The organism is Globicatella sanguinis (assembly GCF_002847845.2).
Classification (GTDB): domain Bacteria; phylum Bacillota; class Bacilli; order Lactobacillales; family Aerococcaceae; genus Globicatella; species Globicatella sanguinis.
In genome coordinates this window covers 1384115-1499457 of the sequence record NZ_CP126962.1, presented here as the reverse complement: position 1 = coordinate 1499457, position 115343 = coordinate 1384115, and the positions used below count along the sequence as shown (strand labels likewise).

94 protein-coding genes, 1 other RNA gene, 3 pseudogenes and 1 other annotated feature (2 of these 99 running past the window's edge) are annotated in these 115343 nt (G+C 36.2%); of the genes and pseudogenes, 20 read left to right on the top strand and 78 right to left on the bottom strand.

Going from position 1 to position 115343, the window contains the following annotated elements; all coding sequences use genetic code 11:
- The 4 genes from CYJ72_RS06525 to CYJ72_RS06510 form a co-directional block, all read right to left on the bottom strand.
- Positions 1 to 201, bottom strand: partial view of a MetQ/NlpA family ABC transporter substrate-binding protein gene (locus CYJ72_RS06525; RefSeq protein ID WP_284628773.1) — the 5' end (the start) only. It extends 627 nt beyond the left edge of the window; 201 of the gene's 828 nt are visible here — the first part of the coding sequence; its start codon is at positions 199 to 201; the stop codon falls past the left edge of the window.
- Positions 202 to 507: 306 nt separating this feature from the next.
- Positions 508 to 1407, bottom strand: a complete 900-nt coding sequence (locus CYJ72_RS06520; RefSeq protein WP_101813037.1) for a MetQ/NlpA family ABC transporter substrate-binding protein — start codon at positions 1405 to 1407, stop codon at positions 508 to 510.
- Between the two features lie 49 nt (positions 1408 to 1456).
- Positions 1457 to 2137, bottom strand: a complete 681-nt coding sequence (locus CYJ72_RS06515; protein WP_066126033.1) for a methionine ABC transporter permease — start codon at positions 2135 to 2137, stop codon at positions 1457 to 1459.
- Positions 2134 to 3204: a methionine ABC transporter ATP-binding protein gene (locus tag CYJ72_RS06510; RefSeq protein ID WP_066126034.1), complete on the bottom strand. Its 1071-nt coding sequence runs from the start codon at positions 3202 to 3204 to the stop codon at positions 2134 to 2136. The genes CYJ72_RS06515 and CYJ72_RS06510 overlap by 4 nt, the downstream gene beginning before the upstream one ends.
- A 40-nt stretch (positions 3205 to 3244) precedes the next feature.
- Positions 3245 to 3503 (bottom strand) — a binding site (T-box leader).
- A gap of 152 nt (positions 3504 to 3655) precedes the next feature.
- Between CYJ72_RS06510 and CYJ72_RS06505 the strand changes: the two genes are divergently transcribed.
- Together CYJ72_RS06505 and CYJ72_RS06500 are read left to right on the top strand one after the other, a co-directional pair.
- Positions 3656 to 4816 (top strand): aminotransferase class I/II-fold pyridoxal phosphate-dependent enzyme, encoded by a 1161-nt coding sequence (locus CYJ72_RS06505; protein WP_245631288.1) that lies wholly within the window; start codon positions 3656 to 3658, stop codon positions 4814 to 4816.
- Between the two features lie 177 nt (positions 4817 to 4993).
- On the top strand, positions 4994 to 5659 hold the full coding sequence (locus tag CYJ72_RS06500) for a prepilin peptidase (protein WP_066126038.1): 666 nt from the start codon (positions 4994 to 4996) through the stop codon (positions 5657 to 5659).
- Positions 5660 to 6011: 352 nt separating this feature from the next.
- On the opposite strand, the gene CYJ72_RS06495 is transcribed toward CYJ72_RS06500, so the two are convergent.
- The 14 genes from CYJ72_RS06495 to CYJ72_RS06430 all read right to left on the bottom strand — a co-directional run bounded on the left by CYJ72_RS06495 (position 6012) and on the right by CYJ72_RS06430 (position 22816).
- On the bottom strand, positions 6012 to 6686 hold the full coding sequence (locus CYJ72_RS06495; RefSeq protein ID WP_066125313.1) for a redox-sensing transcriptional repressor Rex: 675 nt from the start codon (positions 6684 to 6686) through the stop codon (positions 6012 to 6014).
- A gap of 468 nt (positions 6687 to 7154) precedes the next feature.
- Positions 7155 to 8876 (bottom strand): phospho-sugar mutase, encoded by a 1722-nt coding sequence (locus CYJ72_RS06490; protein WP_101813038.1) that lies wholly within the window; start codon positions 8874 to 8876, stop codon positions 7155 to 7157.
- A 79-nt stretch (positions 8877 to 8955) separates the two neighbouring features.
- Positions 8956 to 9600: a pyroglutamyl-peptidase I gene (pcp, locus tag CYJ72_RS06485; protein ID WP_101813057.1), complete on the bottom strand. Its 645-nt coding sequence runs from the start codon at positions 9598 to 9600 to the stop codon at positions 8956 to 8958.
- Positions 9601 to 9719: 119 nt separating this feature from the next.
- Positions 9720 to 10661, bottom strand: a complete 942-nt coding sequence (gene trxB, locus CYJ72_RS06480) for a thioredoxin-disulfide reductase (RefSeq protein ID WP_066125309.1) — start codon at positions 10659 to 10661, stop codon at positions 9720 to 9722.
- 328 nt (positions 10662 to 10989) lie between these two features.
- Positions 10990 to 12009: an NAD(P)H-dependent glycerol-3-phosphate dehydrogenase gene (locus CYJ72_RS06475; RefSeq protein ID WP_284628765.1), complete on the bottom strand. Its 1020-nt coding sequence runs from the start codon at positions 12007 to 12009 to the stop codon at positions 10990 to 10992.
- A 12-nt stretch (positions 12010 to 12021) separates the two neighbouring features.
- On the bottom strand, positions 12022 to 12834 hold the full coding sequence (gene lgt / locus CYJ72_RS06470) for a prolipoprotein diacylglyceryl transferase (protein ID WP_066125306.1): 813 nt from the start codon (positions 12832 to 12834) through the stop codon (positions 12022 to 12024).
- Between the two features lie 17 nt (positions 12835 to 12851).
- Positions 12852 to 13778 carry an HPr(Ser) kinase/phosphatase gene (gene hprK, locus CYJ72_RS06465; RefSeq protein ID WP_066125304.1) on the bottom strand — a complete coding sequence of 309 codons (927 nt, stop codon included), beginning with the start codon at positions 13776 to 13778 and terminating at the stop codon, positions 12852 to 12854.
- 124 nt (positions 13779 to 13902) lie between these two features.
- Complete coding sequence (locus CYJ72_RS06460) at positions 13903 to 15129, bottom strand: MATE family efflux transporter (RefSeq protein WP_284628761.1); 1227 nt, start codon at positions 15127 to 15129, stop codon at positions 13903 to 13905.
- Entirely contained in the window at positions 15089 to 15283 is a 195-nt protein-coding gene (locus CYJ72_RS06455; RefSeq protein WP_284628759.1) for a hypothetical protein, read from the bottom strand. Before CYJ72_RS06455 ends, CYJ72_RS06460 begins: the two co-directional genes overlap by 41 nt.
- Positions 15284 to 15666: 383 nt before the next feature.
- A complete protein-coding gene (locus tag CYJ72_RS06450; RefSeq protein ID WP_066125303.1) occupies positions 15667 to 16014 on the bottom strand; it encodes a PspC domain-containing protein in 348 nt (115 codons plus the stop codon).
- A 13-nt stretch (positions 16015 to 16027) separates the two neighbouring features.
- On the bottom strand, positions 16028 to 16216 hold the full coding sequence (locus CYJ72_RS06445) for a PspC domain-containing protein (protein ID WP_066125301.1): 189 nt from the start codon (positions 16214 to 16216) through the stop codon (positions 16028 to 16030).
- A 10-nt stretch (positions 16217 to 16226) separates the two neighbouring features.
- Positions 16227 to 17663, bottom strand: a complete 1437-nt coding sequence (locus CYJ72_RS06440; RefSeq protein ID WP_284628756.1) for a DUF4097 family beta strand repeat-containing protein — start codon at positions 17661 to 17663, stop codon at positions 16227 to 16229.
- Positions 17664 to 18298: 635 nt separating this feature from the next.
- Entirely contained in the window at positions 18299 to 21127 is a 2829-nt protein-coding gene (gene uvrA, locus CYJ72_RS06435; RefSeq protein ID WP_284628754.1) for an excinuclease ABC subunit UvrA, read from the bottom strand.
- Positions 21128 to 21310: 183 nt separating this feature from the next.
- Positions 21311 to 22816, bottom strand: coding sequence for a malonate decarboxylase subunit alpha (locus CYJ72_RS06430; RefSeq protein WP_284628752.1), 1506 nt, complete (start codon positions 22814 to 22816; stop codon positions 21311 to 21313).
- Between the two features lie 92 nt (positions 22817 to 22908).
- Between CYJ72_RS06430 and istA the strand changes: the two genes are divergently transcribed.
- The 3 genes from istA (at position 22909) to CYJ72_RS06415 (ending at position 26570) form a co-directional block, all read left to right on the top strand.
- The gene (istA, locus tag CYJ72_RS06425) at positions 22909 to 24207 is read left to right on the top strand and encodes an IS21 family transposase (protein ID WP_284628750.1); all 1299 of its coding nucleotides are present in this window, start codon (positions 22909 to 22911) and stop codon (positions 24205 to 24207) included.
- On the top strand, positions 24191 to 24955 hold the full coding sequence (gene istB, locus CYJ72_RS06420) for an IS21-like element helper ATPase IstB (RefSeq protein ID WP_284628748.1): 765 nt from the start codon (positions 24191 to 24193) through the stop codon (positions 24953 to 24955). Before istA ends, istB begins: the two co-directional genes overlap by 17 nt.
- Positions 24956 to 25211: 256 nt before the next feature.
- On the top strand, positions 25212 to 26570 hold the full coding sequence (locus tag CYJ72_RS06415) for an ISL3 family transposase (RefSeq protein WP_284628746.1): 1359 nt from the start codon (positions 25212 to 25214) through the stop codon (positions 26568 to 26570).
- A 323-nt stretch (positions 26571 to 26893) separates the two neighbouring features.
- On the opposite strand, the gene CYJ72_RS06410 is transcribed toward CYJ72_RS06415, so the two are convergent.
- From CYJ72_RS06410 to CYJ72_RS06375, 8 genes are all read right to left on the bottom strand, one after another.
- Positions 26894 to 27865 (bottom strand): NAD(P)H-dependent flavin oxidoreductase, encoded by a 972-nt coding sequence (locus tag CYJ72_RS06410; protein ID WP_101813044.1) that lies wholly within the window; start codon positions 27863 to 27865, stop codon positions 26894 to 26896.
- A 32-nt stretch (positions 27866 to 27897) separates the two neighbouring features.
- Complete coding sequence (locus tag CYJ72_RS06405) at positions 27898 to 28842, bottom strand: LysR family transcriptional regulator (protein WP_066125294.1); 945 nt, start codon at positions 28840 to 28842, stop codon at positions 27898 to 27900.
- Between the two features lie 438 nt (positions 28843 to 29280).
- Positions 29281 to 30060: an enoyl-CoA hydratase/isomerase family protein gene (locus CYJ72_RS06400; protein ID WP_066126625.1), complete on the bottom strand. Its 780-nt coding sequence runs from the start codon at positions 30058 to 30060 to the stop codon at positions 29281 to 29283.
- Between the two features lie 24 nt (positions 30061 to 30084).
- Complete coding sequence (locus tag CYJ72_RS06395) at positions 30085 to 31272, bottom strand: thiolase family protein (RefSeq protein ID WP_066126623.1); 1188 nt, start codon at positions 31270 to 31272, stop codon at positions 30085 to 30087.
- A 25-nt stretch (positions 31273 to 31297) separates the two neighbouring features.
- Positions 31298 to 33553 (bottom strand): 3-hydroxyacyl-CoA dehydrogenase/crotonase FadB, encoded by a 2256-nt coding sequence (gene fadB / locus CYJ72_RS06390; RefSeq protein WP_101813045.1) that lies wholly within the window; start codon positions 33551 to 33553, stop codon positions 31298 to 31300.
- Between the two features lie 31 nt (positions 33554 to 33584).
- On the bottom strand, positions 33585 to 34790 hold the full coding sequence (fadE, locus tag CYJ72_RS06385) for an acyl-CoA dehydrogenase FadE (protein ID WP_284628740.1): 1206 nt from the start codon (positions 34788 to 34790) through the stop codon (positions 33585 to 33587).
- Positions 34791 to 34816: 26 nt separating this feature from the next.
- The gene (gene fadD, locus CYJ72_RS06380) at positions 34817 to 36352 is read right to left on the bottom strand and encodes a long-chain-fatty-acid--CoA ligase FadD (RefSeq protein WP_101813047.1); all 1536 of its coding nucleotides are present in this window, start codon (positions 36350 to 36352) and stop codon (positions 34817 to 34819) included.
- 873 nt (positions 36353 to 37225) lie between these two features.
- A complete protein-coding gene (locus tag CYJ72_RS06375) occupies positions 37226 to 37489 on the bottom strand; it encodes a type B 50S ribosomal protein L31 (RefSeq protein WP_066126293.1) in 264 nt (87 codons plus the stop codon).
- Between the two features lie 240 nt (positions 37490 to 37729).
- Here CYJ72_RS06375 and CYJ72_RS06370 point away from each other — a divergent pair, with 240 nt between their 5' ends.
- Entirely contained in the window at positions 37730 to 38794 is a 1065-nt protein-coding gene (locus CYJ72_RS06370) for an AbrB family transcriptional regulator (protein WP_284628735.1), read from the top strand.
- A 99-nt stretch (positions 38795 to 38893) separates the two neighbouring features.
- On the opposite strand, the gene CYJ72_RS06365 is transcribed toward CYJ72_RS06370, so the two are convergent.
- From CYJ72_RS06365 to CYJ72_RS06320, 10 genes are all read right to left on the bottom strand, one after another.
- Positions 38894 to 40024: a sodium ion-translocating decarboxylase subunit beta gene (locus tag CYJ72_RS06365; protein WP_284628733.1), complete on the bottom strand. Its 1131-nt coding sequence runs from the start codon at positions 40022 to 40024 to the stop codon at positions 38894 to 38896.
- 10 nt (positions 40025 to 40034) lie between these two features.
- Entirely contained in the window at positions 40035 to 40394 is a 360-nt protein-coding gene (locus tag CYJ72_RS06360; protein WP_066126287.1) for a biotin/lipoyl-containing protein, read from the bottom strand.
- A 64-nt stretch (positions 40395 to 40458) separates the two neighbouring features.
- Positions 40459 to 40791: an OadG family transporter subunit gene (locus CYJ72_RS06355; protein ID WP_066126286.1), complete on the bottom strand. Its 333-nt coding sequence runs from the start codon at positions 40789 to 40791 to the stop codon at positions 40459 to 40461.
- Between the two features lie 14 nt (positions 40792 to 40805).
- Positions 40806 to 42191: an oxaloacetate decarboxylase subunit alpha gene (locus CYJ72_RS06350; protein ID WP_284628730.1), complete on the bottom strand. Its 1386-nt coding sequence runs from the start codon at positions 42189 to 42191 to the stop codon at positions 40806 to 40808.
- Positions 42192 to 42373: 182 nt separating this feature from the next.
- On the bottom strand, positions 42374 to 43666 hold the full coding sequence (locus CYJ72_RS06345; protein ID WP_284628728.1) for a 2-hydroxycarboxylate transporter family protein: 1293 nt from the start codon (positions 43664 to 43666) through the stop codon (positions 42374 to 42376).
- A 32-nt stretch (positions 43667 to 43698) separates the two neighbouring features.
- Positions 43699 to 44277 (bottom strand): citrate lyase holo-[acyl-carrier protein] synthase, encoded by a 579-nt coding sequence (citX, locus tag CYJ72_RS06340; RefSeq protein WP_284628726.1) that lies wholly within the window; start codon positions 44275 to 44277, stop codon positions 43699 to 43701.
- Positions 44240 to 45775: a citrate lyase subunit alpha gene (citF, locus tag CYJ72_RS06335; protein WP_284628724.1), complete on the bottom strand. Its 1536-nt coding sequence runs from the start codon at positions 45773 to 45775 to the stop codon at positions 44240 to 44242. Before citF ends, citX begins: the two co-directional genes overlap by 38 nt.
- Before the next feature lies 1 nt (position 45776).
- On the bottom strand, positions 45777 to 46664 hold the full coding sequence (gene citE, locus CYJ72_RS06330; RefSeq protein ID WP_284628723.1) for a citrate (pro-3S)-lyase subunit beta: 888 nt from the start codon (positions 46662 to 46664) through the stop codon (positions 45777 to 45779).
- Positions 46652 to 46960, bottom strand: coding sequence for a citrate lyase acyl carrier protein (citD, locus tag CYJ72_RS06325; RefSeq protein ID WP_284628721.1), 309 nt, complete (start codon positions 46958 to 46960; stop codon positions 46652 to 46654). Before citD ends, citE begins: the two co-directional genes overlap by 13 nt.
- 181 nt (positions 46961 to 47141) lie before the next feature.
- Positions 47142 to 47429, bottom strand: coding sequence for a GNAT family N-acetyltransferase (locus CYJ72_RS06320; RefSeq protein WP_066126295.1), 288 nt, complete (start codon positions 47427 to 47429; stop codon positions 47142 to 47144).
- Between the two features lie 283 nt (positions 47430 to 47712).
- Between CYJ72_RS06320 and CYJ72_RS06315 the strand changes: the two genes are divergently transcribed.
- Complete coding sequence (locus tag CYJ72_RS06315; protein ID WP_066125607.1) at positions 47713 to 49470, top strand: flavocytochrome c; 1758 nt, start codon at positions 47713 to 47715, stop codon at positions 49468 to 49470.
- A 110-nt stretch (positions 49471 to 49580) separates the two neighbouring features.
- Here the strand turns inward: CYJ72_RS06315 and lysS are convergent, their stop codons facing one another.
- From lysS to CYJ72_RS06300, 3 genes are all read right to left on the bottom strand, one after another.
- Complete coding sequence (gene lysS, locus CYJ72_RS06310; protein ID WP_284628718.1) at positions 49581 to 51086, bottom strand: lysine--tRNA ligase; 1506 nt, start codon at positions 51084 to 51086, stop codon at positions 49581 to 49583.
- Between the two features lie 222 nt (positions 51087 to 51308).
- Positions 51309 to 52514: a YcjF family protein gene (locus CYJ72_RS06305; protein ID WP_284628716.1), complete on the bottom strand. Its 1206-nt coding sequence runs from the start codon at positions 52512 to 52514 to the stop codon at positions 51309 to 51311.
- An 11-nt stretch (positions 52515 to 52525) separates the two neighbouring features.
- A complete protein-coding gene (locus tag CYJ72_RS06300) occupies positions 52526 to 53215 on the bottom strand; it encodes a zinc metallopeptidase (RefSeq protein ID WP_284628714.1) in 690 nt (229 codons plus the stop codon).
- Positions 53216 to 53378: 163 nt separating this feature from the next.
- On the opposite strand from CYJ72_RS06300, the gene CYJ72_RS06295 reads away from it, so the two are divergent.
- The gene (locus CYJ72_RS06295) at positions 53379 to 54263 is read left to right on the top strand and encodes a LysR family transcriptional regulator (RefSeq protein ID WP_284628712.1); all 885 of its coding nucleotides are present in this window, start codon (positions 53379 to 53381) and stop codon (positions 54261 to 54263) included.
- Between the two features lie 131 nt (positions 54264 to 54394).
- Here CYJ72_RS06295 and CYJ72_RS06290 read toward each other — a convergent pair whose 3' ends face one another.
- The 4 genes from CYJ72_RS06290 to rpoB all read right to left on the bottom strand — a co-directional run bounded on the left by CYJ72_RS06290 (position 54395) and on the right by rpoB (position 64319).
- Complete coding sequence (locus CYJ72_RS06290) at positions 54395 to 55444, bottom strand: PTS sugar transporter subunit IIC (protein WP_174519400.1); 1050 nt, start codon at positions 55442 to 55444, stop codon at positions 54395 to 54397.
- Between the two features lie 43 nt (positions 55445 to 55487).
- Positions 55488 to 56483: a D-2-hydroxyacid dehydrogenase gene (locus CYJ72_RS06285; RefSeq protein WP_284628710.1), complete on the bottom strand. Its 996-nt coding sequence runs from the start codon at positions 56481 to 56483 to the stop codon at positions 55488 to 55490.
- A gap of 527 nt (positions 56484 to 57010) precedes the next feature.
- On the bottom strand, positions 57011 to 60652 hold the full coding sequence (rpoC, locus tag CYJ72_RS06280; protein ID WP_066125594.1) for a DNA-directed RNA polymerase subunit beta': 3642 nt from the start codon (positions 60650 to 60652) through the stop codon (positions 57011 to 57013).
- A 55-nt stretch (positions 60653 to 60707) separates the two neighbouring features.
- Positions 60708 to 64319: a DNA-directed RNA polymerase subunit beta gene (gene rpoB, locus CYJ72_RS06275; RefSeq protein ID WP_371441398.1), complete on the bottom strand. Its 3612-nt coding sequence runs from the start codon at positions 64317 to 64319 to the stop codon at positions 60708 to 60710.
- Positions 64320 to 64877: 558 nt separating this feature from the next.
- Between rpoB and CYJ72_RS06270 the strand changes: the two genes are divergently transcribed.
- Positions 64878 to 65357, top strand: a complete 480-nt coding sequence (locus CYJ72_RS06270; RefSeq protein ID WP_066125591.1) for a nucleoside 2-deoxyribosyltransferase — start codon at positions 64878 to 64880, stop codon at positions 65355 to 65357.
- Between the two features lie 73 nt (positions 65358 to 65430).
- Here CYJ72_RS06270 and CYJ72_RS06265 read toward each other — a convergent pair whose 3' ends face one another.
- The 10 genes from CYJ72_RS06265 to lepB form a co-directional block, all read right to left on the bottom strand.
- A complete protein-coding gene (locus tag CYJ72_RS06265) occupies positions 65431 to 66810 on the bottom strand; it encodes an NADPH-dependent FMN reductase (RefSeq protein WP_284628705.1) in 1380 nt (459 codons plus the stop codon).
- A 3-nt stretch (positions 66811 to 66813) separates the two neighbouring features.
- Positions 66814 to 67377, bottom strand: coding sequence for an NADPH-dependent FMN reductase (locus CYJ72_RS06260; protein WP_373276904.1), 564 nt, complete (start codon positions 67375 to 67377; stop codon positions 66814 to 66816).
- Positions 67378 to 67624: 247 nt separating this feature from the next.
- Complete coding sequence (locus CYJ72_RS06255) at positions 67625 to 68470, bottom strand: substrate-binding domain-containing protein (protein ID WP_101813669.1); 846 nt, start codon at positions 68468 to 68470, stop codon at positions 67625 to 67627.
- Positions 68471 to 68768: 298 nt separating this feature from the next.
- Positions 68769 to 69425 (bottom strand): phosphate signaling complex protein PhoU, encoded by a 657-nt coding sequence (phoU, locus tag CYJ72_RS06250; RefSeq protein WP_066125765.1) that lies wholly within the window; start codon positions 69423 to 69425, stop codon positions 68769 to 68771.
- 27 nt (positions 69426 to 69452) lie between these two features.
- Positions 69453 to 70211: a phosphate ABC transporter ATP-binding protein PstB gene (gene pstB / locus CYJ72_RS06245; protein ID WP_066125767.1), complete on the bottom strand. Its 759-nt coding sequence runs from the start codon at positions 70209 to 70211 to the stop codon at positions 69453 to 69455.
- 1 nt (position 70212) lies between these two features.
- Complete coding sequence (gene pstA, locus CYJ72_RS06240; RefSeq protein WP_066125769.1) at positions 70213 to 71031, bottom strand: phosphate ABC transporter permease PstA; 819 nt, start codon at positions 71029 to 71031, stop codon at positions 70213 to 70215.
- Positions 71031 to 71894: a phosphate ABC transporter permease subunit PstC gene (gene pstC, locus CYJ72_RS06235; protein ID WP_066125770.1), complete on the bottom strand. Its 864-nt coding sequence runs from the start codon at positions 71892 to 71894 to the stop codon at positions 71031 to 71033. The genes pstA and pstC overlap by 1 nt, the downstream gene beginning before the upstream one ends.
- A gap of 239 nt (positions 71895 to 72133) precedes the next feature.
- On the bottom strand, positions 72134 to 73900 hold the full coding sequence (gene pnpS / locus CYJ72_RS06230) for a two-component system histidine kinase PnpS (protein ID WP_066125772.1): 1767 nt from the start codon (positions 73898 to 73900) through the stop codon (positions 72134 to 72136).
- Complete coding sequence (locus CYJ72_RS06225) at positions 73890 to 74663, bottom strand: response regulator transcription factor (protein WP_071408393.1); 774 nt, start codon at positions 74661 to 74663, stop codon at positions 73890 to 73892. Before CYJ72_RS06225 ends, pnpS begins: the two co-directional genes overlap by 11 nt.
- Positions 74664 to 74692: 29 nt before the next feature.
- A complete protein-coding gene (gene lepB / locus CYJ72_RS06220; RefSeq protein WP_168164944.1) occupies positions 74693 to 75124 on the bottom strand; it encodes a signal peptidase I in 432 nt (143 codons plus the stop codon).
- A 131-nt stretch (positions 75125 to 75255) separates the two neighbouring features.
- On the opposite strand from lepB, the gene CYJ72_RS06215 reads away from it, so the two are divergent.
- Complete coding sequence (locus CYJ72_RS06215; protein ID WP_066125779.1) at positions 75256 to 75930, top strand: endonuclease III domain-containing protein; 675 nt, start codon at positions 75256 to 75258, stop codon at positions 75928 to 75930.
- 218 nt (positions 75931 to 76148) lie between these two features.
- A complete protein-coding gene (locus tag CYJ72_RS06210; RefSeq protein ID WP_143740019.1) occupies positions 76149 to 77066 on the top strand; it encodes a serine hydrolase in 918 nt (305 codons plus the stop codon).
- A 385-nt stretch (positions 77067 to 77451) separates the two neighbouring features.
- Here CYJ72_RS06210 and CYJ72_RS06205 read toward each other — a convergent pair whose 3' ends face one another.
- The gene (locus CYJ72_RS06205) at positions 77452 to 78087 is read right to left on the bottom strand and encodes a hypothetical protein (protein ID WP_066125783.1); all 636 of its coding nucleotides are present in this window, start codon (positions 78085 to 78087) and stop codon (positions 77452 to 77454) included.
- A 136-nt stretch (positions 78088 to 78223) separates the two neighbouring features.
- On the opposite strand from CYJ72_RS06205, the gene CYJ72_RS06200 reads away from it, so the two are divergent.
- Positions 78224 to 80098 carry a fructose-1,6-bisphosphatase gene (locus tag CYJ72_RS06200; RefSeq protein WP_180764824.1) on the top strand — a complete coding sequence of 625 codons (1875 nt, stop codon included), beginning with the start codon at positions 78224 to 78226 and terminating at the stop codon, positions 80096 to 80098.
- 92 nt (positions 80099 to 80190) lie between these two features.
- On the opposite strand, the gene CYJ72_RS06195 is transcribed toward CYJ72_RS06200, so the two are convergent.
- Positions 80191 to 81207 (bottom strand): Gfo/Idh/MocA family oxidoreductase, encoded by a 1017-nt coding sequence (locus tag CYJ72_RS06195; RefSeq protein ID WP_101813671.1) that lies wholly within the window; start codon positions 81205 to 81207, stop codon positions 80191 to 80193.
- A gap of 83 nt (positions 81208 to 81290) precedes the next feature.
- The gene (efp, locus tag CYJ72_RS06190; RefSeq protein ID WP_066127099.1) at positions 81291 to 81854 is read right to left on the bottom strand and encodes an elongation factor P; all 564 of its coding nucleotides are present in this window, start codon (positions 81852 to 81854) and stop codon (positions 81291 to 81293) included.
- A 149-nt stretch (positions 81855 to 82003) separates the two neighbouring features.
- Between efp and CYJ72_RS06185 the strand changes: the two genes are divergently transcribed.
- Positions 82004 to 83182 (top strand): aminotransferase class I/II-fold pyridoxal phosphate-dependent enzyme, encoded by a 1179-nt coding sequence (locus tag CYJ72_RS06185; RefSeq protein WP_066127094.1) that lies wholly within the window; start codon positions 82004 to 82006, stop codon positions 83180 to 83182.
- A gap of 286 nt (positions 83183 to 83468) precedes the next feature.
- Here the strand turns inward: CYJ72_RS06185 and ltrA are convergent, their stop codons facing one another.
- From ltrA to pgeF, 3 genes are all read right to left on the bottom strand, one after another.
- A complete protein-coding gene (ltrA, locus tag CYJ72_RS06180; protein WP_284628685.1) occupies positions 83469 to 84983 on the bottom strand; it encodes a group II intron reverse transcriptase/maturase in 1515 nt (504 codons plus the stop codon).
- A gap of 590 nt (positions 84984 to 85573) precedes the next feature.
- Positions 85574 to 86536, bottom strand: coding sequence for a lactate/malate family dehydrogenase (locus CYJ72_RS06175; protein WP_066124858.1), 963 nt, complete (start codon positions 86534 to 86536; stop codon positions 85574 to 85576).
- Positions 86537 to 86627: 91 nt separating this feature from the next.
- On the bottom strand, positions 86628 to 87371 hold the full coding sequence (pgeF, locus tag CYJ72_RS06170; RefSeq protein WP_066124859.1) for a peptidoglycan editing factor PgeF: 744 nt from the start codon (positions 87369 to 87371) through the stop codon (positions 86628 to 86630).
- A gap of 340 nt (positions 87372 to 87711) precedes the next feature.
- Here pgeF and CYJ72_RS06165 point away from each other — a divergent pair, with 340 nt between their 5' ends.
- Positions 87712 to 88323, top strand: a complete 612-nt coding sequence (locus tag CYJ72_RS06165) for an NUDIX hydrolase (RefSeq protein WP_066124888.1) — start codon at positions 87712 to 87714, stop codon at positions 88321 to 88323.
- Between the two features lie 324 nt (positions 88324 to 88647).
- Here CYJ72_RS06165 and CYJ72_RS06160 read toward each other — a convergent pair whose 3' ends face one another.
- From CYJ72_RS06160 to CYJ72_RS06130, 6 genes and pseudogenes are all read right to left on the bottom strand, one after another.
- Positions 88648 to 90054, bottom strand: a complete 1407-nt coding sequence (locus CYJ72_RS06160) for a glycoside hydrolase family 3 N-terminal domain-containing protein (RefSeq protein WP_180764861.1) — start codon at positions 90052 to 90054, stop codon at positions 88648 to 88650.
- An 87-nt stretch (positions 90055 to 90141) separates the two neighbouring features.
- The gene (locus CYJ72_RS06155; RefSeq protein ID WP_101814032.1) at positions 90142 to 91017 is read right to left on the bottom strand and encodes a glycoside hydrolase family 3 protein; all 876 of its coding nucleotides are present in this window, start codon (positions 91015 to 91017) and stop codon (positions 90142 to 90144) included.
- A 33-nt stretch (positions 91018 to 91050) separates the two neighbouring features.
- A pseudogene (locus CYJ72_RS06150) lies at positions 91051 to 91185 on the bottom strand (helix-turn-helix domain-containing protein); the annotation flags it as partial.
- Positions 91186 to 91322: 137 nt separating this feature from the next.
- A complete protein-coding gene (locus tag CYJ72_RS06140; protein WP_245631253.1) occupies positions 91323 to 91532 on the bottom strand; it encodes a hypothetical protein in 210 nt (69 codons plus the stop codon).
- A 216-nt stretch (positions 91533 to 91748) separates the two neighbouring features.
- Entirely contained in the window at positions 91749 to 92591 is an 843-nt protein-coding gene (locus CYJ72_RS06135) for an ROK family protein (protein ID WP_066124866.1), read from the bottom strand.
- A 133-nt stretch (positions 92592 to 92724) separates the two neighbouring features.
- Positions 92725 to 93546 (bottom strand): aldo/keto reductase, encoded by an 822-nt coding sequence (locus CYJ72_RS06130; RefSeq protein WP_066124868.1) that lies wholly within the window; start codon positions 93544 to 93546, stop codon positions 92725 to 92727.
- Positions 93547 to 93930: 384 nt separating this feature from the next.
- Here CYJ72_RS06130 and CYJ72_RS06125 point away from each other — a divergent pair, with 384 nt between their 5' ends.
- Complete coding sequence (locus tag CYJ72_RS06125; protein ID WP_066124870.1) at positions 93931 to 95109, top strand: ROK family transcriptional regulator; 1179 nt, start codon at positions 93931 to 93933, stop codon at positions 95107 to 95109.
- A gap of 252 nt (positions 95110 to 95361) precedes the next feature.
- On the opposite strand, the gene xylB is transcribed toward CYJ72_RS06125, so the two are convergent.
- Positions 95362 to 96834, bottom strand: a complete 1473-nt coding sequence (xylB, locus tag CYJ72_RS06120) for a xylulokinase (protein ID WP_066124872.1) — start codon at positions 96832 to 96834, stop codon at positions 95362 to 95364.
- A 23-nt stretch (positions 96835 to 96857) separates the two neighbouring features.
- Complete coding sequence (gene xylA / locus CYJ72_RS06115; RefSeq protein WP_066124874.1) at positions 96858 to 98165, bottom strand: xylose isomerase; 1308 nt, start codon at positions 98163 to 98165, stop codon at positions 96858 to 96860.
- A gap of 318 nt (positions 98166 to 98483) precedes the next feature.
- On the opposite strand from xylA, the gene CYJ72_RS06110 reads away from it, so the two are divergent.
- A complete protein-coding gene (locus tag CYJ72_RS06110) occupies positions 98484 to 100055 on the top strand; it encodes a PrpR N-terminal domain-containing protein (protein ID WP_284628665.1) in 1572 nt (523 codons plus the stop codon).
- A gap of 316 nt (positions 100056 to 100371) precedes the next feature.
- On the opposite strand, the gene CYJ72_RS06105 is transcribed toward CYJ72_RS06110, so the two are convergent.
- Entirely contained in the window at positions 100372 to 101334 is a 963-nt protein-coding gene (locus CYJ72_RS06105; RefSeq protein ID WP_101975427.1) for an IS30 family transposase, read from the bottom strand.
- Between the two features lie 123 nt (positions 101335 to 101457).
- Here CYJ72_RS06105 and CYJ72_RS06100 point away from each other — a divergent pair, with 123 nt between their 5' ends.
- The gene (locus CYJ72_RS06100; protein ID WP_284628661.1) at positions 101458 to 101595 is read left to right on the top strand and encodes a helix-turn-helix domain-containing protein; all 138 of its coding nucleotides are present in this window, start codon (positions 101458 to 101460) and stop codon (positions 101593 to 101595) included.
- A gap of 136 nt (positions 101596 to 101731) precedes the next feature.
- Here CYJ72_RS06100 and CYJ72_RS06095 read toward each other — a convergent pair whose 3' ends face one another.
- From CYJ72_RS06095 to araD (CYJ72_RS06085), 3 genes and pseudogenes are all read right to left on the bottom strand, one after another.
- On the bottom strand, positions 101732 to 104098 hold the full coding sequence (locus CYJ72_RS06095) for a phosphoketolase family protein (RefSeq protein WP_066124879.1): 2367 nt from the start codon (positions 104096 to 104098) through the stop codon (positions 101732 to 101734).
- 191 nt (positions 104099 to 104289) lie between these two features.
- A complete protein-coding gene (gene araA / locus CYJ72_RS06090; RefSeq protein WP_284628657.1) occupies positions 104290 to 105717 on the bottom strand; it encodes an L-arabinose isomerase in 1428 nt (475 codons plus the stop codon).
- Positions 105718 to 105733: 16 nt separating this feature from the next.
- A pseudogene (araD, locus tag CYJ72_RS06085) lies at positions 105734 to 106303 on the bottom strand (L-ribulose-5-phosphate 4-epimerase AraD); the annotation flags it as partial.
- Between the two features lie 229 nt (positions 106304 to 106532).
- On the opposite strand from araD (CYJ72_RS06085), the gene CYJ72_RS06080 reads away from it, so the two are divergent.
- Positions 106533 to 107696 carry an IS110 family RNA-guided transposase gene (locus CYJ72_RS06080; RefSeq protein ID WP_071407955.1) on the top strand — a complete coding sequence of 388 codons (1164 nt, stop codon included), beginning with the start codon at positions 106533 to 106535 and terminating at the stop codon, positions 107694 to 107696.
- Positions 107697 to 107815: 119 nt separating this feature from the next.
- Here the strand turns inward: CYJ72_RS06080 and araD (CYJ72_RS06075) are convergent.
- The 6 genes and pseudogenes from araD (CYJ72_RS06075) to tadA all read right to left on the bottom strand — a co-directional run.
- Positions 107816 to 107947, bottom strand: a pseudogene (araD, locus tag CYJ72_RS06075) (L-ribulose-5-phosphate 4-epimerase); the annotation flags it as partial.
- Between the two features lie 10 nt (positions 107948 to 107957).
- The gene (locus tag CYJ72_RS06070; RefSeq protein ID WP_284628654.1) at positions 107958 to 109526 is read right to left on the bottom strand and encodes a xylulokinase; all 1569 of its coding nucleotides are present in this window, start codon (positions 109524 to 109526) and stop codon (positions 107958 to 107960) included.
- A gap of 134 nt (positions 109527 to 109660) precedes the next feature.
- Positions 109661 to 110716, bottom strand: coding sequence for a GntR family transcriptional regulator (locus tag CYJ72_RS06065; protein WP_066127057.1), 1056 nt, complete (start codon positions 110714 to 110716; stop codon positions 109661 to 109663).
- A 217-nt stretch (positions 110717 to 110933) separates the two neighbouring features.
- Complete coding sequence (locus CYJ72_RS06060) at positions 110934 to 111275, bottom strand: cupin domain-containing protein (protein WP_066127054.1); 342 nt, start codon at positions 111273 to 111275, stop codon at positions 110934 to 110936.
- Between the two features lie 296 nt (positions 111276 to 111571).
- Positions 111572 to 111667, bottom strand: an RNA gene (gene ffs, locus CYJ72_RS06055) — signal recognition particle sRNA small type.
- Positions 111668 to 112080: 413 nt separating this feature from the next.
- Complete coding sequence (gene tadA, locus CYJ72_RS06050) at positions 112081 to 112578, bottom strand: tRNA adenosine(34) deaminase TadA (RefSeq protein WP_066123793.1); 498 nt, start codon at positions 112576 to 112578, stop codon at positions 112081 to 112083.
- 440 nt (positions 112579 to 113018) lie between these two features.
- Here tadA and CYJ72_RS06045 point away from each other — a divergent pair, with 440 nt between their 5' ends.
- Both CYJ72_RS06045 and CYJ72_RS06040 read left to right on the top strand, forming a co-directional pair.
- Positions 113019 to 113888, top strand: coding sequence for a helix-turn-helix domain-containing protein (locus CYJ72_RS06045; RefSeq protein WP_066123791.1), 870 nt, complete (start codon positions 113019 to 113021; stop codon positions 113886 to 113888).
- 184 nt (positions 113889 to 114072) lie between these two features.
- Complete coding sequence (locus CYJ72_RS06040) at positions 114073 to 114951, top strand: LysR family transcriptional regulator (RefSeq protein ID WP_066123788.1); 879 nt, start codon at positions 114073 to 114075, stop codon at positions 114949 to 114951.
- Positions 114952 to 115315: 364 nt separating this feature from the next.
- Here the strand turns inward: CYJ72_RS06040 and CYJ72_RS06035 are convergent, their stop codons facing one another.
- A protein-coding gene (locus CYJ72_RS06035; RefSeq protein ID WP_284628647.1) for an ATP-binding protein crosses the window boundary here: on the bottom strand, positions 115316 to 115343 show its 3' portion. It continues 713 nt past the right edge of the window; 28 of the gene's 741 nt are visible here — the last part of the coding sequence; its start codon lies beyond the right edge, outside the window; its stop codon occupies positions 115316 to 115318.

The following is a 115343-nucleotide window of genomic DNA, read 5'->3' as shown; positions in this document are numbered from 1 at the left end:
AAATAATTCAACTTCAAGGGTAATGCCTTCTTTTTCTGCTAATTCTGCTACAAATTCCCACACTTCGATTTCATCATCACTGGCCACACCGACTTTAACTGTCTCCCCATCAAACGGTTTATCTTCTGCAAAGGCAGTTGCTGGTGCTACTAAACCTGCTAATAACGCTAATACACTAACTTTTTTTACTAATTTTTTCATATGAATTCTCCTTATGATAAATATTTAAAGATCTTTTTCTAATGGGAAAATCGTTAAAAACCCGAATGTTAATAATTTTGCTTGGTTATTGTGTCATGTCCTGAACAATAGGTATTGGAAGAGAAGATGGGCAAAAACTTTTTAAAATCTGTCAGGCATATCTATTTAATTCAAAGCGCAGTGGTTGAGTGGTTTCAAATGGCGTCTTAACGACTTGTTTGAGACCTACTCAACTGGCCGACGCAGCGAAAATCAACTGACTTTCTACTTCTGGTCCACTCCCTCAAGTTTATTAATTATATTTTACTACTCTGCTACCGTTGTCTCTTGGGTTGTCTCATCTTCTGTTTGTTCCCCGATTACCGGTGCATTTTCCCAAACTGGTTTATCGCCACCATTCGTTGTATCATAAATGGCTTGCGCTACTGCATCGGTTTGATAAAGTTCAACAATTTTTAAGTATAATGGATTTTCTTTATCTTCTTCTCTAGCCACAATCGAGTTTTTATATTTCTCGCTTAATTTTTCTGGATAATCAGCATCTACAAAGATAGCATCTTTTAATGATAAGCCAGCATCATTGGCGAAGTTTGTGTTAATAATAGCTGCATCCACATCAGGTAAGGTTGCTGCTAATTGCGCCGCATCTAATTCCTCAATTTTGATATTTTTAGGGTTTTCTGTAATGTCTTCTGGAGTTACTAAAATTCCCGCTTCATCATCAATTTCCAACACTCCTGCTAATTCTAAAGCTAATAATGCGCGGCCACCATTCGTTGGATCGTTCGGGATAGCGACTGTACCGCCTTCTGGTAATTCGTCTAAAGACTTAATTTTTTCAGAATAAGTGCCCATTGGCGATACGAATGTAAATCCTATTGGAACTAAACTACCATCATTAGATTCATTCCAGTTATCTAAGAAAGCAATGTGTTGAAACGCATTTAAATCAATTGAGCCATTTTGTAAAGCTTCATTCGGTTGATTGTAGTCGGTGAAAAATTGTAATTCAACTTCAATCCCTTCTTCCTTAGCTTGATCAACCACTACTTGCCAGACATCTTCAGCCGAACCCGGTACGATTCCAACGGTAACCTTTTCCCCTTCAAATTCATTTTTTTCTTCTGCTTCCACATTGGTGAACAAAGGTAAAGTTAAAGCGCTCGTTAATAAAGTTAATGAAATAGTTTTAATAAATTTTTTCATAAAATCAAATCCTTTCTTAGTAGGTCAAACTTGACCGATAAATTGTTAATTAGTGTTCAATTTTTTTAATAATCCAATTGAAAATGAGTTGTGTTACAAAGACAATCACTAAAATTAAGAATGTTGCGACTAAAATAACATCCATTTTACTACGGTTATAGCCTCTGGCAATTGCTATCGTTCCTAGCCCTCCACCTGCTACCGCACCAGCCATTGCCGTTAAGCTAATGACATTGATAACTGTTGAGGCACTCACTCGTAACAATGACGGTAAACCTTCTCTTAAATAGACTCTAACAATAATATCCCATGGACTACATCCCATTGATTGTGCTGCTTCAATCACACCTGAATCTACTTCTAAAAGAGCAATTTCAACTTGTCGTGCGAAAAATGGAATCGTCGCAATGATAATCGGTACACTAGCCGCTGTTGACCCAATAGTTGTTCCGACAATAAAACGTGTGACATTTATCAGTAAAGCTAAAAGTATGATAAAGGGGATTGAACGAAAGATATTGATAAAGGCATCCAGAATTTTATAGATAACTTTATTTTCTAAAATGCCCCCAGGTCGTGTCACTGTCACAATGACACCGACAATCAATCCTAATATACCAGCAAAAATGATGGTCAAGAGTAACATATAGACCGTTTCCCAAGACGCTTTCACGATATCGTCAAGTAATTTATATACATCTGGCATATTGGTTTCAATAAATTGCATCATGCCTCATCAGCCTCCTTTTGAACATATTGTTGAAACAATGTTTGTACCGAATCAACTTTTACTGAGTGATGCTTTAAAAATTCAGTAGCAGCATTAATTTGTTGCGGTTCTCCTTTTAAAGCGACTAATAAATTGCCAACAGGTGTATTTTGAATAATTTCAATATGACCGTATAAGATGTTAATTTCAATCCCATATTCACGAATAACCTCTGTAATAAACGGTTGAGTCGTTTGATCGCCCGTATAGGTTAATCTGGCTAATTCAGATTCATGACTAATGGAAATGGTTTGAGGATGTTTCAAGACTAATTCAATCTCTTGGTCAAAATGGGTTGCTGTATTGATGAATTCTTTAGTTAAACGTTGTTTTGGTTGTGTAAAGATTTCTAATATACTGCCTTCTTCTAGGACATGCCCATTTTCCATTACTGCCACTCGATCACATAAATCCTTCACAACTGCCATTTCGTGGGTAATCACAACCATCGTGATATTCAATTTTTGGTTCAACTCTTTTAACAGTTTTAAAATCGAGCTGGTAGTTTTTGGATCCAAGGCACTGGTTGCTTCATCACAAAGTAAGACATCCGGATCATTGGCTAAAGCTCTAGCGATTGCCACTCGTTGTTTTTGTCCACCTGATAATTGACTTGGATAGCTATCGGACTTTTCTTTCAGTCCAACTAAATTTAATAATTCAGCCACTTTATGAGCGACTTCTTTTTTCGAAAGGCCACTGCCTTTTAAAGGAAATGCAACATTATCAAAAATCGTTCTTGAATTCATTAAATTAAAGTGTTGAAATATCATGCCGATTTTTTTGCGTGCAGTTCTTAATTCTGCGGGTGCTAATTCAATTAAGTTTTGTCCATTAACAATTACTGACCCATGTGTTGGTCTTTGTAATAAATTAATCGTTCTAACTAAAGTGCTTTTTCCCGCTCCACTATAGCCGACTATTCCAAATATTTCGCCGCGATTAATTGATAAATTGACATCTTTTACTGCAGTTACGACATTATCTTTTTGTTTAAAGACAACATCAATGTCTTTTAATTCAATCATTATTATCCCTCCAATATAAAAAACTCTCATCCTATCATAAATAAAGGACGAGAGTTATCATTTCGTGGTACCACCTTTTTTTGTTAAATTATTGCTAATTTAACCTCATACAGTACAGTCAAACATGTATTAACGATACTGTGCCATTTTAACGGTTGGATCCGTCCACTCTTATTGCGTAGCATTCAGAGTGACCGCTCAGTGGCCATTTTCAAATTAAGTTCATTTACTTACTTTCACCAAATGTAAGCTCTCTAGGAAATGTCCATTAATTTTACTTTCCACATCAATGCGTTTATTTATATTATGTAGCTATCATACAAGATAATTTTTTCTTTGTCAACAATTATTAATTAATTTCTCATTTTTCTCATTTTTTGTTTAATTAACTGTTATATCGCGGTTTTATATGCTACAATTTAAGAAATAACAATAGAAAGTTGGGATAACGGTGAAATTTAATCAACAACTTAATCATTTACAACCAAGCCCTATTCGTTCTTTCAACGAAGAAATTTCAAAAATAGAAGGCTTAATTCCATTAACAATTGGTGAACCTGATTTTAATACCCCTGTTTTTATTAAAGAAGCGGCGATTCAATCGATAAAGGATGATCTAAACGGCTACTCTCATTCACGTGGTATGATTGAATTACGTCAAGCCATTGCACGCTATGTCTTACGTAAATATGATTTATCTTACTCGCCTGATACAGAAATCATTGTTACGTCAGGACCTACGCAAGCTTTATTCGCTAGTTTCTTAACGATTTTAAATCCCGGCGATAAAGTGCTAATAGCGTCACCCAATTATGTTATCTATAACACTCAAGTGAGTTTGGCACATGGTGAAATGGTCATGGTTGATACTAGTGATACAAACTTTATCTTTACACCAGAGAAGTTAGAAGCAGCCATCATCGATAATCCTGGCACAACAGCTATTTTACTAAACCATCCTGCTAATCCAACCGGTGGTACCTATACTGAACAGCAACTTCGTGCATTGGTACCGATTATAGAAAAATATGATTTATGGGTAGTTTCTGATGAAATTTATGGGGAATTATCTTATGATCATCCTCATTATTCAATGGCTAAATTATTAAGAGAGCGTACAATTCTTATTAATGGTTTATCAAAATCGCATGCGATGACAGGCTGGCGCAGTGGTTTTCTAGCAGCACCGGTTGAAGTAGCCAACCAGTTATTTAAAGTTCATCAGGCAATGGTCAATACTCCTAATACGCAAATGCAATACGCTAGTATTGTCGCATATGACAACGGAGACGATGCTAGCGAAGAAATGCGCGCCATTTATAAAGAACGCCGTGATTTCTTAATGAAAGCTTTTAAAGAAATAAATATTGAAACTTTAAACCCTCAAGGTGCTTTCTACTTATTTGTTAAAGTTCCTGATTGGTACCAAGGCAATGATCGTGATTTCTGTTTAGATTTAGCACATCAAGCCAAAGTAGGCGTTGTACCAGGTTCAGGTTTTGGACCAGCCGGTAAAGATCACTTCCGAGTCAGCTATGCCGCTAGTCTTGAGACTTTAAAAGAGGCAATGAAACGTATTACTGCTTTTGTAAAAGAGCATCAACCTTCGTAATAATCGCTATCCTTTAATATAAATGTAATAACCTCAAATGTAACGGTATCAACCAGTGGACATTTGAGGTTTTTTGATGCTGATCTTGATTTTGTTGCTACTTAATTCGTTTAAAAAATTGAATTTAGATAAATGTTTTAAGTTCAAATAGCGTATCTATCAGTAGGAGGTTGTAAAATGACAGTACTACTCTTTATAATTGGGACTTGTCTGGCTTCATTTTTTACCTGTATAGCCAGTGAACAAACTATCAACTTTACACGTCGTTCTCATTGTGATAACTGCCATCACGCATTAGAAGCAATCGATCTGATGCCCTTGGTATCATTTTTAATATTAAAAGGAACCTGTCGTCATTGTCACGCGAGCTTAAATCGTAATTATTTTTTTCTTGAATTACTGGGTGGTTGCTTTGGTCTTTCTCTTTATTATTTACAATTCAATAACCTTTACGAAGGTTATCTATTATCACTCATTATTTGTTGGTTACTTTTATTAAGCATTGAGGATTATTTTCATTTACAAGTCAATTGGTGGGGATTATTCATCTTAGTCGTTCTTTGTCTGTTTAATAGACAGTCACTGTGGGTTGCAGTCGTTATATGGTTATTATTGGAAACAATCATTTATTATCGCCCTACGTCTTTTGGAGGAGCAGATGCCAAAATAATCGGCTTATTAGCTTGCACTTTAGAAGAAATGACCATCCCTTATTTCATCTTAGGCGCAGCCTTGTTCGGCCTTCTTTATTCCATATTACAATATCACCACATCAAACGCTGGAATGCCATTCCTTTTATCCCTAGCATCGCAATCAGTTATCTATTTTGTTTACTCTTATAAAAAAGGGCTCTATACTTTTTGGTGTAAGTGGGAGTGGGCAAAATTTTTTTAAATTTTGTTCAGGCATATCCATTTATTTCAAAGCGCAGTGGTTGAGTGGTATCAAATGGCGTCTTAAGATAGCTGAGTATAATCTTGGAAAATTCAATCTCGTTATTGTGCGTTAATTAAAAGCGCAGTGGTTGAGTGGCCTCAACTGTGCGGGGGTAGGCCGACGAAGCGAAAATCAACTGATTTTCACTTCTTGCCCACTCCCATTCACACCATTTGACAAAGAGCAAAAAAAGTAGGTAGGAAGTAGAAAATCTCAAAATTTTCCCTTCGGCTACCTACTCAACTATTATTTACCAAGTTAAAATGAGAAATTATATGGAACATCCATATAGTCATCATCATCATTTTCAATGTTACTATCGATGAAATATAATAGCGTTTGAAGTTCTGTCGTTAAGTCAACATTTTGAATTCTGACCGATTTCGGCACATCAAATCGAAGTGGCGTAAAATTCATAATTCCTTTAATGCCTACATTAACGAGACGTTCCACTACTTTTGGTGCTACTTCCTGAGGAACAGTTAAAATGACCACTTCAATTGCTTGGGCTTCGATTTGTTCTTCTAATTCATCCATGGAATAAACTGGAACTCCAGATAATATTTTTCCAATTAAGTCTTGATTAACGTCAAATGCTGCCCCAATACGCACATTATTATTTTTTCTAAAATTATAATTTAATAAAGCATTACCTAAATGGCCAACACCAATCAAACCGATTGAAGTTAAGCGATCTTGATTCAATGCCTTACTAAAGAAATCTAATAAATAATCTACATCATAGCCATAGCCACGTTTTCCTAATGCCCCAAAATAAGAAAAATCGCGTCGAATGGTTGCACTATCAACTCTCACGGCTTCACTTAATTCAGTTGATGAAATTCTCTTTTTCCCTGCATTATGTAAAAATCGTAAATAGCGATGGTAGATTGGTAATCGCTTGGCAGTCGCTTTTGGTATATCCTTGTGCATAATTTCCCCTACCTTTTCACTAATCTAATGTTATAAACTATTATAACTATCAAGATTATAGCAAAACTTCACAAAGATAGCTAGTGACTTTTACTTATTTGTATATAAAATCACAATTACTTTCGTAAAAGGATTCATTATCTTATAAGATGATTATGGAAGCTATCGTAAGAGTGTTATGAGGTCAGGCAGAAACTTTAAAAATTATATTTGGTTTCTGCTAATTCTTTTAGAGCGTAAAGTCAGTGGCCTCAACTTGACTCTTCAATAGACAGAGCATCGAGGCTGGGCAAAACTTTTTAAATTCTGTTCAGGCATATCTATTTATTTCAAAGCGCAGTGGTCGAGTGGCCTCAACTATGCGGGGGGGAACAGATGAATCGAATACCAATTAAAATTCAACTTCTTACCCGCTCTCATAAGAAAAAAACTGAGTAGAAGTTACTAAATTTCTACTCAGTATTATTGCTATTCTCCAATTAATTCTTGAATCGCTGTTTCTAATTTTTCTGCTTTTTCTTCTACTTCAACTTTAGATTGACCGGTTGTTCCTAAATATAATTTAATTTTAGGCTCTGTACCACTTGGTCTAAAGGCAACCCAACTGCCATCTGCTAAAGTATATTTTAAAGCATCAGATGATGGGTACGCTAATTGACGTTCTTTACCATCGCTTAACTTTAATGTTCCAGCTAAATAATCAGCCGTTTTTTCAACTGCGAGTCCACCCATTTCTGAGATACCTTCTTGACGAATATTCGCCATTAATTCTTTCATTTTTGCTTGACCAGATAACCCTGGGAAAGACAGTGAAATCGTCTTTTCATAGAAATGACCATATTTTTCATACATTTGGTTAATCGCATCTGCTAAAGTGCGACTTTCTTTCTTATGATAAGCTGTTAATTCAGCTAACACTACTAATGCTTGAATCGCGTCCTTATCACGTACAAATGGCTTGATTAAGTAACCGTAACTTTCTTCAAACCCCATTAAGAATGTATGTTCACCTGTTTCTTCGTATTGTTGAATTTTTTCTGCAATGAACTTAAATCCAGTTAATACTTCTACCATCGTTAGGCCATAACTTTCCATAATGGCATCCGCTAAATTAGTCGAAACAATTGATTTAACAGCTGCACCATTTTCAGGTAGTGCTCCTTTATGCTGTAAGGCGTTTAAAATATAGTCTAACATCAATGAAGCAATTTGGTTCCCGGTAATTAATTGATAGGTTCCATCCGCCGTTTTTACTTTTGCTCCTAAGCGATCTGCATCTGGGTCTGTCGCTAAAATAATATCAGCATCCACTTTAACCGCCAATTCTTCGGCTAAATCGAAAGCGGCATCAGATTCTGGGTTAGGTGATGCAACAGTTGAGAAATCGCCATCTGGTTTTGCTTGTGCTTCTACCACCTTAATATCTTTGAAACCGGCTTGTTCTAAAGCTTTCATCCCTAAATATAAACCTGTTCCATGTAATGGTGTATAAACAATATTGACTTGGTCAGCCATTTCATTGACTAATTCTTGATTAATGGTCACAGCTTTCATTTCTTCTAAATAAGCTTGATCCACAAGATCGCCAATAATCTCAATAATTCCTGAACCTAACAATTCAGTTTTATTACCGACTTCAACCGTTAATGGATTCTCAATCGCACGTACATATTTCGTTAAATTGTCTGCATCTTCTGGTGGCATTTGTCCACCATCCGCGCCATATACCTTATAACCATTATACTCTGCTGGGTTATGACTGGCTGTAATCATGATACCAGCGAAGGCATTTAAATGTCTCACAGCAAATGAAAGAACCGGTGTCGGTCTTAAACTTTCATACACATAACTCTTAATCCCTTGTTTCCCTAAAACAAGAGCGGCTTCCATTGCAAATTCTGGAGAAAAATGTCGTGAATCATAAGCGATAGCGACACCACGTTTTTTTGCTTCCTCACCATTTTCAATGATTAATTGCGCTAATCCTGCTGTCGCTTGACGAACTGTGTAAAGGTTCATACGGTTAGGTCCTGCACCTAATACACCACGCATACCAGCCGTTCCAAAACTTAAACTAGTTGAGAATGCATCTTCAAAAGTTGCTTCATCCATACTTTCGATTTCTGATCGAAGTGCTTCATCTAAACCATCAAAATTTTTCCACGTTTCCAACGTATTATGCCATGACATACGTTATCACTCCTCTCGTTTCGCTTTCAGTATACCATGATTTTCAAAAAACTACTATAAAAATTTATAATAGTGCTTTTTAGACTTCTGTTCCTCCAGTAATTTTGAGGTCATGCTGATTTTTAATAATCGTTGCTAAAGTGATTTCAATCGCTTTTACTATCTGCTCCAATGACATCGAAGGCTGATTGGGTTGGTCTACGACTTGACTAGGTAAATATGGAATATGCATAAATCCACCAATAACATTCGCTTTTTGAGCCGCTAATGTATCTAATAAGTAATACATTAAATGATTGCAGACAAAGGTCCCTGCTGAATTAGAAACAATAGCTGGAATTTGATGTTGTTTTAGCGCTTGAACGACACGCTTGATGGGTAATGTGCTAAAGTAAGCAGGTGAGCCTTGGGGATTAATCACTTCATCAATCGGTTGGTTGCCTTCATTATCCGGTATGCGGGCATCATCCATGTTAATGGCGACTCTTTCTAAAGAAATTGCTGAACGTCCTCCGGCTTGTCCTACTAAGAGCACCGCGTCCGGTTGTTCTTTCAGCAAATAATCTTGTAATAAGCGACCACTTTTATGAAATACGGTTGGTATTTCATATGTTACAATTTGAGTATCATTAATCAACATTGGCAATCGTTTAATCGCCTCTAGTGCTGGATTAATCTGTTCGCCACCAAATGGATCAAACCCTGTTACCAGTATTTTCTTCATCATACTTTCTCTCCTTAACAAAGAAAAAAGTGTCGTAATGATTAAAATAGAAAATGAAAATCTTAGTTTCCACTGCTATTGTTAATCATTGCAACACTCCTTCTTATCGTATTATTTGCTTAATCTTTTAAACTCATTAAGTATTGATAAGCCATGTGTCCAGCTTGACTACCATCGCCAACGGCAGTCGCAATTTGGCGTAAGTTAGTGTGACGTACATCGCCAACAGCGAACAAACCTGGTACGCTTGTTTCCATTTGATTATTGGTCACAATCCATCCCTCTTCATTAGTAACATTCAATTCTTTTACAGTATCAGAGTTTGGTATTAATCCAACATACACAAACACACCATCGGCTTCAATTGTACTGGTTTCATCGGTCTTTACATTGCGGACTTTTACACCTTCGACATTATTTTCACCGATAATTTCTTCAACTACAGTGTCCCAAACGAAATTCACTTTTTCATTCGCAAAGGCTCTATTTTGCAATACTTTTTGCGCACGCAACTCATCTCGACGATGAATAATCGTTACTTTGTCAGCAAACTGTGTTAAATAAGTTCCCTCTTCAACAGCAGAATCACCGCCTCCTACGACGATAACATGACGATTTCTAAAGAAGAAGCCATCACAGACCGCGCAATAAGAAACACCTTTACCCGCTAACAGTTCTTCACCTGGCACACCAAGTTTTCGATGATTAGCTCCCGTCGCAACAATAACGACTGGCGCTTGATAGATTGTTTTGCTGGTGTGGATCTTTTTAGTTAAGGCATCGATTTCTATTTTTTCCACATCGCCATAAATATGCTCTGCCCCGAAAGCCATAGCACTTTCAAAAATATGGTTCGCCAATTCAGGTCCACTAATTAATTTAAATCCAGGATAGTTTTCAACATCGGCAGTATTGTTTATCTCGCCACCTGGCATCCCTTTTTCAATAATAATCGTTTCTAAATTTGCTCTTGAAGCATACAATGCGGCCGTTAGTCCTCCTGGACCAGCTCCGACAATGATGACATCGGCCTGAACAATCTCTTTATCTACAGTTGTCATTCATTTCACACTTTCTATTTTGATTTCTTATCCATCTTACCACGAGTATTCACTTTTGAATATTTTTTTGCTTGATTGCAAACTGACTAAAAAGAGTAGGCTAGACGTAGAAAATTCAAGGAATTTCACTTCGCTAGCCCACCCCGTATAATTTCGCCATAAAAAACTATTTTATAATCTTCACTTTGATATGCAGCGAATTGCAATCCAGTTAGAATAGAATTCTCTCGAATTGCTACGCGTTTTCCGCTCAACCTTTTGTTTGTATTTTCACAGCATTTGATTCAATCATAAGGTCCAAACCTGAACCAGATGGTAATCAACTCACTTAATCTTGACTGATTGCTTCTTGTTTACCTTCGCGCAACATTAATCCTTCAACTGCCTCGCGTACTGGAACTCCTTGATACAAGGCTGAATAAATAGCATTGGTAATGGGCATTTCCACTTGCTCTTCTTTAGCTAAATCATAGGCCACCGCTGTCGTCGTGATACCCTCTACTACCATATCAATTTCTTGAGCAACCTCTTCTTTAGTCAGACCTTGAGCTAATAAGTTTCCTGCTTGCCAGTTACGGGAATAAGGACTCGTACAAGTGACCACTAAATCGCCTACACCACTTAGTCCTAAAAATGTCAATGGATCCGCCCCTAATTTGACCCCTAAACGGGTAATCTCAGCTAACCCACGAGTCACCAGCCCCGCTTTGGCATTATCGCCATAACCTAAGCCCACTAAAATCCCTGCTCCTAAGGCAATGATATTTTTTAACGCTGCTCCTAGTTCAACACCCAATACATCTTGATTCGTATACACTCTAAAATACTGATTCATAAAGAGTGCTTGGACTTTTTGTGCCACCTTAAGATTCTCGCTAGCAGCCGTAACCGTTGTTAAATCTCGGCGCGCGACTTCTTCAGCATGACTCGGTCCAGAAAGCACCACTGGTTCTGGATAACCTTGCGCTTTTAACACTTCTTCAATGACTTGAGTCATTCGTAAATGCGTGTGAGGTTCCAATCCTTTAGTAGCGTGAATGATTAGCGGTTTAGTGGATTGATCTTGAAGAACTGCTTCGATTCGTTGAACGATTTCTCTCATTGCATGTGTTGGAATCACAATCAAAATAGCTTCAGCACGTTGGACAGCAGCTTCAAAATCATCAGTCGCTACTAATGTCGTTGGTAAATGAGTCTTTTTTAAATAACGACTATTAGTATGATCTTGTTTAATTTCCTCAACGACACGTAAATCTCGTCCCCAAATTAATACTTCATGATTGTTTTCCGCCAGTACTTTAGCTAAAGCCGTTCCCCAAGAACCCGTTCCTAAAACTGTTACTTTCACGATAAAAACCTCCTAATATCGGTTGTCAGTATAATCCGATACCAACAAATCTTTTCTTCGCCATAAAATAAAGACAATCGATAAGATGACAAACACTCCCGCTAACCATTGAGAAACACGCAATGGTCCTAAATAGAGACTATCTGTACGCATCCCTTCTATTACCATTCGACCAAGACCATACCACAATAAATAGCCTGCTGCGACTTCGCCATCTTTTAAAAATCCTGGAATTCGTCTCAAAATAATTAAAATGATAAATCCGAGAAAATTCCATACCGATTCATATAAAAAGGTTGGATGATGGTACGCGCCGTTAATATGCATTTGTTCAATTAACCATTCGGGTAATCTTAATTTCTCTAAAAAATCACGAGAAACTTCATAGCCGTAAGCTTCTTGGTTCATAAAGTTTCCCCAACGACCAATGACTTGCGACAATAATACACCAGGAGCGGCAACGTCTAGCGTAGTAATGAATGGCAATTGATATTTCTTCGTTAGCCAATAGATTGTCATAATACCAGCAAGTACTCCTCCATAAATCGCAATGCCACCTTCCCAAATACTAAAAATATGGGTTGGATTCGCTAAGTAAAAATCTAATCTAAAGAGTACATAATAAATTCTTGCACCAATAAACCCGATGATAATTGTCCAAAAAATTAAATCTGACATTTTTTCACCATCAAGTTGTTTTTTTCGCGCCTCAGCACCAATTAATAGATAGGCTAAAAGTATTCCTAACCCAATAATGATGCCATACCAATGAACTGGCCAACCAAATAATTCAAAAGCAATAGGCGACAATTGTCCTAATATCATCCGTTGATCAAAACTCCTTATTGGTTATTTTTGCGAATTAATTCATCTAATTTACGATTAAATGCTTCCGTAGCATTATAACCCAAAGAATTCGCACGGAAATTCATAGCAGCTGATTCAATGATAGCCGCTAAGTTACGACCCGTTTTAACTGGGATACGTACTTTTGGTACTAACACATCAAAAATCTGCTCCGTTTCTCGTTTAGAACCTAAGCGATCATATTCTACGGTACCATCATCTAACACTAAGTCGATAATTAATTCCAATCGTTTAGAACGACGAATAGCTGAAACACCATATAAATTCATGACATCAATAATTCCTAATCCACGAATCTCTAATAGATTTTCTAAAATTTCAGGTGCTTCACCGACAAGCGTTAATTCATCAATCATAAATAATTCAACACGATCATCAGCGATTAAACGGTGGCCTCTTTGTACCAATTCTAAGGCTGTTTCTGATTTACCTACACCACTTGAACCGACTAACATAACCCCCATCCCAAACACTTCTACAAAAACCCCATGCTTTGATAAACGTTCAGCTAATTGCCCTTCTAAAAAATTAGTTAAATTAGCATGCACACGTCCTGTTTTGGATGGCGCTCCTAAAATAGGCATTCCCACTCGGGTTGCTACCGGGATTATTTCTTCCGGAACCTTTTCCATATGAGTAAAAATAACCGCCGGTGTGTTCGGCTGAATCATTCTTTCAAATATTTCGACACGTTCTTGAGAGGATTTGGAATTTAAAAAACGGGACTCTGTACGGCCAATTAATTGAATTCTATCTGCATGATAGAATTCTGAATAACCTGATAAGATTAAACCCGGTCTTGAAACTTCACTTATCGTTACTTCACGATCACCAAAATCTTCTCCAAAAATAAAATTTACATTTAATGTTTCTACAATCTCATTAACCGTCACTGAATTCATGGCGGGACCTCCAACGTTTATTATTTAATTTGATGGTATCATAATTACCTTGATTTCGCTACACATTTATCATCTTAGTGTTACGCATAGTGATAATTTTAACTCACTGATTTAACACTCTGTTTTAAATAACATTAAAGTTTTTCCATTTACCACTTCGATAACGCAATTCTATAAAAACAGCTCTGAATATCCAATCAAAGCACATCGCAAAAGTAACCCCGATTACTCCCCATTGTAACCAAATACCTAATATAATTGAGAACACGACCCTTACGACAAAAGTCGCTAAAATAGAAACGTACATCGCATATTTTACGTCCTCCGCAGCCCTTAACCCACTGGATAAAGCGAATGCCGAAGGATGCATCAAAAAGTTAAAGAAATTATGAATCAAACATAAAATAATTACTAAACGCGTCGTTTCCGGCGTTAGACTATAAAAAGTTAAAATAAAGGGCATCATCGCTGTAAAGACAGCATTCCAAATAAAACATCCTACATAAGCGATACGACTTAATTTTTTAAAATAATAATCAGCTGCCTGATAATCACCAGCACCAATACATTGACCAATAACGGTTATAAAAGCAGGTCCCATCGATAAAGAAAATAAAGCAGACACCGACCAAAAACTTTGTCCAATGCCATTAGCAGCTATTTGAACCGTGCCAAACATCGCGACGATACTCGATAAAGCCACTTTGGATAGATTCAATAATCCTTGTTCTACACCATTTGGTACGGCAATGTGGACAATCCGTTTAACCATTGCTGAATCATATTTAAAAATATCTGAAAACTGATAAAAGACGACACGATCTTTTTTGCTACAGACATATAACATAATAGCAGTCGCAATCACCCGTGACACTAATGAAGGAATCGCCACCCCGGCTACTCCGGCATGAAAAACAAAAATTCCTAAATAATTGCCTACAACATTCAAAATATTCATGATTATGGAAACACGCATCGTTGTTTTAGTGTCGGACATACTTCTTAAAATAGAAGAACAAGCGTTATAAACCGCAATGGCTGGCAATGATAAAGTCGTGATAAAAAGATAGATTAAGCAGGCCGACATCACATCAGCTTCTACTCGACCGAATAATACCCTTAGGATTGGTTCATCAAAAGCTAAAATTATGATGGCCACACCAATCGATATCGCTAATGACAACATGATTAACTGACTTGCAGATAATACTGCATTCCTTTTTTCTTGGCGTCCGATATATTGACTAATCACAACCGCACCACCGGCTGCTAAAGCCGCAAAGACAGATAAAAAGACGGCATTAATTTGGTTAACCAGAGCAACCCCCTGAAACAGCAGCTTCACCTGCATAAGAGACCATCAATGTATCCACTAAGCCTACTACTAACATTAAGAATTGCTCAATTAAAATAGGGATTATGAGCATTTTCAATTGTTCATTAGTAAATATTTTTTGTTGTTCTTCGATTGTAAAGTTCTTCGGTTCAATTAATTTTGCTAGCATAAGATTAAGGATGTCCTCTCATTTTTTACGTCTATTGTATATAAAATTATAGCCTAACAATTAGGAATTGAGCAAGAATATCATTTAGCTTACGCCTACACCTTCTTGGTAGCTGATTAATCCATAACCCAACATTAGAAACTTTTTTACATTCATCGCTCAAATTGAAAAAAGCATTGCTGCTCTCGCTCTTATTGTCATTTTACGTTCGGAAAATTGTTAATTTTTCTCACAAAAAACCGCTTCGGTCTCCTTCGATAAGGTCCTAAAGCGGTAGCGTTTATTACGCAAACATCAGCATTTTCTTAATATTTTCACAATCCAATTTATTTCATGAGGAAATTTAATTTTAGATACTGACATCTGTTATATTATTAAATTTACTAAAAGTCACTCCACACATCTTCATCGACTGGTGTCACATCTTTTGGTTGATTGCCTTGTGGTCGTTGTGAAAAACTTGCTGAATTTGAGCGTTCACGACGGTTGCGATAAACATACCCATCATTTGTTCTTGTTTGATTGAATGGTCGTGAACTAGCGTTTACTTGATAATCATATGGTAAAATAAACGCTAAAATCATATAAGGCATAAAACCTACACCAAAAACAAAGAACGCAATACCGAAAATTAATCTAACTGCTGTTACATCAATATTAAAGTATTCTGCTAATCCACCACATACACCCATTATTTGTTTATTAGTAGATGATTTATATAATCGTTTCATTTTTCTTTCACCCCTATTTGCGATTGCTAAAAGTAATAATTGCCCATAATATGAAGTAAATACCTAAGCCTGTTCCACGGTAAAAGAATACCGCTGCAAAAATTAAGCGAATCCAGGTTGGGTCAACTTCAAAATAGTTTCCTAAACCACCACATACACCTAATAAGATGCGGTCGCTTTGAGATAATTGTAATTTTTTCATTAAAACCCTCCTAGTCCTTTAAATAAATATTGCCGCTTGTAGAAGCAATCGTTAACTTAATCAAATCATGTTCACCATCAACTTGGCGGCCGATATGGCTTCCAGTCAGATTAACATTGTTTAATCGGTGATGAACTTCACCATAAGTAGATTCCGCCTCAATTTCTAGATTAGTCATTTGAGGAACTGCTATTTTAATATCACCAGATAATGTTTTCGCATTAATAATAGAGCCCTCACTATTTGTTTTGGTAATCACGATATCGCCATTGACTGCATCAACTTTTAAGTTACCTACTTGATCTACATAGCGTAAATTTCCATTTAAAACATGATAGTCGATGTCATTAATTTCAGAAGCTTTAATTTTAAAGTCTCCATTATAACCGTCATATACTAATAGATCAGCGGTAATATTGGCTACTTCATTATCTCCGTTTTTTGATGATAATTTAACTTCTTTGGCTTTTAGGTCCTTTAAAGAGACATCGCCATTAATTGTATCAATGAATAATTCTGAAAATACTTTTGATGGAACTTTCACCAGTGTTTCTACCGCAACACGTGGGTTCATCATATTGATAATTAATTTATCCGTTGCGCCGTCAATGGTACTTAATGATTCGAAGGCCGCAATATTATCTACTTCTTCTTTACCATATAAAACGATATCGAGGTCAACAATAATATTATCTTGTGGATGAGTTTCAACTTTAACATTACCATTTAAAATTTTAACTTCTATCTTATCAATATCTGTTGCATCAAATTGGTATTGGTGTGCAAAACTTTGTGATTTTACCCATGGTACATTCACATTAAATTCTTTCATATCAAAGTTTGAAGCCCAATCTTTGACATAACCCATAATCGTTTTTTGTAAGTTTTTCCCTTCTTTTTTGGCCTCTTCACCAAAGTTTTTGGCAGCTTTGGTGACTTGTTCAGTTGTATCTTCTACCATTTTTTTAATTTGCGATTGAGTGTTTTGTCTCATTTCTTGACGTTTGATATCAATTTCGATGGACAGCTCTTCAATTTCCGCTTCTAAATGATCTATTTTCGCCATCAAATTCGCTTGTTGCGTTTTCATGTCCTCTGTTAAATCATCTAATTCAGCAAAAATTTCTATTTCTCTTAAACGTTGCTCCGCAATCACTAATGCTTCTTGCTTCTTAGCTAATTCTTCACTGGCTTGTTCAAATTTTTCTTGAATGACTTGTTGTGCTTGTTCTTCTTGAACGTCTGTTGCTGGCGTTTGTGTTAATTGAGATGCTTCAACTTTTTCTTCAATATCTTTTTGTGCATTTTTATATTCTTCAATGAATTCATTACTTGTTACTTGAGCTTGATGATCATTTTTAGCGGCTGCTTCTAATAACTGCAAAGCTTCGTCCATTGAAATAACATTATTTTTAACTAATTCAATAATTCTTTCTTTTTCTGTCATTTTTAATTCCTCCTATGGATATATCTGGCATTCTTACCCTACAACTATATTATGCCAACTATTTACCTGAAATGCATAGGTCCCTAGACTGATTCTTTACTTTTTCCTAAAAAAAGTAGGCTAACAGTCAAAATCTGATAGATTCTAACTGCTTCTGCCTACTCTATGCAATGATGTAACGATATAATAGGGGATTGGGCCAGAAGTAAAAAAATGAATGATTATCACTTCGTCTACCTCCCTCATAGTTGAGAGTGAACAGGATGTATACATTCGAATGATTGTCACTTCGTCTACTTACCATCATAGTTGGGAGTGAAATTCGAATCATGTCACTTCGTCTACCCTCCCTCATATTTGATATTGGAAATGATGTAGACAGTCACTTTAACCGGGTACCAAGCACAATAGTCCTCAAACTAAAGAAATAAGACATAGTTGCTGTCCCTACTGCTCAACCACTGCGCCTGAAATAAACCCAATCGAACCACGCGTTCTTATTAAGTTTTGATCTAGCTTAAAAAAGTGAGATTATTGAGTTGGTAATGTAGGTGAAACCTAAGTGGATAATCTAAGTTTTGGCCCTGCTTTAAAAAGTTCGACCATTGAGTTGCTATCCAACTAAGAATAACATTTTATTGGTTTAAAATTTTCTTCAAACATTGGCCAGTATAACTACCTTTAACTTCTGCTACTTCTTCCGGAGTCCCGGTTGCAACTACTTGACCACCGCCAACGCCACCTTCCGGCCCCATATCAATGATATAATCTGCTGTCTTAATCACATCTAAATTATGTTCAATGATAACCGCTGTATTGCCCGCTTCAACTAAGCGTTCAATCACTGCCAACAACTTCTTAATATCATGTGGATGCAATCCAGTTGTCGGTTCATCTAAAATATAGAAGGTATTACCAGTGGAAACACGTTGTAATTCCGACGCCAATTTCATCCGTTGAGCCTCTCCACCGGATAAGGTCGTAGCCGATTGACCCAATGTGACATAACCTAAACCGACATCTAACAAGGTTTGTAATTTACGAGCAATTTTTGGCTGTGCTTGGAAAAATTCAACTGCGTCTTCTACTGTCATCTCTAAAACATCGCTAATGTTTTTACCTTTAAATTTAATTTCTAATGTTTCTGAATTATAACGTTTACCATGGCATACTTCACATGGCACATAAACATCAGGTAAGAAATGCATTTCAATTTTATTAATACCGCCACCCGAACATGCTTCGCAACGGCCACCTTTCACATTGAAACTAAAACGCCCTTTATTATAGCCATGTAATTTCGCATCATTTGTTTGAGCAAATAATTCACGAATATCATCAAAAACACCTGTATAAGTTGCTGGGTTAGAACGCGGTGTGCGCCCAATTGGACTTTGGTCAATATCAATCATCTTATCGAGACCTTCATAACCCTCGATTGAACTAAACTTACCTGGACGTTCTTTGGTACTAGTTAATAACTGTGCTAAGGCTGTCTTTAAAACGGCATTCACTAAACTACTTTTCCCTGAACCGGATACACCGGTCACACAAGTTAAGCGACCAATCGGAAAACTCACATCGATATTTTTAAGGTTATTATGTTCGGCTCCTTTAACCGTTACCCAACCTTTATCTTCTTGTCTGCGCTCTTTGGGGATGTCAATTTTTTCCTTCCCTGATAAATACTTTCCTGTTAAAGAATTTGGGTTCGCCATGACTTCTTTTGGTGTCCCAGCCGCCACTACTGCGCCACCTCTAGCACCTGCACCAGGTCCCATATCAATTAAATAATCAGCCTCTAACATCGTTTCATCATCATGTTCAACGACCACGAGTGTATTACCTAAATCACGCATTTTATGTAATGAGTCAATTAAGCGAGCATTATCACGTTGATGTAAACCAATCGAAGGTTCATCTAAAATGTATAAGACGCCACTTAAATTGGATCCTATTTGGGTTGCTAAACGAATCCGTTGCGCTTCCCCACCAGATAATGACCCTGCGACTCGATCTAAAGTTAAATATTCTAGTCCTACACTATTTAAGAAGCTTAAACGGTCACTTATTTCTTTAATGATGGGTTTAGCAATCATCCCTTTAGCAGTGTCAAATGTTAACTGTTCAACATAATCCACTGCATCATGAATGGATAAACTGGTAAACTCTGCGATGTTTTTATCGCCAACATAGACTGATAAAGCTTCCGGATTGAGACGTTGCCCCTTACATACAGGACAGGCTAACTCATGCATATATTGCGCCATAACGTCCCGTGTATAATCTGAACTAGTTTCTTGATAACGACGCTCAACATTATTCACAACCCCTTCAAAAACCGTATCACTGGTTCGTTTTTTGCCGCCACCCATCATTGGAGTGTAGGTAAATTTAAAGGTCGTATTAGGAGCACCGTACTTCAAAACTTGCTGATGTTCAGCTGATAAATCCTTGTATGGCACATCCATCGGAATGCCATAACTTTTAGCAAATTGCTCAAGCATCGATGGATAATAATTAGAACTAATCGGATTCCATGGAGCAAAAGCTCCTTCTTCCAAGGTTAAATTTGGATCGGGTACGATTAAACTCTCATCCGCAGTTAAGCGTGAACCTAATCCATCACATGAAGGGCAGGCTCCAAATGGTGCATTGAACGAGAATAAACGTGGCTCTAACTCAGAAACCGAAAAATCACAGTGTGGACAAGCATAGTGCTCATTGAAATAGATTGGCTCTTCTCCTATGACATCCACTTCTAAATAGCCACCTGAATAGCGTAAAGCTGTTTCTACAGAATCAAATAAACGTGAACGAATATCTTCTTTGATCACAATACGGTCAATTACCAAATCAATCGAATGTTTTAAGTTCTTCGATAGTTCTGGAACTTCTGTAACATCATATATTTCGCCATCAACTCTAATCCGCACGAAACCATCTTTAATGATTTTTTCAATTACTTTCTTATGTTGTCCTTTTTGATTACGGACCACTGGACTCATAAGCTGAATTCGTGTTCTCTCTGGTAATTCTAAAATACGATCGACCATTTGTTCAGGTGATTGTCTTTCGATTGGAATATGGTGTGTTGGACAATACGGCGTTCCTACTCTTGCATAAAGCAGACGTAAGTAGTCATTGATTTCAGTCGCTGTTCCGACCGTCGAACGTGGATTATGACTGGTAGTTTTTTGATCAATGGAGATTGCAGGACTTAAACCTTCAATGGAATCGACATCCGGCTTATCCATCCCACCTAAAAATTGACGTGCGTAAGCAGATAAACTCTCAACATATCGTCTTTGCCCTTCAGCATATAAAGTATCAAAGGCTAACGAACTTTTCCCAGATCCTGATAAGCCCGTTACCACGACTAATTTATCACGTGGTATTTCAAGGTTAATATTTTTTAAATTATGTGAACGAGCACCTTTTACTATTATTTTATCGTTTGCCACTAAAGCGGCTCCTCTCTATTTGGATTCTTCTCTATTATATCACTAACAGTCTCGATTTTCTCTTTTGATGCTATTCATTGCTTCTGCTTTATTTTTTTACAATAAAAAAGCGCAAGTTAATATATGGAAGCTTTGCTTAAACGAAGCCTCCATACACCTTCTTGCACTCATCATCACGCGATTTTACTCTAAAGTTAATTGCCAATCTTCAGCAAATAAAGCCGGATCCATTATTTTTAAATGTTTAGATACTTTAATCGACCAAGGTATTAAATCTAGTATGTCGCCTTGTAAATCGATTCCCTCAGCTATTTCCATTAAAACAAATTGCCCTTGATTATCAATTTCAAACACCGCTCGTTCTGTAATCAAAATGATTTTTTTACCGAGAGACTTCATATAATGACTCGAAAAATTGGATAATGGTAAAGATTCAACAAATTTCGTGGCATAACCTTCTTTTTGAATGACCAATTGCTGATTTTCAATCGTCAATTCTGCTTTTACTGTGAAAGAGCCGACAAAAACTATTTTATCAGCACCTTGCACGATATCTAACATGCCACCCGGACCATTTAACGTTCCATTTAAATAAGTTGAATTCATTTCCCCTTTTTGATTAAATTGACCGAAACCTAATACCGTCGTATCAATACCGCCACCGTGGTAATACTCAAATAAAGACTGACTCGGGATAATCGATTCGGCATTGTAATTCATTCCGAAGTCTAAACCTGGCACCGGCATACCGCCAATTGAGCCTAAATCAACGCTTAAATGAATCTGATCAATTAAATGAGATTCTGAAATTATTTGACCAATATTAGCTGCTAACCCTACACCTACGTTGACAAAACTCTCTTTGGCTAATTCTTGGCTCGCTCTTCTTAAAATAACTTTACTCGGGGATAGTGGTAAATGATCATACTCGGATAATGGAACTCTTATTTCATTAGAAATGGCCGGATCGTATTGCGTTATGACCGTTTGCATATGATACTTTTTATCTGCTACCACCACATAATCAACGAGCGCTCCTGGTACCACCACTTCTTTAGGAGAAATCGAGTAGTCTTCAACTACCTGTTCCACTTGCGCAATCACGATGCCGCCATTATTTTTCACAGCCGAAGCTATCGATAGGGCTTCTAAAACAAAAGGCTCACGTTTCAATGATAAATTTCCCCGAGTATCAGCATAAGACGCTTTAATAAAAGCAACATTAATAGGTAATGGTTGATAATGCAACCAACGTTCATCATTAAAATAGATTTCTTTGACCACATCTTCTTGTTGACGGGTTTTTTCGTTGATTTTTCCTCCTAAATATTTAGGATCAATAAAAGTTTCGGTTCCTACTTGACTAAATACGCCTACTCCACCACGCGCAGCATCACGATAGAGTTGTCCGATAATCCCCTGAGGCAAGTAATACATTTCAATCTCATTGTTTAAAACTGCTTCAATAGTGTTAGCTGAATAATATAAATAAGAGGTCGTGGCTCGTTTTAATAAGTTTGGATATAAAATATGATCGAGGCCTCTGCCAGGTCCGATGCCAATCCCTCCGGTCGTAATAAAAGACAAATCTCGTGGACTTTGATATTTTTGATAATATTCACCTAAACCCTTCAGTAATTGCTCTGGCAAACCGCCCATCCCTAATGAGGTCGTTATAAGTGCTAACATAAAAATGTACAGTTGTGACAAAATAAAGATGTACAAATAGATGCTTCACAGACAGGAGGAGATAACGGATAATCATTCATGAGGTAATGTGAATGTATAATCCAATCAAGATAGATTTTGCGGAAGATTTAAAAGTGAAATGTCTTAAGGATTTAGCTAATTATAAGGCTGTTATGGAGGTGTGCAATATGAAACCTAATTTTTCTCAACTCGCTCGAGAGTTGGGGAAAGATCGAAGGACGGTTCAGAAGTATTATGAAGGTTTTGAAAAGGCAACGACGAGGGTCAAGCCTTCTCAAGCGGATGACTACTACAAGTTGATCAAGGAGTTGCTTAGCGAAGACTGTATCCAAACTTTTCACTATATTCGCCACTTATGGCGCTATCTTGTAGATAACCATGACCTGCAACTAAAGGAATCTTCTTTCAGATACTATATCAACAAGAAGCCAGAGTTTAAGCAATACTTTGAGAAGAGGAAATTTATGAACAATGAGCCAATCTTGCGTTTTGAGACAGACCCGGGTCAACAACTACAAATAGACTGGAAGGAGAACTTTAAATACGTAACGAAGGAAGGGGAGCTTATTTATCTGAACGTTTTTGTGGGTATCTTAGGTTACTCGCGCTATAGTTTGTATCACGTTACCCTGAATCGGAGGCAATATACCCTATTTGCCGTCTTAAACGACATCTTTGAAAAGCTAGGAGGAATTCCCAAAGAAATACTCAATGATAATATGACGACGATCATGGAAGAGCCACGAACGTCCTATCGTCCTGGCTCTGTTAATCAGAAGTTTGAACAGTTTAGTCGTGATTATAATTTTGATGTCAGAGCTTGTGTCGCTCGGCGTGCAAGTACCAAAGGGAAAGTGGAAAGCCAAATGAAGTTGATTGATGAACTCGATGCTTATCAGGGAAAGTTTTCCTTTGAAGAGTTGGTGGGCCATGTTGAAAAGATGAATCTTCGTAAAAATCTTGAGATCCATCCAACCACCAAAAAATCACCCATGAGTCTCTTGGAATACGAAAAAGACTTCCTATCCCCGCTGCCTAGCAAAGAGATAAGAAGTCGTTACTATTATCAACAAACCGTCAAGGTGAACAGCTCTTCGATGATTAGCTATCAATCGAATCAGTATTCAGTTCCAGCTGAATACATCGGAAAAAGGCTTGGCCTAGAGGTTGAAGACAATACCTTGTATCTTTATGATAACACGAAGTTGATCACTAGTCATCCAGTATCTAATCTGGCCATGAATTACTTGCCAGGACACTATGAACAGCTCGTCGCTAGCACCATGCCCTATAAGTCACAAGAAGAGGTCGAAGCTTATTCAAAAGAAAATTTAGAAAGGTTGAACGCTATTTATGGCAAGAAAGGATAAAACAACGTATCTTCAGCTCAAGGAGAACTTAGACTATCTTAAGCTCACTCAGATGAGCCTGCATTTAGACAGGGTTTTAAGTGGCGATTACGACCACCTCTCCATTGTGGATACCCTTTTAAGGTTAACGAATCATGAGGTAGATATTAAGCGTCAAAATAGTAAGGATATGATGATTAAAATCGCTAAATTACCAATCAATATGACCTTTGAAAACTTTGACTTTGACTTTCAACCAAGCATTCAAGAGCGAGAAATCCGTGATTTGATGACCTTATCTTTTATAGAAAAAAAGGAGAATGTCGTCTTCTTGGGTTCAAGTGGAGTAGGCAAGACCCATTTAGCCGCGGCAATTGGTTTAGAAGCAGCTAAGAATCGCTATAACACCTATTTCATTAAGTGTAGCGATCTCTTAGAGAAGCTCAGAAAGGCTCAGTCAGAGAATCGATTAGAGAGCAGTCTGCGTTATTATAATCGGGCCAGCTTACTCATTATTGACGAACTAGGCTACTTACCCTTAAATCCAGGAGATGAGCGTCTCTTGTTCCAAGTCATTGACCGGCGTTATGAGACTAAGAGCACCATACTCACCACGAATATTTCCTTTGGTAATTGGGATGAGCTGTTTCAAGATGCCTTAATTGCTCATGCGATTGTTGATCGCGTCCTTCATCACTCAAAAGTGATTCAAATTAATGGTGATTCTTATCGGTTAAAAGATCATTTAAACAAGGAAGAAGAGGAATAAACATAGTCAATTCGATATGTAATTGTACATATTTATATTCACACTTTTGTACAATTTTGTGTTGACATTTACAGTCGTCGCAATATAAGCATAGTCCGGAATATGTTTCATTACTTCAATATAAGGCTCTATACTTTTTGGTGTGGATTTATAGAAATGACTCTGTTCATTCACACCTTTTTAAATCAATACAAAAAGTCATGGAATTCCATTATAATCTAATTAGCGACAAAACTATTAGAAAAGAGGAACTCACATGACCTATTCAGATGATATCAGAAAAGTACTCGAAATAACAGACCCTAATATCACTTTTATTGAAGGATGTTTGGATCAAGATCCCATCACATTGAACGGTGTCCTTTACCAGACTGTATCTGCCAAGCTTTCTTATGACCCAGTGGCTTGCCCCTGCTGTCATCAAAAAAATATTAATAACTCTATTTTGAAGCATGGCTTTAAGCAAGTAAAAGTAAAATATGCTTGTTCTCTTGCCTGTCCTAAATTAATTCTACTAAAAAAACAACGTTTTATTTGTAAAGCGTGTAAGAAAACCTTTATGGCACAAACGAACTTAGTAGAGCCAAATTGTCAGATTTCTAACTTACAAAAACAACTCGTAAAAGAACAATTGAGACTCGTACAATCTGCTTCACTGATTGCTAAAAATACCTATGTATCAATTAGTACGGTCTTTAGAGTACTCGATTCCTTGGAAAAGCAGATGAAACCACAAACGAATACCCTGCCAACTACTTTATCATTTGACGAACTACGTACAACGAAATCATGTAAAGCAGAAATGTCCTTTATTTATGCCAATGCTTCTACTCACCAAATATTAGATTTATTAGATAGTCGTCAACAAGCCGATATTAAAAACCATTTTTTCCGTTTCCCATTGGACGCTCGACGTCAAGTTGAATGGATTACGATGGACATGAACCTTCCCTTCATTAGCATGATCAAGACACTGTTCCCATGTGCTAAAATTGTGATTGACCGGTTCCATATCATTCAATTACTCAATAGGGCCCTTAATAACCTAAGGATTCAAGTAATGAATCAATGTAAAAAGAAACCCTCGAAATGTGATTATAATAAGCTGAAAAAATTATGGAAATTACTTCTTAAAAACCGAGAAGATTTAGATTTTGAGAATTATCAAACCCATCGCCTGTTCGATGGATTAGTGACTGAAAAAATGATGGTAGAATATCTCCTTTCGCTTGATATAGGGCTAAGAAATGCCTATGAAAAAATAAATGATTTCAAATATGCCATTATGACACATGATGTCGAATTGTTTCATTATGAACTTCAAGAAATAAAAAAATATTCCTATCGTCAAGTGATTCGTACAGCGTTTAACACGATTACACGCTATCAAGAGTATATCACCAATGCTTTAACCGTCACGTTATCAAATGGTCACTTAGAAGCAACCAATAATATTATTAAAACAATCAAACGAACTGGCCACGGTTATACTAATTTTAGACGTTTAAGATTAAGAGCACGCTATATTTTGTTAAGTAAGAACTGCACAAACCAAGACTATCGCCCTTTATATTTTAGTCAAGAAAAAGAATCAAAGACAAAGAAAACCGCTTAATTAGAATAAAACGGCCTTCAACACAATTGTGTTGAACGACCAAAAATTCCGTGACCCACACCATTTGACAAAGAGCCCAATATAATGGCTAACTTTTGACATAATCTCCCCCCTAAAAAAACAAACCTCTTATCATACATACCAAATTTAGTACGGATAACAAGAGGAGTGTCGTATTGTATTGATTAGATTTAATGTTTCGATGCCAATCATCCAAAAATTTTGTTTGATCAGATACCTCAAAAATCATTACATCTTATTGTTATCTTAAAAGGAATTGCATTGATGACAAGTTCAAAGACATCCACTCTCAATTTAACTGGTTATTTTTTTACTAACGCAGTCATATATTCATGTGTCTTATAGAAATCTTCCATAACCTCTTTAACAATCTCCCCTGCTGGTTTAATTTCGCGCACACGGCCAATCCCTTGTCCAACAGATAATTGCGCATCATCAAACCGGCCTTCCATCATCGCAATATTGGATGCTTTGCCAGAAATCAGGGGCATCAATTCTTTAATCGTTGCGCCATTGCGTTCTGCTTCAAGAATACGTTCCGCTTGTTTGTTTCTAACCACACGCATCGCATTTTTTAAAGATTTCATCGTTAAAATGGTTGCTGTTTCAGGTAATGTAATGGCTAATTCCTTATACTCTCTTGGTGCTACCACTTCCTCAGATGCTAAGAAACGCGTAGCCATTAAGACACCGTCGACACCTAAGGACATCGCCGCATACATACTTTTACCATCCACAATACCACCAGCAGCTAAAACCGGTACAGTTAGCTCTTCAGCTGCTTTGGCCCATAAGATGGAGCCAGCTACTTGGTCTAGCCCCGGATGCCCTCCACCTTCAGTACCGATTACGGTAATGATATCCGCACCGTCTGCTTGAGCTGTTAAAGCATGTTTAATCGACGTAACCTTATGAATTATTGGAATACCCGCTTCTTTAATAGGTTTAATAAAGTTACCCGGTCTTTGTCCTGAAGTTTCGATTACTGGAACTTTTTCTTCAATTAAGATATTAATATATTCCAAAATCACTTCTGGAATCACTACTTCCGGTACCAGCGAAATATTAAAGCCAAATGGTTTATCTGTTAAAGAACGGACTTTTCTAATTTCTTTACGTAATTCGTCTCCATTAGTAAAAGCCATTGCTGGAACTAATCCTAAACCGCCAGCATTGGATACTGCCGCTGCTAATTCAGCTAAAGACATATATTGCATTGAGCCTTGAACAATCGGGTATTCAATGCCCAATATTTCAGTTAATCTCGTTTTCATCGTTTTACCTCCTACCTTTAACGAAAATATCTCTAGTCTTCATTATCTAAAAAATTGTATTTCAACATATTTTTTTCATCATAAAAATTTTCCAAGACATTTTCAAAAACAAATGATTCGACAGAAGTATAACGCTCTTTACGAGGTCTCACTAACATCGGAATATAAGGTATTGGATCATTAAATCTTTTTTCTATTACACCGATATGATTTAAGCGCTTCTTAAACATTCCGAAATAGGCTGTCGGTAAGATTGCAATAATCTCACTATTAACGGTACATTCAATCATGTAATCCCATGAACCAGAAGTAAAAAGTAAGTTCTTTTTAGCTGTTTCACTCACTTTACTTGCGATACTATGATTCAATGTATATTTATCGGTGTAAGTGATATAAGGAAATGCCTCTAAATCAGACCATGATAAAATCCGCTTTTCAGCCAATGGATGTTTAGGATCCATAAAAGCTACCGCTTCTGTTCGCATCAATTGATACTGTTCAAAATTCTCTTCGTTTAATCCGGTTGGGTGAGTCAAGATAGCTATATCCAATACCTCATCCAATAACATTTGTCTTAATTCTAAACTACCTGCTTCAATAATTTCGACATATGCTTTAGGGTTTTCAATCATAAATTTTGGTAGAAACTTTGTAAAGAACAATCTTAAAAATGTTGGATGTCCGCCTAATTTAATTAACCCTTTTTTGATTTGAGACTCGCGTTCGATCACATTCTCTAAATTTTGATAGACATCAACGATTTCAACAGCTTTTGCATAGACATTTTTACCTGCACTACTCAGGCCAACGATGCGGCCATTTTTCCGTTGAAATAAATCAAAACCTTGTTGTTGTTCAAACTTTTTAATAAATTGACTTAAAGCGGACTGTGAAATAAATAATGATTGCGCCGCTGCTGTCAAATTAAAATCTCGGTTTACTATTTCAAGTAAATATTTTAAATGAATAATATCCATCCTTAGGCTCCTTAATTGTTTTCTTTAAGTATACCACCTAAGTCCGCACATTCTCTATGGGAGTGAGCAAGAAGTAGAAAATTAAATGATTTTCGCTTCGTCTGTTCACCACCGCACAGTTGAGTAGGTATCAAACAAGTCATTAAGACACATGTTGAGGCCACTCAACCACTGCGCTATAAATTAACGTGCATTAATTTGACTGAATTTTTCAAGGTTAATCTCAGCTACATTAAGACGCAGGTTGAGGCCACTCAACCACTGCACTTTTAATTAACGCACAATAACGTGATTGAATTTCCCAATATTATACTCAGCTATCTTAAGACGCAGATTGACATCACTCAACCACTGCGCTATTAATTAATGAACAATAATCTTAACTAAATTGATCAAGTTTATGCCCAGCCACTCGTAATGAGTCTTTATCTCCCTATATTAAAAGTTGGGCTGTCTTTTATTTAAAAATGCCTCTACGGCTTCAAAATGATTGGCTTGTTTAGATGCCTCATGCATATATTTTGCTTCTAATTGATTGAATTCATCTAATGCTGGATACTCGATGGTAGCCATCATTTCTTTTTGGTAAGCATAGGCAATATATGGCCCCTGAGCTAGTTTTTGCGCTAATTTTAAAGCCGTCGCATAAACTGTTTGATCAGGAACGACATCATATGCTAAACCATATTCTTTGGCTAATGAGGCATTGATGGTTTCATTTAACATCAAATGACGACGTGTACGGAAACTACCAATCGCACGATACAAGCGATAAATTAATCCTGTATCTCCCGGTAAGCCCATATTTGAAAATCCAGGTATTAATCTTGAGCTTTCGCCAACGACGATAAAATCACAAGCCATCGCCAACCCAAAACCTGCACCTACTGCAAAACCTTCTACAGCTGCAATGACGGGCTTTTTATTTTTTATAATGGCTTCAATCATATAACCTGTTTCCCTTACTGTATCATAAGGAATATGTGTTTTTGTTTCTATCGCTACCTTAAATTGGGTAACATCACCCCCAGCACTGAAGTTGTCTCCAGTGCTAGTAATGATAATGACTCTAACCTCTTCATTGTCTTCAAAAGATTTCATTGCTTCCATTATTGCGCGATAATTATCTTTTGATAAAGCATTACCATATTTTGGACGATTAATCGTTAAGGTGGCGATAGAATTTTCAATATTGATCAATAACTCTTGATTTTCCATTCTAATCCTCCTGTGTCACGGATACTAATGAATATATTCGAAAATTCCGGCTGCTCCCATTCCGACACCAATACACATTGAAACAATGCCATATTTTGAATCTGGACGACGTTTCATTTCAGCTAACAAACGAGCTGTTAAAATAGCCCCTGATGCGCCTAGTGGATGTCCTAGTGAAATTGCGCCTCCGTTAACATTAGTAATTTGTTGATTAATTCCTAATTCACGCATAGAAGCTAAAGCTTGAGAGGCAAAAGCTTCGTTTAATTCAATTAAGTCAATATCATCTAAAGTAAGATCTGCTAATTTTAATACTTCTGGAATTGCATAAGCTGGTCCAATCCCCATTAATTTAGGATCTACCCCTACAGCTTTAAACCCAACAAACTTGGCAATCGGTTTAATCCCTAATTCTTTGACTTTCTTGCCTGACATTAATACTACGAATCCACAACCGTCACTAATTTGTGATGAAGTCGCTGCTGTTACCGATCCATTCGCTTTAAAAATCGTCGGTAATTTCGCTAAGCTCTCCATATTCGTCCCCGGACGAATGCCTTCGTCAGTTTTGTATTCTTCCTTCGTTACTACCGGACCTTCAGCGGTATAAGTCACTTTGTTAACTTGTACTGGTATAATTTCATCTGCTAAACGACCTGCTTGTTGTGCAGCTAAAGCACGTTGATGACTTTGGACTGCAAATGCATCTTGATCTTCACGTGAAACACCATATTTTTCAGCCACATTTTCAGCGGTTAAGCCCATTGGCGTTCCGGCTCCGACACCTTCTCTTTGTAAAGTCGGGTTATTGGTTGGTTCATTTCCTAACATTGGCACTGCACTCATAAACTCAACGCCACCTGCTACTAACACATCAGATTGCCCAGCCATAATCGCGTTAGCTGCTGTTGCAATCGTTTGTAAACCTGATGAACAGAAACGATTGACTGTTTGACCAGCAACGGTATAAGGTAATCCTGCTCTTAACGCAATCGTACGAGCAAAATTATTTCCTTGTACTGCTTCTGGGTAAGCACATCCTACAATCACATCTTCTATTAAGTTTGGATCGAATGGTCCTTCGATACGATCAATGACCCCTTTTAAAACTTCAGCCGCAATATCATCAGGACGGTCATTGGCAAATGCTCCGCGTTTATTTCCTTTTCCTACAGCTGAGCGGCCATAAGAGACAATGTATGCTTCTTCCATATTTTTCCCCTCCATTGTTCATCCATTAATTTCTTAACGGCTTTCTAGTTTTTAACATATGTGCAATACGTTCATATGTTTTTTGATTTTTCGCTAAACGTGTGAATTGGGCTTTTTCTAAGCTTTGTAAGTATTCTTGATTAACGAGTGTCCCTCTTGGCACCTCGCCACCTGCTAATACTTCGGTTAATGCTAACGCAATTTCCATATCGTAATCACTAATAAAATGACCTAATCTCATAGAATCTAATTGCCCTTCAACCACACCGATGAAGTCTGTGCCTAAAGCTGCAAAAGTACGTTTTGTACGTGGAACATAGCCGGCATTAGCCTCAAAACGAACACGGTCTAAAGCCACATCAATACGACGATCACCATTCATAATGATGGTATCTGTTGGTTTCAAGAATAAGTTTTCTTGCGCTTCATAAGCATTCATCACCACTTTAGCTTGAGCCACATTCATCACTACTTTGGCTAAGGTTTGAATTTTGTTAGACGTTTGATCATTACCAATGGTTGCGCGTTCAGCTAATTCTGCTAAACCTCCACCACCTGGAATTAAACCAACACCCACTTCTACTAAACCAATATAAGATTCAGCTGCTGCTACAACAAATGGTGACGCTAATAAAATTTCTGCTCCACCACCTAAAGCACGCCCTTGAGTTGCGGTTGCGATTGGTTTAGTTGCATAACGCATACGATTGACAGCATTATGTAATACTGAAATAGTACCTCCAACTAATTCATCTACTTGCTCTTGTTCGATAGCTGCTTTCATCATTAACAAGTTCGCACCTAAACTGAAGTGTGGCCCATCAGAATAAATAACCATTCCTGAATAGTCTTCCTGTTCTAATGTATCAACTGCTTTAATTAAATCCTCGCATAAACCATCAGTAATCGTATTATTCGGTGTCTTAAACTTGAACAATAATTGATCCGTGTTGACAACACTAAATCTTGAAGCCTCTCCATCCCATAGATCTTTTTCAATTTTCTCTTCAATCGACGTCGTTTGTTCTAAGCGCTCACCTGGTTGGTAAAACGGTTCAGTTCGATTCGCTACCCATTCTGGTAAAGATCCATATTCTTTTGTTAAGCGTTCTTTAACACGTTCGAATCCCATCAAATCCCATAATTGGAATGGTCCTTTTTGCCAATTGAAGCCCCAAACTAAAGCACGGTCGATATCTTTATAATCATTCGCTGCTTTTGGCACATTTAACGCTGAGTAATAAAACGATGCCGCTAAGGTTTCCCATAAATATTTTCCAGCTGGATCGTCACTATTAAAGATAATATCTAAATTATCTTTTAATTTACGACCAAATTGAGCTAAAATAGGTAACGCTGGCATTTCCACCTCTGTATATTCTAATGTATCCGGTGAAATAACTAATTTTTTGCGACCTTCACGCTTGTAAAATCCTTGTTTTACTTTATTACCTAATAAACCTTTTTCTAATAATTTTGGCATTAAGTCTGGTAAAGTGAAATGTTCCGTCTCACTTGGATCCATCATGATACCTTTAACTACTGAAGTTGCAATATCTAATCCAACTAAGTCTGATAAAGCATAGGTTCCCATTGGGCGTCCAATAACTTTTCCAGTTAAAGCATCTGCTTCAACAACTGATAAACCTAGTTTTTCAGCTCTGGCCATGTTGTCCGCCATTGCATGCGTACCAATACGGTTAGCGATAAAGGCTGGGACATCATTTGCTGTTACAACTCCTTTACCTAAGCCATTAATTGCAAAGTCACTCACCACTTCCATTGTAGCGTCACTTGTTTTTGAATTAGGAATTAATTCTACTAATTTCATGAAGCGTGGTGGATTGAAGAAGTGCATTCCTAGGAAGCGCGCTCTTTCATCATCTGATAAGACTTTAGCAATCATTTCAATTGGAATACCAGAAGTATTAGTCGCTAAAATGGCTGTATCCTTCGCTACGGAAGCGATTTTCTTCCAAATATCATGTTTAATTTGGATATCTTCCTTTACTGCTTCAATAAATAAATCAGAATCAGAAGCTTCTTTTAAATTATCATCAAAGTTTCCATAGGATAAATTCCCTAAAAACTTCGCATCATATAACATCGGTTTTTTACGATCATTAATGCGATCATACCCCATTTTAGATAATTTATTTTTATCATTTTGATCAATTACTACGTCAAGTAATTCTACTTGAATACCGGCGTTAACGAGAAGGGCCGCGATTTGCGACCCCATCACGCCAGCACCCAATACGGTTGCTTTTCTAATGGTCATATTATTTCCTCCTCGTCATCTTGTAGCACTTTTAGTTAAATGCTGCTTCACCTGTCATTGCTCTACCAATGATAAGTGAGTTAACTTCATGTGTTCCTTCATAAGTGAAAACTGCTTCAGCATCTGAGAAGAAGCGTGCAATATCGTAATCTGCTACGATACCATTACCGCCACAGATACCACGTCCCATCGCTACTGATTCTCTCAAGCGTAATGAGTTAATCATTTTACCAATCGACGTCACTACTTCATTGTAATCGCCTTGTTCTTGTAACTTCGCAATATGGACACATAATGACATTGCTTGTGTTAAGTTTGCTTGCATCATTGCTAATTTTTCTTGAACTAATTGATAACTTGCAATCTTGTTACCGAATTGCTCACGTTCTTTAACATATTTCAAGGTTGCTTGTAAAGCTCCTGCCATTCCACCCGTTGCCATGAACGCAACAGCTGCACGTGTTGAGAATAATACTTTGGCAATATCTTTGAAGCCATTAATGTTTTGTAGACGTTTTGATTCCTCTACTTCAACATTCGTTAACTTAATATTACAGTTAGGAACGATCTTCAAAGCAATTTTATTTTCAATAACGTCGATTTCAACACCTGCTTGTTCTCTTTCAACAATGAAACATTTTGGTTTACCTGTTTCTTCATCACGCGCATAAACTGGAATGACATCCGCTACAATTGCGCCACCAATCCAACGTTTTTCACCGTTTAAGATCCATTTATCTCCTTCAAGACGAGCAGTAGTATCTAATCCCCAAGCTACGTCTGAACCATGCAATGGTTCTGTTAAAGCGAAACAAGTTCTTAATTCATGAGAAGCTAATTTCGGTAAATATTCTTTACGTTGAGCATCATCTCCACCAAATAAGAAGGAATTAAATCCTAATCCTGAGTGAACACCTAATAAAGTAACTAAGGAAATATCAAAACGAGCTAAAGTATAAGTGAAGAAGAATTCAAATAATTGACTTGGTGCTTTCGCGCCTTCACGACCTTCAAATAATAATGGGTTTGTTTTATAACCTAATTTTCCTAAATCTTCAAAGAAGCCTTCTGGTACTGTACAATTAGTCCAATGTTTATTTAAATCTTTACGATACTTACTTTCTAAAAGTTCTACCAATTGCGCTAAAACCTTTACTTCTCCTTCGGTTAAATCAGCAGATAATTTTAAAACATCCTCAGGATATAATCTATTTAATAATTCTTGTTTAGTTGACATAATAATTTCCTCCATATTCGTATTATTTATTTATTGTGATTAACAGGATCATCAATTTCTTTTGCGTATTCATTCATCATCCGTTGAATTTCTAAACGATCAGGTTTACCAACTGAATTCAATGGGATTTCTTCTAGTACTAAGTATAGTTTTGGTACTTTATACCCTGCTAAGTTTTTCATCATAAACTCATCTAAAGCCGCTTCAAAGTTTTCATAATCGCGTGCTTCAGGGTTTAAGATAATGGCTGCTGATACTGACTCTCCATATTTCGGATTATCATATCCCACTACCAAGCCACTCTTAATTAATGGATGTTTATTAAGAATCGCTTCTACCTCAGAAGGTAAAACATTCTCGCCACCGGTAATGATTAACTCTTTCAGACGATTAACAATTGTTATTTCACCTTTTTCATTACGAGTTGCTAAGTCACCCGTTCTAAAATACCCCTCGTGGAAGGCTTTTTCATCTTCTTCAGGTAAATTCCAATAGCCTGCAAACACATTGGCACCCGCTACTAATAATTCACCCACTTCGCCAACTCCAACTTCTTCTAATTGGTCATCAACAATCTTAATCTTGCCATTCATTAATGGTTGGCCAATAGCTGCTGGATTTTCTTTCGCAAATTCCTTACGATTGAACGTTACTAAAGGCACTTCAGATAAACCATAAATGTTCATAATGGGTTTGCCCATTTTTTCAAAAGCTTGCGCAATTTGTGGTAATGGCGGCGCGCCACCAGAAACAATTAAATCAACACTTTCTAAAACATCTGGTGCAAAGTCAGGTGATGCAAGCATCGCATAATACATCGTTGGAATCATAATTAAAGTATTTGGACGATACTCACGAATCATACTATTTAAAGTCTGAGCATTAAAATAGCGTTCTAATACAATCGTTCCACCTAACATTAAAACAGGAATTAACATATCAACAAATCCGATAATATGGAATAACGGCACATTGATAATAACACGTAATTCCTCCGTTAAGTTAAATGATAAAATCTCGTTAAAGGCGTTATTACGATAACTTTGATGCGTATGAAGCACCCCTTTAGGTGTTCCGGTTGAACCACTTGTGTAGATTAAGAATGCTGGATCATTCAACTCAAGATCTACAGATTCAAATGGATGGTGATTAGCTGGATTGACAATCTCATCATACTCCGGTAAATCAATGTTTAATTTAATGTACTCTTTGGGAACATTTTCCAAACGGTCTTCATGGTTAACAGCGTTTACGATGAATTTCGTTCCTGAATCTTCAACAACTTTCGCAACCTCTAATGGCTTAAGACGCCAATTTAATGGGATGAATACAGCTCCCATCTTAATACAAGCAAAGAAAAAATCGGCAATCGCAACATCATTTGGTGCAAATACCCCCACTCTATCTCCTCTTTGAACTCCTTGCTCAATAAGATAATTCGCTAAGTTCTCTGCACGGACATTCAATTCATGATAAGTCCATTCTCTTTTTTTAGCTGGCTCAATAATCGCAACTTTATCACTATGAGTCACAGCTCTCACTTTAATCCAATCGAAGTTCATACAATACCTCCTCTTTAATAAATGTAAACGCTGTTTTGTTTACGCTTTCATTATAGCAAGTCTTTGCCAATAAAAAAAATAATTAATATTCAGACCTACTATAAGTTGAGCTAATAGTGTTGTTTTTGTTCACAAGTCAGTATTAATTCATGCAGTGACTCTTATTCACGTTCATTGGTTGTTATATCAATGTTTAACAGTTAGTTTTTAATCTTATATTCAGTTATAAGTGTTAATTATCACAATGTGATGTTTAGAATGGATTAGTAAAACTTATATCTAGTGGTGAAAAAGTCTAGTTATTCAACAGTAGTTTCACTATATTTGTGGGATGGGCATAATCATGATAAATTTAGTCAAGTTATCATTCGTTATTTAAAAGCGCAGTGGTTGAGTGGCCTCAACCTGCGTCTTAATGTAGCTGAGATTAATCTTGAAAAATTCAGTCAAATTAACGCACGTTAATTTATAGCGCAGGGGTTGAGTGGTCTCAAACGGCGTCTTAATGTTGCTGAGATTAATCTTGAAAAATTCAGTCAAATTAATGCACGTTAATTTATAGCGCAGTGGTTGAGTGGTCTCAAACGGCGTCTTTCGACTTGTTTGAGGCCTACTCAACTGTGCGGGGGTAGGCCAACGAAGCGAAAATCATTCGATTTTCTACTTCTGGTCTACTCCCAACTTTGCGGGGGTGCACAGACGAAGGAAAATTATTCAATTTTCTACTTCTGGTCCACTCCCATTTCTTCAAAAAACATTATTATTTTTGGGCGCTTTTCAAAAAAAGTCGGTAAAGTCCATAAAAAAAGGTCTACCACATAACATGGTAAACCTTTAAAACGTTGATATATCAATGTTTTTAAGCTACTAGAATTAATTTGCAGCGTTGTTGTCTTTGAAACCGTATTTTTTGTTGAAACGATCCACACGACCATCGGCTTGAGTGAATTTTTGACGCCCAGTGTAAAACGGATGAGAATCTGAAGAGATTTCAACACGGATTAATGGATAAGTATTACCGTCTTCCCATTCAACAGTTTCATTTGATGATTTAGTAGAACCTGATAAGAATTGGAAACCAGTTGAAGTATCCATAAACACTACTTTTTGATATTCTGGATGAATTCCTTGTTTCATAATTTTCTTCGTCCTTTCTGCCCTAATCTATTTGCTAAATTAGAGTTATTACTGTGCATTTTGCAACATTATTATAATACCATGACATCTTCTTGAATGCAAAGATTTTTCAATATTTTTTTACATCAATTTGCCTTGAAATTATTAGTCATTGAAATTTAGAGCTTAAAGCAATCTAATATATATGATTACCCGCTAAAATGTTATAATAATGAAAATAGTTTATAAAGAGGTGTTTGTATGATTGAACAAATTGCACTCACTTTATTGATTGGCTTCCTAGGTGGACTATTATTTAAAAAAATCAATATTCCAGCTGCTTTCATGATTGGCAGTATGGTGGTCGTGGCCATCATCAATGTTTTATTTGGTAACCTTTATGTGCCTCGTAACTTAAAGTTATTTGCACAAATCTTAAGTGGCGCTTTCATTGGTCAATTGATTAACCACTCTGATTTAGAAAATCTTCCTAAAATGCGTAAACCCGTCGCTTTGCTTTTAGCTTTATTTACATTAAATATGATTTTAGTTGGGTTTATCTTTCATTTTGTTTTTAAATTTGATTTAGTAACAGCGCTACTGATGTGCTTACCTGGTGGTATTATGGATGTTTCACTTATGAGTATTGATATGGGCGCTCAAGCAGATGTCGTGGCTTCAATGCAAACCATTCGCTTAGTCGGTATGCTCCTTATCTTGCCAAATTGGATTAAGTTTATTTTAAAACGACTCAATGCGACGCCAGTTCAAAATGGTAGCAATAAAACGACATCTAACGATCACAAACAATCCCACCCACCTATCAAAAATGATTTCTATGTTATTTTCATCTCGCTAATCGGAGGTATTATTGGTTACTATTCACAATTACCAGTAGGAACACTAATCGGTGCTTTAATCGCTTCGTTATTAATCAAATTATACGGTGGTAGTCAACCTTTAAGACCCGCTCTTAGATATACCGCTCAAATTTGTGCTGGTTCCATTATTGGGACGACCTTTACTCATGAGAGTCTGCTAAATATGTTTAATTTAATTATGCCAGCAATTATTTTATTGGCCTCTTATTTAACGCTCAATTATTTCTATTCTATCTTTATCTATCGCCGGGGACTCATTGATTTACAATCAGCCTTATTTTCTTCTTCTCCAGCTGGCGCAACTGATATTTCATTGATTGCCGGAGAATTAGGGGGCGACTTGGCTAAAATAGCCAGTACTCAAATTATCCGAATGCTCTATACAATTATTGTCCTACCCAATGTGGTAAAACTCATCGTCTGGTTAGCATCATTATTATCATAACAAATACCCTCAAACGGCTCCCGCTCCCTTTGTCCTTATCCGGATTTAGGAGGCAGTAGAATTCAGCCTTTTGAGGGTATCATTTTATTCATTTAAACTCTAACTAAACATCGCTAACAAGACACCCGCCACAATAGTGGAACCAATTACTCCGGCCACATTCGGTCCCATCGCATGCATCAGTAAGTAATTGGATGGATTCTCCAATTGTCCTTCTTTTTGTACCACTCGAGCAGCCATTGGCACAGCTGAAACACCGGCAGCACCAATCATTGGATTAATTTTTCCACCAGTAAATTTATACATCACTTTACCGATTAACACACCTGAAGCAGTCCCGAATGCAAAAGCAATCAATCCTAACACGATAATTAACAAGGTATCCGGTGATAAGAAGATTTCGCTAGTAGCGGTTGCTCCGACGGTTGTTCCTAATAAAATCGTTACAATATACATCATTGAATTTTGTAATGCATCGGTTAATAACGGTACTATTTTACTCTCACGCAATAAATTTCCTAACATTAACATCCCTACTAAAGTCGTCGCACTAGGCACTAGTAAACTAACTAAAATAGTTACAACGATCGGAAAAATAATTTTTTCTGTTTGAGAAACTTTTCGTTGTTCCTCCATCACAACATTCCGTTCTTCTTTAGTCGTTAATGCTCGAATAATCGGTGGCTGAATAACAGGCACTAAAGCCATATAAGAATAAGCCGCTACCGCAATCGCTGGTAATAAATGTGGTGCCAAGCGCGTTGTAGTAAAAATGGCTGTCGGTCCATCCGCTCCGCCGATAATGCCAATGGAAGCCGATTCTTGGGGCGTCATTCCAAATAATAAGGCAAGGAAAAAGGCCGCAAAAATACCGAATTGTGCAGCGCCTCCTAATAGGATCGTAATCGGATTCGCTATTAACGGACCGAAATCCGTTGCGATACCTAAGCATAAAAATATTAAGGGTGGATAGATTCCTAACTTAGTTCCTTGATATAAATAATATAATAACCCTCCTGGATCGATGCCATTACCTGGGTCCATAATACCTGAAATAGGTAAATTACTAAGTAACATCCCAAAGGCAATTGGAATCATTAAATACGGTTCATATTGCTTTCTAATCCCCAGATAAAGCAACACACAAGCTATCACAATCATAATAAAACTCTTACCAGAAAGAGCAGCAAATCCGGAGTTAGTAATTAATTCACTGATAATTTCTAACATATCATCCCTCCTACATTACGGCTAATTCTTGTTTCGTTTCAACTTGTTGCGATTCCGTCACTAAAATTGATTTGATTACACCATCTTGAGTGGCTTTTATTTCATTTTCCATCTTCATTGCTTCTAGAATAAATAAGTTATCGCCTGCTTTGACACTTTGGCCTTCTTTAACTAATATTTTCATAATCACACCACTCATCGGGGCGCTGACCACAACTCCTTCTTGATTGCTTGTTGTAGAAGCAACAGGGGTATCATTTGTTTTGGCAGCTGATGTTTGAGGCGTTACTTCAATTGTTTCATCTGCTTTTAATTCTCGTAAACTCACTTCAAACACTTCATCATTAACCACTACTTCATATCTTTTCATGAAATTCATCCTTTCTGGATTGTTTATTTTTCTTTTAAAGAGGCATCCTCATTCATAACAGTTGCTATTTTTTGATCACAGAAACTACTTCAAAACGCTTATCTGGTTCATCTTCACTCGCATAGGCTAATGCCGTTAACACCGCTACTCTTGCTAATTTATCTTCTTCAAACAAGGTCTTTTTTGACAATGGATTTGAACTTGCTGACGGATAGAGTTGCGATGGGGCGCTTTTGTTTGCTCCTTCTGATTGTTGTAACACATCTTGTACTCGCTCGTATTTTTCCACCAATTTACTCACGTACTGTATACAAAACATGATTAAAATAAGTGTAAAGGCCACCATTAATATGGCCGAGACTGTTAAATTTATTCCATCAATGATTGTAAATTCCATCGGCTTCATCCTTTCTAAATATAGGCTGTAACTTTCACCACTGATTCTTCAGGTTGATTACGCTTCATTAAAAAGTTTTTCCCAACCTCTGGAAACAGAGCATAAATTAATACATCTTCTTCGCTTTTAGCTAAGTCACCTATCTCTAACGTCAACTTTTCAAATTCCGCTTCTAAATCATCGGCTGGTCGATAATCAATGACTTTTTCATCGCCCATGATACTACGGCGGAACATTTCATCGATTGCCACCGGGGACTTACCATATTTACCAACTAAATAACTGCGAACTTCGTTTGAAACCATCTTGTATCGTTCACCAGTTGCAATATTCATTGTAGCCTGTGTTCCAACCATTTGACTAAGTGGCGTCACTAATGGAGGATAACCTAAATCTTTACGCACCCGTGGAACTTCCGCTAACACTTCATCATATTTTTCAGCCAAACCTGCTTGTTTCAATTGAGAACTTAAGTTAGACAACATTCCACCTGGCACTTGATAAATTAAAGCACGTGGATCAGCAGTTAACATTTTAGGATTGATTAAGTCTTCGGCTAAATATTTATCTCGCATTTTTCTAAAGTGTTCAGCAATTAAATCTAATTTCTCATGATCAATTGTTGTTTGATAGCCTAATTCTTCTAATGCAATCACTAATGATTCTGTTGCTGGTTGACTAGTCCCTTCGCTTAATGGTGATATGGCGGTATCGATTCGATCTGCACCGGCTTCTACCACTTTTAAAAGCGTCATTTGTGAAACGCCACTGGTTGCGTGCGTATGGACAATTACCGGTATCGACACTGCCTCTTTAATCGATTTAATTAACGAATAGCCACGTTGAGGCGTCAGAATGCCGGCCATATCCTTAATGCACAGTGAATCAGCGCCCATGCCCTCAATTTCTTTTGCTAGTCCAACATAATACTCATCGGTATGAACAGGACTCGTTGTAAATGCAATGGCGACTTGCGCTTCCTTTCCAGTCCTTTTGACTGCTTCAACCGATTGTTTGGTGTTGCGCATATCATTTAAGGCATCAAAAATTCTGAAAATATCAATCCCATTGGCTGCGGCTTTCTCGACAAATTTATCGACCACATCATCCGCATAATGACGATAACCTAATAAATTTTGCCCGCGCAATAGCATTTGCAACGGCGTATTAGGAGCTAATGCTTTGATATTTCTTAAACGTTCCCAAGGGTCTTCATTTAAGAAGCGAATACATGCGTCGAAAGTCGCGCCGCCCCAACATTCTAAAGAAGCATATCCAACTTGATCGAGTACCGGCAAAATGTCTTTCATGTCTTCAAAAGGCATGCGGGTCGCCAATAAGCTTTGATGCGCATCTCTTAGAACGGTTTCAGTGATGCCGACTAAATGCTTTTCCGTCATAATATTACCACTCTCCTTAATTTATCTGTTAATCACATTATATCAAATTACATTTGTACATTCATGCTCAATAAAAATTATTTTATCTTTTTTGTCAATTCTAGTATTTATAAAGAAAGACGTGAGCACTCGATAAGAGTCAAGTGCTACGTCTAAGCAAAGCTGTTTAAAATATGCTAATCTTATAGGAAAAATCCGAATAAAATTGATGCTATGACCAATACCATTCCTCCACCTAAACGTGAAGATAATTGGGCATAAGAAATTAAGCCCATACGGTCAGCTGCCCCTAAAACAGCTAAGTCTCCTGATCCTCCACGGTTAGCCATACATAGTCCAGCAGTAACAGCTGAATCGATTGGATAGAAGCCTACCATCCAACCAACAATCGCTGATCCTAAAATCGCACCGATAACAATTGCTGCTGCAATAATAACATTACCTAGAGTTATAGCTGCCCATAGTTCATTTAAATCTGTTGAAACTCCGACCCCTACCATAATAACTAATACTAAGTTTTTAGAGAAAAATGACTGAACATCTTTAGCAGCCATACGTAAACTACCAGGTATTAAATCAAATGCATTCGCTAGTGCTACTAAAATAATCATAAAAGCAAATGCATGAATCGGGATTGAAGGTAGTATATAATTTTCCCACAATTCAGACAAAATACGACCTGTTTGATAGAAAGCTAAGGCCATTAAAATAGCTCCGGCATAATCTTTGATCGAAAATTCATAACTTTCTTTATCACTTTTGATTTCATCAGCATTACGAATCAATGTATTGCCATCACCAGTTAAATTTGTTGATTTTTTCCCAATATTATTTAAAATACCACCTGAAATAATTGCAAAAATATTAGCAATCGTTAAGATAGCAATTGCAAAACCATAATAATTAGCTGCTGTATCACCAGTAACCCGTTCATAGATTTGTGATAATGGTACTGCACCAGCACCGTTACCCCCTCCCATAACTGGTAGAACATATTTGATAATAGTGTCCGTTGGGCTTACTCCAAATAATAACCCTGCTAAAACACCTAGAATTCCTGCACCGACAAGTCCACCTAATATGGCTGGAATATATCCTGAGAAGGATTTTAACATTAAGTCACGATTTAGGCCTAAAATGGATCCTGTAATTAGGGCTATGATGAAAAAGTTTAGCACTCCCATTGGTTTGGATGTAACTTGATCCATTAATTCGACATATTCTGTAGGGATTACATTAAACTGAACTAAAAAGGCAGTTCCTAGGAAAGCTAAAACAAGCCCTCCCCCAACATATGAATTCCAGATTGGGATTCGCTCACCAATTTCATTAAAGATAATACCAATAACCATCATAATTGCGATACCGCCAGCTAGGTCCTTAGATAATACGCCTGTATACATCGCAAGAATCACTAACAAAGCAAAAACGATAAACAACTTAATGTTTAATCCAAAGAACTTTAAGTTTTTCATAATGCACCTCTGTAAATTTTTTATTTTTATTTTTAATTACTATTCTCTTCTAGATAGTTTAAGACCTTCTTACTAATGTAAAGTCGAATATCATCTAAAGAATGGGAACGGCTCCGTCCACATTCTTTAGCGATATTATCGCAAAGAAAACATTTTCGAGGTGGATAACCAATCTCAGTTCGACTTATTTGAAATATATTTTCTTTGTTTTTATAATGAACATCTAAATCTAATAATCGACCTAATTGACTTTCTTCCTCATATTTAATCAATCTTTTCTTAAGTAATACCGGATTGATTGATAATAGTATATACGCTTCATTTCCTGTTTTGTTACTTACGAAACGAGTTAGAATCGTTTCTTTTGAAAATTTACGTTGCAAATTATTTAGTTCGCATTCAAAAACTCTTTTTAATATTTTTGAGTTTTTTATCTCACCTGGAATATTCATTGTGATATATAAAAGTGTTCCCTGGGGAGCTTTTAAAAAAACATTTCTTTGCAATTCTTGTCGTTCTTCCCTAGCTTGTAACATTTCAAGTAATGTTACACTTTCTCCATCAAAGACTTGACTATTTGACATTGCGAACGGTGTCAATAACTGTGCCATCTCGATATTCAACAACTGCAACAACTTTGTCCCCATACTCAATTGGGTCTGGTGTTCCAACTACGGAATAAGCTTTTTCTTTTAATTCTTCTATTGTAAAAATTGGAACTTTAATATCTTTAAAGTGTTCAATTAAATCAGAACGATTAGGATTAATAGCAATACCAACTTCAGTTACTACCACATCCACTGAAGTTCCAGGTGTGATGATAGTATTAACTTTTTCTACAAATGTTGGGATACGTCCGCGAATCAATGGAGATATTACCATACTCATTTTAGATGCGAATGCTGTATCAGAATGCCCACCAGAAGCACCTCTTATGACACCATCAGATCCTGTTAAGACATTGACATTGTAGTCTGTATCTACTTCTAATGCTGACAAAATACAAACATCTAACATATTGACTACTGCACCTTTATTAAACGGCGAAGCATATAAATCTGCATCAATTTCATAATGTTCTGCATTCCGTCCTAATGACTGACCTGAAGGTTGGTCGAAATCTTGTACATCTAAGATTTTATCTACTAAACCTTCTTCTAATAACTCAACCATTGCATTGGTGATACCACCTAATGCAAAAGAGGCTTTTATATTGTCTTTAATCATTTGTTCTCTTAAGAAGCGAGTTACGGCTAACGACGCCCCACCTGTTCCTGTTTGGAAAGAGAATCCTTCTTTATAGTATGGAGAACTTGTTATAACTTTAGCTGCGTATTCAGCAATTAGCAATTCTTTAGGATTTTTTGTAAATCGCGTCGCCCCCTTTGCTATACCTGTTGGATCACCAATTTGATCAACAACAACAACATAATCAACATTTTTTTGTGGAATGCTGATAGGCGTATTAGGATAAGGTTTTAAGTTGTCTGTAATAACAACCACTTTATCGGCATACTCAGCATCAACTTTTGCATACCCTAATGATCCACAAGCTGCTGAACCAGAAGTCCCGTTCGCATTACCATATTCGTCTGAACTTGGAGCACCTAAAAATGCCACATCAATATGAATTTTGCCTGTTACAATAGCTCCAGCACGTCCCCCATGTGAACGAATAGTTACCGGATTTTCCATGATTCCCTCTGAAATCGCTGCACCTAATTTGTCGCGTAATCCCGAAGAAGTTATGTTAGTAACAACACCATTTTTTATATGTTCAATTAGTGGTTCATGGATGTTAGAAATTGACGATGGTGCAATAGAAATGTTTTTAATCCCCATTGCTGCAATTTCTTCCATAACCATGTTAAGAACAAAGTCACCTTCTCTTAAATGGTGATGAAAAGAAATCGTCATGCCATCTTTTAATCCTGTCTTTTCAATCGCTTCGCGGATTTTCGATAATAATTTTTTATTGCCCGGTGTTACAGGTGTGATATTCGCTTGGGTGCGATTAAAATTTTTGATATTAGTTGTTTCACCTTCAAATACGCCTTGAGTATTTGCTAATTCTGAAGGAATTTCACGTCCAACTTTATTAACTACCATCTTAGTATTCTCCCTCCTCGATAATACCTGCTGCTTTAGCGAGTGCTAAAACACGTTCAGCACGCTCAACGATTGGTTTATCTACCATTTTTCCGTTAACTGAAATAACTCCTGACCCTTTAGCCTCTGCTTCACGAATACCTGCCACAACAGCTAAAGCATTGTTTATTTCTTTTTCTGTTGGTGTATATATTTCATTAACTAATGGTATTTGTCTCGGGTTAATGACTGATTTACCATCAAACCCTAACTGTTTAATTAATGATACTTCTGCTTTAAACCCTTCGTTATTGTCAACATCGGAATAAACAGTATCGATAGCCGCAATACCAGCAGCTCGTGCTGCATGTAATATCATATTTCGAGCAAATGAAAGTTCAGTTCCATCAGGATAACGTCTGGTTTTCATGTTTGTCACATAATCTTCTGCTCCTAATGCAATCCCGATTAAACGCTTACTCGAATTAGCGATGTCTCTTGCATTGAGTACACCTTCTGCAGATTCAATTGCTGCCATCATTTTCGTGGTACCAACCTCAATGTGATTTTCTCGCTCAACTTTTTCAATCACTGCTTCTACATCAATGATATCCTGAGCATTTTCCGTTTTTGGTAATCGAATAACATCTACTCCTGCTAAGACTACTGCCTCAATATCAAGATTGCCACCATCTTCTAAGGCATTAATACGAACTACAGTTTCAACATTCGAATAGTCAAATGTCTTTAAAGCAAAATGCACTAAGACTCTAGCTGCATCTTTTTCTTTTAGTGAAACTGAATCTTCTAAATCAAACATTACTGAGTCTGCACCATAGATTGCAGCATCACGTAACATTGCAACATTTGATCCAGGGACAAACATCATAGTTCTTCTTAAACGTTCCATGAGTCAATCTCCTTCCAGTCATAATCAGTTACTTCAAGTGCACGGTTAACTGCAATAATTGTTCTAGCTTGAACAGTACAATCTAAAGCACCCTTGTCAACAGCTTCCACTAAAACAGAATCAATCTTTAAGTTGGAAAGCGTTTTCTCGATCACTTCTCGTATTCTCGCGCCGAACTGTTTTTCTACGCTTGAACTTAAATTAATACTGACCTCTTCCTCAGTATTTGGGCTTACAGTAATCATGATATCACTTGATTCAAGTGTACCAGCTACTGCTGTTTTGGTAATTTTCATTTTTACACTCCTCTATTAAAAAAATTAATAAACATTGCCTATATATTTATTATAACCGTTTACATTAATTATCAAAAGTGTTCCATTGTTTTTTTTGTGTTCTTTTGATTTATATTCACTTTTTAACTGCTATAAGTATTTATATTTTGTCTCATTTTATTTTACAATCTAGCAAAAGAATTTATTGTTTATCCGCATTAATCCAGTCGTATTTATCGGCTTCCTTTTCGAATTTAGCAACAACATAGCTACATTGAGCTTTAATTTTCTTTTCCTCTTTAGCCATTTCGGATACTAAATGGTCTAATAATTTTTCTGCAACCCCTTGCCCTCTTAGCACAGGATCAACATAAGTATGATTGGCAATGACCACTGCTGGGTCCGTTGTTGGTTCAAATGTAATTTCTGCTATAATCTCACCTTGTTCATTACGTTTAACATAGCCGTTTTCAATTTTTTCGAATTCCATAAACTTCACCTCTTTGAGAATAATATAACATAGTCCACTAAATATTGTCATCCTAAGTAAACTGATAAATATTAAATTTATTATTTTTTTCTTTCCTATGGCTTTTATACCTCATAGAAACTGGCTTAACTATTTATGAGGAAATTATGAGTGTTTTTTCATAACATTAATCAAACACTTACTTATTATGTGTATCTTTGCACAATACTTAATGTTAAAATTGTAGTTGGATATTATAAATATTTATAGTCCATAATATATAGTAAGGAGAGGAATTTGTTTGATGAAAAACATTTCAAAAATTTTATCAGTCATTCTATTAGTGGCTACAAGTATCACTTTATTCGTTACTTCTTTAGCACCTCAAGTTATGGCAGCTGAAACAGGATCTGCTACTGAGACCGGCTCTGGCGGTGACATTACGGTTACTGTTACATTAGAAGATGGAAAAATCATCGACATTCAAACCGAACACGGTGAAACAGGTGGATTAGGCGAAGAGGCTATTAATCGTTTAGTTGAAGAAGCTATTAACAATCAATCAATTGAGTTAGACGTTGTGTCAGGAGCTTCACAAACCTCAACGGCTTTTATTACCGCATTAACCAAAGCGATTGAAAAAGCTGGCGGCGATACCAAAAACTTCCAAGGTAAAAAAGAAGAAATTACTGAAAAAACAGAAGAAACAATGGAAACTGATGTAGTCGTTGTGGGTGCTGGTGGTGGTGGATTCGCTGCTGCTGTAACGGCGAAACTAGAAGGAGCTGACGTGGTTTTATTAGAAAAGCTACCGGTAGTTGGGGGTAACACTCTGATTTCAGGTGGTGAATATGCTGCACCAGGCAACTGGTTACAAGAAAAAGAAGGCATTGAAGATTCACCTGAAAACTTCATAAAAGACGTTGAAGTTGCGGGAGGTGACCCTGAATTAATTAAAGTTGTGGCAGAAAATGCTACTCCTACCGCTGAATGGTTACGTGATGAAATTGGCGTAAAATGGTTAGACTCATTAATGTTCTTTGGAGGACACTCAGTGAAACGCTCATTAATTCCCGAAGGTCATACTGGTAATGAATTAATTTCCAAATATAAAACAAAAGCTGAAGAATTAGACATCCCAGTTTTAACGGAACATGATGTAAAAGAACTTTTAGCTGAAGATGGCAAAATTGTGGGTGTAAAAGTTGAGACCCCTACTTCAATTTTAACAGTTAAAGCTGATGCGGTAGTTTTAGCTTCCGGAGGCTTTGGCGCTAATGATGAAATGTTACATGAAAATGACCCTGAAGTGGATGAACACGTCTTATCAACAAATTCACCAGGTGCAACTGGAGACGGTATTACTATGGCCAAAGCACTCAATGCTGATACAGTCGGCATGGATAAAATCCAATTATACCCAATTTGTGATGTTGAAACCGGTAAACTGCTTTATGTCGGAGATACTCGACTTGTAGGAGGTGCCCTTTTAGTTAATAAAGAAGGAACTCGTTTTGTAGAAGAATTAGATACTCGACGTGCTATCTCATTGGCTATTAAAGAGCAAACGGATCACGTTGGTTACCTTGTATGGGATGAAAAATCTTCTGAAACCACCGGGACTATCCATTCTCACCCGGCAGAAGCCGAAAGCTTATTCAAACGCGGATTATTAGTCAAAGCTGATACCTTAGATGAATTAGCAGAACATTTTGATATCGATAAAGAACAATTTAAAGAAACGGTAGCGACCTTTAATGAAAATTCTAAGAAGAACGAAGACCCTGAATGGAACCTTCGTATGTTAGGTTGGACCATTGAAGAAGCGCCATTCTATATGTTAAAAGCCGGTCCAGCTGTTCACCATACCATGGGCGGATTAAAAATTAATACAGAAGCTCAAGTATTAAATACAGATGGCGAAGTAATCGAAGGACTCTATGCAGCCGGAGAAGTAACCGGTGGCATCCATGGTTCTAACCGACTAGGTTCAGCGGCAATGGCCGATATTTCGGTATTCGGACGAATTGCAGGTAAAAATGCGGCTGAATTCGCAAAATAATGTTATAAAGACTAAGAATCCTTAATTCTGTTGTCTCAACAATATAAATAGCTCTGTACTGTTCAAATAAATGAACAGTACAGAGCTATTATTTTATGTGAATTGATTTTTTAGTTATTTCTCAATGTTGGGAATAATAATACGTCACGAATCGATTGTGAATCAGTCAATAACATGATTAATCGGTCAATACCAATTCCTAATCCTCCCGTTGGTGGCATACCATATTCTAATGCTTCTAAAAAGTCTTCATCCACTGGATGAGCTTCGTCGTTTCCAGCATTTTTTTCTGCCATTTGCGCTTCAAAACGTTCACGTTGATCGATTGGGTCTGTTAACTCCGTAAAGGCATTAGCATACTCTTTTCCAACGATAAAGAGTTCAAAACGATCGGTGAAACGAGGATCCTCTTCATTTTTTCGTGCTAATGGTGAAATTTCTACCGGATGTCCATAGACAAAGGTTGGTTGAATACATTTTTCTTCACAATGAGTTTCAAAGAAATTATTAATAATATGTCCCACTGTTAAATCGTGTGGGTTGACTTCAACATGATGTTCTTTGGCTAGTGCTTTGGCTTCTTCAAAAGTCATTTCTTGCCAGAAATCGACACCCGTTACTTCTTTAATCATATCGACCATATGACGGCGGGCCCAAGGCTTACCTAATTCAATGGCTTGACCATCATATTCAACGGTAGTTGTTCCTAAAACTTTTTCAGCAACAGATTTAATTAAACCTTCGGTTAAATCCATAATATCCGTATAGACAGTGTAGGCTGTATAAACTTCTAACATGGTGAATTCTGGGTTATGGGTTGTATCAATTCCTTCATTACGGAATACGCGGCCAATTTCGTAAACCTTTTCCATACCGCCCACTACTAATCGTTTTAAATGCAGTTCTAAGGCAATACGTAAATATAATTCCATATCTAATGCATTATGATGCGTAATAAAAGGTCTCGCACTCGCACCACCAGCTAAATTATGTAATGTTGGTGTTTCAACTTCTAAATAGCCCGCATCATCAAGGTAATGACGAATTTCTCGTAAAATTTTAGAACGGTTAATAAAACGATTACGGCTCTCATCATTACTAATTAAATCTAAGTAACGTTGACGGTAACGTTGTTCTACATTGGTTAAACCATGGAATTTATCCGGTAATGGACGTAATGCTTTAGTTAGTGGGATAAATTCAGTTGCATGAACGGATACTTCTCCGGTATTCGTTTTAAATACATAACCAGTGACTCCCACGATATCTCCTAAGTCAGCCACTTTAAACCAAGGATAAGTGGCTTCGCCAACACCATCTTGACGAACGTATACTTGAATTTTGCCATCCATGTCCAATAAATGAGCAAAACCAGCTTTTCCTTTTCCACGTTTTGAAACCATTCTTCCGGCTACTGAGACCATAATCTTCTCTCCTTCAGCCAAGGTTTCTTTATCTAAATGGTCATAAGCTGAATGAATTTGACTAGAAGTATGCGTCCGTACAAATCCAGAATCAAACGGATTGACTTCTGTTGATTCCTCCATATTTACCATTTTCTCACGACGCGCAATGAGTTGGTCGTTTAATGTTTCTTGAATTTCATGTTCACTCACGAATGGTTCACTCCTAAATATTATTTATTTCATGTTTTTAAAAATTTACACATATAGATACATTTTAACGGAATTTTGACTAAATGTCACACCTTTTATAAATGAAAGGCTTTTCTAGTAACAGTTAGTCCTTTATTCGTCAAAAAAAGATTCCTAGCGTCATGGAAGACACTAATCATTACTTAATTAGGTCCATTTTGCTAAGAATCGTGTCTCATTCTTTTAATAATTTTCGACAAAGAAGCTTCTAGTCCACAGTGGTAATTGATTCTTCACTGAATCGGGCAACATTTTTGAGACTTCTTTTAATTGTTCATTAAAATTCGCTCCCATTAATTTTGAAATTTCATTTAAGCCTATATCGTGACCAATCATTTCAGCTTTGGCTATTTGCTTAAGCACTTCTATATAGCTATAGGCTAAAGCAATGGTTAAGCTACTAGCAGTCAAACCACTAATCACTCCGCCAGTAATCGTCCCCACGCCAGGAATAAACTTTAATAAATTACCAGCTAAATATTTACCTAAGGCCGTGGCACCTCCAGTGCCGCCTACACCAGCTAACATACTTATAATTTGTGATTTTTCTAATGATAAACCAAAAATAGCTGTTATATGACCTAACATCGTAATTTGCATTGGCACCAGAATGGCTGCATCCGATACCGGTATGGGGGTAAAGCCTACACCAAAAGAAGTCTTAATATAACGCTTAGCCCAACGTCTCGCATCTTCGACTTTGCGATCAATATCGATTTGTTGGGCGTTGATAAAAGCCTGATGTACCTTTGATGGAATTATTTTTAATGTGATATCAATCAAGTCCTGTAAACCATGTGCAGGTATTTTTTGATGTGATGAGAGCGCGTATTCTTTGGCTAATACCGGCACAACGCCCTCGATTGGTAAAGCTAACTCTTTTAAATACTCAATAAAATCATTTGTTTCTTGGCCAATCGATTGGGTCACGACTAAAACAACTGGTAATTCACTCGCTAAGGCCCGGATAATTTCGACTTCCATTGCTTCAATACGTGACATATTAGCATTCACACAATAATAAGCTAAATGAATTTCCTGACCATTGCCCAATTCTTTTTGGATATTAATTAAATGTGCAAGGCTTTTTAATACCTCTTTTTGAGCCTCTGCCGTTAATTCTAATCCTTTTGTATCATAGAGGGTTAACGGGACGCCCTCTTTTGTCAACTTTTCAACGTGCTGGGTTACAGGCATCCCCACACCTGTCTTAGCGATATTCTCTCTAAAGAGAGCATTAATTAAGGTGCTTTTGCCACTCCCAGTTTTTCCTGCCACTAAAATATTAATAGAAGGCATTTTTTTCACTTCATCATTGACTTTCTTAGCTAAGTCATTCGCTAAGTTTACATTTACTTTTCCCCGTAAAATACGTTGAAATATACTCATCCAATCTCTCCTTAGTCACGACGACGACTATTTGCGATTAAAATAAAACGCAATAAGGTTAACGCACTGTTTAATGTACTAGCAACATAGGTAAAGGCTGCCGCATTCAATACTTTTTTCGCTGCTGGTAATTCCTCTGGCTCAATTAAATGATGTGACTCCATAATCGCTAAGGCTCGCTTACTCGCATCAAATTCAACCGGTAAAGTAATAATTTGAAATGCTAAAGCTAAACCAAAAGCAACAATCCCAATCCATACTAACGAAAAAATATTTAAGATTAAGCCAGCCATTAATAAAGGCATTGATAAACTAGAGCCAAATTGGGCAATCGGTGCAAATGAACTACGTAATTTTAAGAAACCGTAGCTTTCTGCATCTTGCAGAGCATGGCCGCACTCATGAGCCGCTACCGATATGGCTGCAATCGATGTTGATTGATCGGTTGCATCCGATAATCTTAAAACTTTTGATCTTGAATCATAATGATCAGATAAATGGCCCGCAACATGTTCGATTGAAACATCTTGTATATTGGACGCTTGTAATAAAGTTTGAGCTGCTTGTCTTCCTGTAATTTGGTTAAGAGACTCTAATTCGTCATATTTTCTAAAGGTACTTGTCACACGTGATTGAGCAAACATTACTAACGCTGCTCCTATTAACACTAAAATCATCGTACTATCGTATCCATAATACATCCATAACACCTCCAAAGAGTTTATTAACGTCATTATATCAATTTTTGGGAATGATTTCATTATATATCAACTTTGCTTATAAAAATCAGACTAAAGTTGGTGATAGTGACTCAAATCGTTTATGTTATACTAATATTAGTTAGATAGGAAAGAGGTTACCTTCATGGATATTAGACAATTAAAATATTTTATTGCGATTGCCGAATCAAAAAATCTTTCGAGAGCGGCTAAAAGTCTTTTTGTTACGCAACCCACTTTATCACAAACCATCAAAAAACTTGAATCTGAACTCAATACTGTACTGTTTAATATGACCGATGAAGGGATGATGTTAACTGAAACAGGACAAGTCTTGTATGATGATGGGATTAAAATAGTCGAAGACTTTGAAAAGCTAATTGATAAAGTTTCGCAATACAAGCACCAACCTATTGAAAAAATAAAAGTAGGCTTAACGACCCTATTCGCCATTCAATTTATGAAACAAATCTCTCACTTTATTGCAACCCATAGTAATGTTGAATTAGCTATTTTCCAAGATGGTTCACGTCAACTACAAAAAATGCTGGTTGATAAGGAAATCGATGTGGGATTATTATCATTCCCCCAACTTTATCCCGAAATTTCAATCGAACCTCTAGCTACTTCTACCCAAGGCTATTGGGTGTCGGTCGTCATTCCTGAAAATAATCCCTTAGCTAACAAAGAGGCGATTCAAATCATCGACTTAAAAGGGCAAAACATTTCTAGCTTGACGCATCATTTCATGTTAGGCGAAATGTTAACACGGAGTTGTCACGCAGCTGGTTTTGATCCTAATATCGTATTTGTGCATAACGACTGGGCAGTCTTATTACATAGCTTAAAAGAGCTTAACGCAATTACCATTTTACCTTCTGAATTTCAAGCACTCAGTGACAATAAAGGATTAAAATGGATTCCTTTCGTTGAGAAGAATAACTTCTACCCCATCGGTATCGCTACTCGCAAAGATTTTGTGACTACCTCAGCGATTCAAGAATTTATTGAAGCCATCAAATCAAATTAAACAAAAACACCACTTAAATAGCCTTGTTGCCATTTAGGTGGTGTTCTTTCGTCTACATATAGACTTTTTAATAATGAAAAGTTTATCAACTCAAAGCTACATCAGTAGCTTTCTGCCTAGACATCCTATCATTATAAGTCTAAGCGATAATCTTCTTCAGAGACAATTGGCATTACTTTGGTAAAGACATGTTTAAATACGAATCCCATTGCCACTGGAATCACAATAAACGCTAAAATCGACACTAAAATATTCATAACATTGCCAAAGCCACCTTCAGCTAAGTTTATTGCATTAATCGGCCCAACTAACCCTGAAAAACCAAAACCAGCGGACATTGGCGTTCCTTGAATATTGAAAATTTGAGCAACCAAACCACAGACGGCTGCATTAGCGATAATTGGAATCATTGTTTTAGGATTTTTCACTACGACTGGCATGGACATTTTGGGTGAGCCAATAAAATGTGCCATACTTGTACCCACACCATTGACATTCCATCCCATAATCGCTAAACCAAAACCACAAGCACAAATACCTAAGTTACCAGCACCAGAACCAATACCTGATAATCCAACAGCTAAAGCGATGCCGACGGTAGTAATAGGAGAAACAATTAAAATCGCAAAAATAATCGCAATCAGAATACACATTATAATCGGTTGCAGTGTTAATAATGAAGCAACCCCTTGTCCAATTAAGGTTGTAATGCTAGTAACATAAGGTAAAATCATTCTTCCAAGACCGCCAACACCAGCTAATAATAATGCCGGAATGACAATAATAGTATACGATTTTAATTTATCGCCTACTAATAAAATCACCAATGCAGCTAAAGCGGCTGTTAAACCAACATTTATAATATCGCCGGTCCCTTTAATCGTCATCGCCCCATCAGCAAATTGAACGGCACCTGAAGCATACATCGCCGCCAATCCGACTGAAGCCGATTGGATCGGATTAAATTTAAAATTCAATCCAACCATCATACCACAAACTAATCCTAACATAGAATTAGACATGGCTAAGGCATTTAAAATTGGAGATCCTGGCATAATCGCTTTAAATAATTCCGATAGTAATGCCCCTGGAATCAAGACCACTACCGTCCCCAATGCCAATCCATTTAAAATATTCATCGCAAATTTATTTGCTGTCATTTTACTTTCCATCTTGTTCACATTCCTTACTCTATTATTGACGTTTATCGCTTTTATTATTTAATTAATTTACACGATTACGGGTCGTTCCCGTTTCAATGACTTCTAATGTTGCATTTAATCCACCTTCAACTAAGTTCTTCACGGCTTCATCCGTATAAAAAGCAATGTGTGGTGAATAAATGATCTTTGGATGATTAATAACTTGCAGGAATAACTCATCTTCAATTGTTTGGTCTGTTAAGTTTTTAGGAATCAATGGCCCTTCCTCTTCATAAGTATCCAAACCGGCTCCCATTAAATGCCCCTCATCCAATACTTCAATTAAAGCTTTCGTATCAATTAAAGCACCACGTGCCATATTTAATAAAATCGCATCTTTTTTACATTTTAATAATAATTCTTTATCGAATAAATGATGATTTTCTTCAGTTGCTGGCATGTGTAACGAAATAATATCGGCATCCTTAATGACCTCTTCAATAGAGTCACCATAGGTTAATAAATCAGATAATTGCGTATTTGGATATAAATCATAACCGATAATTTCACAACCAAACCCTTTAAAGAAACGTGCCACTGCTTGACCAATACGTCCTGTTCCTAATACCGCAACTTTCATGTCTCCCATTAAACGCCCGCGGATTTCAGGTGTCCATGAGAAATTATGTTCATTCACTCTTTCTTGAATTAAATCATATTTACGAATGATATTTAAAGCCATTGCAACTGTCCATTCAGCAATCGATTCTGGTGAGTAACTTGGTACGTTTGAAATAATAATGTCATTCTCTTTAGCCAAAGCCAAATTATACATGTCTACTCCCGCACTTCGTTGCGCAATTTGCTTAATTCCCATTTGATGTAATTGTGCATATAATGACTCATCTAATTTTCCTACTTGTGATAAAGATAAGCCATCATAACCCTTCACTCGTTCGATTAATTCAGGTGTAAAATTTTCTTCATTTATTGATAATTCTACTTGATGTTCCTTCGCCCAATTCTCAGCGACGATTCTTTCTTCATCCCGAACACCAAACATAATAATTTTACGCATTATTTATTCCCCCTTCATGTACTATCTTAATCATAAGACTTTGAACAGTAATTCACAATAGCATAATTACACTTCGCTATACATATAATTTATAGGGGTATAAATAAAATAAATAGTTCACATAGTTTTTTTATTCTGGTTATCTCTCCATTATTTTTTTATTTGAATATTATAACATTTTTAATTTAATTAGTATTCTTTAATTAAGTTTGATTTCCGATTGAAAGTAGAGAAGAATCAGAGTGACTGTTATTTTCTGAATCAATCGCTTTTATAACAAACAAAAAAGAGGTCGAACCAAAACTTTTTTGTTTTAGTTCAACCTCTATTACTTCTCAATGAAGGCGGGCAAGACGTAGAAAGCCAAATGACTTTCGCTGCGTCTGTCCACCCCCGCAGAATTGGGAGTGAACCAGAAGTAGAAAACCAATTGATTTTCACTTCGTCTGTCCACCACTCGCACAGGTGACCAGCTCTCAAACAAGTCATTGAGACTTTAATTGGAATCACTCAACCACTGCGCTAAATTATTCTACTTCTGTGGTTTCAGTTACTTCGGTCGCTGCTATTGCTTCAGCCTCGTTTAATTCTGCTTGTACGTCTAGGTTTGATTTGATATTACGATATCTGGTCATACCAGTACCAGCAGGGATTAATTTACCAATTGTAACATTCTCTTTTAGTCCTAATAAGACATCTTTCTTACCGCGAATGGCTGCATCTGTTAAGACACGAGTTGTTTCTTGGAAGGATGCAGCAGAAATAAATGAATTCGTTTCTAAGGCTGCTTTGGTAATTCCTAATAACACTGGACGCGCCGTCGCAGGGATTTCTCCCGCTTTAATAGAAGATGCATTCGCACGAGCAAAGTCTGCGATATCCATTAAAGCACCTGGTAGAATTTTTGTGCCTGCAGGGTCCATAACGCGTACTTTACGTAACATTTGACGAACCATTACTTCGACGTGTTTATCGCCAATCTCTACCCCTTGGCCACGGTATACCGCTTGTACTTCACGTAATAAGTATTTTTCAACTGTAATCACGTCAGTAACACGTAACAATTCTTTTGGATCAATGGAACCTTCCGTCAATGCTTGACCACGTTCAACCATATCGCCTTCTTTTACTTTCAAGCGTGCTTGATAAGCAACATTATAAGTACGAGTATCACCGTTACCAGCTATCGTAATATCTTTCGAACGGTCGCCCGCTTTTTCTTCGATCGATTCCACAACACCGGCTACTTCCGTAATAGTCGCTTGTCCTTTAGGATTACGCGCTTCAAAAATCTCTTGAATACGAGGTAAACCTTGAGTGATATCGCCACCACCCGCAACCCCTCCGGTATGGAAAGTACGCATGGTTAACTGAGTACCAGGTTCTCCGATTGATTGAGCTGCGATCGTTCCGACCGCTTCCCCAACTTCTACTTCAGATCCGGTCGCCAAGTTACGGCCATAACATTTTTTACATACACCATGTTGTGTATTACATGTAAAGACTGAACGAATCGTTACTTCTTTAATACCTGCATTGACGATAGTCGCTGCTAAATCTTCAGAAATTAATTCATTTGGTCCAATAATTACCTCACCTGTTTCAGGATGACGGACTGTTTTTTGAGTATAACGACCAATTAATCGTTCTTCTAATGACTCAATCACACTATTTCCGTCTGCAATTTCGGTAATCACAATCCCTTTATCCGTACCACAGTCGTCTTCACGAACGATCACATCTTGCGCTACGTCAACTAAACGACGTGTTAAATAACCTGAGTCGGCTGTCTTCAAGGCCGTATCGGTCATCCCTTTACGAGCACCGTGAGTAGAAATAAACATCTCTAATACCGATAATCCTTCACGGAAGTTTGATGTAATCGGTAATTCGATAATCTTACCACTTGGCGCCGCCATGTTACCACGCATACCCGCTAATTGAGTAAAGTTAGAGATATTACCACGGGCACCTGAATCCGACATCATATGGATTGGGTTTAATCTTGGTAATGAACTCTTAAGATCATCTTGAATCTTATCTTTTGCTTGTTCCCAAGTACGAATAACACTTCCATAACGTTCATCTTCGGTAATTAAACCACGACGATATTGTTTTGTGATATTTTCAACTTTTTTATGTGCTTCCTCTAAAATACCCTCTTTAGATTCTAGACGTAATACATCGGCAACCCCAACAGTAATACCAGCACGTGTTGAATACTTGTAACCTAAGTTTTTCAATTTGTCCAACATCACAGACGTTTCTGTAATTTGGAATCGTTTGAAGACTTCTGCGATAATATTACCAAAGTCTTTTTTCTTAAACGGTGGTACCATCTCCATTGCAGCAATCGCTTCTGGTACATCTGTTCCCGGTTCTAAGAAATATTTATCAGGTGTTTGTTGGGTTAGGTTAGTATTAGTCGGTTCGTTTAAGTAAGGAAACTCTATTGGCATAATTTCATTGAAGAATAATTTACCAATTGTTGTCACCATTAAACGTTCTTTTTGCCATTCAGTAAATGGTTTTCCAGGTAATGCTTTAGCTGGAATGGCAACACGTGTATGTAAATGTACATAACCATTTTGATAAGCGATTTCTGCTTCACCCACACTACTTAACACTAAACCTTCACCGATACGTCCTGGTTCTTCTAAAGTTAGATAATAGTTACCTAAGACCATATCTTGAGATGGTGTTACAACAGGTTTACCATCTTTAGGGTTTAAGATGTTTTGCGCTGCTAGCATTAACAAACGTGCTTCTGCTTGTGCTTCTTCTGATAAAGGTACGTGTACCGCCATTTGGTCCCCGTCAAAGTCGGCATTATATGCCTCACACACTAATGGGTGTAGACGGATTGCGCGACCTTCAACTAATGTTGGCTCGAAAGCTTGAATTCCTAAACGGTGAAGCGTAGGTGCACGGTTAAGCAACACTGGATGTTCACGAATAACTTCTTCAATTACAGGCCAAATCGCATCATCTTGAGTTTCAATCATACGTTTAGCATTTTTGATGTTGCTAGCAATTTCACGTTCAACTAATTCTTTCATTACAAAAGGCTTGAATAATTCAATTGCCATTTCTTTTGGTAAACCACATTGGTACATTTTTAAGTTAGGTCCAACGACGATAACAGAACGCCCCGAGTAGTCTACACGTTTACCTAATAAGTTTTGACGGAAACGACCTTGTTTCCCTTTTAACATATGCGATAAAGATTTTAATGGACGGTTACCTGGTCCCGTTACGGCACGACCACGACGGCCATTATCGATTAAAGCGTCAACCGCTTCTTGTAACATACGTTTTTCGTTTTGAACAATAATACCAGGAGCACCTAAATCTAATAAGCGTTTCAAACGGTTATTACGGTTAATAACACGACGGTATAGATCATTCAAGTCACTTGTCGCAAAACGTCCACCTTCTAATTGAACCATTGGACGAATATCAGGTGGGATAACTGGTAGGACATCTAATACCATCCATTCTGGTTTATTACCTGATTCATTGAAAGCATCTAAGATGTCTAAACGGCGAATCGCACGTGTACGTTTTTGACCAGTTGCTGTTTTTAAGATTTCTCTTAATTCTTCAACTTCTTTTTCAACGTCTACCATTTCTAATAATTCTTTAACGGCTTCTGCACCCATTTTGGCATAGAAACGGTCACCGTATTCGCGTTTTTTCTCACGATATTCTGCTTCCGTTAACAATGATTTAAATTCTAACGGGGTATCACCTGGATCAATAACGATGTATGAAGCAAAGTAAATCACTTCTTCTAAGTAACGTGGACTAATATCCAATACTAATCCCATACGACTTGGAATTCCTTTGAAATACCATACGTGTGTAACTGGAGCAGCTAATTCAATATGTCCCATTCTTTCACGACGTACTTTTGCTTTCGTTACTTCAACACCACAGCGATCACAGACGCGTCCTTTATAACGAACGCGTTTTAATTTACCACAGCTACATTCCCAATCTTTAGTTGGTCCGAAAATACGTTCACAGAATAATCCGTCACGTTCAGGTTTTAATGTACGGTAGTTAATGGTTTCAGGTTTTTTTACTTCACCGTATGACCAACTACGAATTTTTTCGGAGGATGCTAAGCCAATTTGCATGGCTTCGAAATTATTAACATCTATCAAGGGGCCGACCTCCTTTTTTTATTTTGGAGCGCCTAATACTCCAATGGCACCTAGGCTATTCTTCAACTGTTTCTACTTCTGCTGACTCTTTTTCAGTGTTGTTTTCTGTTTCGCCAACTTCTGCTTCTAGTTTAGCTTTTTCAGCTTGTTTTTGTTCTTCACGATATTTATCTAATGCATTGTAGTTAATTACGTCATCATCATCGTCATCGTCACGTAATTCGATTTCATTATCATCTGCATCTAATACTTTAAGATCTAATCCTAAGGCTTGTAATTCTTTTACCAATACGCGGAAGGATTCTGGTACACCTGGACGCGGAATTGGTTGACCTTTAACGATTGCTTCATATGTTTTCACACGTCCCACAACATCATCGGATTTGTACGTTAAGATTTCTTGTAAAGTATAAGCAGCACCATAAGCTTCTAGTGCCCAAACTTCCATCTCACCAAAACGTTGTCCACCAAATTGTGCTTTACCACCTAAAGGTTGTTGCGTTACTAATGAGTAAGGTCCTGTTGAACGAGCATGTAATTTATCATCAACCATGTGGGCTAATTTAATCATATACATAACCCCAACAGAAATCTTACGGTCAAATGGTTCTCCTGTACGTCCATCATAAAGAATGGTCTTCGCATCTTGTTCTAATCCGGCTTCTTTAACGGTATCCCAAACATCTTCTTCGGTCGCACCATCAAAGACTGGAGTCGCAATTTTAATGCCCATTTGACGAGCAGCCATACCTAAGTGTAATTCTAATACTTGTCCAATATTCATACGTGAAGGTACCCCTAATGGGTTTAACATAATGTCAATTGGTGTTCCATCAGGCATAAACGGCATGTCTTCTTCCGGCATTATTAAGGATACTACCCCTTTATTACCGTGACGTCCGGCCATTTTATCCCCTTCACTAATTTTACGTTTTTGAACGATATAGACACGAACTAATTTATTTACACCTGGTGCTAATTCATCGCCAGCTTCACGCGTAAAGATTTTAACATCATGAACAATACCGCCACCACCGTGAGGCACACGTAATGAAGTATCACGGACTTCACGAGCTTTTTCACCAAAAATTGCGTGTAATAGACGTTCTTCAGCAGATAATTCGGTTACCCCTTTAGGTGTGACTTTACCTACTAAGATGTCACCATCTTTCACTTCAGCCCCAATAGAAATAATACCGTCCTTATCTAAGTATTTAAGGGCATCTTCACCTACGTTAGGGATTTCACGCGTAATTTCTTCAGGTCCTAATTTCGTATCACGCGATTCTGATTCATATTCTTCGATGTGAATAGAAGTATAAACATCATCTTTCACTAAACGCTCTGACATGATGACCGCGTCCTCATAGTTATAACCATCCCAAGTCATGAAGGCTACTAATGGGTTTTGTCCTAAGGCCATTTCGCCATTTTCCATTGAAGGTCCGTCCGCTAAGATATCATTTTTCTCAACGATATCCCCTAATTTTACGATTGGACGTTGGTTGTAACAAGTTCCCGCATTTGAACGAGCAAATTTAGTTAAACGATATTCATCGGTAGAACCATCCGCTACTTTAACTTTCACACGATTCGCATCCACATAAACTACTTCACCGTCACGTTTACACAATAAGGCTGCTCCCGAGTCGTGAGCTGCTTTATATTCCATACCTGTTCCGATCAATGGTGATTGTGGATTAACCAATGGCACTGCTTGACGTTGCATGTTCGCTCCCATCAAAGCACGGTTAGAGTCATCGTTTTCTAAGAATGGAATTGAAGCTGTCGCTACCGCTACTACTTGTTTAGGTGAAACGTCCATAAAGTCAACTTTACTTACTGGTACTTCTATATTCTCAGAAATATAACGTGCCATTACTACATCATTTACGAATGAACCATCTTCATTTAATAATGAGTTAGCTTGTGCAACGGTATATAAATCTTCTTCGTCGGCTGATAAGTAAACAATTTCATCAGTAACTTTTAAGGACTCTTTGTCTACTTTACGGTAAGGTGTTTCGATGAAACCAAATTTATTAATTTTCGCATAGGTAGATAAACTATTAATTAATCCGATGTTTGGTCCTTCAGGTGTTTCAATCGGACACATACGACCATAGTGAGAGTAGTGAACGTCACGCACTTCGTATCCAGCACGGTCCCTCGTTAAACCACCAGGCCCTAAGGCTGATAAACGACGTTTATGAGTTAACTCACTTAATGGATTTGATTGGTCCATAAATTGTGACAACTGAGAAGAACCGAAGAATTCTTTAATAGCTGCTACAACCGGACGAATGTTAATTAATTGTTGTGGAGTAATGGTCGCAGTATCTTGTAAGGACATACGCTCGCGCACCACACGTTCCATTCGGCTTAAACCAATACGGAATTGGTTTTGTAATAATTCACCCACTGAACGAATACGACGGTTACCTAAATGGTCAATATCATCAGTTGTTCCAATGTTTAATTCTAAGTTTAAATAGTAGTTGATTGAGGCGATAATGTCAGCCGGTGTTAAGTTTTTAACGCCTTCGATATTACCATTACCAATAATATTAATAACTTTTTCAGGGTCGGCTGGTGAATAAACACGAATAACTTGTAAATCAATTGGTTCCGCAACAACACTTTCAGGTGCCGGATGCAAAGTAACCAAATTAATATTGTTATCTAAGTATGGTGTTAAAATATCGATTTTTTCTTGATCTAATTCTGTCCCTTCACTAAAGATAACTTCTCCTGTTTCAGGGTCAGCTAACGTTTCAGCTAATGTTAGACCAAGTAAACGATGTTTTAAATGTAATTTCTTATTAACTTTATAACGACCTACAGGTGCTAAGTCATAACGACGTGGGTCAAAGAAGCGTGCTGTTAATAAGTTACGTGAGCTTTCTGCTGTCTTTGGTTCACCTGGACGTAGACGCTCGTAAATATCTTTAAGGGCTTCTTCCACACGTGAATCAGTGATATTCTTATGAACATCTTTTTCTAATGTTAAATCTAATAATTCAGATTGACTGAAAATATCAATAATTTCTTCATCTGAACCAAAACCTAATGCACGAACTAATGCGGTTAAAGGTAATTTACGTGTACGGTCAATACGCACATAAGCAATTCCTTTAGCATCCGTCTCAAATTCTAACCATGCACCACGGTTAGGAATGACAGTTGATGTATAACTATGACGCGATTTTTTATCCACTCGGTCATGATAGTAAACACCTGGAGAACGAACTAATTGCGAAACGATGACACGTTCAGCACCGTTAATAATGAATGTACCCATTTCGGTCATGATTGGGAAATCACCAAAGAATACTTCTTGTTCTTTTACTTCTCCTGTTTCTTTATTAACTAAACGTAAAGTCACATAAATTGGTTTAGAATAGTTGGCATCATGGCTACGTGCCTCTTCTAAATTATATTTTGCTTCTTTAAATTCATAATCAATAAAATGTAACTCCAAATTCTCAGTATGATCAACAATTGGAGAAATATCTTCAAACATTACTCGCAATCCTTCATCAAGGAACCATTGGTAGGAATCAGTTTGAATTTCGATTAAGTTTGGTAGTTCCAAAACTTCATCAATTCGCGCATAACTACGTCTTTGAGCTTTTTTACCGTATTTTACAATATGATGCTGACTCAAGCTGTTCACCCCTTCTAAATATTAAAGCGCCGAAAGTTACGTTTGTGTTACAAATATTACATTTAGCTAACAAATCGCTTTTTGTACTATTTTTAGGCAAAAAAAAGACAAAAGAGATCGAGTTTTTGAAAAATTATTGGCTCGTATCTTTTGTTCTTTTCGTGAAAACGCTGTTGGACAATATTTCAACCCGTTTTCTAAACTACTTTCCTGCGTCTTTGCAACTTATTATATTACATTAATCTTTAACTTCTGTCAACCCCTTCTGTCATGAATGATGCTCGTGGTTTTGCGATATTTTATTTGCGTTAAACTGAGTTGCTTAGCATACAACAATGACTGATCAGTTTCTACCTGTGTCCCTTCTTCACACCTCTTTAGTTCTTGTCACGCTTTCTTTTTAAATTAATTTATCGCGTAGCCACTTTAACTTATTAACCAACTTTTTTATCACGAATTTTCCGGTAGTATGAAAAATATTTCCATTGTTTCTAATTGCTTCTCTCGATTTGCTTCACTATAATGAAGAGTAGTTTAAATGATTTTGGAGGTTATGATATGTCGAAATTATATTTTGCTGCCCCGTTATTTACTGAAATGGAACTAGCTTTTAATGCTAAATTAGCTCAAACAATTCGAGAAGCTCTACCTGACCTAGAAATTTTCTTGCCTCAAGAACAGGGTGAAATTAACGATAAAAATGCTTATGCTGATTCAACTATGATTGCCAAATTAGATACCGAAGCTGTCCTATCGAGCGATGTGTTACTAGCAGTCTTAGATGGACAAGTCATCGATCCAGGTGTCGCTTCAGAAATTGGTGTCGCTTATCAAGCTGGTATCCCAATTGTGGGTTTATACACTGACTCCCGTCAATTAGGTGGAACTAACCAACAAAAAATCGAAGCCTTACAAGAAATTGCAGAATCCCAATTTGGATATGTCAATTTATATACTGTTGGCTTGATTAAATTGAATGGTAAAATCGTCAATAATAGTTCAGCTGTTCCTGAAGCCATCGAACAATTTTTAGCCTAAATAATATAAAACGTGGTTAGTCTAACATCTTCTTGGATGATTGGTACTCGCCACGTTTTTTTATGCTAAAAATTTAATATTGGTCACTTGCTCCCGAAGTAGTATCTATCATCGTTGGTCGATGACCTGATTTGGCTTCTGATTCAGCTTCTGTTGTATCTGATTTCGTTGCTTTTTCTACGTTTGCTGTTGGAAGTTGTGTTTCTTGTATTTTCTCTTCTTTTTTACTTTCATGGTTTAAATGTTTAACGGTCGCCGTAGTGGTAGTATCTACGTCTTGTTTTGAGGTATTTGTGTCATTAAAACCTACGTCGATTACTTTTATAATCTGAGGTTGAGTATCTTGTGTTGTCGCTGAGTGCTTTGGTTGTTCCTTTAGTTGTTCATTGACATAAATAAATTTTGCTTTAGCCTTTTCACTTGGTTCTGCTTCTCCAGCTGCACTTAATTGCGTTGGACTGGAAGTCGCATCAACCTTCGCTTCGATCGTCTCATTTCTTTGTAATGGTGGATTTTTTGATTCCAAATGCTGACTAGCGCTACTTAACACATCTACTTCAGGGATTTCGGGTTCTGTGTATAGACTTTGTTTCGTTGTGGTTAAGTCTCCCTCGTTCGTTAGAGATTGTCCTGTTTGCTTTAAATATTGTTCAATTATTTGTGCATAATCCATGATAAACTCTTCAATCGAAACGATACTTCCGTCTTCATCTGTTACAGTTTGAAAGGTGTGAACAATATATTGGTCTTTATTTCCCGTAGGCACATGATAATGGGCGACTTCTTTTTCTCCTGACTTTAATTGTTGGATGATTTCTGATACCTCTGAATCATCCATTCCTTTTGAAAAATCACCAAGTTGATAGCTCTGATGAATAATACCTTGTTTACGATGACATGGTTGTTCGACTTGTTTTAAAACATGAACAAAGCGAACAAATTTTTCAATGCATTCTGATAAATATTGAATGGTTTTAGCGTCAACTAGCCGTCCATTTTCACCAAAGGCTTCTTTCGCTTGGCCTAATAAAAATTCATTTCCTGGAAAGACATGGGCTCTTAGACCTGGCGCTTCTAATATTTGTCGCAAATGTAATTGCGACCGAGAAGTGCCGAGTACATCATAACTGGCGCCAACTACCATCACCGGCTTATCTTCAAATGGATGCAGTTTGTATGACAACCATTCTAAAACACTTTTTAAAGCTGGTGGAATCGTATGGTTGTGTTCAGGTGTCGCAATAATAACACCATCTGCTTCTAAAATACGTTGATTTAAGTATTGAACCTCCTCGAGATCAAGATCATCAGCAGAAGCATTAAAGAGTGGCACTTTAGAAATTTCCAAGATTTCTAGAGTAAATAGATGCTGAAAGCGGGCTTTAATTTCCTTTAATAACAAGCGATTGTATGAATGTTCTGCATTTGAACCGACTAGACCGACTAATTTCATTATTTAATTCACCTCTCTTTTCTCCCAATTATAATTCTCTGCTTCTTTTCTATGAACCGATGTTGCTTGAGTGACTTTTTCCATCACATTAATAAACGATAAATACTCATCAAACAACTTCGACAATTTAATTTTATTTTCTGCATTGACTAAGTTTCCTGTTTCATCAAATGCTTTTAATGAATGTCCTAATAAAAATTCAGAACTCGGCATGATACGCGCTTTTAGTTCTGGAGCGTCTAATATTTGACGTAAGTGTTGTTGAGCGCGAGACGATCCCAATACACCATATGAAGCGCCGGTGATCATGACGGGCTTGTCAACAAATGGATAAATCCCATATGAAAGCCAAGCAAGTGCATTATTTAATGCCGCTGGTATCGTATGATCATATTCTGGAGTACTAATAATCACCCCTTGTGCTTGTTCAATCTTAGCCGCTACCTCTATGACTACAGGAGGAAGTTGATCAAATGCTGGTTTATTAAATAATGGAAAAGCATCTATTTCTAATAATTCAATCGTCGCTTTATCTGCAAACGCCTTTTTCATATACTGTAATAACATCCGATTGGTAGAACTTTTTGCATTGGAGCCCACGATGCCAATCAATTTATACACCAAAATCCCTCATTTCTTATAAATAATGTCGTACAACCAGTATTCCAACACCAATTATACGCTTACAACTCATTATAAGTGTATCAATTGCATCACTTTTGGTCAATCTCTATATTAGTCTGTATCAATAGTAAAAAAACAGCCTAGCGAACTAGACTGTTTCAATCTTAATAAGGTTTTGTGTTTATGTTAATTATTTAACGTCTGCCCAATCAGTGATTTCACCTAAGTAAACTTTTTTCAAGTTTTCTAAAGTAATATCTTCGATTTCAGCATCTTTATTAACGATAACTGCGATACCATCTAAAGCAATTACGTCAACATCTAAGTTTTCAGCCTCTTCTTCTTTTAATTCACGTGAAGCCATACCTAAATCAGCTGTACCGTTATTGGCTGCTTCGATACCTGCAGAAGAACCTACTGATTCAACAGAAATGGTTACATCTGGGTTTAATGCTTTATAAGCTTCTCCTAATACTTCAATAACTGGAGAAACTGAAGTAGAACCAACTAAGGTTAATTCACCTTTTAATCCTGAAGCTTCGTATTCAGTAGCTTCATCTTTAGACTTGATGTATCCTTCTTCTTCAACGATTTTTTGTCCTTCTTCAGAATGGATAAAGTTTAAAAAGTCTTCAGCGATTTCAGAAAGTCCATCTTTTTTCCATGCAACGTTAAATGGACGAGCGATTTTGTAATCACCAGCTTTAATGGTTTCAGCTGAAGCTTTTACACCGTCAACTGTTAAAGCTTTAACATCTTCATTTAATGAACCTAAAGAAATATAACCAATAGAGTTAGCGTCGCCCGCTACTGTTTGCATAACACCATTTGTACTGTTTTGGATAACTGCTGAAAGGTCTGTCATATCATCGCCGTTTTCATCTACAACGTCTACTAATTCAACGAAAGCTCCACGAGTTCCTGAACCATCTTCACGAGATACTACGTTAATTAATCCTTCTTGTGCGAATACTGAAGGTAATGCTGCAGATGCAGTTAATAATGCAATTGCTACTTTTGATAAAGCTTTTTTCATAATATTAATATTCTCCTCTTAAATAAAAGTTTTCATCAATACCTTTGTGGTACATGTTAAATATAACATTCAATTATCAATTTATTGTAAATTTATTGTAAATTAATTGTAAATTCAACGTAAACATTTCCAGTGACACTCACCGACTCCAGTAAAAACATTGAATTTTCACCTCCATACAAGCATCCGTGATGGCACTATTTTTATTATTTTCAACAAATAATCCATAAAAATGTTACTTAGAAAAATAAAAAACTCTGACAACTTCAATCAGCAAAGTCATCAGAGAAAAATATTTTTAATTTAATTCAACAATCTCACCTGTGTTCAAGTAAACAATCCGTTCGCAGATATTCGTCACATAATCACCAATACGCTCTAAATTACGCGCAACACCGATATAGCTCACACCAGATGTGATAACATCCGATTGTTCTTCCATATCTTTAATCACGATTTTAAAGAGCTTAGATAATAGCGCATCGACTTCTTCGTCACGCTCTGCTATGGCTTTAGCTCCACGTGAATCTTGTTCCATAAATGCCGTAATCGCATCCGTTAACATCACTTGAACTTTTTCGGCCATTTCCATTAATACTTGATTAATTTGGGGCGCGTCTTTAAAGTTTTCATCTAAACGCATCGTTGCTTTCGCAATCGATACCGCATGATCGGCAATACGTTCAATATCTTGTGAACAGTGTAAAACAGTGAAGATTAAACGCAAGTCTCCTGCTACTGGTTGTTGTAAGGCAATAATACGATAAGCAGCTTTTTCAATATCTGCAGTAGACGCATTAATTCTTAAATCATCACTAAATAATTCATGTGCCAATTCTTTATCGTCATTTTGATAAGCAGTTACCGCTTTATGTAATGATTCATTGGCTGCATTTCCTAAACTTGTCAATTGAACATATAAATCTTTTAACTCTTGCTCGTATACACTTCTCATCTTAATTCCTCCTATTTGGAATAATTATTAGCCGAAACGACCAGAGATATAATCATCTGTACGTTTATCTACTGGGAATCCAAAGATTTGTTCGGTATCTCCAAATTCTATCACTTCTCCATTTAAAAAGAAAGCTGTTTTATCGGAAATACGGGCCGCTTGTTGCATATTATGGGTTACAATCACAACCGTATATTTTTCTTTTAATTCATGAACTAATTCTTCAATCTTATTGGTCGAAATTGGGTCTAAGGCTGAAGTGGGTTCGTCCATCAATAAGACTTCTGGGTTATTCGCAATTGCTCGCGCGATACAAATACGTTGTTGTTGCCCACCAGACAGTGCAGTCGCATTTTGATGTAACTTATCTTTGACGGTATCCCAAATAGCAGCTCCTTTTAACGATTCTTCAACAATTTGATCTAATTGAGCACTATCTTTGATTCCATGCGTGCGTGGTCCATAAGCAATATTATCATAAATACTCTTCGGGAATGGGTTCGGTTGTTGGAAAACCATCCCCACACGTTTACGTAACTCATTGACATTATAGTTTCGATTATAGATGTCTTGACCATCTAAAGTAACCAAACCATCCACTTTAGTTCCAGGAACCAAGTCTTGCATCCGATTTAAGATTTTTAGAAACGTTGATTTACCACAACCTGAAGGTCCAATAAATGCTGTGACTAATTTTTCTTCAATCTCCATATTAATATTATAAAGTGCTTGAAAATCACCATAATAGAAATCTAAATTTTGTATATCAAATTTTACCTTTGCCATCTTATCTTCCCCCTGTTGCTAACTTGTTACCTAATCGAGTGGATAACCAGTTGATGATTAATACTAAAATAATTAAAACCGTCGCCGTTGAGTACGCTTCTTTCACATGGAAACCTTCTTGAGATAAAACGTACATATGTACTGCTAATGTACGACCTGGAGACTTAAGGTTTCTGATCATATTAGATGAAGAACCTAAAGTGTAAAGCAAAGCAGCCGACTCCCCAACTATACGACCCGTCGCCAAGATGAGTCCTGATAAAATCCCTGGCATGGCAACCGGTAATACTACGGTAAAGATAGTTCTAAGCTTACCAGCACCCAATGCTAAACTCCCCATTCGCAAACTATTATGAACAGATAATAAAGCTTCCTCTGTCGATGAAATAATAATAGGTAAAATCATGATTGTTATCGTTAAAATACCAGCGTAATGTGAGAAGCTACCGAACACTCTATTTACAAAAAATAGCATCCCGAACAAACCATAAACAATCGACGGAACTGCTGCTAAAGTATCAGTGGCTAAACGAATAATCGGTAAAATTTTACTTGAACGATCCGCATATTCTACTAAATAGAAACCAGTAAAAACACCGATTGGTGCGGCAATTAATAAAGAAAGTCCCACCACGACTAAAGTTGAAATAATAGCCGGCATCATTGAGACGTTTTTAGTGGTATATTCCCATTCGAATAAACTGAGGTTCATTGATGAAAAACCATTCCAAACAATAAAACCAATAATAAACAATAATATCCCTAAAGTAAACATTGCGGCAGCCCAAACTAACCCTTTAATAAAGTGATGCGATTTCATTAAGCTACCTCCTTATTTTTCTTAATCAACATGAAAATACTATTGATAATAATGATAAATACAAATAATACTGCGGCTGTAGCGATCAAGGCATCACGGTGATCCCCAGACGCATAACCCATTTCTAATACGATATTGGTCGTTAACGTTCGGACACCAGAAGTTAAGCGACGAGGGAGTGCCGGTTGATTACCCGCTACTAAAATGACCGCCATTGTTTCACCAATTGCCCGTCCAATCCCTAAAATTACAGAAGATAAAATACCTGAACGAGCTGCCGGTACGACCACACTCATCACTGAGCGTTCATGGGTAGCCCCTAACCCCATACTAGCTGAATAAAAATCTTTTGGCACAGCTCTAATTGCAGATTCTGATAGTCCAATGATAGTAGGTAATATCATAATTCCCAATAATATCGAAGCGGTGATAATATTCATCCCTGTTCCACCAAACAATTGTCGAGATAAAGGAACCAGTAATTGTAAAGCAAAAAAGCCATAAATAATCGACGGAATGGCCGCCATTAGGTTTATAGCAGGTTTGGCATAGCGATAGAGTTTTTCAGGGCAGAAGTAAGCCATAAAAACCGCTGTTAAGACACCAATTGGCACACCAATAATAATAGCACCAATTGTAACCGCAAATGATCCAACAATCATTGGAAAGATCCCAAATTTAGGTGTTGATGCAGTTGGTCTCCAAACACTACCACTTAAAAAATTCCAAACACCATTCTTTAGTAAGAAAGGAATTGCTCCTTGAAAAATAAAATAAAAAATCAAAATAATCGATACAATCGACAAAGTCGCACAAAATAAAAATACATATTTCATGAATGTCTCTTTAAAATCTCGCATCATAATCTTCCTCCATAATTTCTCTACCTTCAATTTTAACGGTTTTATTCTGAAAGGTTAAGTAAGGTTATTGTAAACCTAGATGCAGTAAAAAGTGTCTAAAATTAAAATAAGATTAGTTTTGTAAATCGAACGTAAATAAATAAGAGAAAGATTATTTTTCTCGTCGTAATATAATCTTTCTCTTCCTTTATAGGGCTTTCTTTTATAGAAAACGTTTCTAAAATCTTTATATTATTTTTTTAATTTTTTCCTTCTAAATTTCTTTTCCCCCAATATTTAGGCAGTCTGACGGTAAAAGTAGAACCTTGACCTACCTTACTTTCAACTGAAATGGTTCCATTCATTGTTTTTACTAAGTGACGAACGATTGATAATCCTAATCCTGTCCCACCCGTTTGACGACTTCTGGCCTTATCTACACGATAAAACCGTTCGAAAATTCGCTCTTGTTCTTCCGGAGGAATCCCTACCCCTTGGTCAATAATCGATAAACGAACCATTCGTGAACTTTCTTCAGTACGAACTATAATCTTTTTATTGTCCTCAGAATAGTTAATCGCATTATCAATTAGATTGGTTACGATATTTTCAATTCGTTGTTCATCTGTTTCAATCATTATCGGACCAGAATTCGGTAGTACCAATTGCATGTTTTTCTGTTCCAAACGCTCAGCAAATAAATGAGACATGCTTTGAATCTTCGCTACTAAATCAAAACTAGTAACATTAATCGCAACTTGTTGCTTTTCAATTCGTGATAACGATAAAATATCTTGAATAATATGCTCCAAACGATGACTCTCGTCCGCAATAATATTAATAAATTTCATCGCAATCGCTGGGTTCTCCATGGCACCATTTTGTAGTGTTTCAGCAAAGCCTTTGATCGCTGTTACCGGCGTTCTTAGTTCATGTGAAGCATTGGCGACAAATTCAGATCGCACTTCTTCTAACCTTCTAATAGCCGTTAAATCATATAATAAAATTAAAATTTCATCATTGATATTTCCTTGGCCATAAGGAACAATATTAACGTCAACAATTTGAGTATGCGGCACCCATAGTTCAACTTCCTCTCGTTGTGCTAAATGATTTTGGCGTACTCGATCAATCATCGATAAAATAGGATAACTTTTAATAACACTTGTATAATGCTCGCCGATATTTCTATCTACAATATCCAACATCGCATTAGCCGCTGGATTGGTTAAAACAATTTTTCCTTCTGAATCAACAACAACAATACCCAAAATGAGATGATTGATTAGAACACTTCGCTGATGAACCGTAGTGGATAAAGCATTTTCTTGTTTAATTAAATTCGAACTCAATTGTTGGAGTGATTGTGTCATTTCTCCCACTATGCCATTGTGAACGCTTTGTATTAAGGGAAATTGCAACTGATAATCCTTATTCAAAAGCTTATGTAACACAACATTTAACTTACGAAGCGGAATAAAATAGTACCTCCAAAAAAGGCTAATCACGATGGCTAACAAGATAATGATAACGACTAATATGACGGATAAAATCTGTAAATTATTGTCTACTAAACTAATCGCTGGCATCACCACTACTACCCAGTTAGCTATACTCGCTTCGGTTAAAGGAATGATGGCTAAATAATGAGATGATCTCAACGATATTTTAGGTTTACTGTTTACTTCATGGACTTGTTCTGAAATCAATTTTTTAATATTTTCATTTAAATTGCTACTATCATATGATAGCTCCGGCAATTGATTGGTTAAAGACTGTTCTCGTTGAAACCATAAAATGGACACATCATACTGTTCCTCAATTGCCTCTAACTTCAATTTAGAAAGAGGCTGGTTTTTTTTCAACTGTAATTGGATAGGTTCTATTACTTGATTCATTCTATCTTGCATGACCATCCGATGAACGGTTGCATCTAGGGCCAATACAGCTAGCACAATAGTAAAGATGGAGACAATAATAATGAATAGAATATTGCGGTTACTTAGAAGTTTAGGATTATTTTGCATAATCAGGTACCTCAAAACGGTAGCCGAACCCTCTGACGGTAATGATATATTCTGGATTTTTATTATTACGCTCTATTTTTTCTCTTAAATTACTAATATGAACATCCACAATTCTAGTCTCTCCTAAGTAATCAAATTGCCAAACTTGTGTTAATAATTGTTCTCGACTCAAAGTTCGACCTTGTCTATCTGTCATATAGACTAATAGTTCATATTCTTTTGGTGTAATTTCGATTTGTTCTCCACGAACCCAGACTTCAAATCGATCAGTTAAAATAGTAAGCTCACCATAAGTTTTTTCGGTATTATTTTCAGGTATCGGTACTGAATTATCCGGTGTCATTCGCACTTCTTCAACTTCCGCTTCTTCAATTTCATCATCAACTCGATAATGACTAACGGATGATCTTCTTAAAATGGCTTTGATTCGAGCTAAGACTTCATTTGGACTAAAGGGTTTCGTCATATAGTCATCAGCTCCTAGCTCTAAACCAATAATTTTATCATATTCATCTGCACGAGCTGTTAACATTAATATTGGAGTTTGAATGCCTTTTTGTCTAGCGCGCCGGCAAACGTCCATCCCACTCATTTGTGGTAACATCACATCTAATACAATAAAATCATAATTTACGGTTTTAATCATTTGATAAGCCGTCTTACCATCTAATGCGACATCTACTTCATAACCGGCATTTTCTAACGTATACTGCAATAATGTTACGATTGAACTCTCATCATCAACAACTAAAATTCGTTTCATTAAGGTAACCTCCAAAATATAGCACTCTTTTACTTTGAAAATATTTTAACGATAATTTCTTCTCTTTTAATGACGCCCAAAGTACGACTGTCGACAGAACTGCGCCGATTATCTCCCAACACAAAATAACTATCGTTGGGAATGATACATTCCATTGGACGACGTAAATAATATCGATTCGCTTCTGTTAAATAGGGTTCATATAATATTCTTTGATTGATTTCTACACCTTTAGGTGATAGGCGTAGGGTTTCATCAGGCAAGCCAATCACACGCTTAATGAACAGTTTCTCTTTTCTTTTAAAAATAACAATATCATACCTTCGAATTTTTCTGATTGGTTTTGATAAAACAATATCCCCTGAGTGAAAAGTAGGAGCCATTGAATTCCCAGATATTTTTACCAGAATCTTCTTAAAAATCAAACTGCTAATACAAAAAATTAAAAGAAAATAGCTCACATTCATGACCACCTTTGCCCTTTCCATTATAATCTATTTTGATGACTTTACGCAAAATTTTCACTATAATCCTTGTTACATGGAGTGATTCTTTCATTTACCTACATTAAAAATCATAAAGGAGCAGCTATATGGACAATCAATTGATTACTGTTAATCAACTATTTAACTTATTAAAAACACATTATCAAGGGAGCATCGAAGATTGGTGGCCACATGAAAGCAAGCACGAAATTGTCATCGGTGCCTTTTTAGTCCAGAATACTACCTGGCATAATGTCGAACTTTCACTCAATCAAATCAGGCAAAATGCCAGCTTTTCTCCAGAAACAATTCGACAACTTTCCAAACAAGAGTTAATAAAACTAATTCATTCAAGTGGTTTTCATGAAAATAAATCCCGAAATATTTTAGAGTTTTTCGAATGGACCAAAACCTTTGAAGACCAATATGACAAGATTAAAGCCCATTATGGTCCTTCTCTACGTAAAGAATTATTAAAAAGGCGTGGTATCGGACCTGAAACGGCAGATGTTTTATTAATGTATGTTTTTAACGAACCCGTCTTTATAGCCGATAATTATGCGCGTCGACTTTTTCAATTACTGAAGGCGCCTGTCCCTTTAACTTATCCCGCCGTAAAACAATTTGCTGAAAACAATGGTGACTTAACCGTTGCTGAATGGGCCGCTTTTCACGGATGGATTATTCAATTTGCCCAACAACATTTACGCCCCAACAAAAAAGTATCCGATCATTTTTTAAACGATTATCAATTAATTGCGAACCACGACAATCATAATTAAGTGTGTAAGACTCATTTTTCACAAGTACGGCAATGATAATTAAGTGATTAAGACTCATTTTTCACAAATACGGCAATGGTCATAACGAGATAAAGCCTAGCTAACCACCTCATTCAATGACATTCTTTGTGAAATTCACCAAATCTTCACATTAAAAGAGTAGCTATCTATTTTTTGTATGTTATAATGATTGGGTATTTTTATTAGAGGTGAAGAAATTGCTTAAAAAATTTTTTGCAACATGCTGTTTATGTCTCTTTGCTTGGTCATTCGGTGTCACGCCTTTGATGGTTGTTCAAGCCAATGATCTGTTAAAAGATGTTGATCAAAATTATTCAATAGAAAACAAGACCGTAGACGATATTCTATACGATACGATTAGCGAATTTGGATACAATAGTGACCAAATCTCTATTGCGTTCTATGACTTTATTGATGATACGCACTATGGTTTAAATAGTGACATTACCATGCTAGGAGCTAGCACGACCAAAGTGGCGACGGCAGCACTCTATACTTCATTAATCAATGAAGGGTATCTGTCTTACGATACACCAATCCCCTTTGTTGAGGCAATGTTTGAAGAAGGCGGCGGCAATATTACCAATAGTCCTATCCAACCAAGTTACGCTCTGCAAGATTTAATCTATGAGATGTTAGTCAATTCAGACAATACCGCTTGGAATTTATTAACGCATTATTACTTTAATAATATTGGTAACCATCAAAACGATATGTTAATGCTTAGCGGTGCAGATATTTACGATCCTGAATTATATCAATTTAATCATGTGAATGCAGATGTCTTAGAAGGTATCTTAATTGCGATTGCCTCTTCTGATTATTATTCTAATGTCGTTGACACGATGTTAACAGCCCAACCTCATTGGTTACTAAAATATTATGTCAATGATAATATGGCTGTGAAATACGGTTACTTAGATGAGTATTTCCATGATACCGGCATTTATTTTGATGATACCGGCGAGCCACTTTACACCTTAGTGGTAATGACGGATGGTATAGGCCTTGAGTATGATGGTATGCAAAATGAATTTTTCGGACTAATCAATTTAAGACTAAATCGTTGGTTTGAAGCTCAATACGAATCAAATTCAATCAGCAAGACACTTTAAACAAAATCAATTTATTGCTTTTTATACATTCACAATGCTAACGACGATTTTAAGGGTATCGAGTATCCTTAAGCGGATTCGGTTTTAAGGGTTCACTGACGAGGTGGTCTATAGCCATTAATTTTTGCTCCGAGTTTGGGCAAAAACTTTTAAATTCTGTTCAAGCATATCAATTTAATTCAAATCGCAGTGGTTGAGTGGCATTTAACTGTTTTATATAAGTGAAATAGACGAGACTGAACAGAAATAATTTGATAGCTTCCTTTTAAAGTAGCATTACTTTTTAGTATTTACTTAATAAGGAGCCGTTCATATTACATTTCGTTCAGTCTCTTTTTTATTAATTCAATCTTCATTCAATCTTCGTCAGTCAAAATTAATTTGTTTATTTGGTGGCTAAATAATAAGGAAACAATCGTTCAAAATGTTGATTCATTGCCTCAATTAAATCATCCGTCGTTTGAAATTCATCAAAAAAACCAATTAAACTTTTAACAAGAACTTTTCTCACTTCACCCGCTTCAACGGCATTTTTTAAAAAAATGCGATTATCCTCAGTACCCGAATAAATAAAAGGTTCACCTTGACTATAAGCTAAATAATACATGGCGTCATCAGCTGGAACTCTCAATACTCGATGTTGTCTCACTAAACTATCTTTAGCTAAAGTCCGCTCAAGTACACTTACCTCCCAAGTTAATCCTAATCGTTGTCCTTCTATATATAAACGCACAGCCATACCAGGATAAGACATCTCATCGTTTTCCCCTCTAAAAAAACAATAAAATAATGGGGTGCCAAATTGCGCTTGATTCATCCAATTACTTACACGTTGCATTTTTAAAAGATTTTGTTGGTCATTGAAAGCCTCTACTATCTTTTTAAATTGGTTCCGTGCCTTTCCCCCGTCTTTTTTAAACTGCAGCATAAATTCTTCTTCATCTAAAGCTTTATGGGGTGCAATATATTTTTGGCCAACATACTGCAGATAATGTTGAATTGCTTGCGCTTCTTGTAACATAATGATCACCTCATTATCTATTTTATCTTTTTGGAACACTCAATACAATTTTTGTAAAATATTTTGCTGATGGCTCCTCATTTTATTTTAATCTGATATAATACATTTATATTAATCGATTGGGGGCCCTTACATCATGATGAAGAAAAAAACTTTAAATGATTTAGCTGAGATTATTAACCTTGAGGCAATCCGTGAATTACCAAAAGCGACTGAACATTTTATTAGTGATATCCATGGTGAATTCGAAGCCTTTGACCACATAAGACGCAATTGCTCCGGTATTATTCGCATTAAAGTACAAACCCTTTTTGAAGATGAACTAGATGAACAAGCCATTAATGAGCTTTGCTTCGCCATTTATTATCCTGAAGATTTTATTTTAGGTAAACAACGATCTTTTGATAAATGGCAATCTTTATTAAAAAATTTAGTCAACCTCACTCGATTTGTGTCCAGTAAATATACCCGTTCAAAAGTAAGAAAGGCTTTACCGAGTGAATATGCTTATATTTTAGAAGAGCTTTTATATCAATACGATGAACACGATAATAAAAATGCTTATTATCATACAATTTTTAAAACCATTATAGAACTGGAGTTGGCTCCGCAATTTGCAACTGAATTGAGTTACCTAATCCAACGATTTGTAGTCGATCATCTCCATGTATTAGGAGATATCTATGACCGTGGTGCTCATCCTGATAAAGTAATGGATGTCCTCATGAGCTTACCATCCGTTGATATTACTTTAGGAAACCACGATATCATCTGGATGGGGGCCTATGCTGGTAATATGACTTGTCTTGCTACAGTTTTAAGAATTGCTTTCCGCTATGGACACACCCAGTTTTTAGAAGAAAGCTATGACATTGACTTAAGCCGATTAAAAAAATTCGCTCTTCGTTATTATCAAGAAAATGCTGCTTTTAAACCTAAACTCGAAACACCTATAGATGCAGCAACAGAAACTGCGATAAATTGTATGCATCAAGCCATGACCATCATGCAATTCAAATTAGAGGGCCAATTAATTGAACGTCGCCCAGAATTTCAGATGAACCACCGCAATTTACTGCCGATGATTGATCCCAATACCCATACAATCAACATTGAAGGTCAAGAATATCACTTAGACAATACTTGCTTTGATTTAATCGATTGGGAACAACCAAATGAATTAACCTTGGGTGAAGAACTTATTTTATTAGATTTACTACATCAGTTCCAAAATTCAGCAAAATTAAAAGAACATATGGAATTTTTATTAGAAAATGGAAAAATGTATTTAACATATAATGATAATCTTCTTTTCCATGGGTGTATTCCCGTTAATGAAAAAGGTCAATATTACCAATTAAACATCGATAATCACCTTTATCAAGGAAAATCATTGATGGACTTCTATGCAACCTCAATCGAAGAAAGCTTTAAGCAATTAGATTCTCATGACGATTGGGCAACAGAAACCCTTTGGTACTTATGGTGCGGTCCTAGTTCTACCCTCTTTGGAAAAGATATCATGCGCACCTTTGAACGTTACTTTATCTCAGATAAAACAGTCCATAGCGAAATTAAAAACCCTTATTATGAATGGCGCAAAAATGAGCAATTTTGCTTAAAATTATTAAACGATTTTGGTTTAACGAGCGAAGGCTATATTATAAATGGTCATACCCCAGTGAAAACAATCAAAGGTGAAAATCCTATTAAGGCCAATGGTAAAATGCTTGTCATTGATGGTGGCTTATCAACTGCCTATCAAAAAGTAACCGGCATTGCTGGATATACACTCGTCGATAATTCTAATGAAGTGTATTTAGTCGCGCATCATCCCTTCACTTCAAAACAAAAGGCAATTGAAAAATATCTTGACATTTTTCCAACACAATTAATTGTTAAAAAACGCCATGAGCGTCAATATGTCAAAAATACTGATATAGGCAAGGAACTCGAACGCCAATCGCAAGAACTTAAGACCAAAATATTGTATGAGAATGACAAAGACTAACATTAGAATACCAGCTTAAAAAGAAAACCTGCAATGAGTACGAATCCATTTCACTTTCGATACTCATTGTCAGGTTTACTTATTGTTTTTAATTATTGGTGAATCATTGATTCAATACCTGCTTCTAATATTTCTAATTGATAAAGGGTCTCATCATCCGAAACCGTTTTGGGAGCGCCATTAACGATGGTGTCATACAAATTTTGATAGAAACGACTATAGTCTCCCACCTCAGACACCACTTTTTCTTCATGGTAATTCCCTTTAGAATCTATATAAGTCAACGTCCCATAATCCTCCGGTAAATCTAAACCGAAGTCTGGATTATCAGGCATATAAAAATGTTTCAGATGTTCTTCCTGCCGGTCTTTTTTCTCTTTAATAAACATCCCTTTAGTACCGTAAACCACAAAACTAGGACGTGTTTTAATTCTAAAATAACTTGATTTGACCGATACTTTCGATTTACCGTAATAAAGGTCGATATCAAAATAATCATTCATTCGATTAGGCCCAAGTAATTGTCTCACATCAAAATGAATATGATCGGCTTTGCCAAAATGAGCAATCACCTGATCCAGAGTGTGACAAGCGTGACCATATAAATAACTTTGTTCAACCTTAAATTCATGAACATTTTCCGGTATTTCAGGTCTAAAATAATCAAAATGCATTTCTAACTCTAAAACATCCCCCAACTTGCCACTTTCAATCACTTTAAGTGTCGTTAAATAGTCAGAATCAAAGCGTCTATTTTGAAAGGCTTGCAACATCAGCCCTTTTGCTTCGGCTAATTGAAAAAGTTCTCTTGCTTCGTTCGCTGTATGGGTGAACGGCTTTTCTACTAAAGCATGTTTACCAGCTTCCAAAACTAATTTAGCAAAATGATAATGCGAATCTGAATAAGTGGTGATGACAATTAAGTCAATTTCTGGATCTTGTAATATTTCATCTAAATCCGTCGTATAATGAATATCTTCAAAGGTTTGCCATTTCGGTTGACTACGATGATAAATCGACTTAATACGAATGCCCTCTACTTTTCTAGCAAAAGGCAAGTGATAACGATTAGTACTCTTACCATTTCCGATATATCCAATGGTTAACATTTCCAGTCCTCCTATTAAAAAAAGCGATGCAAAATAGAATTTCTTTTTCTATTTTACATCAGCCTCCTGATTTATTTAATTAATTATTTTTGTGCACGACGCATATAAGTACCTTCAGAGGTATTAATTTCTAACGCTTCTCCTGTTTCAATAAAGTCTGGTACGTTAACCACTAAACCTGTCTCCATCGTTGCTGGTTTGCCAGATCCTGTAACAGTGGCACCTTTAATTGAAGGTTGTGTCTCAGCTACTGTTAATACAACTGTTGTTGGTAATTCAACACCGATTACTTCAGAACCATAAAATTGGATTTTAGCTTCCATATTTTCTAATAGATATTTCAATTCATTTTCAATCGTTGATGTTTGAATTTCGTATTGTTCATATGTTTCTAAGTCCATGAAGGTTGCAACATCACCCATGCTATATAAGTATTGAACTTCTTTTGTTTCAAGATAAGCACGCTCAAATTTTTCGTCCGGACGGAAGGTTGTGTCATAAGTGGCACCTGAACGTACGTCACGTAATTTCATACGCATAACTGTGTTACCTTTACCAGGTTTATGGTGACTCGCTTCTAGTACGCGGATTAATTTGCCATCTTGAACGAATGTCATACCCGCTCTTAAATCTACTGCAGAAATCATCTTTAAACTTCTCCTTTATTTATCAATCTTTCACTCGTACATTATAACATAAAGATGAGTTTTTTCCACATAATTCTAGTATCTTTAGTATCAATCATAAATGTGTTACAATAATACCAAATTAAATTTTAATGAGAGAAGTGAAGATTATGAATTTGTTTGAAAACCGCTTTAATGAAGACGTTGAAAAAATTGGAATATCGGCCATCCGTGAATTTGATGAACTATGTAATCAAATTGAAGGCATTATCAAATTGACTTTAGGTGAGCCAGATTTTACGACACCTGGCCATATTAAAGAAGTTGGTAAACTAGCGATTGATAACAATGCGACTCGCTATACTCATGCCTCTGGCGTTTTAGAATTAAGACAAGCTGCATGCCAATGGTTAAATGATAAATATCAATTGAATTATACGCCAGAAGAAACCATTGTTACTCATGGTGCCACTGAAGGTTTGTCAATAGCCTTTAAAGCGATTCTTAATCCTGGTGATAAAGTACTAATCCCTTCACCTTTTTTCACCTTATACCAATCAATGATTATCTTATATGGCGGTATTCCGGTTCATATTAACACCGAACCAAATCAATTTGTGCTTTCTCCAGAATTGTTGGAACAAGCATTAGCCGAACATGGTGACGACGTGAAAGCCATTGTCTTAAACTACCCAACCAATCCTACAGGCATCACTTGGGACGATGAAGAAGCGCAAGCAATCGCCAATATTTTAAAAGATAAGCCAATTTTCATCGTCAGTGATGAAGTATATAGTGAATTTGTTTACGGAGATAAACATGTTTCCATCGCAACTTATCTACCAGAACAAACAATCGTTGTACAGTCATTATCTAAATCCCATTCGATGACCGGATGGCGAGTTGGATTTAACTTTGCTCCACTGATGATTACCAATCAAATGAATAAAGTTCACCAAAACTATATCACCAACGCAACGAGTATCTCACAACATGCCGGTATTGCTGCCCTAACCGATGGTAAAGATGATGCCCTAATCATGAAAGAAGCCTATATTAAACGACGCGATTATATTTATGAACGCATGACCAAAATGGGATTTGAAATTATTAAACCAAATGGTGCTTTTTACTTATTCGCTAAAATCCCTGCCGGTTATCCTCAAGACAGCTTTGAATTCGGTAGAGAACTGGCGACGAAAGCACAGGTTGCGTTAATTCCAGGTTCAGCATTTGGAACGGGTGGCGAAAATTACGTCCGCTTAAGTTATGCTGCAAGCGACGACATTATTGCTGAAGCAATGGACCGGATGGAAAAATTTATGAAAGAATACCCCACACAAAACTAATTAAATCTATCTAGCTCATACAGTTATAATATCCGCGGCATCATTAAACTCTTGGTATTTTACTGCAAACACGACTAAATAACTAAAAAGACTCATAAATAAACAAGGAACATCTCAATATTTTGAAAAGTTCCTTGTTTTTATATTTGAATGACAATATGATGAGATGGGCAAAAACTTTTTAAATTCTGTTCAGGCATATCTGTTTAATCGAGTAGGAGACTAATCATTAGTTGATTAGTCGACCTCTCACACCACCGTACGTACGGTTCTCGTATACGGCGGTTCAATAATGTAAGTACACTTGCTCTGCCAATTGGGTCATATTCAAAAGACCCCATTGGTAGAGTTTTTCCGTTGGTATGGCTTGATGAACTTCCCAAGTACAGGACAATCGCCAATATTTCTTTCTTGAATAGGCGATACGTTTGGACTCATCGAGTGTTAGTCCTCTCTTCATGAGTTCTTTTATCTTCATTCTTGGTCGTTTCCATCGTTTGAGTATTAGTTGTCTGATTCTGCGATCTAACCAGGATTCAATGGCTCGGATAGTGCCTTTAATATAGCCTCTTCCATGGTATTGTATCCACCCTCTGGCTACTTGGTTGATTTCCTTTACCAACATTTGAAAGGTTTTCGGTGTTTTCCGACTCGTGACTTGTCTAAGTTTCGCTTTGAATTGCTTCACTGCTTCTTTAGTCGGTCGGTATCGACAGCCTCCATTCGCTTTCATTATCAGACAACTCAAGAACTTTAAACGGTAAGGACTACCTACTTTACTTTTTTCTGTATTCACAACCAATTTCAATTCTTTTGATAGGAATCGACTGATGCTCTGTAGAATTCGTTCGCCTGCTCGTTTACTTTTCGTAAAGATGACAAAATCATCGGCATAGCGGACGAATCGGTGTCCACGTTTCGTTAGTTCTTTATCTAACTCATGTAAATAGATGTTACTGAGTAATCGCGACAGAACGCCTCCTTGCGGGGCGCCTTTTCCTGTCTTCTGGAAGTTTCCGTTTAGTTCAATGACGCCAGCTTGCAAGAATCGGTTAATCAATCTTAATATTGATTTATCGTCAATGTGTTGTTTCAGAAGATACATCAGCTTGTCATGGTTAATCGTATCAAAGTACTGTTTTAAATCGCAATCCACGACATATCGGTAGCCTTCTTCATAATACTTGGCACATTGTTTTCTTGCTTGATGAGCATTGCGATTTGGTCTAAACCCATAACTGTAAGGGCTAAAGGTCTTGTCGATTGACGGTTCAATAACCTGCTTAATCGCTTGTTGTATCACTCTATCCCTTACAACGGGTATGCCTAGTTTACGGACACCTCCATTCGGTTTAGGTATTTCAACCCGTTTTACTGGCTGAGGACGATAAGTGCCTTCGAATAATTTCTTACACAAAGGAACATAATAATTGAAGATATGACTTTCTACTTCTTCAACGGTCATCCCATCCACACCCGGGCTTCCGCCATTTCTTCTGACTCTATCACATGCGCGTCTCAGGTTATTTCTTTCTACCACCCTCGACATTATCGGATAGTGACGCCATTGGTCCAAAGCTTCTCCTAGTGATTGACTCTGCGCAGATGCATACTCTTTCGATTCCGTCTTATCCCTTTGCATCTTGCCAAGCTTTTGCTTGTTTTCTGCCTTCTTCATCTTCACTACCTCTCTTTCTTTCCAATGTTCATTATTGTTCAGTCCTTCAGTTGGTAGACAACCTACTATGACCTCTGCTGACTTCTCATGATTCGTTGTTACTAAGATACGCTTATCTCTCATGAGACCTCCCCAGGTAAGGTGCGTTAACCTCCCTCCCATGTCACCGCTTGATTTATCCAACCATAATCCGTGCAGTATTGGGCTTTACTTTGTAATGCAAGCTCACCCTTATGATTAGACCTTCTATCAAGTTTCTGTTCGTCGGTGCAGGAGTTTGCCTTAGGCTTCCTTCAGATTCCGCCTCACGACGACCTTAATTCTTAGTGCTTTAGCACTTAGAGATTAAGGATAGGGTACCGACACCCTTGCCCTTAGCTAACAGTTCCTACTGCAAAGCCTTGCTGAGACTGTTTGACTTTAGTCATTACAGTCTCACATGCGTTAGAAGTAGCGGACTTGAACCGCCAAGTTAACGCCCATGCTGGGCGCACATTCAAAGCGCAGTGGTTGAGTGGTCTCAAACTGCGTCTTATTGACATTGAACATAAATTTGAAGAATTCAGTCAAATTAGAGCTTATTCATTAAAAGCGCAGTGGTTGAGTGGTCTCAAACTGCGTCTTAATGACTTGTTTGAGGCCTACTCAACTGTGCGGGGGTAGACCGACGAAGCGAAAATTATTCAATTTTCTACTTCTTGCCCACTCCCTTTCTATATCCTTTTAGCTAAATCAATATTCGTTTGGATTGATATGAGAGACTCTTTTAATTTTGCTTGCTCCCATTCATTAAGTGCTATAGGTAAGACTTTTACAATGCCTTCTTTTCCTATAATGGTCGGTAGACTGTAAGCAATCGCTTCTGAGTGATATTCATTGGCTTCAACTACTGTACTTACGGGATAAATCATGTGATCATCTAACAGAATAGATTGTGTAATATCGATGGCTACTTGTGCGATAGCCGCATCGGTGACACCGTTTTTAGCTCTAAATACATCGTAAGCCGCTAATACTACCTTTTCCTTAATCTCATCTGGAGTCCGTTCTGTGATGTTAGGAAAGTACTGTTTTAGTTGTTGATAACCAATCCCCGCAATACTCGCATGACTCAAAGCAGGAAAGGCAGTATATCCATGTTCACCTAACATATAAGCTTGCACTGAATGGGGTGCCACATCATACATCTGGGCTAAAATATAACGCAGTCTTGCGGAATCTAAACTACAACCGGTCCCAATCACTTTATTTTTAGGATAGTCAAACTCGGTGGCCGCCATATACACAACTGTATCAGCAGGGTTTGTAATAAATAATAAAATTGGCTCATGAGTAACCTGAGTAATATTCGTCATAATTTCTCGAATAATATAGGCGTTTTGAGTTAACAACGCTTGTCGATCTTCTGGTAGTTCACCATTGGGATAAACATAGGACGCTGCAATAATACAAATATCGACATCGATTAAATCACTATATTGTCCCACATAGATTTTAGTATTATGCCGACTTAATAATCCTGTCGCATGGGCCTGATCCAACGCCTCACCAGTAGCCAATTCTGTACGGGGATCAATTAAAATAATTTCTGAAAATAAATGGGAATGAAGCGCACTTGCTAATACTTGCGTCCCCACATGTCCTACACCTATAATCGCTAATTTATGAGTTTTCATCCAATCGCCTCTCATCGTTTTTTAATTTTAATGATATACTAATTCATCTAATTTTTCAAAAAAATTTTACCCCAGGATAATCAGTTCATTTTTATGAAGGCAGCATGACTAGTAAGGCATTTAATTGGTAATCTTTACCTTCTTTTCTAGCTGAATGAAGTCTTTCACTCACAAATGTTGACTCGGTAGAAAAATCAATATTTTCTATTTTTACACCCGCTAATTTTAAAACTTCAATATTGGCCTGGATCATATCTAAAATGTATTTGTCACCTTTTGCTTTAAAATAACGATCGCGATTACCAATTGCTTCAAAAGCCTCATAAACTTCTGAACCTACCTCATAATGCTCTTGGTCAATTGAAGGACCGACATAAGCAATTAAATCAGAGACATCGGTTCCAAAATGATTAACCATCTTAACAATCGCTTGCTGACTAATTTTTTGAACGGTACCACGCCAACCCGAATGAAGGGCTGCTATTACCTTACTGATAGGATCATAAATAACAATCGGTGTACAATCCGCCATCCGTACTAAAAGAGCTACACCGGCTTCAGCTGTAATAAAGCCATCTGTTTCTGGTGACAGTGGATAACCTGCAAACAGAGGATGTTCACCTTTATCTGCATTGACAATCTCTACATTTGCACCATGCACTTGGTTACCATGATGAACTTGCTTTGGCTCTATGTTTAACGCATTTAATATTTTATTTAAAGATTGACGATAAACTTCTTCGCCAACTGATTGTTTAAAATTTAGCTCACTCCCTCCAATTGCATGGATAATTTGATAGTTGTTTAATTTTTTTGACGGTTGTTTAATAATCATCTGCCTCACTCCTCGCAATATATATTTAGAAGGTCATTTCACACCCTTCTGATTGTCTCTGTTTCTCTTAATTTTACCGAACATTATGTCACGGATAAGATTCTACCTGTTGTTAGGCTGGACAATTTTGAAGAAATCGAACAGGGTGACAATGGTAAACAAGCGAAGCGCACTAGCTAAGCTTCATTTGAATTCATAAAATGTTCAATTGTTCCTTCATATTACTTTTTTCAATCTTAGCACGAAGTGATTCAAACTGTCTATTTGACTTTAAAATTTGTTTCCGATAAGATGAGATTAATGTATTTCGAATTAGAAAGGAGTCGCCATGTTAAATAATATTGAACAAGCGTTAATCAGCTATCAAGCAAAACCCATTAGTCAAAAACGTATATATGCTGTCTTATTGCCTTTAATTAAAGTAAAGAACGAATGGCATGTCTTATATGAAGTCCGAAGTGAACAAGTGCCGCAACCTGGTGATGTTTCCTTTCCTGGTGGAGCAGTTGAAGCCAATGAATCACTTATCCAAGCAGCGATCCGCGAAACGACTGAAGAATTAAACATCTCAGAAAACCAAATCCAAATTCTAGGAGAAATCGATTATATCGTGAATGCTCAAGCGACCATTCATTGTTTTGTCGGCAGACTTTTGATAGACGATTATCAACAAATTACCCCCAATGAAGAAGTTGCTAAAATATTTTCCGTTTCTTTAAAAGACTTAATTAATCATCCACCTAGATACTATCAATTAGCGTCAGAAATCGTCCCTAATGAGGATTTTCCATTTAATAAAATCCGTAATGGCAAACAATATCGCTTTTCGCAACGTAGTAATGCGATTCCTTTTTATGATTTAACAGATGAAACAATCTGGGGAATGACAGCTCAATTCACCCATCGTTTCACGCAAATTATCACTCAAAACAAAAATAACAACGTTGAATAACGTAGTCCCTTGTTTTCAGTACAAGGATTACGTCCACTCAACGTTGTTAAAATTAGGTTCTATAATTTTTAGTGTTGGCGGAAGCTTCACCAGCGCTATTTTTATATGCAAAAAGCTCGTGATTTCCTCTAAAAATTAAGTTGTACACAAAAAAATATAGAGCCTTACTATTTACCAACATTACTTGCCTTAGAGCTCATTTTTTATCATTTCTCCCGCTACAAGTTGTAGAACCATTTTTCTTACTAAAATTCTTTGCTTCTTTTTGAGAAAATCAATAAAAAATATATAACCTAAGTTTATTCACATAGGCTTTCAATTAACCTAGCCTTTTATTTTTTGTATTAGATTTAAAACATTCAAAGCTGAATGTTGCACTTCTTTTAAAGTAATTCCATCGAGATGCTCTAGTGATTGAATTAAAGAATCATCAGATTCCTTCGTTACAAAATCTTTTCCACCAGGCATTAAAATATCAACTTGTGCTCTGACTCGATAAGCATTGTTTTCAACATGTTCGAAATTTGGATCTTTAGCCATTCGCATCCACCAATCAGTTAAGATACACCCTTGATATTTCCATTCATTACGTAAAATTTCTGTTGCTAAATCAAAATGATAATGAGCCCATACCCCATTTATCTTATTATATGACGACATGATTGAATAAGGATTAGATTCCTTCACGCAAATTTCAAAGCCTTTTAAATAAATCTCACGCAAAGCACGTTCCGATACGCGCGAGTCATTATAATTTCGATTTGTTTCTTGATTATTACATGCAAAATGTTTTGGGCAAGCTGCAACTGGATTACTTTGCACCCCGATAACATAACTTGCAGCCATTTTACCTGTTAAATAAGGATCTTCTGAAAAATACTCAAAGTTTCGCCCACCTAAAGGATTTCGATGGATATTCATCCCTGGTGCTAAAATCATATCGGAACCTAAGTCCAGTAATTCTTTTCCAAATTCAATCCCTATCACTTCCAGTAATTCTAAATTCCACGTACTTGCAAAAGCAGTACCACAAGGTAAAAGTGAAGCGTAATAATTTAAGCGAATACCTGCTGGACCATCTGTGGTAATAACCGGAGGAATTCCTTTTTGACGTAATGATTCAATCGTTCCACCAAACATTCCAGCATTCCCTTTCGGACCAAAGGGACTATTCATTGGTCCTTCACCGCGCGTTAAGGCGTCTAACTCTTCTTTAGAAAAAGAATGAATCAACTCTGATACTGTTTTACCGGTATCTAAGAAAGTCTCTTCAGAACTTACTTCTGATAAACTTTCCAGATGCTGCAACACTCTTTCCTTTACTGATTCTTTTTGTAAAGTTACGGGTTGATAAGTTTCAACCAATTGTCCTTCTTCCAACGTAGCAACTAAACGATTAAAATTTTCCACGGGAGCGGCAATTTGTTTCAATTTTTGAATTACTAATAATTTTTCTAAATGATAATTGCCCACCAATTCTAAGTTTATTAGACTATCGCCCACATAAAATTGATACTCTCCCGCCTCAAGAACATAGCTAAATGGATGACCTGTTACACCACTATCATCATAGGAAGCTAAGTCTTGTAGTTTAATTTCAAAATTCAAATTCTCTGTTTCACCAGGTTGAAGAAGCTCTGTTTTTTGAAATTCAATTAAATTGCGTTTAGGTTTTCCTAATTTTCCTTGTGGAGGCTCATGATAGACTTGAACCACCTCTTTACCCGGCATTTCTCCAATATTAGTCACAGAAACATTAATCGTCACACTTTTATCATTTACTAATAATTCTGAATCAATAGCAAACTGAGTATAACTTCATCCATAACCAAATGGATAAATAACTTTCTCAGGATGAAATGTTTCAAAATAACGGTATCCGACATAGATATCCTCTACATATTCTACATACTCTTCGTGACCAAACTGTTTAGCACTTGCATAATCTTCGTAATGGCGCGCAATCGTATCTGGCAATTTAGCTGAAGGATTCACATCTCCCATCAAAACATCCGCAATCGCATTGCCACTTTCCATACCACCTTGCCAAGCAAATAATATAGCTGAAAAGGCATAGTTTTCCGTCCAAGATAAGTCGATGACATTTCCACTATTGATAACTAAGATGACTTTTTCAAAATAATGGGTCACTTGATCAATCATTTGCTTTTCTTTTTGAGTTAAATAATAGCTACCTTCTTCCAAGACATTTTCACGATCTTCACCAGCCGCTCGTCCAATCACTATTAATGCAACTTCGGAATCTTCGCTAGCTGACTTTACTTCTTCATTCGATAACGTCATTTCCTCTAAGAAGCGTGGCCATTGTCCCCAAATACCATCTTCTACTATATTATTAGCAGAAAATGTTTGATATTTTTCTATTAAAACTTGATTTAATACTAAATCTTTTTCTTCTAATCCCTGAATAACATTCACTAAATAAGGTGGGTTGACTTCTCCACCCGAACCATAGCCTACGTAAAAATAGTCTATTTGAGAACGTCCAAAAACCGCTAATTTGTTATTTGCTTTTAAAGGTAATACACCCTCATTTTCCAAAAGGACAATACTTTCTGCCGCTGCTTGTCTTAGTAATGCTGACATTTTCGTGTTAAATTTTTTTTCACCTAAAATGCCCTCTTTAATATTGATATGTTGTACTAATTCACTTATATTATCTTGGTTAGTCATTGGTTTCCTCCTAACTTTCACTCACATTATTGACTATTTTTCTAATGTCATATAGTATTTATCGCGAAATTTCTTAGGTGTAATACCCACAAATTCTTTAAAATGCTTGATAAAATGGCTTTGTGATGAGAAAGAAAATTTGTTCGCTATATCCAATACAGACTCATCAGAAGACCGTAATTAATTCATCGCCAACTTTATTTTTTGTTGATTAATGTACTTACTGATAGGCATTCCCATTTCTGATTTGAATAATCTTGACAAATAGCTTGGTGTTACATCCAATTCCAATGCAATAACCTCAACTAAAATCCGATCCTGAATATGCGTATAATATACTTTTTACATTCTACAACATGTTTGGAAATCGCATCACTAATTTTTAACATTCGCATTTTATTAGTAAAATCCCAAACCATCTCATCATGAAGCTCATGAACTTCTTCAATCGTTTGTAAATTATCTAACTTTTGAATATAATAATCACTTAAACGAAAAGCGCGTTCAGGTTCCATTCCGTAATTACTACAATATCTTATTACCATGGCGGTAGTGATGACAAAATGATATTTAATATCTACTAAAGGATTTTGGATAGTTTACCTACGCCTTCAACTTCAATAAATTTATTTGCTCGTAAATTTTTATCTATCTCACCAAATTGTCATCTGCTACTGCTTTATAAAATAAATACTCTTCAGATAATTTGCGGTGTTTTATCCCTATTTGTTCTAATCTTTTGTATTTTCAAAATTAACCGCCGCACCAATTAAATTCGCATTTTGCAGAAATTCACAACGATCAATCTTAACCTTCAAATCACCCGCACCATTTGCTTTTAAATAATGGTCAAGCTTTTCTTGGATGGGGGATACAAAATCATCTCTTTGTGAGATACCCCCTCCAATTAAAATGAGTTCAGGGTCCAGCATTAAGGCCACATTATACATACTTCTAGCCAAAGTATCATAGACTTCCTCAGCACCTACCTTCGCTTGTTCATTCCCTTTAGCTGCTAAGTCGAATAACTCTTTACCGGATTCAAAATGATAACGTTTAGCTGTTTCTACCGGACTAGCAATTTGACTCAATGTTTTTTGACCATCCATTAACATATACCCTATTTCGCCACCAAATAGATTCGCCCCTTTAACAAGTTGTTTATTAATACTAACAGCTCCACCAATTCCCGAACCAATAATATAAAAAACGACATTGTTTAAGTCTTTTGCTCTGCCATAATAAAGTTCTGCTAAAGCCGCTGAATTCGCATCATTTTCAATGGTTACTTGTTTATTGAATAATTCTGTCAATTCTTTAACAATTTCAAAATTATGGATATAAGGAATGGCACTAATGCCTTTAATCACCCCTAATTTTGAATCGACAGAACCAGGCGAACTAATACCGATCCCTTCAACATCAGCGAATTTAGTTGCCACTTGTCCCATTTGTTGTTTCATTTCATCCCAAGTTGTTGGGGTTTTAAACGATCCAGTATTCGTTATCTTGTCGTTATCCCAAACACCATATTTGACAGCTGTTCCTCCCATATCAAAACAGAGTATTTTCATTTTTCTTCCCACCTTCATCAAAATAAACTAACCTTCTCTCTTTGAAGATTAGTTTATCATTTTTGCGTTCAAGTGACTAGAGCGCTTTCTTATATCCTATATTTTTTATCAAAACTTACTAATAATTTGCATTTTATTGAATAGAGTCTAAATATTCCATATCTTCTATTTCAATTTCAAAATCTAATTTCGCATTCTCAATAATATATTTTTCATGAACAGATTTTGGTAGAGGTAAAATGTCTTTTTCTAATAAATAGCGAATGCAAATTTGCGGAATTGATTTTCCATATTTAGAAGCCATCTTTTCAATCTGTTCATTGCCTAATAGTCGTCCAGTAGCAATCGGTGAATAACCTTCAACTAAAATATCATTGGCTTTACAAAACTCTAACACTTCTGGGTTGGTATTCCCGATATGATATATAATTTGGTTGACCATCGGTTTAACTTTACAAACTTCCATAATATTTTCTAAATCTTTAACATCAAAGTTAGATACCCCAATCGCTTTGATACTTCCTGCTTCATAAGCTTCTTCTAAAGCACGCCACACTTCACGGTTTTCTTCAAAATAATTCAACTTTTCCGGATTTTCATGCATGATTGCCCATGGACGTGGGGCGTGAATTAACATTAAGTCAATATACTCTAAATCTAATTCTCTTAAAGCTTGTTCAATGCTCTCTTTGGCTTCTTGATAAGTTTTACGTTCAGCCGGCACTTTGGTCGTCACATAAACGTCCTCGCGTTTTAATCCAGAATCTCTAACTGCTTGACCAACCTCTGTTTCATTACCATAAACAATCGCAGTATCAACGTGGGTATATCCATTTTTTAAAGCAAATAACGTTGCATTATAAGCATCTTCAGGTGCTGATTGCCATGTCCCTAATCCTAATTTAGGAATTTTAACACCATTATGCAGTGTAAAAGTTTCCTCTAAAATTGTCATTATGTATCCTCCTTATGTTTACTATTACTTATAATTATAATGGTAACGCTGTCTTTTGTATAGAAGAATTAATAAAAATTGATAATGCGATGGTAAGCCTCTTTAATTCAGAACACTACCATTATAAAAATAATCTTTATATTTGTTCTTTAACTTTATATCTGCTCTTATTGTATATAATATAGATGCCCTCTTTCGTGGTAAATGGTGCAATTATGATTAGTAATATAGTTTTACTTGACTTGAGTTTGTTAGCGTGATAAACTAACTTAAGTACAATTTTATTACTTTTATTTTGATTATGAAATATTTAATCTTATTATCCCTAAGATAAAAATAATACTTATCATACAATTACAGTAATATTAAAATAGGAGAAAATCTATGATTTCATCAGTATATAGTATTAGAAATAACAACGAGTCTTTAGTATTAAAAGCCATCATTGAAAATGGCCCTATTTCACGAGCAAGTCTTTCTGAATTAACAACTTTAAACAAAGCTTCTATCTCATCAATTGTCAAAACCCTGATCGAGGAACGCCTTGTTAATGAAACCGGAATCGGTAATGCTAGTTCTATGGGTGGTCGTAAACCAATTTTATTAGAATACAACAGTTCCTCAGGAGCAGTTGTTGCAATGGATATTGGCTACAACTATATCAATGTTCTGGTTACTTTCTTAGATGGAAAAATCATTTTGGAACAACAACTAAGAAAAATTGAAATTAACACAAACACCATTAATGACTTATTAACCGACATTTTAGACTACGTTATAGAAAATGTTCCCAAAACAAATAAAGGGATTATTGGATGTGCACTTTCAATTCACGGTATCACGCAAAACAACACGATTAATTTCTCTCCAATTTATGATTTAATTGGGGATGATTTATACCAATTCTTATCAAATAAGTATGACTTCCCATTTTATTTCGAAAATGAAGCAAACTTAGCTGCTTTAGGAGAGTATACTTTCGTTTCACGCGTAGAAGATTTACTATGTATTTCGATTCACGGTGGAATTGGACTAGGTATTATAGAAAATGGGTTGCTTCATCATGGCAATGCTGGAAAAGCTGGTGAGATAGGACATTCGATCATTTTCCCTGATGGTAAAGCTTGCCGTTGCGGTAACAAAGGTTGTCTAGAAAAATATGCTTCTCAACAAGCAATTTATGAAAGTGTCGCCGAATCGTTTGATATTGATATTAATAAAATAAACTCAGATTATGTAGTTAAAATGCTATCAACAGACCATAGAGAACCACTTTTAGAGTTACTTCGAGAAAAAGCCATGTACTTAAGTTTATGTATAAATAATATTATTCTTTTCCATGACCCAGAAGTTGTTTATATTGACAGTTCTTTATATGAAAAAATTCCTGAATTACTAACATTTATTTATGATTCCTTAAATAGTCGTTTCACCGAAGGCGTTAAAATAAAAACTTCCGCTTTCGAAGGACGCTCTACTTTATTTGGAGGTGTAGCGCTAGTATTACGTAACTTCTTAAATATCCCAGTCTTTAAACTTGGAAATTATCAACAAGAAAACTAAATTACTGAAAAAGTTAAACACCTATTAGAGTGACTTTTTACAATCATATTCTAATAGGTGTTTTATTTGAATTATATAATTATTAATGTTGGCGGAGAAATCAGTGTCACTCTTTTTAAACTCTAGCTACTCTATTATTTGATCCATTTTTAGTTATTTATTCATTTACAAAATCAAACAAATATTATTCGCCTAATTTACTTTCTTATTACAAACATTCATATATAACTATACAACATCTTAACTAAGGGGCTAAATTTGTTTAATTGCAGGATATACTTTTTGATATCTTTCATAAACTTCTTGATATTTCGTTACATTGTCGGCATTGGGTTGATAACTCTTGTCATATTTCACAAATTTAGAAATACAATCTTCTACAGAATCCACCACTCCACTACCAATGGCAGCCAACATCGCTGCACCTACACCTGGTCCTTGCTCTGTTTCTAGTGTAATAATCTCAGCGTTAAATATATCTGCTTGCATTTGCAACCAGTCTTTATTTTTGGCTCCACCACCTACAGATACTAACCGATCAAACTCTTGATTGGAAACATTACTCATAATCATTTGGGCGTCTTTTAAAGAGAAAGTAATCCCTTCTAAAACTGCTCTGGCAAAATGTTTTAATCCATGACGAATATCGATATTGGTAAAACTTCCACGAATTTCACTATCATTATGCGGAGTACGTTCCCCGGTAATGTAAGGGGTAAATAATAATCCTTCTGAACCTGGTTCTATTTTATCAATCCCTTCAAGTAATTCTTCAAATTTTAAATTGCTTGCAAAGGTATTTTTGAACCAGTTTAATGAATTTCCAGCTGCCAATGTCACTCCCATAGCATAATATAAATCGGGAGCACTATGATTAAACAGATGGACTTTCCCTTTATAATCAACTTCGGCTGTTGGTTCACTTGCCAAGAACACACCACTCGTTCCAATTGAAATCATACCTAATCCTTTATCAACTATCCCTGCACCTAAAGCAGCACAGGCATTATCGGCTCCACCGGCATGAACACTCACATCATGAGTAAAGCCATATCGTTCTTTTATGTCAGTTGTAATTGAGGCTACTTTATCGATTGAACGATGCAAGGTTGGTAAAATTGAACGGTTAATATTAAATTGAGTTAAAATATCTTCCGACCAATCCAATTTTTCTATATCCAATAAAAGAGTACCCGCAGCATCCGAATAGTCCATTGAATACTCTCCGGTTAGACTATAAACCAAATAATCTTTTGGTAGCATTAAATGCTTCGTTTTCTGCCAGTTTTCTAGTTCATTTTCTTGAATCCATAAAATCTTTGGTAATGTGAAACCTTCAAGTGCTATATTTTTAGTAATCGCTAATAACTCAGGTCCAAATTCCTCCATAATGGTTTGACATTGTTTTGTGGTTCTGACATCATTCCATAAAATAGCCGGTCTTATCACTTCGTTATGTTGGTCGAGTAAGACTAAACTATGCATTTGACCAGAAAAACTAATGGCAACAAGACGCTCTGAAAAATCATCAACACGATTGTTCAACTCATCCATTACATTAAACATAGCCTCTTTCCAATCCAATGGATTTTGCTCACTATACCCTGGTTTAGGCTGTAATAAAGCATAATTTTGATCAGCGGTGGTGATTAATTCGCCAGATTCATTAAATAATAAACCCTTTAATGACCCTGTTCCTAAGTCAATACCTAAAACATAACTCATCTGTCCCACCTCAACTTTCTAAATTAGAACAATAAATCGTTTAAACGAGACTTCACAACTTCTAAATGACTTGATTCTAAATGGATGTCTTGATTTTCTAGGGCATAAGCTGTTAAGCTTTCTAAATCTTCTGCTCCATCTACAATGCGTTTACCAATTCCTTCAGTATAACTTGCATAGCGGTTTTCACGTAATTCATCTAAGTAACGTGTTTCTTTTAATTTCGCTGCCGCTTTTAAGCCTCGTGCATAGGTATCCATACCAGCAATATGCGCTAATAATAAGTCTTCCATTTTATGGGATGATCGTCTTACTTTTGCATCAAAGTTAATACCACCTGGTGCAATACCTCCATTTTCTAGGATTTCATACATGGTAAAGGTCGTATCATACACATTTGTTGGGAATTCATCCGTATCCCAGCCTAATAATAAATCACCTTGGTTAGCATCAATTGATCCTAATGCTTGATAGTTACGCGCAACATTTAATTCATGTTCAAAGGTATGACCCGCTAATGTCGCATGGTTGGCTTCTAGGTTTAATTTGAAGTCCCCTTCTAAACCGTATTTTTGAATAAAGGCCATCGTAGTTGCTGCATCAAAGTCATATTGATGTTTTGATGGTTCTTTTGGTTTTGGTTCAATTAAGAATTGTGGTTTATGACCAATTTTTTCGCCATAAGCAATCGCCATTTTGAATAAACGCGCAATATTATCTTGTTCTAAAGCCATATCAGTATTTAATAATGACTCGTAACCTTCACGACCACCCCAGAATACATAGTTCTCGCCACCTAATTTTTTACTGATGTCTAAGCCTTTTTTCACTTGGGCTGCCGCATAAGCAAATACATCTGCATTATTAGATGATGCTGCACCATTGTTATAGCGTGGATGAGAGAACATATTAGCGGTATTCCATAATAATTTAATTCCTGTTTCATCCATTTTCTCTTTAATTAAATCAGTAATTTCATCTAAATTTTGGAAGAATTCTTCTAATGAATCACCTTCTGGTGCAATATCCACATCGTGGAAGCAGAAATATTCTACACCTAATTTTGTTAAGATTTCAAAGAAAGCCTCTACACGATTACGCGCTGTATCCATTGGTGTTTCACCAAACCAAGTACGTTCATTAACGGGGTTACCAAATGGATCGCTACCATCTTGGGTCATGGTATGCCAATAAGCAACTGCAAAACGTAAATGTTCTTTCATTGTTTTGCCTAAAACCACTTCTTCTGGGTTATAGTGACGGAAAGCAAATAAATTATTTGTTTCTTTGCCTTCATATTTAATTTGACTAATCTCTGGGAAATAACTCATTTTTCATTCTCCTCTTCTTTTAAGGTTTGTTTGTCTAATAAACTAACTAAATAAATTGTAACGTTTTCATATGTTATTGTCAATACTTTTTATAAATTATTTTATTTGTTCTCAATATAAACATCATTAAAAATAAATGTGTGGTTATTCATCTTTTTTTAATATTTGAAACTTTTTCAACTTAATATGACTACTATCCGTTCTTTTTGAATAGCTTTTTTGACGTTTACAAAAAATAAATTTATTTTCGTAAAAAAGAACCTGTTTCGTCCTCTTTAAATGCTATAATCTGTTCAAAATGAACAGGTGGTGTATAATATGAAAATTAATCTTTTAATTATTTGTAGCGATTCAACCATTATCACTAAAATCCAACATGTCATGCATGATTTTCCTAAAATTAACTATCTTATTGAGAATTTGAGTTATCAAAATTTAAAAAAATTTTTAATAAGTAAACGCAATCAATTTGATGTCCTTTTAGTTCATGGTATTTTTAACCAACCGATTGCTGAGGAAACCGGCTTACCAACCTATTATTTGCGTGAAAATACAACGGATATCTTAATGACTATAAAGTTATGTCAAAATAATTCGCATCAAACGATTATTTATACTACTGATTCTCTTTATAAAGAAACTAAACAAGTTGTTGACTCACTCGATGTCGCAATACCCGTCATTGCGATTCATTCGTGGGAGCATTTAACCACTGAATTAAATAAATTGACTGAGAAAGGATATTCTATATTGATTACTGATTCCTATTTATATCCAATTACTAACTTAACTAGTTATGAAACTTTAACCTATGTAATCTCTAGCGAAACCATCAAGCGTCTAATAAAACATATCATTGAGGTTGTGTTACCAATTAAAAGGGTAAAATTTTACAATTCACTGTTAAAGTATTTACTCACTAAGAATCAAATTGACTATTTAATTTATGATGATCAACAACAATTATTATTTGAACACGAGACATTAAATTTTAAATTACCTCTCTCTCCTTCCATATTAGATTTATCCAATCAAAATTATGAAACAGAGGAAGATAAATTTGTTTTTGAAAATCAAATTTACCATCTTTATTCAAAAAAGAAAAAGCAAAGTATGGTTGAACTCGTACATCCTGCAGTAACGCTTCATTCTCTAACAGAACTTAATGAATTATTGCCAAATACCTACCTTCGACCTGTGTTAAATAAATATTTAGATAATATAAAGTTTAGGAAAATTGCTTCGAACTATTCCACATTCTTTGTCTATGGTAATCGGAATACCTTAAAAAGCTTAATGGGGGTGGTAATCAGTCAATATAATAATTTAACCACTCAGAATTATTATCTAATGGATTGCCGTCAATTTGATTCAAACTGGTGGATTCTCGCTCCAACTTTGCTATCACAATACGATACTCGTTATATTTTTCAACATACTGAGTGCCTGTCCGAATTTGACCAAGATAAATTAATACAAGTTGTCAATAATAACTTACAAAATCAACATTCTTGTTGTATTTATCTTTATGAAGCTGAGGAATCAAACACTTACGTACGAAATTCAATTTATTATCAATCTTTTCCCATAAGAATGCTCAATCTAAATGAGTATGTTGAGTTTGATGTAATCATCCGCTTGATGACGCATCATTATTGTCAAATAATGGATAAAACCATCTTTCATTATGATCAGCCTGCACTTGAACTACTAGAATCTTACCACTGGCACTCGAACTTTGCTCAACTTGAAACAGTCATTAAATGGATTGTTTCTTCCAATGAAGAAATCCGTGTGACCGCAAATCACATAAAAGAGAGTCTCAAAATTGTCCAAATGAATCAATTTTTTGATTGTCAAATTAAGCTAGAATTTTTACCTAACACATAATACGTTTGCTTTTTTTCTAATTGATAATTAAAATGGTTGTTCGAAAGTTCAAGTATAAATTAGCCACTGACTTTAAGGTTTCCACAACGTCAGATTTGTGGCAAGTGTAGTGAGTCAGATTGATGCATTAAATCGTTAGAGCTTGACTTGGATGCTCCGGTATGATACTCGCGAATAGCGAGTTGGGGAAAGGGTTTGGGTAGAAGACCCAAAAAGCATCCCCAAATCATCATGCCGGGCTAGGCACCAAGTCAAGCTCTAACAATCAGGTGCCTTACGCAATGGATTCACTGTCTTAACAAACACATTGTGTGCATTAGAAAGCATCTATCCATCCAAGTTCCTTACAACAATCGATAAAAACTTCAATTGGCGTTCGATAACCTAATGATTTTCGTGGAATTTCATTGCGGAAATGAGCTGTTTGGCTGAGTATTTCCTGCGATATATCGGTAAAATCCATCCCCTTAGATAACCCATCTCTTCGAAGTAGTCCATTAGAGTGTTCATTTAAGCCGCGTTGTGACGGACAACCGGGATCAGCAAAGTAAATATTGATGTCATTGACATTTGAAATGGCTTGCCAATCAGAAAATTCTTTTCCACAATCAAACGTAATGGATTTAAATAAATTTCTCGGTAAATAAGCAAACCAGTTATCACAAGCGATTCGCACATCACTTGCTTTGCGACTGTTAATTTTTATCGGGATGATGAGTTTACTGATTCTTTCGACCAGTGTTAGGACTGCACTCTTATGGTCTTTTCCGACAATAGTGTCACCTTCTAGATGTCCAAATTCTTTCTCATATTGTGGATTTTCTTTTTGACGATCTTCGATGGTGCGTCTAAAGTGTTGTTTACCTCTTTTTTCCTGATACCCATTAGGTTTTCTCTTACCTTTCATCGGTAAAGTTGAGGGATCAAAGAGTTCCGAGTCTTTAAAACGACGATAAAGTGTTCGAGCTGTACATCCTAATGGGAGTTCATTCCGACCAATGATGACGTCAGGAGACCACCCCTGGTCCACTTTTTTCTTAATATATGTGATTTGTTTAGTGTTAAAGACCTTCTTTTTGGCACCACAGCGTGATTTATTCTCTTTATATTGATCGTAGTATTCCTGAATATTACCACTATTTTTAAGAAAATTAACGACGTTATAAATGGTTTGGATGGCCCGATTTAATTTTTTAGCGATATCCGTTACTTTTTTACCGCTATCGTAATAATTTTCTATCCAAATCAATTCTTTCATGGTAAGATGTGTATAAGCCATTTGTATGTACTCCTTCCTTAGCATGTGATTTTATGTTTAGGATACCATACAAATGGCCTATTTATTTTTCTAGCTTAATTTTACTATCCAAGATTTAAAAAATCATATCTCAAGGATGCAACAATGACCAACAATCTTAAACTAGATGAATACATTCGAGAAATTATTCAAACAAAATTAAAAGAATTTGGCAATAATAAGGAAAAAACTTCCCAAGCATTAAACATCAGTCGAAGTCGGTTAAATCGCTATTTGAAATAAATGGCTGCATCATTTAGAGAGTTGATAGACATATAATCTTTAAATCCTCTTTAACATTGAGCCAAATAAATAAATGCCCTTAGGTAAACAATTATTACCTAAAGGGCATATGCATGATACATAATAAATTAAAGCATTATTTGATTAATGATTCCCATTTCCAATCTAAAACTTCCGGAATATCACTTCCATGTTCACGGATATAATCTGTATGATAGGCAACAGTATCTAACATTTTTTCTTTAAACGCTCCCGCTGCATCACCATAAACAGCCTCAGCTGCATCTTTTGCTAAATGGAAACGATCAAGTTCTGATAATACACGCATATCAAATGGTGTGGTAATATCCCCATTTTCACGGTAACCGTGGATTGAAATATGATGATTTTGACGTTTAAAGAATATATCACGGATCATCCCTTCATAACCGTGGAAAGCATAGATAATCGGCTTATCAGTTGTGAATAGGTTATTAAACTCATCGTCAGTCAATCCTCTAGCATCAACTTCTGGATGGCGTAATTTCAATATATCGACTATATTAATAAAGCGAATCTTCATTTCAGGGAATGCTTTATTTAATATTGATATGGCTGCGAGTGCTTCTAAGTTTGGCTCCGTTCCGGCCGCTGCAATGACCACATCTGGAGTTTCTCCATTATCAGTAGATGCCCAGTCAATTACTTTATAGCCTTTTTCTACCAATTCTTGCGCTTCATCAGCTGAGTAAAATTGTGGACGTGGATGTTTTGAAGAAACAATTAAATTAATTTTATCTTCGTCTTGTAAAGCTTTATCCATTACAGCCAATAAACTATTGGTATCCGCTGGTAAATATTCACGAATAAATTCAGGTGTTTTTTCAGCTAAATGTGTTAATAAATCTGGATCTTGGTGCGTATAACCATTATGATCTTGTTGAAATACTGTAGATGTCGCAATCAAGTTTAATGAAGGATAATTTTTACGCCATGGCGCATGTGTTTTAGACTTACGTAACCATTTGAAGTGTTGAGTAATCATGGAATCGACTACTCGCAAGAATGATTCATATGACGCAAAGAATCCATGACGTCCAGTCAAAACATAACCTTCTAAGAATCCTTCTGCTTGATGCTCGGATAATTGTGAGTCAATGACGCGACCAACTGGTGAAATCCATTCATCATATTCTTTATTCATACGACCTAACCATTGACGATTAGTCGCATCAAATACATGTTGTAGGCGATTAGATTTTGTTTCATCTGGTCCGAAAATACGGAAGTTTTTTGGGTTTTCTTTTATTAAATCAGCCGCATATTTGCCTAATTCAATCATATCTTGTGCGATTATTTCACCAGGTTGTCGTATATCTAACGCATGTTGTCTCCAATCGGCTGTGTTCATCTTTTCAACAATCCCTGCATTCGTTACAGGATTCATTGACATTCTACGTTGGCCTTTTGGTGAAAGAGCTCGAATTTCTTCTTTTACATATCCTTTTTCATCGAATAATTCTTCAGGCTTATAAGATTCTAACCATTCCACTAAATATGGAGCAGTCGTCATATCTTTACCTGTAACTGGAATTGGAACTTGATGGGCTCTAAATCCGCCTTCAATTGGTTCGCCATTCCATTCTTTTGGACCCGTCCATCCTTTAGGTATTCTTACAATAAGTACTGGCCATTTTGGTTGTGTTGCTTCTTCAGCTGGGTGTTTTCTCGCTTTGGTTTGAATATTTTTAATTAATTCAATTGCTTCATCTAATTTTTTGGCCATTTGCGTATGAACCACTTCAGGATCTGTTCCACCTACAAAAATAGGGGTCCAACCCAATCCATTGAACATATCCATTAATTCTTCATTAGTTTTACGCTCTAAAATAGTTGGATTATGAATTTTCCCACCATTTAAATATAAAATCGGTAAAACAGCACCGTCATTCACAGGGTTGATAAATGTATTTGAGAACCAGCCAGCCGCTAGTGGTCCTGTCTCAGCTTCACCATCTCCAACTACTGTTGCTGCAATTAAATTTGGATTATCTAAAATCGCACCGGTAGCATGAGAAAGAGAATAACCTAATTCTCCTCCTTCATGAATTGACCCTGGTGTTTCAGGCGCAGCGTGTGAAGCAATTCCTCCAGGAAAAGAGAAAATTTTACATAATTGTTTTAAACCAGCTTCATCTGGTGTGATTTCTGGATATAGTTCTGAATATGATCCATCAATAAATGAATTGGAAACCATCACTTGTCCACCGTGTCCAGGTCCTTCAATATAGAACATATCTAAATCATACTTGTTAATTACACGATTTAAATGAGCATAAATAAAATTTTGACCTGAAATAGTCCCCCAGTGTCCAATTGGCGTTAATTTTACATCTTCTCTAGATAACTCTCTACGCAATAAAGGATTATCTTTTAAATACATCTGTGCCACTGAAATATAGTTCGCTGCTCTCCACCATTTATCTACTTTTTCCAAGTAGCTTCTATCATCATAATTAGTCATTGTTGACTCCTCTCAATAAGTACTGCTTACATCTTCAGTTAGTTTGTGACCTAAACCAACTTACAGATGTATTGTAAAATGACAATAAATTTATGTCAATAGTTATATAAAAAATTCACAAATAGGAGGATAAATAAAAGGCTATTTCTCCCTATGGATACAAATAGCCCGCCTCATTAATAATTAAAATTCTATCTTATCACCACATACTCCAAGCCAACTAACTTAGCCCATGCAACTAATTGATCTGTCTTTAAAGCTAATGAAACAACGGTATGGTGGCCTCCACCCGCTTCAATCCAAGCGTGCACACCTTCCTTGAAGCTTGGCAATACTTCCCACATTACGCGTGCGACTGGTAATTTAGGCGCCGGTTCTTCAGGTGTAAAGGCTTTAACTTCATTGATTAATAACTTATAGTGTGTCCCAAAATCGGCAATAGAAGCCACAACTCCGTCACCAGCTTTGCCATCAAATACCAGTCTGGCCGGATCATCTTTCCCACCAATGCCAAGAGGTGCGACTAATATTTTTGGCTTATTGACCGCTAAACTTGGATCTACTTCTAGCATATGAGATTGTAAGATAGCTTCTTTCCCTTCAGCTAGTTCATAGGTATAATCTTCCATGAAGCCTGTAGCCGTATTGTGAGACATTACTTTCATGAAACGATCTAAAGCGGCAGTTTTCCAATCGCCTTCTCCCGCAAAACCATACCCTTGAGCCATTAATCGTTGAACCGCTAAACCTGGTAATTGTTCCATACCCCATAAATCTTCAAAATTACTAGTAAAGGCTGTATAACCACCATCATCTAAGAAACGTTTTAAGGCAATTTCATAACGTGCTTGAGTCTTAACATGTTTTTCCCAGACCTCTTTTTCGTAATCAGCATAATCAAAATCATAGAGCTTTTCATATTCAGCAAATAATTGATCGACTTCTTCATCAGTCACCTTCTCCACCACGGCAACCAAATCCCCAATGCCATAATAATCGACCGTCCAGCCTAATTGAATTTGGGCTTCCACTTTATCTCCTTCAGTTACCCCTACATTACGCATGTTATCACCAAAACGAGCCACTTTTAAATTAAAACTTTCACCATAAGCTACTGCTAAATCCATCCAACGGGCAATTTTTTGTTGAACATCTGTATTTTTCCAATATCCGACTACGATTTCATTATTTTTTTGCAAACGAGCATTAATAAAACCATACTCGCGATCGCCATGGGCAGATTGATTGAGGTTCATAAAATCCATGTCAATAGTAGACCATGGAATTGATTCATTAAATTGAGTTGCTAAATGTAATAATGGTTTTTGTAATAATTTAGTTCCACGAATCCACATCTTCACTGGTGAGAATGTATGCATCCAAGTAATAACACCGGCTACTTCATCACGATAATTAATTTCTTTCATTAATTTTGTGATAACATCAGCAGATACCGCTAATTCTTCTTGAAACACCACTGGATAAGGTAAATTACCTTCTTTATTTAAGTGATCAATAATAGTACGGGCATCTTTTCTTACCTCTTCTAATGCTTCTGGTCCATATAAATGTTGGGACCCTACTACTAACCAAAACTGTTTATTTGATACTTCTAACATCTACATCCCTCTTTCATTATTTTTGCCCATAGTAGGCATCTTTTCCATGCTTTCTTTGATAATGTTTTTCCAATATATAGTTCGGTAATTCTGGGGCATCAGAATTCAATTGCATTGTATAAAAGTTCATTTTACAAACTTCCTCTAATACAACCGCATGCATCACAGCATCTTTGGCATCTTTGCCCCATGTAAAAGGTCCATGCCCTTTTAATAAGATACCGGGGACTGCCAAGGGTTGAATCTTACGTTCAGTAAGTGTCTCAACAATCACTTCGCCTGTATTGGCTTCATAACCTGCTTCGACTTCTTCTGAGGTTAAATAACGAGCACAAGGGACTGTTCCATAAAAAGTATCCGCATGAGTGGTACCAAAGCATGAGACATCTTTTCCTGCTTGTGACCAAACGACAGCCCAAGGTGAATGTGTATGCACAACTCCTCCGATATCTGGATAATGACGATACAAGGCCGCATGTGTCAACATATCAGAAGAAGGTCGATTTGTTCCTTCAACGATATTTCCATCAAAATCACAAACAACCATATCCTCTGGTGTCATCACATCATAATCTACTCCTTGTATAATGAACACATAGTAAATAGTGTTCTTTTTTTTTTACTATATGATAATCATAGGCTTGTGGATTGGTTCTTACTCCTATAGCTTAGACTATTTTATTAAGGCTCCAACCACATTTCTATGTTTATTTGTTTATGAGTTAGATAACGCTAGACGTTTTATCTCGTGCAAGGATACGATACATAGTTTTTGTGGATAACCACAGCCAATTTATTTTAAAGGATGTGTTTTTATGTTGCTTATTGGTATCGATGTTGCTAAGGATAAGCATGATTGTTTTATTTGTGATTCTGATGGGAATGTGATTAGAGATGTCTTTACCTTTTCCAATGATAGGGAAGGCTTTAATCTTCTTTTATCTTTTATGCCAACATCTTCTGAAAATGTAAAAGTGGGGCTTGAAGCTACTGGTCATTACAGCTTAAACTTAATCAATTTTTTGATTGATAATGGCTACTCCCCAGTAGTTTTCAATCCTTTGCAAATTAATCTTTTCAGAAAAGCTCATACGCTTAGAAAGACTAAAACTGATAAAATTGATGCTAAGTTAATTGCTCTTATGCTTTCTTCCAGTGATGCTAAACCCCACTTGGATTTATCTTACCATGTTACGGAGCTTAAGTCACTGACTAGATATCGTTCTAGACTTAAAGATCAATTAGCTAGGCTCAAAATCTCGCTTGCTAGAATCATTGAGATTGTGTTTCCAGAGCTTGAGGATTGCGTTTACTCGATTAATCAAAAATCTACTATGGCTCTTCTTTATGAGTTCCCTTCAAAGGAATTAATCGCAAATGCTCATCTTACTAGGCTTACTAATCTCCTTAAAGATAATTCTAAAGGTAGATATTCTAAGGACAAGGCGTTAGAAATTAGAAATGTTGCGAGCAATTCTATTGGAACTAGTTCTGATGCAAGTAGTTTTGAGCTTGTTCAAACGATTGATATGATTAATTTCTATTCTTCTAAAATGGATGAACTAGATGCTAAGATAGAAGATATTATGATTGAATTAAACTCTCCTATTCTATCTATCCCTGGTATTTCTTACAATCTTGGTTCTATTATTTTAGCTGAGATTGTTGATATCAATCGATTTGATACTCCTGCTCAGTTACAAGCTTTTGCTGGCCTTGATCCAACCACTCATCAGTCTGGAAAATTTATCGCTACGGGTGTTTCTATGGTTAAACGTGGCTCTCCTTATCTTAGATGGGCTATCCTCAATGCTTCTAGGTTAATAGCTATGAGAGATCCTTGCTTTAAAGATTATTATCAGGGAAAGAGAAAGGAAGGTAAACACCACTACGTTGCTCTTACACACGTTGCTAAAAAGCTAATCAGAGTTATATTTAAATTACTTAAAACAAACACTCAGTTTGTTCCTCAAACATAACTTCATTTTTAAAATTGCCTTTTTTCAAGGCTTATTTGCCATGCTCATTTTTATTAGATTGTCTTTTGCTATCTTTCATAAAATTCTTTTGTTTTCTACTTGACTTCATATAGTTAGTCTGAAGGCTTAATGACAAATAATTTTTGCTCATGGTCGGCTTGACTAACATTCCCCCATGTATATTTAATTAAGCCTCTTTTTGGTAATTCTAAATTTTCTTCATAAACGATTCTTTTTAATTCTTCTAACATTTGATTCTCCTCAAGATTTAAAATAACTAATGGCTGCTTTTTCGATTGGTAATCCTAATTTATAACTTGATAAATAGGCTTTTGCGTTCTTGACTTCTTCTCCTTCAGGCTGAACGGTAACATTTTCTATTTCCTTAAAGACAATTGTTTCTAAATACTCATTTAAAGCTAAATCAGCATGGTTTAAATAATCGGCTAATAACGCCATTCCCCAGGCACCACCTTCATTTGAAGTTGTTGTAACCGTGACGGGAATATTTAAAATATTAGCTAAAATAGTTTGCGCCACTTTAGGGGTAGTAAAGATACCACCATGACCTAGTAATTGATCAATCTCGATTTGTTCATTTTGGGTTAATAATTCCATCCCAATGGCCAGTGTACTAAAAGCTGATAGTATTTGAGATTTAAATAAATTCGCTAAGTTAAATTGACTGTTAGGTTGACGGACCAGTAATGGTCGACCTTCTTCAATTTGGATAATATTTTCTCCTGAGAACAGTCCATAGTTTAATAATTGACCACAGTTTGGGTCACCTTCTAATGCTTGATTAAATAATAGTGTATACGTTTGATCAAGAGATAATGGACTCCCCGCCTTTTGAGCAAACTCATAGAAGAGATTTACCCAAGCATTAATATCCGAGGTACAGTTATTAGCATGTACCATTGCCACATCATCTCCGCTTGGAGTGGTAACCATATCAATCTCAGGATATATATTACTCAAGGGTTGTGCGAGTACAATCATAGCAAAAATAGAAGTACCTGCTGAAACATTACCTGTTTTCGGACTCACACTATTGGTCGCAACCATGCCGGTTCCTGCATCACCTTCCGGAGGGCATAGACGACTTCCTGGCTCTAAATCACCCTCTGGATCAAGCAACAAAGCGCCCGCTTGTGTTAGTTGCCCTGCATCTTGACCCGCAATGAGCACTTCAGGCAATACCATTTTAATCTGCCATGGAAATACTTTGCTCTCAATCAATTTATCAAACTGCATCAATTTTTCTTTATCATACTGTTGAGTTGTCGAATCAATTGGAAACATCCCAGAAGCATCTCCTACTCCTAGTACTTTTCTATCTGAAAGCAACCAGTGGATGTATCCGGCTAAAGTCGTCATAAAATCTAATTCATAAAGATGGGGTTCTGAATCCAAAACTGCTTGATACAAATGAGCGATGCTCCAACGTTCCGGTATATTAAAATGAAATTCATCCGTTAATAATTTGGCAGCTTCTGTTGTATTATTATTGCGCCAAGTTCTAAACGGTACTAACAGATTTCCGTCAGCATCGAAAGGTAAATAACCATGCATCATCGCGCTAATGCCGATTTGTCCAATCTTCGTTAAGGTTACTCCATATTGATCTTTTACTGCTGCTTTTAGATAGGTAAAGCAAGTTTGTAGTCCTTCAATGATGGCATCTTGACTATACGTCCAAAAACCATCTACTAATTGGTTTTCCCATTGATAAGAACTATCGGCTAATAATTTTTGTTGGTCATCGATTAAGATGGCTTTAATTCTAGTAGAACCGAATTCAATTCCTAAACTTGTTTGTCCGAGCAATATTTTTCTTTTATTTCCATTTAATCACCTCTTAAAAACAATGTATCCCCTTACAATATAAATTATAAATATTTTGTACGTACATGTCAATGGTGATTTTTATTTGTTTGTACAAAAAAGAGATAACATCACTGTTATCTCTCAACTAATTCACCTACAAATATTTCCGTCTCAATGACTTTATTTTTTTCAATTGATTCGATCATTTTATTAGCCGCTATTCGTCCTAATTCATCTTTTATATGTTGGACACTACTAAAACCGCCTACCACTGAAAGGATGGAATTATCGTGACTGGATAATTGTAGTTTACTTCCTAAAATAGGGTTCTTTGATGCTACTAATTGTTGTAATTTTAAAGCCACCTTATCATTATAGCAAACAAAAGTTCGAGTCGTCGTTTCATCATTTAAGATTTGGTTGGCAATATTAGCCAATGCTGTATCGAGTGTTTCAGTTGTATAAGTATGAATGGCCTCTTTACTAAAACTAACGCCTTCTTCTTCAAAAGCTTTAATAAATCCTTTCATTCTTAATTTTCCTTGTAAATCATCAATCTTCGTAATTAAACCAATATTCGTGATTCCTTGTTTAAGCCAAAACTCAGTTGCTTTTTGAGCAGCTTGTCTATCATCCATCGCAATATAGGGTAAATCGAGTGTTTCATAATGTGCATTAATAAATAATATGGGGATACCCAGTTCTTTAAATTTGGAATAGTAAGCAATATTAGGATTGAACAAATTACTCTTTGTTGGTTCGACAATTAAGCCAGCTACTTCCTCATCCAACATACGTTTTAGACAAATTTCTTCTTGGACAATATCATTATCGGTACTTGCTAAAACAAGGCTGTAATTATTTTGTCGTAGTACCTCTTCAATTCCTCTAATAATATTGGGGAAAATATAATCAGAAAGATAAGTAGTGATGACACCAATTTTTCGCGTTGAATTGTTATTAGTCGACTCAATTAAACGATTTTTTACATAGGTTCCTGATCCTTTTTCAGAGCGTAAATAACCTTCATTGATTAAAATCGAGAGTGCTTGTCTAATGGTATGTCGACTAACATCAAATTGTTCCTGTAATTTGGCTTCGGTGGGAATCACATTGCCAACGGCATAAGTTCCCTTTATTATTTCTTCTCTTAAAACTTCAGCTATTTGCTGGTATTTCGGTAAACTCATCTCTTAATCTCTCCAACTATAATTTGTACGTACATTTATTTTAACGGATTATCAATTAAAATACAATATAAAAAAATTGGAGAAAATTAAATTTTATCCTCAACTTACTCTTTTCTTCAATTCAATTGCATTGAGAGTAATCACACAAAACCATTTTGAATGAACGAAAAATCAATGATTCGATTATTATGCAATTGATTTGTCAATTTATGAATGTTTATAATAAATCGACACGTATTGGATTGAAAAAATCCATAAAAATTGAGTTTTCTGATAATGGAATGCATCCATGTTCAACATTAGAGCGAAGTGCTAAGGTGTCACCTTCATTGACAATTCTTTCTTCCTGTTCACCATTTTCGTGAATAATTAAGAACTTAAATGTTCCTTTTTTAATATAAGTAATTTGTTCATGAAAATGCTTATGGGTCGCGATTGCTGAATTTTCATCAACTGGATGTTCAAATGCCATCTCCACTAACATACTTCCATCCAAAATTTGGGCAATACGTCTTTTAGAATTATCCGTTAATTGTACCCATTCTTGATTAATTGCCATATTCATTCCCCCTTGTTATAAGTTTATTTTATCGAATAATTAATTTTTTGAATATACATAATTTTGTAGAGGCAGCTCTTAAATATCAAGTTTAACTCTCATCATTGGGCATTAAGAAAACGTGAATCAGTTATATAGTCTAGGCATAGCCAGCCAAACTTGAAATTAATCTTCATAGTTTTATACTTTTAGTATCATTATTCCTATCTACCATTTAAGGAATTTCGAATTTAAAATGCGCACAATTTGCGCACAAAACGCATTATTTATTCAAGAATGTTGATTTAATAGGATTTATAGAACAAAAAAAAAGGCACATAACTTCATCACTTATAGCTGCTACCTTCCGGTCCTGACTCGATTCGTGAATCCGTTATTGCCTTTATTCATTATAACATATTTATTTTGAGAATTCCAATCTTTTTCAATGTTTAATAATGAACACTTTCGATAGTATCCCAATAATGTTATACACATCCAAAACTCCTGAGGAAAGCTAACCATAGTAATCTTTAAAAATATCTCAAGTAGTCAAAAAGATGTTACAAACGTCAAAAAATTCTGATAACACGGTTACCTTTATTGATCCTGTTGTTTGTTTAAGCATTAATTTACTTTATACGATGCTTTCATCGTTTTTGGTTCATATTGATGGCACCTGTTGATACATAAATTCTAATTCCACCAAAAGAGCTAATAAACATCAACCATTGCTGTTTCTAGCAAATGTTGCTAGTTTATCCACAAAATAAAGAAAGTTATCCACAGTTAATGTGTAAAATGTTGACAGCTTTGTGGATAACTATTAACTCTTTGTGGATAACTTTTTCTTTTTCCGTAAGTTTCTGAAAAAATTAGTTAGTTTTGCTCCACATTCATCTGCTAGTATTCCCGAAATAACTTCTGGTTGATGATTAAAACGAGGTTCTTCTAATAAATTGAGCACACTTCCTACACTGCCTGCTTTTGGATCATGGGCTCCATAGACCACTGTTTTAACTCGCGACAATATAATGGCACCTGCACACATGGCACATGGTTCTAATGTCACATATAGTGTCGCATCTTCTAATCGCCATTTTTCTAATATTTGATTAGCTTGGTCGATGGCTAATAATTCAGCATGTGCAATCGCCCGTTTAGAAATTTCTCTTAAATTATGTGCTTTAGCAACGACTTGGTTATCTACAACTATGATGGCACCGATGGGTACTTCTCCTTGCATTTCAGCTAATGAGGCTTCCATCATTGCTATTCGCATAAATTTTTCATGTTTCAACCGTTGTGTTTCAGTTAATTCCATTTCTTTGCGACTCCTTATGATTATCTATTTAGGCTAATAAAGATTATCCCTCATTCTTTTAGCATAAAATTAAAGATGGCATATAGTTAAAATTGACATAATATTTGCTTCGGGTAGTCATCCTGCTTTTTAAATAGCCTTTACACAAACCATTCGTTAGTCATCTAGCACTATAGTTAAAAGTAAAATACAGTGATTCTCATCAAGTATGAGGATGGCTCTTTAATTTTTCAAACATGATTCCTCTTATCTTCAAGCCTATTACAAAAATTGAGTTTAATAAGCAGGATTTTCATACTCTGTATTATTTTATATGCCTAAGATCCATTCGACATTTTTTATTACATCCTTGTTTTTTGTTGCATTCTTTCTCTAAAAATATACTTTCAAGCTGCACTTATGGTACACTATTAATAACTAATTTTCAAGGAGAGGATATTTTGATAAATTCCATTATACAGCTCTTTCCAGAAGCGCTGATTAATCCAACAAATGTTGAGGATTTGAGACAGACGCATCATATTATTACCGTTGAAAGTCAAATAATGGCGATTCCTTTTTCTTCCTTATCTCATAAAGAAATATCGTTACTTAACATTGTCAGTGATCAAGGTGACATTATTCCAATTACTCGAAACTCTCATTGGCAAAACTTTCTGGAAAAAAAATCAAGTAATATGCCAATTGTTTCAGGAAATCTTCAAATTTTGCATATCAATTTCAGAAAATTACCAGAAAACTTTGACGATGAACTTTGGTTTAATACACTAAAGGAATCAAGCCATCAGATTATTGATTGGTTTACTAAAAATGAGCGTCGATATAGTGTTGTTTTAAGAATCAAACCCAACGATGAAATCTCAATTGATCAACTCCTTGGTGTTATTCAATCGTTAGATGCTGATTTTGATACGGTAACTCAAGCAATTATTGGTTTAGTCCATCAATTATCAGTCAACTTACCCATGCGTTATGAGGAAGAACTTGCTATTGTTGAACAAAGTTTTCAAACGGAATTAATAGGTGTATTAACTCAAATTACACCCGTCTTATTAAAACAAATTGGTAAAAAAGCGCTCAGCGATTTACCCCTATTGACTCCTTTAAAACAAGTTATTATGAATAATACGGAATATTCTTCTCTGATTGAAACATTATTTGAAAATCAAGGAAACTTGTCCCAAACTGCTGATAAACTCTTTATTCATCGGAATACTTTAACTTATCGTTTGCAAAAATTTTATAAAGAAACAGGCATGCAATTACAATATTTACCTGATTTAATGATTTGCTTCCTCTGCCTTGCCTAGTACCTATTTTTATTACAACTTTTAGTCGCTTCTATGAAATGATTAGAGTTCTTGATATTTTTATTACATTATTCTAGTGTTCGATAAATTAATAAATAGTGCTTATAATAGGCTTTTATGCTATAATAATGAATGAATTCAACATTAAATTATTTGATACTCACTGAATATTTTGGAGGTTATTATGAACTTACGAGACTTAGAATATTTCAAATATTTAGCTGAAAGTTTGAGTTTCACTAAAACAGCTGAACATTTTTTTGTGTCTCAACCTTCTATTTCGATTGCTTTAAAAAGATTAGAAGATGAATTTGAGACCACTTTAATTCAAAGAGAAAGATCAGCTAAAAATATCCATTTAACACCGACTGGACATACCTTATATCAACGCACTATCGATATGCTAGGTTTATATGCCCAAACGAAGCTAGAAATTAAAGCAGTGGGGATTGATACGATTCAGCTAGGTTTAGTTCCATCAATTGGAAATTTATTTTTACCTCAACTTTTAGCGAATGCTAACGATTATTTACAAAACTTAAAATTGATTGAAGAGAATACAACTGATGCATTATTCGATTCATTAAGAAAACAAAAATTCTCAATTGCTATTATTGCTCACGATCAACCAACATTTGCTAATCTATGGGTTGATACATTTCCTATTGCGAAAAGTCCATTAAAGTTATTCGTCTCACAAAACCATCCTTTAGCTAGATATCGTGAAATAAGCTTAATGGAACTCGTTGATTTACCTTATGTTTCTTTATCAAATGGTACTATCCACGAAAAATTATTCCAAAATTGGGCCACAACAAATCAATTATCGTTGGATAATGTGTTTTACTGCCATGATATGAATACTCTCACTTCACTTGTTGCTTCTGGTGAAAGAGTCGCACTTTTAATGGAAAATGTCTCTCTAAATCGTGATGATTTAGTTGCGATTGCGATTAAGAACCCACCAATTGGTTACTTGAATTTAGTTATTAACAATGAAATGGTATTATCTGATACACAAAAAGCCTTTAATGATTTATTAATTAAAAGTATTGAGGATTAATCAATCAAGTTGCCACACATTATATCCAAAAATAAATAAAACAAACAAAAAGAGTTAGAACCTATTCCTATTGGAGTAGTCCTAACTCTATTTTTTGTGCCAAAATTTATTATCATTTTGACTATCGTCATTTTTTAAATGGTATCCTGACAGTATCAAGTAAATAAAAAAATATTTTGATATTGATTGCATGAACGACTATCATATCAGTGATTCCCAAAGTGAGAGTCATTGTGTTTATTCCGCGCTCTCAAGCCCACCTATACGCAGCATCAAGTCCGGCTGTAGCCAATTCAAGGCAATGAGTCCACGCTTCAAGGCAAGAGAGTAGCCATACTCATGGAGCATGGCTATGAATGAAGTTTTATTCTTGGTTGGCAAAATGTTCACGC

Coding starts and splice junctions, on each gene's coding strand:
- CYJ72_RS06520 (WP_101813037.1), bottom strand. CDS start 1,407: ATGAAAAAATTTATTAAAACTATTTCATTAACTTTATTAACGAGCGCT.
- CYJ72_RS06515 (WP_066126033.1), bottom strand. CDS start 2,137: ATGATGCAATTTATTGAAACCAATATGCCAGATGTATATAAATTACTT.
- CYJ72_RS06510 (WP_066126034.1), bottom strand. CDS start 3,204: ATGATTGAATTAAAAGACATTGATGTTGTCTTTAAACAAAAAGATAAT.
- CYJ72_RS06500 (WP_066126038.1), top strand. CDS start 4,994: ATGACAGTACTACTCTTTATAATTGGGACTTGTCTGGCTTCATTTTTT.
- CYJ72_RS06495 (WP_066125313.1), bottom strand. CDS start 6,686: ATGCACAAGGATATACCAAAAGCGACTGCCAAGCGATTACCAATCTAC.
- CYJ72_RS06490 (WP_101813038.1), bottom strand. CDS start 8,876: ATGTCATGGCATAATACGTTGGAAACGTGGAAAAATTTTGATGGTTTA.
- pcp (WP_101813057.1), bottom strand. CDS start 9,600: ATGAAGAAAATACTGGTAACAGGGTTTGATCCATTTGGTGGCGAACAG.
- trxB (WP_066125309.1), bottom strand. CDS start 10,661: ATGACAACTGTAGATAAAGAGATTGTTCAGGCCGATGTCATCATTGTC.
- lgt (WP_066125306.1), bottom strand. CDS start 12,834: ATGATATTAGGACAATTGTCGCCTATTGCTTTTGAATTATTTGGTTGG.
- hprK (WP_066125304.1), bottom strand. CDS start 13,778: ATGAATTCAGTGACGGTTAATGAGATTGTAGAAACATTAAATGTAAAT.
- CYJ72_RS06460 (WP_284628761.1), bottom strand. CDS start 15,129: ATGCAGGTGAAGCTGCTGTTTCAGGGGGTTGCTCTGGTTAACCAAATT.
- CYJ72_RS06455 (WP_284628759.1), bottom strand. CDS start 15,283: ATGCTAGCAAAATTAATTGAACCGAAGAACTTTACAATCGAAGAACAA.
- CYJ72_RS06450 (WP_066125303.1), bottom strand. CDS start 16,014: ATGAAACGATTATATAAATCATCTACTAATAAACAAATAATGGGTGTA.
- CYJ72_RS06445 (WP_066125301.1), bottom strand. CDS start 16,216: ATGAAAAAATTACAATTATCTCAAAGCGACCGCATCTTATTAGGTGTA.
- CYJ72_RS06440 (WP_284628756.1), bottom strand. CDS start 17,663: ATGACAGAAAAAGAAAGAATTATTGAATTAGTTAAAAATAATGTTATT.
- CYJ72_RS06430 (WP_284628752.1), bottom strand. CDS start 22,816: ATGTTAGCACTTATAACGACCTCATTAGGGATGGGCGGTTTGCCAGAG.
- istA (WP_284628750.1), top strand. CDS start 22,909: ATGTATAATCCAATCAAGATAGATTTTGCGGAAGATTTAAAAGTGAAA.
- istB (WP_284628748.1), top strand. CDS start 24,191: ATGGCAAGAAAGGATAAAACAACGTATCTTCAGCTCAAGGAGAACTTA.
- CYJ72_RS06415 (WP_284628746.1), top strand. CDS start 25,212: ATGACCTATTCAGATGATATCAGAAAAGTACTCGAAATAACAGACCCT.
- CYJ72_RS06410 (WP_101813044.1), bottom strand. CDS start 27,865: ATGAAAACGAGATTAACTGAAATATTGGGCATTGAATACCCGATTGTT.
- CYJ72_RS06405 (WP_066125294.1), bottom strand. CDS start 28,842: ATGGATATTATTCATTTAAAATATTTACTTGAAATAGTAAACCGAGAT.
- CYJ72_RS06400 (WP_066126625.1), bottom strand. CDS start 30,060: ATGGAAAATCAAGAGTTATTGATCAATATTGAAAATTCTATCGCCACC.
- CYJ72_RS06395 (WP_066126623.1), bottom strand. CDS start 31,272: ATGGAAGAAGCATACATTGTCTCTTATGGCCGCTCAGCTGTAGGAAAA.
- fadB (WP_101813045.1), bottom strand. CDS start 33,553: ATGACCATTAGAAAAGCAACCGTATTGGGTGCTGGCGTGATGGGGTCG.
- fadE (WP_284628740.1), bottom strand. CDS start 34,790: ATGTCAACTAAACAAGAATTATTAAATAGATTATATCCTGAGGATGTT.
- fadD (WP_101813047.1), bottom strand. CDS start 36,352: ATGAACTTCGATTGGATTAAAGTGAGAGCTGTGACTCATAGTGATAAA.
- CYJ72_RS06375 (WP_066126293.1), bottom strand. CDS start 37,489: ATGAAACAAGGAATTCATCCAGAATATCAAAAAGTAGTGTTTATGGAT.
- CYJ72_RS06370 (WP_284628735.1), top strand. CDS start 37,730: ATGATTGAACAAATTGCACTCACTTTATTGATTGGCTTCCTAGGTGGA.
- CYJ72_RS06365 (WP_284628733.1), bottom strand. CDS start 40,024: ATGTTAGAAATTATCAGTGAATTAATTACTAACTCCGGATTTGCTGCT.
- CYJ72_RS06360 (WP_066126287.1), bottom strand. CDS start 40,394: ATGAAAAGATATGAAGTAGTGGTTAATGATGAAGTGTTTGAAGTGAGT.
- CYJ72_RS06355 (WP_066126286.1), bottom strand. CDS start 40,791: ATGGAATTTACAATCATTGATGGAATAAATTTAACAGTCTCGGCCATA.
- CYJ72_RS06350 (WP_284628730.1), bottom strand. CDS start 42,191: ATGACGGAAAAGCATTTAGTCGGCATCACTGAAACCGTTCTAAGAGAT.
- CYJ72_RS06345 (WP_284628728.1), bottom strand. CDS start 43,666: ATGAAAAACTTAAAGTTCTTTGGATTAAACATTAAGTTGTTTATCGTT.
- citX (WP_284628726.1), bottom strand. CDS start 44,277: ATGGCACAGTTATTGACACCGTTCGCAATGTCAAATAGTCAAGTCTTT.
- citF (WP_284628724.1), bottom strand. CDS start 45,775: ATGGTAGTTAATAAAGTTGGACGTGAAATTCCTTCAGAATTAGCAAAT.
- citE (WP_284628723.1), bottom strand. CDS start 46,664: ATGGAACGTTTAAGAAGAACTATGATGTTTGTCCCTGGATCAAATGTT.
- citD (WP_284628721.1), bottom strand. CDS start 46,960: ATGAAAATTACCAAAACAGCAGTAGCTGGTACACTTGAATCAAGTGAT.
- CYJ72_RS06320 (WP_066126295.1), bottom strand. CDS start 47,429: ATGGAATTCGAAAAAATTGAAAACGGCTATGTTAAACGTAATGAACAA.
- CYJ72_RS06315 (WP_066125607.1), top strand. CDS start 47,713: ATGAAAAACATTTCAAAAATTTTATCAGTCATTCTATTAGTGGCTACA.
- CYJ72_RS06305 (WP_284628716.1), bottom strand. CDS start 52,514: ATGAGTATATTTCAACGTATTTTACGGGGAAAAGTAAATGTAAACTTA.
- CYJ72_RS06300 (WP_284628714.1), bottom strand. CDS start 53,215: ATGTATTATGGATACGATAGTACGATGATTTTAGTGTTAATAGGAGCA.
- CYJ72_RS06295 (WP_284628712.1), top strand. CDS start 53,379: ATGGATATTAGACAATTAAAATATTTTATTGCGATTGCCGAATCAAAA.
- CYJ72_RS06285 (WP_284628710.1), bottom strand. CDS start 56,483: ATGCGTAAAATTATTATGTTTGGTGTTCGGGATGAAGAAAGAATCGTC.
- CYJ72_RS06270 (WP_066125591.1), top strand. CDS start 64,878: ATGTCGAAATTATATTTTGCTGCCCCGTTATTTACTGAAATGGAACTA.
- CYJ72_RS06265 (WP_284628705.1), bottom strand. CDS start 66,810: ATGAAATTAGTCGGTCTAGTCGGTTCAAATGCAGAACATTCATACAAT.
- CYJ72_RS06260 (WP_373276904.1), bottom strand. CDS start 67,377: ATGTTATTACAGTATATGAAAAAGGCGTTTGCAGATAAAGCGACGATT.
- CYJ72_RS06255 (WP_101813669.1), bottom strand. CDS start 68,470: ATGAAAAAAGCTTTATCAAAAGTAGCAATTGCATTATTAACTGCATCT.
- phoU (WP_066125765.1), bottom strand. CDS start 69,425: ATGAGAAGTGTATACGAGCAAGAGTTAAAAGATTTATATGTTCAATTG.
- pstB (WP_066125767.1), bottom strand. CDS start 70,211: ATGGCAAAGGTAAAATTTGATATACAAAATTTAGATTTCTATTATGGT.
- pstA (WP_066125769.1), bottom strand. CDS start 71,031: ATGAAATCGCATCACTTTATTAAAGGGTTAGTTTGGGCTGCCGCAATG.
- pstC (WP_066125770.1), bottom strand. CDS start 71,894: ATGATGCGAGATTTTAAAGAGACATTCATGAAATATGTATTTTTATTT.
- pnpS (WP_066125772.1), bottom strand. CDS start 73,900: ATGCAAAATAATCCTAAACTTCTAAGTAACCGCAATATTCTATTCATT.
- CYJ72_RS06225 (WP_071408393.1), bottom strand. CDS start 74,663: ATGAAACGAATTTTAGTTGTTGATGATGAGAGTTCAATCGTAACATTA.
- CYJ72_RS06215 (WP_066125779.1), top strand. CDS start 75,256: ATGGACAATCAATTGATTACTGTTAATCAACTATTTAACTTATTAAAA.
- CYJ72_RS06205 (WP_066125783.1), bottom strand. CDS start 78,087: ATGTTACAAGAAGCGCAAGCAATTCAACATTATCTGCAGTATGTTGGC.
- CYJ72_RS06200 (WP_180764824.1), top strand. CDS start 78,224: ATGATGAAGAAAAAAACTTTAAATGATTTAGCTGAGATTATTAACCTT.
- CYJ72_RS06195 (WP_101813671.1), bottom strand. CDS start 81,207: ATGTTAACCATTGGATATATCGGAAATGGTAAGAGTACTAATCGTTAT.
- efp (WP_066127099.1), bottom strand. CDS start 81,854: ATGATTTCTGCAGTAGATTTAAGAGCGGGTATGACATTCGTTCAAGAT.
- CYJ72_RS06185 (WP_066127094.1), top strand. CDS start 82,004: ATGAATTTGTTTGAAAACCGCTTTAATGAAGACGTTGAAAAAATTGGA.
- ltrA (WP_284628685.1), bottom strand. CDS start 84,983: ATGAGAGATAAGCGTATCTTAGTAACAACGAATCATGAGAAGTCAGCA.
- CYJ72_RS06175 (WP_066124858.1), bottom strand. CDS start 86,536: ATGAAAACTCATAAATTAGCGATTATAGGTGTAGGACATGTGGGGACG.
- pgeF (WP_066124859.1), bottom strand. CDS start 87,371: ATGATTATTAAACAACCGTCAAAAAAATTAAACAACTATCAAATTATC.
- CYJ72_RS06160 (WP_180764861.1), bottom strand. CDS start 90,054: ATGCCGGGTAAAGAGGTGGTTCAAGTCTATCATGAGCCTCCACAAGGA.
- CYJ72_RS06155 (WP_101814032.1), bottom strand. CDS start 91,017: ATGACTAACCAAGATAATATAAGTGAATTAGTACAACATATCAATATT.
- CYJ72_RS06140 (WP_245631253.1), bottom strand. CDS start 91,532: ATGGAACCTGAACGCGCTTTTCGTTTAAGTGATTATTATATTCAAAAG.
- CYJ72_RS06135 (WP_066124866.1), bottom strand. CDS start 92,591: ATGAAAATACTCTGTTTTGATATGGGAGGAACAGCTGTCAAATATGGT.
- CYJ72_RS06130 (WP_066124868.1), bottom strand. CDS start 93,546: ATGACAATTTTAGAGGAAACTTTTACACTGCATAATGGTGTTAAAATT.
- CYJ72_RS06125 (WP_066124870.1), top strand. CDS start 93,931: ATGATTTCATCAGTATATAGTATTAGAAATAACAACGAGTCTTTAGTA.
- xylB (WP_066124872.1), bottom strand. CDS start 96,834: ATGAGTTATGTTTTAGGTATTGACTTAGGAACAGGGTCATTAAAGGGT.
- xylA (WP_066124874.1), bottom strand. CDS start 98,165: ATGAGTTATTTCCCAGAGATTAGTCAAATTAAATATGAAGGCAAAGAA.
- CYJ72_RS06110 (WP_284628665.1), top strand. CDS start 98,484: ATGAAAATTAATCTTTTAATTATTTGTAGCGATTCAACCATTATCACT.
- CYJ72_RS06105 (WP_101975427.1), bottom strand. CDS start 101,334: ATGGCTTATACACATCTTACCATGAAAGAATTGATTTGGATAGAAAAT.
- CYJ72_RS06100 (WP_284628661.1), top strand. CDS start 101,458: ATGACCAACAATCTTAAACTAGATGAATACATTCGAGAAATTATTCAA.
- CYJ72_RS06095 (WP_066124879.1), bottom strand. CDS start 104,098: ATGACTAATTATGATGATAGAAGCTACTTGGAAAAAGTAGATAAATGG.
- araA (WP_284628657.1), bottom strand. CDS start 105,717: ATGTTAGAAGTATCAAATAAACAGTTTTGGTTAGTAGTAGGGTCCCAA.
- CYJ72_RS06080 (WP_071407955.1), top strand. CDS start 106,533: ATGTTGCTTATTGGTATCGATGTTGCTAAGGATAAGCATGATTGTTTT.
- CYJ72_RS06065 (WP_066127057.1), bottom strand. CDS start 110,716: ATGAGTTTACCGAAATACCAGCAAATAGCTGAAGTTTTAAGAGAAGAA.
- CYJ72_RS06060 (WP_066127054.1), bottom strand. CDS start 111,275: ATGGCAATTAATCAAGAATGGGTACAATTAACGGATAATTCTAAAAGA.
- tadA (WP_066123793.1), bottom strand. CDS start 112,578: ATGGAATTAACTGAAACACAACGGTTGAAACATGAAAAATTTATGCGA.
- CYJ72_RS06040 (WP_066123788.1), top strand. CDS start 114,073: ATGAACTTACGAGACTTAGAATATTTCAAATATTTAGCTGAAAGTTTG.